109 protein-coding genes and 1 tRNA gene (2 of these 110 only partly in view) are annotated in these 115,343 nt (G+C 52.2%); 52 read left to right on the plus strand and 58 right to left on the minus strand.

What is annotated here, in order from left to right; translation table 11 throughout:
- From AC07N2_RS13930 to AC07N2_RS13960, 7 genes are all read right to left on the minus strand, one after another.
- A protein-coding gene (locus tag AC07N2_RS13930) for an efflux transporter outer membrane subunit (RefSeq protein WP_494778778.1) crosses the window boundary here: on the minus strand, window positions 1–287 show its 5' end (the start). Its footprint begins 1,270 nt before the window's first position; the window shows 287 of its 1,557 coding nt (coding positions 1–287); it begins with the start codon at window positions 285–287; its stop codon lies beyond the left edge, outside the window.
- Window positions 288–927: 640 nt separating this feature from the next.
- Window positions 928–1,251: a P-II family nitrogen regulator gene (locus AC07N2_RS13935; RefSeq protein ID WP_494778779.1), complete on the minus strand. Its 324-nt coding sequence runs from the start codon at window positions 1,249–1,251 to the stop codon at window positions 928–930.
- 72 nt (window positions 1,252–1,323) lie between these two features.
- On the minus strand, window positions 1,324–4,425 hold the full coding sequence (locus AC07N2_RS13940; RefSeq protein WP_494778780.1) for an efflux RND transporter permease subunit: 3,102 nt from the start codon (window positions 4,423–4,425) through the stop codon (window positions 1,324–1,326).
- Between the two features lie 4 nt (window positions 4,426–4,429).
- Entirely contained in the window at window positions 4,430–5,581 is a 1,152-nt protein-coding gene (locus AC07N2_RS13945) for an efflux RND transporter periplasmic adaptor subunit (RefSeq protein ID WP_494778781.1), read from the minus strand.
- Window positions 5,578–6,822 (minus strand): TolC family protein, encoded by a 1,245-nt coding sequence (locus tag AC07N2_RS13950; RefSeq protein ID WP_494778782.1) that lies wholly within the window; start codon window positions 6,820–6,822, stop codon window positions 5,578–5,580. Before AC07N2_RS13950 ends, AC07N2_RS13945 begins: the two co-directional genes overlap by 4 nt.
- A 93-nt stretch (window positions 6,823–6,915) precedes the next feature.
- Window positions 6,916–7,317, minus strand: a complete 402-nt coding sequence (locus AC07N2_RS13955; protein WP_494778783.1) for a hypothetical protein — start codon at window positions 7,315–7,317, stop codon at window positions 6,916–6,918.
- A 333-nt stretch (window positions 7,318–7,650) separates the two neighbouring features.
- A complete protein-coding gene (locus tag AC07N2_RS13960) occupies window positions 7,651–9,612 on the minus strand; it encodes a sensor histidine kinase (RefSeq protein WP_494778784.1) in 1,962 nt (653 codons plus the stop codon).
- A 500-nt stretch (window positions 9,613–10,112) separates the two neighbouring features.
- On the opposite strand from AC07N2_RS13960, the gene AC07N2_RS13965 reads away from it, so the two are divergent.
- Complete coding sequence (locus AC07N2_RS13965; protein ID WP_494778785.1) at window positions 10,113–12,923, plus strand: autotransporter domain-containing protein; 2,811 nt, start codon at window positions 10,113–10,115, stop codon at window positions 12,921–12,923.
- 11 nt (window positions 12,924–12,934) lie between these two features.
- Here the strand turns inward: AC07N2_RS13965 and AC07N2_RS13970 are convergent, their stop codons facing one another.
- The 4 genes from AC07N2_RS13970 to gcvA form a co-directional block, all read right to left on the minus strand.
- Entirely contained in the window at window positions 12,935–13,555 is a 621-nt protein-coding gene (locus AC07N2_RS13970) for a nucleotidyltransferase family protein (RefSeq protein ID WP_494778786.1), read from the minus strand.
- A gap of 87 nt (window positions 13,556–13,642) precedes the next feature.
- On the minus strand, window positions 13,643–14,539 hold the full coding sequence (locus tag AC07N2_RS13975; protein WP_494778787.1) for an oxidoreductase: 897 nt from the start codon (window positions 14,537–14,539) through the stop codon (window positions 13,643–13,645).
- A 113-nt stretch (window positions 14,540–14,652) separates the two neighbouring features.
- Window positions 14,653–15,480: an EamA family transporter gene (locus AC07N2_RS13980; protein ID WP_494778788.1), complete on the minus strand. Its 828-nt coding sequence runs from the start codon at window positions 15,478–15,480 to the stop codon at window positions 14,653–14,655.
- 74 nt (window positions 15,481–15,554) lie between these two features.
- The gene (gene gcvA, locus AC07N2_RS13985; protein WP_494778789.1) at window positions 15,555–16,460 is read right to left on the minus strand and encodes a transcriptional regulator GcvA; all 906 of its coding nucleotides are present in this window, start codon (window positions 16,458–16,460) and stop codon (window positions 15,555–15,557) included.
- Window positions 16,461–16,656: 196 nt separating this feature from the next.
- Here gcvA and AC07N2_RS13990 point away from each other — a divergent pair, with 196 nt between their 5' ends.
- On the plus strand, window positions 16,657–17,259 hold the full coding sequence (locus AC07N2_RS13990) for a hypothetical protein (RefSeq protein WP_494778790.1): 603 nt from the start codon (window positions 16,657–16,659) through the stop codon (window positions 17,257–17,259).
- 348 nt (window positions 17,260–17,607) lie between these two features.
- Here AC07N2_RS13990 and AC07N2_RS13995 read toward each other — a convergent pair whose 3' ends face one another.
- Complete coding sequence (locus AC07N2_RS13995; RefSeq protein ID WP_494778791.1) at window positions 17,608–17,973, minus strand: hypothetical protein; 366 nt, start codon at window positions 17,971–17,973, stop codon at window positions 17,608–17,610.
- Between the two features lie 131 nt (window positions 17,974–18,104).
- Here AC07N2_RS13995 and AC07N2_RS14000 point away from each other — a divergent pair, with 131 nt between their 5' ends.
- The 5 genes from AC07N2_RS14000 (at window position 18,105) to phnE (ending at window position 22,696) form a co-directional block, all read left to right on the plus strand.
- Window positions 18,105–18,926, plus strand: a complete 822-nt coding sequence (locus AC07N2_RS14000) for a hypothetical protein (protein WP_494778792.1) — start codon at window positions 18,105–18,107, stop codon at window positions 18,924–18,926.
- 336 nt (window positions 18,927–19,262) lie between these two features.
- The gene (locus AC07N2_RS14005; protein WP_494778793.1) at window positions 19,263–20,138 is read left to right on the plus strand and encodes a putative selenate ABC transporter substrate-binding protein; all 876 of its coding nucleotides are present in this window, start codon (window positions 19,263–19,265) and stop codon (window positions 20,136–20,138) included.
- A gap of 68 nt (window positions 20,139–20,206) precedes the next feature.
- Window positions 20,207–21,022: a phosphonate ABC transporter ATP-binding protein gene (locus AC07N2_RS14010; protein ID WP_494778794.1), complete on the plus strand. Its 816-nt coding sequence runs from the start codon at window positions 20,207–20,209 to the stop codon at window positions 21,020–21,022.
- A gap of 34 nt (window positions 21,023–21,056) precedes the next feature.
- Window positions 21,057–21,896, plus strand: coding sequence for a PhnE/PtxC family ABC transporter permease (locus AC07N2_RS14015; RefSeq protein WP_494778795.1), 840 nt, complete (start codon window positions 21,057–21,059; stop codon window positions 21,894–21,896).
- A complete protein-coding gene (gene phnE / locus AC07N2_RS14020; RefSeq protein WP_494778796.1) occupies window positions 21,893–22,696 on the plus strand; it encodes a phosphonate ABC transporter, permease protein PhnE in 804 nt (267 codons plus the stop codon). The genes AC07N2_RS14015 and phnE overlap by 4 nt, the downstream gene beginning before the upstream one ends.
- A 44-nt stretch (window positions 22,697–22,740) precedes the next feature.
- Here the strand turns inward: phnE and AC07N2_RS14025 are convergent.
- From AC07N2_RS14025 to AC07N2_RS14100, 16 genes are all read right to left on the minus strand, one after another.
- Window positions 22,741–22,836, minus strand: a tRNA-Sec gene (locus AC07N2_RS14025).
- 8 nt (window positions 22,837–22,844) lie between these two features.
- Complete coding sequence (gene selB / locus AC07N2_RS14030) at window positions 22,845–24,755, minus strand: selenocysteine-specific translation elongation factor (protein ID WP_494778797.1); 1,911 nt, start codon at window positions 24,753–24,755, stop codon at window positions 22,845–22,847.
- A 19-nt stretch (window positions 24,756–24,774) separates the two neighbouring features.
- Window positions 24,775–26,223: an L-seryl-tRNA(Sec) selenium transferase gene (gene selA / locus AC07N2_RS14035; protein ID WP_494778798.1), complete on the minus strand. Its 1,449-nt coding sequence runs from the start codon at window positions 26,221–26,223 to the stop codon at window positions 24,775–24,777.
- Window positions 26,223–27,245, minus strand: a complete 1,023-nt coding sequence (gene fdhE / locus AC07N2_RS14040; protein WP_494778799.1) for a formate dehydrogenase accessory protein FdhE — start codon at window positions 27,243–27,245, stop codon at window positions 26,223–26,225. The genes selA and fdhE overlap by 1 nt, the downstream gene beginning before the upstream one ends.
- 22 nt (window positions 27,246–27,267) lie before the next feature.
- Window positions 27,268–27,888: a formate dehydrogenase subunit gamma gene (locus AC07N2_RS14045; RefSeq protein WP_494778801.1), complete on the minus strand. Its 621-nt coding sequence runs from the start codon at window positions 27,886–27,888 to the stop codon at window positions 27,268–27,270.
- A gap of 11 nt (window positions 27,889–27,899) precedes the next feature.
- The gene (gene fdxH / locus AC07N2_RS14050; protein ID WP_494778802.1) at window positions 27,900–28,853 is read right to left on the minus strand and encodes a formate dehydrogenase subunit beta; all 954 of its coding nucleotides are present in this window, start codon (window positions 28,851–28,853) and stop codon (window positions 27,900–27,902) included.
- Window positions 28,854–28,863: 10 nt separating this feature from the next.
- A complete protein-coding gene (gene fdnG, locus AC07N2_RS14055; RefSeq protein WP_494778803.1) occupies window positions 28,864–31,935 on the minus strand; it encodes a formate dehydrogenase-N subunit alpha in 3,072 nt (1,023 codons plus the stop codon).
- Window positions 31,936–32,057: 122 nt separating this feature from the next.
- Window positions 32,058–32,381: a hypothetical protein gene (locus tag AC07N2_RS14060; RefSeq protein ID WP_494778804.1), complete on the minus strand. Its 324-nt coding sequence runs from the start codon at window positions 32,379–32,381 to the stop codon at window positions 32,058–32,060.
- 212 nt (window positions 32,382–32,593) lie between these two features.
- Window positions 32,594–33,211: a hypothetical protein gene (locus AC07N2_RS14065; protein WP_494778805.1), complete on the minus strand. Its 618-nt coding sequence runs from the start codon at window positions 33,209–33,211 to the stop codon at window positions 32,594–32,596.
- A gap of 134 nt (window positions 33,212–33,345) precedes the next feature.
- A complete protein-coding gene (locus tag AC07N2_RS14070; protein WP_494778806.1) occupies window positions 33,346–34,029 on the minus strand; it encodes a phosphatase PAP2 family protein in 684 nt (227 codons plus the stop codon).
- A gap of 612 nt (window positions 34,030–34,641) precedes the next feature.
- Entirely contained in the window at window positions 34,642–35,217 is a 576-nt protein-coding gene (locus AC07N2_RS14075; protein ID WP_494778807.1) for an SEC-C metal-binding domain-containing protein, read from the minus strand.
- 143 nt (window positions 35,218–35,360) lie between these two features.
- The gene (locus AC07N2_RS14080) at window positions 35,361–38,516 is read right to left on the minus strand and encodes a CusA/CzcA family heavy metal efflux RND transporter (protein ID WP_494778808.1); all 3,156 of its coding nucleotides are present in this window, start codon (window positions 38,514–38,516) and stop codon (window positions 35,361–35,363) included.
- Between the two features lie 18 nt (window positions 38,517–38,534).
- On the minus strand, window positions 38,535–39,824 hold the full coding sequence (locus AC07N2_RS14085) for an efflux RND transporter periplasmic adaptor subunit (RefSeq protein WP_494778809.1): 1,290 nt from the start codon (window positions 39,822–39,824) through the stop codon (window positions 38,535–38,537).
- 9 nt (window positions 39,825–39,833) lie between these two features.
- Window positions 39,834–41,117 carry a TolC family protein gene (locus AC07N2_RS14090; protein ID WP_494778810.1) on the minus strand — a complete coding sequence of 428 codons (1,284 nt, stop codon included), beginning with the start codon at window positions 41,115–41,117 and terminating at the stop codon, window positions 39,834–39,836.
- An 82-nt stretch (window positions 41,118–41,199) separates the two neighbouring features.
- A complete protein-coding gene (gene czcI / locus AC07N2_RS14095) occupies window positions 41,200–41,547 on the minus strand; it encodes a cation efflux protein, CzcI family (RefSeq protein WP_494778811.1) in 348 nt (115 codons plus the stop codon).
- Window positions 41,548–41,595: 48 nt separating this feature from the next.
- Window positions 41,596–43,815, minus strand: coding sequence for a heavy metal translocating P-type ATPase (locus AC07N2_RS14100; protein ID WP_494778812.1), 2,220 nt, complete (start codon window positions 43,813–43,815; stop codon window positions 41,596–41,598).
- A gap of 107 nt (window positions 43,816–43,922) precedes the next feature.
- Between AC07N2_RS14100 and cadR the strand changes: the two genes are divergently transcribed.
- On the plus strand, window positions 43,923–44,378 hold the full coding sequence (cadR, locus tag AC07N2_RS14105; protein ID WP_494778813.1) for a Cd(II)/Pb(II)-responsive transcriptional regulator: 456 nt from the start codon (window positions 43,923–43,925) through the stop codon (window positions 44,376–44,378).
- 344 nt (window positions 44,379–44,722) lie between these two features.
- A complete protein-coding gene (locus tag AC07N2_RS14110) occupies window positions 44,723–45,475 on the plus strand; it encodes a TorF family putative porin (RefSeq protein ID WP_494778814.1) in 753 nt (250 codons plus the stop codon).
- Between the two features lie 61 nt (window positions 45,476–45,536).
- Here the strand turns inward: AC07N2_RS14110 and AC07N2_RS14115 are convergent, their stop codons facing one another.
- The 4 genes from AC07N2_RS14115 to AC07N2_RS14130 all read right to left on the minus strand — a co-directional run bounded on the left by AC07N2_RS14115 (window position 45,537) and on the right by AC07N2_RS14130 (window position 50,050).
- Window positions 45,537–46,583, minus strand: coding sequence for an XdhC family protein (locus AC07N2_RS14115; protein ID WP_494778815.1), 1,047 nt, complete (start codon window positions 46,581–46,583; stop codon window positions 45,537–45,539).
- Between the two features lie 9 nt (window positions 46,584–46,592).
- Window positions 46,593–48,824: a xanthine dehydrogenase family protein molybdopterin-binding subunit gene (locus AC07N2_RS14120; protein WP_494778816.1), complete on the minus strand. Its 2,232-nt coding sequence runs from the start codon at window positions 48,822–48,824 to the stop codon at window positions 46,593–46,595.
- Window positions 48,825–48,841: 17 nt separating this feature from the next.
- Entirely contained in the window at window positions 48,842–49,315 is a 474-nt protein-coding gene (locus tag AC07N2_RS14125; RefSeq protein ID WP_494778817.1) for a (2Fe-2S)-binding protein, read from the minus strand.
- 81 nt (window positions 49,316–49,396) lie between these two features.
- Entirely contained in the window at window positions 49,397–50,050 is a 654-nt protein-coding gene (locus AC07N2_RS14130) for an NAD(P)H-dependent oxidoreductase (RefSeq protein ID WP_494778818.1), read from the minus strand.
- A 102-nt stretch (window positions 50,051–50,152) separates the two neighbouring features.
- Between AC07N2_RS14130 and AC07N2_RS14135 the strand changes: the two genes are divergently transcribed.
- The 20 genes from AC07N2_RS14135 (at window position 50,153) to AC07N2_RS14230 (ending at window position 69,581) form a co-directional block, all read left to right on the plus strand.
- Window positions 50,153–51,160, plus strand: coding sequence for an AraC family transcriptional regulator (locus AC07N2_RS14135; protein WP_494778819.1), 1,008 nt, complete (start codon window positions 50,153–50,155; stop codon window positions 51,158–51,160).
- Window positions 51,161–51,452: 292 nt separating this feature from the next.
- Window positions 51,453–51,632 carry a DUF3311 domain-containing protein gene (locus AC07N2_RS14140; protein WP_076591272.1) on the plus strand — a complete coding sequence of 60 codons (180 nt, stop codon included), beginning with the start codon at window positions 51,453–51,455 and terminating at the stop codon, window positions 51,630–51,632.
- On the plus strand, window positions 51,632–53,137 hold the full coding sequence (mctP, locus tag AC07N2_RS14145) for a monocarboxylate uptake permease MctP (protein ID WP_494778820.1): 1,506 nt from the start codon (window positions 51,632–51,634) through the stop codon (window positions 53,135–53,137). The genes AC07N2_RS14140 and mctP overlap by 1 nt, the downstream gene beginning before the upstream one ends.
- A gap of 348 nt (window positions 53,138–53,485) precedes the next feature.
- Complete coding sequence (locus tag AC07N2_RS14150) at window positions 53,486–53,833, plus strand: hypothetical protein (protein ID WP_494778821.1); 348 nt, start codon at window positions 53,486–53,488, stop codon at window positions 53,831–53,833.
- 36 nt (window positions 53,834–53,869) lie between these two features.
- A complete protein-coding gene (gene dapA, locus AC07N2_RS14155; protein WP_494778822.1) occupies window positions 53,870–54,748 on the plus strand; it encodes a 4-hydroxy-tetrahydrodipicolinate synthase in 879 nt (292 codons plus the stop codon).
- Window positions 54,749–54,998: 250 nt separating this feature from the next.
- A complete protein-coding gene (locus AC07N2_RS14160; protein WP_494778823.1) occupies window positions 54,999–56,657 on the plus strand; it encodes a DUF3300 domain-containing protein in 1,659 nt (552 codons plus the stop codon).
- Window positions 56,658–56,910: 253 nt separating this feature from the next.
- Window positions 56,911–57,564 (plus strand): HD domain-containing protein, encoded by a 654-nt coding sequence (locus AC07N2_RS14165; RefSeq protein ID WP_494778824.1) that lies wholly within the window; start codon window positions 56,911–56,913, stop codon window positions 57,562–57,564.
- 410 nt (window positions 57,565–57,974) lie between these two features.
- Entirely contained in the window at window positions 57,975–59,228 is a 1,254-nt protein-coding gene (urtA, locus tag AC07N2_RS14170; protein WP_076591266.1) for an urea ABC transporter substrate-binding protein, read from the plus strand.
- Window positions 59,229–59,387: 159 nt separating this feature from the next.
- Window positions 59,388–61,004, plus strand: coding sequence for an urea ABC transporter permease subunit UrtB (gene urtB, locus AC07N2_RS14175; protein WP_494778825.1), 1,617 nt, complete (start codon window positions 59,388–59,390; stop codon window positions 61,002–61,004).
- Window positions 61,001–62,107, plus strand: a complete 1,107-nt coding sequence (urtC, locus tag AC07N2_RS14180; protein ID WP_494778826.1) for an urea ABC transporter permease subunit UrtC — start codon at window positions 61,001–61,003, stop codon at window positions 62,105–62,107. The genes urtB and urtC overlap by 4 nt, the downstream gene beginning before the upstream one ends.
- Complete coding sequence (gene urtD, locus AC07N2_RS14185) at window positions 62,104–62,958, plus strand: urea ABC transporter ATP-binding protein UrtD (RefSeq protein WP_494778827.1); 855 nt, start codon at window positions 62,104–62,106, stop codon at window positions 62,956–62,958. The genes urtC and urtD overlap by 4 nt, the downstream gene beginning before the upstream one ends.
- 4 nt (window positions 62,959–62,962) lie before the next feature.
- A complete protein-coding gene (gene urtE / locus AC07N2_RS14190; RefSeq protein WP_494778828.1) occupies window positions 62,963–63,661 on the plus strand; it encodes an urea ABC transporter ATP-binding subunit UrtE in 699 nt (232 codons plus the stop codon).
- Window positions 63,662–63,770: 109 nt separating this feature from the next.
- Window positions 63,771–64,658: an urease accessory protein UreD gene (locus tag AC07N2_RS14195; protein ID WP_494778829.1), complete on the plus strand. Its 888-nt coding sequence runs from the start codon at window positions 63,771–63,773 to the stop codon at window positions 64,656–64,658.
- Window positions 64,659–64,676: 18 nt separating this feature from the next.
- Entirely contained in the window at window positions 64,677–64,979 is a 303-nt protein-coding gene (locus AC07N2_RS14200) for an urease subunit gamma (RefSeq protein WP_076591260.1), read from the plus strand.
- A gap of 10 nt (window positions 64,980–64,989) precedes the next feature.
- Window positions 64,990–65,313: an urease subunit beta gene (locus tag AC07N2_RS14205; protein ID WP_494778830.1), complete on the plus strand. Its 324-nt coding sequence runs from the start codon at window positions 64,990–64,992 to the stop codon at window positions 65,311–65,313.
- On the plus strand, window positions 65,313–67,013 hold the full coding sequence (ureC, locus tag AC07N2_RS14210; protein ID WP_076591258.1) for an urease subunit alpha: 1,701 nt from the start codon (window positions 65,313–65,315) through the stop codon (window positions 67,011–67,013). The genes AC07N2_RS14205 and ureC overlap by 1 nt, the downstream gene beginning before the upstream one ends.
- 8 nt (window positions 67,014–67,021) lie before the next feature.
- Window positions 67,022–67,546, plus strand: a complete 525-nt coding sequence (gene ureE / locus AC07N2_RS14215) for an urease accessory protein UreE (protein ID WP_076591257.1) — start codon at window positions 67,022–67,024, stop codon at window positions 67,544–67,546.
- 5 nt (window positions 67,547–67,551) lie between these two features.
- Complete coding sequence (locus tag AC07N2_RS14220) at window positions 67,552–68,232, plus strand: urease accessory protein UreF (protein WP_494778831.1); 681 nt, start codon at window positions 67,552–67,554, stop codon at window positions 68,230–68,232.
- Between the two features lie 36 nt (window positions 68,233–68,268).
- Window positions 68,269–68,904, plus strand: a complete 636-nt coding sequence (gene ureG / locus AC07N2_RS14225) for an urease accessory protein UreG (RefSeq protein ID WP_494778832.1) — start codon at window positions 68,269–68,271, stop codon at window positions 68,902–68,904.
- 62 nt (window positions 68,905–68,966) lie between these two features.
- Entirely contained in the window at window positions 68,967–69,581 is a 615-nt protein-coding gene (locus AC07N2_RS14230) for a HupE/UreJ family protein (RefSeq protein WP_494778833.1), read from the plus strand.
- Between the two features lie 70 nt (window positions 69,582–69,651).
- On the opposite strand, the gene kdpE is transcribed toward AC07N2_RS14230, so the two are convergent.
- The 6 genes from kdpE to kdpF all read right to left on the minus strand — a co-directional run bounded on the left by kdpE (window position 69,652) and on the right by kdpF (window position 77,896).
- Window positions 69,652–70,350, minus strand: coding sequence for a two-component system response regulator KdpE (gene kdpE, locus AC07N2_RS14235; RefSeq protein ID WP_076591253.1), 699 nt, complete (start codon window positions 70,348–70,350; stop codon window positions 69,652–69,654).
- A complete protein-coding gene (gene kdpD / locus AC07N2_RS14240; protein WP_494778834.1) occupies window positions 70,347–73,094 on the minus strand; it encodes a two-component system sensor histidine kinase KdpD in 2,748 nt (915 codons plus the stop codon). The genes kdpE and kdpD overlap by 4 nt, the downstream gene beginning before the upstream one ends.
- A gap of 104 nt (window positions 73,095–73,198) precedes the next feature.
- The gene (gene kdpC, locus AC07N2_RS14245; protein ID WP_494778835.1) at window positions 73,199–73,771 is read right to left on the minus strand and encodes a potassium-transporting ATPase subunit KdpC; all 573 of its coding nucleotides are present in this window, start codon (window positions 73,769–73,771) and stop codon (window positions 73,199–73,201) included.
- Between the two features lie 65 nt (window positions 73,772–73,836).
- On the minus strand, window positions 73,837–75,945 hold the full coding sequence (gene kdpB / locus AC07N2_RS14250) for a potassium-transporting ATPase subunit KdpB (protein ID WP_494778836.1): 2,109 nt from the start codon (window positions 75,943–75,945) through the stop codon (window positions 73,837–73,839).
- Window positions 75,946–76,003: 58 nt separating this feature from the next.
- Entirely contained in the window at window positions 76,004–77,806 is a 1,803-nt protein-coding gene (gene kdpA, locus AC07N2_RS14255) for a potassium-transporting ATPase subunit KdpA (protein WP_494778837.1), read from the minus strand.
- Window positions 77,807–77,896, minus strand: coding sequence for a K(+)-transporting ATPase subunit F (gene kdpF, locus AC07N2_RS14260; RefSeq protein WP_076591249.1), 90 nt, complete (start codon window positions 77,894–77,896; stop codon window positions 77,807–77,809).
- A 338-nt stretch (window positions 77,897–78,234) separates the two neighbouring features.
- On the opposite strand from kdpF, the gene AC07N2_RS14265 reads away from it, so the two are divergent.
- Complete coding sequence (locus AC07N2_RS14265; protein ID WP_494778838.1) at window positions 78,235–78,693, plus strand: nucleoside deaminase; 459 nt, start codon at window positions 78,235–78,237, stop codon at window positions 78,691–78,693.
- A gap of 117 nt (window positions 78,694–78,810) precedes the next feature.
- On the opposite strand, the gene AC07N2_RS14270 is transcribed toward AC07N2_RS14265, so the two are convergent.
- The 7 genes from AC07N2_RS14270 to AC07N2_RS14300 form a co-directional block, all read right to left on the minus strand.
- The gene (locus AC07N2_RS14270) at window positions 78,811–79,164 is read right to left on the minus strand and encodes a copper-binding protein (protein WP_494778839.1); all 354 of its coding nucleotides are present in this window, start codon (window positions 79,162–79,164) and stop codon (window positions 78,811–78,813) included.
- Window positions 79,165–79,199: 35 nt separating this feature from the next.
- Window positions 79,200–79,712, minus strand: coding sequence for a cupredoxin domain-containing protein (locus tag AC07N2_RS14275; protein ID WP_494778840.1), 513 nt, complete (start codon window positions 79,710–79,712; stop codon window positions 79,200–79,202).
- Window positions 79,713–79,740: 28 nt separating this feature from the next.
- A complete protein-coding gene (locus AC07N2_RS14280) occupies window positions 79,741–81,018 on the minus strand; it encodes a multicopper oxidase family protein (protein WP_494778841.1) in 1,278 nt (425 codons plus the stop codon).
- A gap of 12 nt (window positions 81,019–81,030) precedes the next feature.
- Complete coding sequence (locus AC07N2_RS14285; RefSeq protein WP_494778842.1) at window positions 81,031–82,452, minus strand: TolC family protein; 1,422 nt, start codon at window positions 82,450–82,452, stop codon at window positions 81,031–81,033.
- Complete coding sequence (locus tag AC07N2_RS14290; RefSeq protein ID WP_494778843.1) at window positions 82,449–82,781, minus strand: hypothetical protein; 333 nt, start codon at window positions 82,779–82,781, stop codon at window positions 82,449–82,451. The genes AC07N2_RS14285 and AC07N2_RS14290 overlap by 4 nt, the downstream gene beginning before the upstream one ends.
- 101 nt (window positions 82,782–82,882) lie before the next feature.
- Window positions 82,883–83,293: a hypothetical protein gene (locus AC07N2_RS14295; RefSeq protein ID WP_494778844.1), complete on the minus strand. Its 411-nt coding sequence runs from the start codon at window positions 83,291–83,293 to the stop codon at window positions 82,883–82,885.
- A 67-nt stretch (window positions 83,294–83,360) separates the two neighbouring features.
- A complete protein-coding gene (locus AC07N2_RS14300; protein WP_494778845.1) occupies window positions 83,361–83,633 on the minus strand; it encodes a metal/formaldehyde-sensitive transcriptional repressor in 273 nt (90 codons plus the stop codon).
- A 72-nt stretch (window positions 83,634–83,705) separates the two neighbouring features.
- Here AC07N2_RS14300 and dmeF point away from each other — a divergent pair, with 72 nt between their 5' ends.
- The gene (dmeF, locus tag AC07N2_RS14305; protein WP_494778846.1) at window positions 83,706–84,641 is read left to right on the plus strand and encodes a CDF family Co(II)/Ni(II) efflux transporter DmeF; all 936 of its coding nucleotides are present in this window, start codon (window positions 83,706–83,708) and stop codon (window positions 84,639–84,641) included.
- Window positions 84,642–84,706: 65 nt separating this feature from the next.
- Here the strand turns inward: dmeF and AC07N2_RS14310 are convergent, their stop codons facing one another.
- The 4 genes from AC07N2_RS14310 to AC07N2_RS14325 form a co-directional block, all read right to left on the minus strand.
- Window positions 84,707–85,180: a Dps family protein gene (locus AC07N2_RS14310; RefSeq protein WP_494779259.1), complete on the minus strand. Its 474-nt coding sequence runs from the start codon at window positions 85,178–85,180 to the stop codon at window positions 84,707–84,709.
- A 309-nt stretch (window positions 85,181–85,489) separates the two neighbouring features.
- A complete protein-coding gene (locus tag AC07N2_RS14315) occupies window positions 85,490–86,167 on the minus strand; it encodes an alpha/beta hydrolase (protein ID WP_494778847.1) in 678 nt (225 codons plus the stop codon).
- A gap of 54 nt (window positions 86,168–86,221) precedes the next feature.
- Window positions 86,222–87,403: a GGDEF domain-containing protein gene (locus AC07N2_RS14320; protein WP_494778848.1), complete on the minus strand. Its 1,182-nt coding sequence runs from the start codon at window positions 87,401–87,403 to the stop codon at window positions 86,222–86,224.
- A gap of 123 nt (window positions 87,404–87,526) precedes the next feature.
- Window positions 87,527–89,110 carry an OpgD/OpgG family glucan biosynthesis protein gene (locus AC07N2_RS14325; RefSeq protein ID WP_494778849.1) on the minus strand — a complete coding sequence of 528 codons (1,584 nt, stop codon included), beginning with the start codon at window positions 89,108–89,110 and terminating at the stop codon, window positions 87,527–87,529.
- Between the two features lie 415 nt (window positions 89,111–89,525).
- On the opposite strand from AC07N2_RS14325, the gene AC07N2_RS14330 reads away from it, so the two are divergent.
- Both AC07N2_RS14330 and AC07N2_RS14335 read left to right on the plus strand, forming a co-directional pair.
- Window positions 89,526–89,765 carry a hypothetical protein gene (locus tag AC07N2_RS14330; protein WP_076591238.1) on the plus strand — a complete coding sequence of 80 codons (240 nt, stop codon included), beginning with the start codon at window positions 89,526–89,528 and terminating at the stop codon, window positions 89,763–89,765.
- A gap of 220 nt (window positions 89,766–89,985) precedes the next feature.
- Complete coding sequence (locus AC07N2_RS14335) at window positions 89,986–90,810, plus strand: D-alanyl-D-alanine carboxypeptidase family protein (protein ID WP_494778850.1); 825 nt, start codon at window positions 89,986–89,988, stop codon at window positions 90,808–90,810.
- A 46-nt stretch (window positions 90,811–90,856) separates the two neighbouring features.
- Here the strand turns inward: AC07N2_RS14335 and AC07N2_RS14340 are convergent, their stop codons facing one another.
- The 3 genes from AC07N2_RS14340 to AC07N2_RS14350 are packed head-to-tail and all read right to left on the minus strand — an operon-like array spanning window position 90,857 to window position 93,237.
- The gene (locus AC07N2_RS14340) at window positions 90,857–91,153 is read right to left on the minus strand and encodes a DUF6587 family protein (protein WP_494778851.1); all 297 of its coding nucleotides are present in this window, start codon (window positions 91,151–91,153) and stop codon (window positions 90,857–90,859) included.
- Complete coding sequence (feoB, locus tag AC07N2_RS14345; protein WP_494778852.1) at window positions 91,150–92,985, minus strand: ferrous iron transport protein B; 1,836 nt, start codon at window positions 92,983–92,985, stop codon at window positions 91,150–91,152. Before feoB ends, AC07N2_RS14340 begins: the two co-directional genes overlap by 4 nt.
- Window positions 92,986–92,997: 12 nt before the next feature.
- Complete coding sequence (locus tag AC07N2_RS14350) at window positions 92,998–93,237, minus strand: FeoA family protein (RefSeq protein WP_494778853.1); 240 nt, start codon at window positions 93,235–93,237, stop codon at window positions 92,998–93,000.
- Window positions 93,238–93,486: 249 nt separating this feature from the next.
- Between AC07N2_RS14350 and AC07N2_RS14355 the strand changes: the two genes are divergently transcribed.
- Entirely contained in the window at window positions 93,487–93,705 is a 219-nt protein-coding gene (locus AC07N2_RS14355) for a DUF3820 family protein (RefSeq protein ID WP_076591232.1), read from the plus strand.
- Between the two features lie 35 nt (window positions 93,706–93,740).
- Here the strand turns inward: AC07N2_RS14355 and AC07N2_RS14360 are convergent, their stop codons facing one another.
- Window positions 93,741–94,403, minus strand: coding sequence for a TetR/AcrR family transcriptional regulator (locus tag AC07N2_RS14360; RefSeq protein WP_494778854.1), 663 nt, complete (start codon window positions 94,401–94,403; stop codon window positions 93,741–93,743).
- 86 nt (window positions 94,404–94,489) lie between these two features.
- On the opposite strand from AC07N2_RS14360, the gene AC07N2_RS14365 reads away from it, so the two are divergent.
- The 5 genes from AC07N2_RS14365 to AC07N2_RS14385 are packed head-to-tail and all read left to right on the plus strand — an operon-like array spanning window position 94,490 to window position 96,774.
- Window positions 94,490–94,933: a YybH family protein gene (locus AC07N2_RS14365; RefSeq protein ID WP_494778855.1), complete on the plus strand. Its 444-nt coding sequence runs from the start codon at window positions 94,490–94,492 to the stop codon at window positions 94,931–94,933.
- A 34-nt stretch (window positions 94,934–94,967) separates the two neighbouring features.
- Window positions 94,968–95,219 carry a hypothetical protein gene (locus AC07N2_RS14370; RefSeq protein WP_494778856.1) on the plus strand — a complete coding sequence of 84 codons (252 nt, stop codon included), beginning with the start codon at window positions 94,968–94,970 and terminating at the stop codon, window positions 95,217–95,219.
- A gap of 38 nt (window positions 95,220–95,257) precedes the next feature.
- Window positions 95,258–95,731 carry a VOC family protein gene (locus AC07N2_RS14375; protein WP_494778857.1) on the plus strand — a complete coding sequence of 158 codons (474 nt, stop codon included), beginning with the start codon at window positions 95,258–95,260 and terminating at the stop codon, window positions 95,729–95,731.
- Between the two features lie 44 nt (window positions 95,732–95,775).
- Entirely contained in the window at window positions 95,776–96,204 is a 429-nt protein-coding gene (locus AC07N2_RS14380; RefSeq protein ID WP_494778858.1) for a YciI family protein, read from the plus strand.
- A 42-nt stretch (window positions 96,205–96,246) separates the two neighbouring features.
- Window positions 96,247–96,774, plus strand: a complete 528-nt coding sequence (locus AC07N2_RS14385) for an SRPBCC family protein (RefSeq protein WP_494778859.1) — start codon at window positions 96,247–96,249, stop codon at window positions 96,772–96,774.
- Between the two features lie 113 nt (window positions 96,775–96,887).
- Here the strand turns inward: AC07N2_RS14385 and AC07N2_RS14390 are convergent, their stop codons facing one another.
- Together AC07N2_RS14390 and alkB are read right to left on the minus strand one after the other, a co-directional pair.
- Window positions 96,888–98,108 (minus strand): serine hydrolase domain-containing protein, encoded by a 1,221-nt coding sequence (locus tag AC07N2_RS14390; protein WP_494778860.1) that lies wholly within the window; start codon window positions 98,106–98,108, stop codon window positions 96,888–96,890.
- Window positions 98,109–98,293: 185 nt separating this feature from the next.
- On the minus strand, window positions 98,294–98,959 hold the full coding sequence (gene alkB / locus AC07N2_RS14395) for a DNA oxidative demethylase AlkB (protein ID WP_494778861.1): 666 nt from the start codon (window positions 98,957–98,959) through the stop codon (window positions 98,294–98,296).
- Window positions 98,960–99,157: 198 nt separating this feature from the next.
- On the opposite strand from alkB, the gene AC07N2_RS14400 reads away from it, so the two are divergent.
- A complete protein-coding gene (locus AC07N2_RS14400) occupies window positions 99,158–99,721 on the plus strand; it encodes a PadR family transcriptional regulator (protein WP_494778862.1) in 564 nt (187 codons plus the stop codon).
- Window positions 99,721–100,545 (plus strand): siderophore-interacting protein, encoded by an 825-nt coding sequence (locus AC07N2_RS14405; protein WP_494778863.1) that lies wholly within the window; start codon window positions 99,721–99,723, stop codon window positions 100,543–100,545. The genes AC07N2_RS14400 and AC07N2_RS14405 overlap by 1 nt, the downstream gene beginning before the upstream one ends.
- A 102-nt stretch (window positions 100,546–100,647) precedes the next feature.
- Here the strand turns inward: AC07N2_RS14405 and AC07N2_RS14410 are convergent, their stop codons facing one another.
- Window positions 100,648–101,394 carry a GntR family transcriptional regulator gene (locus AC07N2_RS14410; RefSeq protein WP_494778864.1) on the minus strand — a complete coding sequence of 249 codons (747 nt, stop codon included), beginning with the start codon at window positions 101,392–101,394 and terminating at the stop codon, window positions 100,648–100,650.
- Between the two features lie 230 nt (window positions 101,395–101,624).
- Here AC07N2_RS14410 and AC07N2_RS14415 point away from each other — a divergent pair, with 230 nt between their 5' ends.
- The 6 genes from AC07N2_RS14415 to AC07N2_RS14440 all read left to right on the plus strand — a co-directional run bounded on the left by AC07N2_RS14415 (window position 101,625) and on the right by AC07N2_RS14440 (window position 108,732).
- Window positions 101,625–102,443, plus strand: a complete 819-nt coding sequence (locus AC07N2_RS14415) for an ABC transporter ATP-binding protein (RefSeq protein WP_494778865.1) — start codon at window positions 101,625–101,627, stop codon at window positions 102,441–102,443.
- The gene (locus AC07N2_RS14420) at window positions 102,440–103,453 is read left to right on the plus strand and encodes an ABC transporter substrate-binding protein (protein ID WP_494778866.1); all 1,014 of its coding nucleotides are present in this window, start codon (window positions 102,440–102,442) and stop codon (window positions 103,451–103,453) included. The genes AC07N2_RS14415 and AC07N2_RS14420 overlap by 4 nt, the downstream gene beginning before the upstream one ends.
- Before the next feature lie 8 nt (window positions 103,454–103,461).
- Window positions 103,462–104,217, plus strand: a complete 756-nt coding sequence (locus tag AC07N2_RS14425; protein WP_494778867.1) for an ABC transporter permease — start codon at window positions 103,462–103,464, stop codon at window positions 104,215–104,217.
- Window positions 104,218–104,265: 48 nt separating this feature from the next.
- Entirely contained in the window at window positions 104,266–106,683 is a 2,418-nt protein-coding gene (locus AC07N2_RS14430) for a hypothetical protein (RefSeq protein WP_494778868.1), read from the plus strand.
- A 192-nt stretch (window positions 106,684–106,875) separates the two neighbouring features.
- Complete coding sequence (locus AC07N2_RS14435; RefSeq protein ID WP_494778869.1) at window positions 106,876–107,352, plus strand: hypothetical protein; 477 nt, start codon at window positions 106,876–106,878, stop codon at window positions 107,350–107,352.
- A 141-nt stretch (window positions 107,353–107,493) separates the two neighbouring features.
- A complete protein-coding gene (locus AC07N2_RS14440) occupies window positions 107,494–108,732 on the plus strand; it encodes a tetratricopeptide repeat protein (RefSeq protein WP_494778870.1) in 1,239 nt (412 codons plus the stop codon).
- 91 nt (window positions 108,733–108,823) lie between these two features.
- Here the strand turns inward: AC07N2_RS14440 and AC07N2_RS14445 are convergent, their stop codons facing one another.
- Both AC07N2_RS14445 and AC07N2_RS14450 read right to left on the minus strand, forming a co-directional pair.
- A complete protein-coding gene (locus AC07N2_RS14445) occupies window positions 108,824–110,191 on the minus strand; it encodes a sensor histidine kinase (RefSeq protein ID WP_494778871.1) in 1,368 nt (455 codons plus the stop codon).
- Complete coding sequence (locus AC07N2_RS14450) at window positions 110,188–110,853, minus strand: response regulator transcription factor (RefSeq protein ID WP_494778872.1); 666 nt, start codon at window positions 110,851–110,853, stop codon at window positions 110,188–110,190. The genes AC07N2_RS14445 and AC07N2_RS14450 overlap by 4 nt, the downstream gene beginning before the upstream one ends.
- Before the next feature lie 265 nt (window positions 110,854–111,118).
- On the opposite strand from AC07N2_RS14450, the gene AC07N2_RS14455 reads away from it, so the two are divergent.
- The 5 genes from AC07N2_RS14455 to AC07N2_RS14475 all read left to right on the plus strand — a co-directional run.
- Window positions 111,119–111,661, plus strand: coding sequence for a hypothetical protein (locus AC07N2_RS14455; RefSeq protein ID WP_494778873.1), 543 nt, complete (start codon window positions 111,119–111,121; stop codon window positions 111,659–111,661).
- Between the two features lie 32 nt (window positions 111,662–111,693).
- Complete coding sequence (locus tag AC07N2_RS14460; RefSeq protein WP_494778874.1) at window positions 111,694–112,665, plus strand: hypothetical protein; 972 nt, start codon at window positions 111,694–111,696, stop codon at window positions 112,663–112,665.
- 40 nt (window positions 112,666–112,705) lie between these two features.
- On the plus strand, window positions 112,706–114,220 hold the full coding sequence (locus AC07N2_RS14465; RefSeq protein WP_494778875.1) for a hypothetical protein: 1,515 nt from the start codon (window positions 112,706–112,708) through the stop codon (window positions 114,218–114,220).
- Window positions 114,221–114,339: 119 nt separating this feature from the next.
- Entirely contained in the window at window positions 114,340–115,065 is a 726-nt protein-coding gene (locus AC07N2_RS14470) for a hypothetical protein (protein WP_494778876.1), read from the plus strand.
- 133 nt (window positions 115,066–115,198) lie between these two features.
- A protein-coding gene (locus AC07N2_RS14475) for a TonB-dependent siderophore receptor (protein ID WP_494778877.1) crosses the window boundary here: on the plus strand, window positions 115,199–115,343 show its 5' end (the start). The gene runs 1,967 nt beyond the window's last position; 145 of the gene's 2,112 nt are visible here — the first part of the coding sequence; it begins with the start codon at window positions 115,199–115,201; its stop codon lies beyond the right edge, outside the window.

The following is a 115,343-nucleotide window of genomic DNA, read 5'->3' on the forward strand; positions in this document are numbered from 1 at the left end:
GCCGAGCGTATCAAGCGATCCAACGGTTCTGAGTGAAATACTTCCCACCATTGGGCAGGAATATCTTGCTCACTGACGAAGCTTTGAGCGCTGCCGCCTACGCCTGGCGCACTGACAGTTTGTGCCGGTAATGGTTTAGCGGTGTAAGGTCGATTTGCATCGGTGACTTTGGGTGCTTCTGGTTCTTTGAAATCAGGGCCAACGGCACAGCCAGCAAGTAGCGCCACGGCTATACAGGCAGCGATGCGTGTTCGGTGCGGTGCTGACAGGCGGGTAGTGGAGTTCATACCTTCTTCCGTGTGGTTTGTTGATAGACGTTAACTGTGGGGAGTGACGATAGATTGCTGTCTGGCATGCCTACGGACGTACGCAAGCTGTTTGCCATCCGATTTCGAGGCGAAGTATCTTGAGACGGGATAAATCGTGTGATTTCTGCTACCTGGGGGGCACGGATACGATGAACAGAAGCAAGAATGCTTGAAATAGGGGCTTGTCGCGCAATGACGATGTAAGACATCGCACGCAGTGTATTGAGTGTGCCGCTGTTAGTTCGTAACTGAATAAGCTCGATCTCTGGCATGCAAGGCTCATTTTTTGACGATGAACACCGACGATCCGCTGGTAAATCGCGACTGCCCAGGGAGCGCTTCCCGGAACTAATGAGACAGATTGATACTGTCTCGACAACGTTTGGATGAATATACGCCAAATCTGGCGATTTGTTTTAGGAACTGCTTATCCTTCCTATGGATACTCAATGCAGGCCGTGACGGCATCGTTACATAGAGTATCGTTACATGGAAAAAGATCCCGAGGGCAAGACAAGATGGTGGCTAGGTAATCGTCCACATAATGTAAAAAAACGCCTGCAATAAGCAGGCGTTTTGAAAAGCAATTTACTCCGGTACTAAACTGAAACTCGTGACGTCAAGACTCCGGCTGCCAGATGTAATCGAATTGATCTACCGTGGTGATCCATACGATGCCATCGCCTATGTGTTTGGTCGAGCCGACACTCTTGATGGTTTGGTACACGGCTTGGGCATACTGATCGTCAACGACGATATCGATACGTACCTTTGGTGAATAATCGAGCAATTCTTCCTTCAGGTTATGTGGCTGGTGTCGTGCAGGTGAGCTGCAGCCTTCCACTTGCGTGATGGTCATGCCGGGGAATCCGACTACTTGGCCTAAGGCTTCGCGTACATCGTCCAGACGCGCTGGACGAATAATGGCTTTGATTTCTTTCATGCTCTGACTCCTATGTTCAGTATGAAACGATAGGCGTCGCCGTAAATGGCGACGCCATGCTCAAGATTTAGATCAGGCTTCGCCTTCTTCATCATCGAACCAGCGATACAGGGTAGGCAGTACCAACAAGGTCAGCGCGGTACATGTGATCAAACCGCCAATCACAACGACCGCCAACGGACGCTGTACTTCCGAACCAGGACCCGTCGCGAACAGGAAGGGCACCAGTCCCAACATTGCGACTGTGGCCGTCATCATGACCGGACGGAAACGCATGGTCGCGCCTTGTACTACCGCATCCGCAATGCTCAAACCTTCGGTGCGCAGCTTCCTGATGTAAGACACCATCACCACGCCATTGAGTACCGCAATACCCCACAAGGCGATGAAGCCCACCGATGCCGGTACCGACAGATATTCGCCGGTAACGAAGAGGCCGATGATGCCGCCGATCGACGCGAAGGGCAGTACGGTAATGATGAGCGTTGCGTAACGTACTGATTTAAACAACAGGAACAGCAGGAAGAAAATTGCCGCTACTGTCGCCGGTACGATCACTGCAAGGTGGCCCAGTGCACGTTCCATATTTTGGAACTGACCACCCCATTCGAGATAGTAGCCAGGAGGAAGTTGGATCTTGGCTCCGACTACTTTCTGCAGTTCTGCTACGAAGCTGCCCAAATCGCGATCCTGTACGTTGATCGCCACCACCACACGACGCTTGCCACCTTCGCGGCTGATCTGAGCTGGTCCGTCGCGCACCTCGATGTGAGCAAGACTATCCAGTGGTACTCGCGCACCATTCGGCGTAGTCAGCATGATCTGCTTGATCTCTTGCACGTCACCGCGGAAGTTTTCAGGCAACCTGACGGCAGCCGAGAAGCGTTTTTCACCTTCGTAGATATCCGTCGCAGTTTTACCCGCGATGGCTACTTCGATGACGTCATTCACATCAGATACATTCAGGCCGTAGCGCGCGATTGCCTGTCTATCGATATTGATCGACAGGTATTGCTGACCACTGACCCGATCCACCCGAATGTCGCGTGCACCGGTGACAGTTTCGGCTACACGTGCAATTTCATGGGCTTTCGCCAATAAGCGATCCAGATCTTCACCGAACACTTTGACTGCGACATCGGAACGTACGCCGGTCACCATTTCGTCTACACGATCTGAAATCGGTTGCGCCATGATGATTTGTGCACTTGGTATAACTTCCAGTCGTTTCTTGATCTCGCTGGCGATCGTGTCCTGGTTCCAGCCATCTGGCCATTCATCCTGCGGTTTCAGGCTGACGATAGGCGTCGATTCATTCTGTGCTTGTGGATCTGCAGGACTCTCACCACGACCGACACCTGAAATCGCAGACTTCACGCCAGGTACTTTCATGATGATGCCCATCGCTTGCTTCTCAAGTGCGATGGATTCTTCCAGCGAGATATTCGGCACACGATTGATACCAGGTACCAGTGAGCCTTCCTTCATTTCAGGAATGAAGGCGGTGCCCAGTAACGGCAGCATACCTACCGCTGCGACGAAAGCCAGTACTGAGAACAGTACGGTTTTCTTGGCATTGGCCAAGACCCAGTCGAGCATGCGCAGGTAGTGTTTTTTCAGGAAACCGACCAAGCGCGTGTCATGTTCGGCGCCACCTTTAAGCAGATAAGAGGACAGTACCGGTGTCAAAGTCAGCGACAGCAATAATGAAATCGCTAGCGCAATCGCAATGGTGAAAGCCAGCGGCGCGAACATCTTGCCTTCCATGCCCTTGAGCGTCATCAGCGGCAAGAACACCAGGATGATGATGCCGATACCGAACACGACTGGCGTCGCGACCTCGGTAACCGCTTTCAGGATGATGTGGACTTTGCGTTTGCCGTATTTATTGGGTCGACCCAGATGTCCGAAGGCGTTTTCCACCACGACCACTGAGCCATCCACCATGAGTCCGATCGCCACCGCCAAACCACCTAACGACATCAAGTTGGCTGAGATGCCAAACTGATTCATCACGAAGAAAGTCAGCAATGGCGTCAGTATCAAGGTAGCGACGACGATCACGGATGAACGTATATCGCCGAGGAACACCAGCAAGATCACAACCACCAAGGCGACACCTTCCAGCAGAACTTTAGCGACTGTCCATAAAGCAGCATCCACTAATTCGCTGCGGTCGTAGTAAGGCACGATCTGCAAACCATCAGGCAGCATACCTGCCTTGTTGATTTCCGCTACGCGATCCTTGATGCGTGACACGACTTCCTTGGCGTTACCGCCACGCATCATCATCACGATGCCACCTACGGACTCGGTCACACCATTCTTGACCAACGCGCCGTAACGAACCTCGTGCCCCATGCTGGCTTGCGCAACGTCACGTATGTAGACCGGTGTACCGTTGGACTCGGTCAAGACGATATTGCGGATGTCATCCAGATTCTCGATCAAACCCACGCCACGGATCAAATATTGCTCCGCATAGTGAGGCAGAATGCCACCGCCCGAGTTGGCATTGTTGCGTGCCAATGCTTCGTACACCTGCTTGAGCGAAATGCCGTAATGGCTCATGCGATCAGGATTAACCAATACCTGATACTGCTTGACGTAGCCACCTTGCGAGTTGATCTCCGCTACTTGTGGAATCGAGCGCAACAATGGTCGCACCATCCAGTCCTGCACGATACGTCGCTCGGTTAGCTCCTTCTGTGTTAACTCGCGGTCACCATCATCTGGCTTGTCGAGTGTGTATTGGTAAACCTCGCCCAGACCGGTCGACACCGGACCCAATACTGGCGTTACGCCAGTGGGCATGCGTGCACCGATCTCGATGAGTCGTTCCATCACCAACTGTCGTGCGAAATACACGTCGGTGGCATCGGTAAAGACCAAAGTGATCAGCGACAAGCCCGGTTTATTGAGCGAGCGCATTTCTTCCATTCCCGGCAGACCGGTCATGGCGATTTCAATCGGCACTGTTACGAAACGCTCGACCTCTTCAGGTGAGCGGCCAGTGGCATCGGTAGCGATCTGAACCTGAACGTTGGTGACGTCAGGGAAGGCATCGACCGACAACTTGCGCATGGCATCCAACCCGATTACCAGGGCGATGGCTGCCAGGACGACAATGATCAGCCGCTGTGCCAGGGCACTGCGAACTATCTTCTCTAACATGGCATTACTCCTGTGCGATACCGGTACGCTGATTGTTGAGATGGAAAGCGCCGTCGACGGCAATACGATCACCCGCCTTCAAGCCAGAAGCCACGACGAGCTCATCGTGATTCGACTGTCCCACCTGTATCTTGGTAGCGCGGAAGTGACCCGGTTGCGTTTCAACGTAGACCAGATTTTCATTCTCGAAACGCACTACGGCGGCGGTCGGAATGACCAGTTGCTCGGTAGCTCGGCTCGCGATCAGCATGGTTGCCAGCATGGCTGGTTTCAGACGTCCATCCTTGTTATCGATTGCGGTACGCACCTTGACTGTACGCGTAGCTGGATCAACGATCTGTCCGACGAAGATGAGTTTCCCTGTGATCTTGCGATTGCCGAGTGCAGGTACTTCGATGTCCACTGCCTGACCGACGGCAACCATGTCAGCTTGTTGTTCAGGCACTTCAGCAACTGCCCATACGTGTGACAAATCGGCTACGGTGAATAGCGCGTCTGCCGGCTGTACCACCTGACCTGGTGATACCTGGAGTTCGACGACGGAGCCACCCAAGCTAGAAACCACTGGCGAGAACGAACTGATGTCACCACTCTGAGCCATACGTGCGATGGCGGCTGATGACATACCGAGCACTTTGAGTTGTTCGGCTGCAGCGCGTGATTCGGCTGCGGCTACTGCGTATTCGTTCTCACGACGTTGCAGTTCTGCTTTACCGATGACGTCAGCAGCAAACAGCTGGCGTGCACGCGCCTGGTTATTTTGCTGCAGTTCGGATTGCGCTTTGGCCTTCAGATAAGCCAATTGTGCGCTGCCCAGCTCAGTGCTGTGCAGACGAGCCAATACATCGCCTGGTTTAACAGTTTGACCGAGCGAAGCAGTGATATCGGTGACGCGACCAGTGACTGGTGCGCCGATACGTACCATGCGCTGACGATCGAAATCGATGAGACCCGGGACGCGCAACACATCGCTGAACGGCTTCAAGCCAACGGTGCCGATCTTGATGCGTTCGCGCAGTGAGTCGGGAGCCACGACGATATTGGGATCAACCTTCTTGGCCGGTGCCTCGTTTTTTGGTTCAGCTTTGTCGCCGCAAGCCGCGAGGGAAATGCACAGCGCGATCATCGCGCCAGTAGTAGAAAGACGGGGCATCATGGTTTGTTACCTGTGGAAGAGTTAGCTAACAGTCGCTGGATTTCTATAGTGGCTATTTGCAGATCGAATTGAGCCGCGATGAGGTCGTTGCGTGCAGTGCGCAGTGCGCGCTGCGCATCGAGGTAATCGATGATGCCGCGCTCGCCGTAGCGGTAAGCCGCTTCGGCTACGCGCAGGGCGCTTTCAGCCTGACGCACGATGCCGGATTCCAGTGCTTCGACTTGCGAGGAGGCGATCTGAGATTGCTGATAGGCAGAATCCAGTTGTTGAGTCAGTTCGAATTCGCGTGCTTCAAGCGCGTAACGCACGCGCATCGCACTGGCGGAGGCTTCATTGATCGGCCCCCGATTACGATCCCATAGAGGAATAGTCATCACGACGCCGAACTGCGTGTCGCGTACCTCTGGGTCACGATTGGAAACGGCTTTGAGAGCAACCGAAGGTAGACGCAGCGAACGCTGGTAATCCACCGCCACACCAGCACGTTGCAGTTCCAAGCGGAACTGGGTCAGTTCCGGATTGGTGGACAACATGATTTCGCGCAAGCTATTCAGTGGTGCCAAAGGCGGAACCTCGCCCATCGAACCAGCGATAGCAAAGCTGGCAGGCAGAATATCGCCTACCTGCTGACGCAAGAAGGACTTGGCCTGATTTGCACGCAACAGAGAGCTATGGCTGTTCTTTTGCGCGTTCAGCAGCTCGGTAGAAACGCGGATCGCTTCGTATCTTGGCGCTTCACCCACATCGACTCGCACTTGCGCCCGGTCGTACAACTGTTGGGTTACGGCTAAATCTTCCTGTGCCGCTTCGAATTCAGCTTGGCGTCGCAGTGTTTCGTAATAGCCGTGCTTGACCCGTGCGACCAATTCGGCCGTGAACTGATCCTGCCCCGCGATAGTTGCACTCACGGTTTTGCGCGCCATTTCCTGGCGCAAGTAACGCTGGCTAGGTAGGTCCAGACGCTGGGTGATCGATACAGTTTGGCCAGTACCGGTGGCAGCGCCAGGCACTCGCGGTGATACGCGACCGCTTGTGTATTCGACTTCTGGATTCGGATAAGCACCTGCCGTGGTGACACCAGCGCGTGCAGCATCGACGCCAGCGGCGACTGCTTGCACCCCTTTGTTTCCTTGCAAGGCCAGCGACAATAGCTGATCCAATGTATATGGCTGTGCTGCGGTCGCGTGCGACCACATACCTGCCAGCCACACTGACGTAATGAGTAGTGTGATAGGTTTCATTGATTTAAGTTAAGCGTGTACACGCCGCGGACAAAGTGCCGCATAGCGTGCGGACAGCCCGAAAGCCGCCCTGGAAAAATGGACGTAGTGAGACTAGACCGTCAGGGCTGGTGGACGGTAGGCGCGGAAGACTGGCGCTGGTAGAGGAGGGTGTTGCGATGCAATAAAAGGTGTGTCACACAATGCCAAACAGACTAGAGATAGTGGCAGTGGAAGATCGAATTCGTAGGGATCATGCGATTGCGAGACAACATTTGTGCTTTTCGTGGGCGGCAAGCTGCACGACAGGTTATCAACCATCATGTCGCCCCAATCCGGTGCGTAAATCTGCGCAGCGATGTCCTCTCTGCTACTCACTTCGAATTCCCAACGCGAGATTTCACTTTGGCCAGTGGAATCTTCGATAAAGATAGATCGAGAAATGACGGTTTCAGACGCGCCGGCTGTCAGTGATGACGTTTGCTCTGTGAGAGTAGGTGGCTGAGGATTGCTCATTCGGAGCATTTCACCTAGCGTTATATAGGTTACTGGCACCTTTGCCTCAGCTCCGCACGGGGCCGAGTTTGCCCATCCCCATTGAAGGGGTAAGGCGAGCAGGAGGAACAGCACATAAATATGACGCATCTGCAGCATTTTACGCGATCGCCAAGGAATATAACAATATCTATCATGCAAGTTGCATGCCTATACAGTTTTCAGCCGTAGCTGCTTGTAGGTCCCATGCTTTTTCAAAGGGAAGGAGATTGAATTTTCTGGCTTGATACCAGTGGCCGCATCAGCATTAAAACTTAAAGTCATTGCATTGAAGATGACGATAAGTTATTGAATTTATGGAGCATCAAGTGTTTCGGTCTTTTGCGTCTGACGTTCCAGCGGCAACCACAGCACGAACTGTGTTCCTGCCTTGCTCGACTTCCAACTGATCGTTCCTTCAAGCGCCATTGCGCGGCGCTGCTGATTATGCAAGCCGCGTCCGGCGGCGCTGCTCAGTGTTTTTTCCACATCGAAACCCTGGCCGTTGTCTTCTATGCTGATGGTCACGCCTTGGGCATCTTTGGACGTGCTGATACGAATTACATTGGCGCGAGTATGACGCAGGATATTGGCAATACCTTCTTGTACGATGCGCAGAATATGTAGCGCACTGGAAGGGTCAAGCCAGCCCAGTGCAGGCAGATCCTGTACTTCCCACCGCAAAGTAATGCCTGTGCCTTCCAGACGAGGTTCCAGCCGGAAGCGCAAGGTGGCCAGCAATAACACCAGATCCGCTTCAATAGGCTCCATCGAGTCGATGGTTAACTTCAGATCGTCCAGGCAATCCTTCAGAATTTGCGAAATCTTGAGTTCGCTTACGCCACCTTGTTCCAGCGAACGGATGGCACTGATCAACGATGAACCTAAACCATCATGCATATCCTGCATGAGGCGCTGCCGCTCGTCGCTGATGGTTTGACGGAGTTCCGCTTCACGCAATTGTCGATGACTTATTTCAAGCTCGGCTTCACGCGCTTGCAGACGTTGCGCCAGATTGGCATTGGCTTGTTCGACTTCATCAATCGCATTGACGTAACGTCGATACATCAACGTGCCGAACACGGCGAATGTAACCGCATTCGTATAAGCCCCGAGGAACCAGCCTTCCGGATTAATGAAGTTGGAATACAGCAGCCAATCAGACAGTCCTAACAAGGTTCCTATGGCGACGCAGATTGCCACCAATAGTCCATCGCCAGAACGCTTCCACGAATACACCGCACCAGTGATCGAAACAATCGCACCTATCAAAACGGCCAAGCCATAAATCACAGGGACGAGTATCGACGTGCTGGGGTAGTAGGGCAGTACGTTGGCTAAGGTCAGGACACTGATGATAGTGGCTATAGCGAAGATGGTGCGCGTCAACCAGACAAGTGGGCGGCCATGCAGTTGGCAGAGGAAAAGATGTACGACGGCGACCAACCAGAACAAGGCGTTACTGGTGAGCCACGCAAACCAGTCATGCGTGATGGGCCGCTCAACGTAGTAATGAAGGTGCCCAACAAAAGAGATGGCTGCGAGATTGAAAAAAAGCAGATAAGTGATTTGTCGCCCGCGTCTAAGCCATACAAACAAGGCAAAAATTCCTACCGCCAAAAATGCAGCACTGAGCGTTGCCGGCAATTCTCGCTGCAACCATTGACGTGCGTAGTAGCGCGCCTTCAGCGATTCGGCAGTCCCCAGCCATAATGAAGACATGCCTACTCGAGTATTCGATGGATGTTCGATGCGAACCAGAATTTCATGCAAGGGGCCATCAAGGTTGCTCTTGTCCAGTGTGACCCATAGCGGTGTGAACAAGCTATTCCAAAGTGGACCTTGTTGTTGCGCACGGTATACCAGTCGACCATTGGCATACAGCGCGACGCTGCCTTCGGTTTTGATGCGTACGCCATACAAGGTCAAGGAGTCGGAAGGAAGCGACGAACCATCTATTGGGAGTCTGATCCAGGTCGTGCTGAGGGATGCTTTCGCATTAGAGGAATGATTCTCCAACGTGTCAGCAAGTGGTAATGAAAGTGGTAGCGCAATGTGGTGCCATGACCCGGGCAGGGTTTTGCTGTCGAAGGTGAGCGGAGGTGCATTCCAAACCGGTGCGACGGTCACTTGCCAATCTGCCTGAGTCAGATGCACGCTTTCCTGCTCCGATTCGCTGCTGCCTGCTGAGAGATACCAGGCGCCGACGGCAACTAATAACGTCAGAGAAAAGACGAATACTGCATTGGCAAAAAGTCGTGCAGATGAATAGCGCATGCTCAGTCAGTGGGTAGTTCGAAGCGAGGAATAGATAACCGGCAATCTTCCTCCAATGCAATACAAGGCGCAATGTTAACGTCCTGCTAATCGCCTGCCACCGTTGTTTCCTGAACGTCATCACCTCGACTTTACTAAGCCACAACTTATCGCTATTCGCGCCATAAGTTGGCGGATATTGACAAGGTTTTGTCGGGAAAATACAGAGTCGTCACTCTATGATCAGCAGCATCAAAATGAAGTCAGGCTTGCAGTTCTGCTCGGCGGATTGGCTTTTTTTGCATTGATGATTCGCCTGTTATGGAATGACCGCTTCTTGACTCACGCATAAAGAGACAATGCAACAGTGCATCCGTAGTTTCTCTTTTGATTGATTTCTTTTGCCTGCGGCAAACACCTTCGCTGCGCCATCAATGCACCATTTCCCATCTGCCCAAACGTAGTTCTACACCGCTTGTTGTGATTTTTGACAGCCTTTTTCGCAACTATATCGGTCCACTATGAGCAACGCGCGCGCCTTTCGTACATCTTCTCAAACTCCTTTAACCCGTATTCCGTTTCAGCTTTCTCTGCTCACGATGTCGGTCTCTGCTGTGCTTTCCGGTTGCGGCGGTGGAGGTGGTGGCAGCGCCAGAAATCCGGGTAGTAGCTTGCCTTCTTATGTTGTTGCTGATCCCAGCAATGTTGGTGCGGCGCATGCCCGCGGTATTACCGGTGCTGGTGTAACGGTCGGGGTGGTTGATACTGATTTCAACGTCAATGATCCCGAGCTTGTGGGGCGTATTACCAAAGAAGTGTATTCGCCGGCAGGTTTTGTTGGTGCCAACGGCAACGGCGATACACATGGCACTGAAGTGGCGGAAGCATTGGGCGGTACGCACACGGGCATTGCGCCGGATGTACATATTTACGGTATCGCTGCGGGCACCAGCGGTAATGGCGTGCAACTCAATACGGATATCTATAATCGCCTGTACAACAGCGGCGTACGAATTTTCAATCAGTCGAATACAGCAGGCTCTATTGCCGCTCCGTCCAATAGCGCAACGTATAACAGTATTTATCAGCCCTTCGTCGCCAAAGGAGCATTGTTCGTCTGGGCTACCGGTAACGATTACAGCAGTCAGCCGAGTATGACAGCGGGCTTGCCGGCGCTGTATCCAAGTTTGCAAACTGGCTGGCTGGCAGTTACAGCCGTGAACTCGGGCGGCGGGCAGGGATTCTCTAGTGCGGATACAACGGCTGGCGTTATTTCTAGCTATGCCAACCGCTGTGGTGTCGCCGCCAACTGGTGCCTAGCAGCGCCTGGTGACTTCGTTTCGCCAACGGCTGGCGGCCGAGTGTATGGCACTTCATTTGCCGTGCCTGCAGTGACTGGCGCACTGGCGTTGGTGCAACAGGTTTATCCGTGGATGAATGCGGATTTATTGCGACAGACAATTTTGTCTACGGCTACCAGCATGGGCGATACAGCGACCTACGGTTGGGGCTTGCTTAACGCAGGCAAAGCGATCAATGGACCAGCCTTGTTTGCACAAAGTCTGGCGTTGGGGTCGAATGTGAATGTCAGCTTTAATGGCATGTCATCGACCTTCAGCAATGACATCGGTGGCGATGCAGGACTAATCAAAAGCGGTACCGGGACGCTGATCTTGTCTGGCTTCAATACCTACAGCGGCAACAGCCGTATTTCTGGCGGGACGCTCAATATCACCGGCTCGGTCAGCTCTGCTGTGCAAATCGATGCCGCCGGTAATCTGTCCGGCGATGGCGGTCAGGTTGGTGGCAACGTCACTAATAATGGTCGCTTGAGTAATACCGGCAAAGGCTTGACGATTGCAGGCAATTACACAGGTTCAGCTGGATCGATCTTGGTAAACGATATTAATTCGACCTTGGTAGTCGGCGGCACTGCAACGCTTGGTAATTCACATCTGGTGGCGACAGTTCCAAGTGGTAGTGGTAACGCCAGTAACTATGTCACAGCGCAAGCCAGTAACACGCCGAAGACAGTATTGACTGCTGGCTCTATCGTCAATACCTTCGGTGATGTTGGCTTTCAAACTGTAGGCGCAGCTTTCCCGCCTTTGTTGACGGCTAAAGTAACGTACACGGCCAAAGAAGTTGATCTGACCATCAGCCGCGTTTCTACAACTTCCGTTGCTACGCAGGCATTTGCCGCTGACGCAACGCGTATGAATAGCGCTGCCAATATTGAAAAGGCCATGCTGGTTGCAGATGCTTCCGCAGCCAACAGCCCCAACGGTAACGCCTTGCTCACCAGCGCAGCAGCACTGCAGCAGACTGCGAGTATCACGGCATTAGGTGCCGCACTGGATAGTCTTTCCGGACAAATCCATGCATCGTCGCAAGCACTAACGTTCCAGCAATCGCAAACAGTCAATCGCGCCTTGTCAGATCGTATGGCCTTATTGGGCAATCAAGACAAGCAAGTAACAACGGGATTGTGGGCTTCCACTTTCGGCGCATCCGGCAAGCTGGCGCAAAGTGGTTATGCAAGCGCAGATACCTCGATGTGGGGCGGGCAGTTTGGCGTCGACAAACTATTCGGCGAGCACGCTATCGCTGGCGCAGCAGTGTCGTACTCCGACAGCCGAGCCGGTTTTGATCGTCTTGGTGGAGCAGCGAAGGGCAGGGATGTTGGCGTTTCTTTATATGGGCGTTATGCGATACCGGCAGCCGACGGCAGCAATAGTAGGGCGTACGTGGCTGGTCGCATCGGTGCATCAACCGTGTCGAGTACGGTTAATCGAGTAGCGCTGGCCGGGAGCGAAGTCGAAAGCCTGCAAAGCACGCATAACGATCGCATGCTATCGGCCTACGCAGAAACTGGATATGCAATGAAAGTATCCTCCAACGTCTTGATCACACCATTTGCCGGTATCAGTTACGACCATCTGCGGCGCGGTGCTTTTGCAGAAAGCGGTGGCAGCTTCGGCTTGGTCGCTGACAGTCAGAATTATGGCCAGTCGCTTGCACAGCTTGGTGTGCGTGCCCAGTCTGACTTTAATTGGTTCGCCGGTCGCAGCACGTTGCAAACCTATGCCTCCTGGCAGCACGCAATGACTGACGGCAAACTGGATTTACAAGCCACATTTGCAGGAGCAGCAGGCAGCAGCTTTACGGTGCAAGGCATTGGTCTGGCGCGCAACACTGGTTGGAGCGGCATTGGTATATCAACAGCCATCAACCGTCGCGTGAGCTGGTACGCCAATTACGATGCTCAATTCGGTCGAGGTGGCTTGCTCAATAATGTGATGTTAGTGGGTCTTCGAATTAGGCTTGATTGAATCTAGTTACATCAACTGTTGCTTGATTTTTTCGATGTTGGTGACGAAGCCAAATCTGCAGAAGTATCAATGTCGAAATGAATGCCTGGATCGTCAACCTCGACCGGTGTGACAGGATAGGTCTTCAACAAGGCACGCGCGCCTTGATCACCACCAAGGCGCAGTAACTCATTAAGGTGTTTCGCACCAAAACCCACTGGATTGCCACGCGCACCGTTATAAAACGGCGCGACTATATCTGCACCATTCTTCAACTCATCTACCAACGCTGCAATCGTTGTCATTTGCACGCGTGGCATATCGCCTAATCCTATGATCCATCCTGCTGCATGCTGATTTTGCGTCAAGGCATAAACCAGTGATGCGCCCATGCCTTGATCTGCATCAGGGCAAACGACGACCTTGCAGCCTAAGACCGACAATTCGGCGGCGACTGCATCGTCAGCGCTACGCACAACTGCAGTGACATTCGGAAGGACGGCCAGTAGTGTAGTAGCGGCTGCTACAACAATTTTGTCGCCGGCGGTGGTCGTTTGTAGCAGCTTGTTTTGCGCTCCCGACGGATCAAAACGCATGCCTTTTCCAGCTGCGAGCAAAATACCGACGATTTGATCGTGATGTGGTGATTGCATGGATTGAGTTATTACTTAAATAGAGGAGTATCAATCGAATAATAACTGAGAGCGAAATTATGGCGCGTACAAAACACCATGTGTTTATTAGCCAGGGCCGTCGCTGGCAGCCGCCAAAAGCGGCACGATCAAATCGCTGATCGGCGTAGGAATGCCACGAGATCGACCACATCGCTGCACGACCCCGTTCCGGCTATCCCATTCGAGAGGGCGACTAGCTACTCGATCGGCGAGGATGGAGGTGCCTAAGTCGGCCGGGGAACGATGAAATTTATCGACGATTTCTTGCGGTACTTCGTCGCCCAGTGTCGCCCCCTCCGCACGCGCAACCTCAAGACATTCCCGCAGGTAGGCCAGAGACAGCTCGGTGATGTCGGTTCGGGAGAACATGCCGGCACGCCGACCTGTCAGAACCATTAAGCCCGCGACCGCGTTCTGTAGCAGCTTGCGCCATGCAACGGACGTGAAATCCGATGCGACGTCGACCGAACACCGTGTGCCGCTCAAAGCTGCGAGCACTACGCTGGTCGCCTGCGTGTCCGGTAAGGTGAGGCGTGGTTTGCCGCGTAGCCACACCGAAGCGTCCGGTTCGCGTTGAGCTGGAAACCACACCACAGAAGGTAGTACCGGGCCGCCAGACAAATAGGGCGCAAAGAGTGTTTTCTGCTCAACACCGTTTTGAAGTATGCAGACAACAGTTTTCTCACTGCACAATGCAGAAAGCCACGGCTCCATCGCCTCCACCTGCGTTGATTTGACCGCGACGAAAACCAGATCGAACGTGCTCTTAATCTCGGTCGGATCAATCCGCACAGGCCCCGGTACAACGATACGACCGTCGTCGAAGCGCAGCTCCAGCTGCGCGAGCGGCGTGCGGCCGCAAATCGTCGGCGTGCGTCCGACCTCATGCAGCGCCGCTGCTATGGTCGTGCCGATGGCTCCTGGACCAACGAGGGCGACGCTTAGATTTTCAGTCATCATCATTATCATCCTGTCTTGATTGTATTTTGCTGTCCTGATAGCCGCCGACTCTGGCCAGCCTCCATCACTAAATAGCTTCGCACAATATTTCGATACGGTTCGGATCCATGCGGACGTCAGCCTATGATCATCGTGCCTATCGCAATCACTCCGCACGCCAGCATCTTTCGGGCAGTCAGTGTCTCGCCCAGAAAAAAGTAACCGATCAGCGCCGCAAATAACACGCTGGTTTCGCGCAATGCCGATACCGCTCCCATCGGCGCGCCGGACATGGCGTAGATGACGATGCCGTAAGCCAGAAGAGAAACCAACCCGCCGACGAAGGCCGTAATGAATCCGGGACGGAAGGTAAATAAACTGCTAGCGCCGCGCAGACCGATGTACACCGCTGGCATCAAGACACCCCACAAAGCGCACATCCAGACCGTATATGCCATCGGGGCGCCAGACAGGCGCACACCGATGCCGTCTGTCACGCTATAGGCAGCAATAAAACATCCGGTTCCAAGCGCATAAGGCAGGCTTGGCACCGCAAGCTTGCGCCCCTTGAAGGCGAGGGAAATAATACCGCACGACACCAGCGCAACTCCCAGCAAGACGCCCATCTCTGGCTTTTCCCCGGCGAAAACAGATGCCGCGATGGTGATCAATATGGGAGATGAACCTCGTGAAATCGGATAGGTTTGCCCAAGGTCTCCGACCTGATAGCTCTTAACGAGAAACAGGTTATAGCCGACATGCAGGACTGCAGAAAGTACGACATACAACCAGCTAGCCTTGGCTGGCGGCGCCAGGAACAAGGCGATTGCGGTACTGGCGATCGCTACCGCCAAGCACATGACTGTCATCGACCAGAGTCGGTCGGCTCCGCCGCGCAGGAGCGCGTTCCAACTGGCATGCAAGAGTGCTGCGAAAAGTATGAGGGAAACAATGTGGAAGGGCATGCGCCATACTAAGCAACTCGGCACCTTGATTAAAGCGAAGTCTCCTCATTGCAGCATGAGCAAATCCTCATGCATCATTCGTAGTCTTGCTGGGCCTTGCCAGATTCCGCCAGGAGCCAGTTGCGAAAGTTGACGATGTGTGGCTGCGCTTCGATTCCTTTGGGACAGACAAAATAGTAGGCAACCGGAGAAGGGAACGGCACATCAAACAGTCTCACCAGGCTGCCATCGCTTATCTCAGTTTCAACATGTCCGCTACGCGCCAAGGCGATTCCCTGGCCCAGCAGCGCCGCCTCGATCGTCATGTTAGTGTCAGCGAATCTGACGCTTTCCTTGAGAGTAGAAATCCCCAGTCCGACGTGTTGAAACCAGATCTCCCACTTCGGCACCAGGTCCGCGCCATCCCGCGTAAGCAACGGATAACGTAACAATTCGGCAGGTGTTTGCGGCATTCCAAAACGCTTTAACAGATCAGGGCTTGCAACCGGAAAAATCTGTTCCCTGAACATGAACTCCGAGTAAAGAGCTGGATAATTCCCAGTGCCGAAGCGGATCGCAACATCTGCCTCCGCGCTTGAGAAATTGATGGCTTTGTCGGTGGTTTCCAGCGTGACCAAAATTTCCGGATGCTGCTGGGACAGACTCGGCAATCTTGGTAGCAGCCATTTCAGCGCGAAGGAGTAGGTTGTGCTCACTTTAAGTCGGACCCGGCCTTTTTGCTCCCTCAGATCAGAGAGCGTTGCCTCCAGATTCATGAAGAATTCACGCACTATCGGCGCAAGCGCCGCTCCTGCAGGTGTCAGGCTCAATGACTTGCCCCGTTGAAATAACTGTACGCCCCAGATCTCTTCGAGATTCTTTAACTGATGACTTACTGCGCTTTGGGTGACGTGCAATTCTTCTGAAGCAGAGGTGAATGTGGTGTGCCGTGTCGCGACCTCAAAGGCGCGCAATGTGGCGGTAGGTGGCAGATCTCTCATATTGTTATTTCTCAGTGAGGATTTTAAAAATCGCCTTTGATGAGTTCTATCTCATGATAGAGCATTCTAACCATTCACCGAAAAATGGTAATTTCTTGATACCTTTCCCGCCCATTGTTTCCCAAGGCTGTAAAAGTGTAAGGGGTTGGGCTACACTCGGCTCACAACAATGTATACATGCTAAATGAGAAAATTCTTGGCACTATTGTTTTTGCTGGCCAGCGGCGCGGCGTCTGCGGACGAAAGCATCAGTGTCTGTTACAACTACGGCTGTACTAACGAAGCGACAGCACTGTTTTCGGAACCGCAACTGCGAACGCTTGCAAAGAAGCTGCGATCGACGCGTTCTGCTGCAGAGGAACGCAAAGCCCTGGCTGATGTCATTGGTCAGTTGTATTACTGGGCCGGGCAACAAACACCCGTGTACGCGGACAAGGGTGGCAATACGGCTGACGATGCGGTGAATGGCGCGATGGATTGCATAGACCATTCCACAACGACCACGCGCTTTCTCAAGATGCTGGAACGTAGAAGGCTATTGAGATATCACGAAGTCGAGAACGTGGTGCGCCGTCGCCGGTTTTTCCTGTTTGAGCATTTCTCGGCGATGATTGAGGAACTACCTCATCCCATGCTGGGGAAGCAGGCTGACGATGGTGTTTTGGATTTTTGGGACGAAGTAAAACCGCATCGATACGTGGTCGATAGCTGGTTCGTAAATAATGGCAAGCCAGCGGTGATTTTGCCGCTGGAAGACTGGACAGATGGAGCGGGCTCTAACGTGGAGTCCAGCCGTTAAATATAGGGATTCAGTCTGCAACTAATTTTACATAATATAAATTATGCGAACTTGTTGCGCTGCAAACGATTGTTAAAACACCCCATTTATGGGATGTCCAGAACACCAAGACCAGCCTAACTTGCTGGTCTTTTTTGTGCTCAAGGAAAATTGTTGCGACTACGGCATATGGAAGCAGATTTGAAGCTACGACAAATCGGGGTCGTGCAGCGATCGGTAGATCTCACGGCATCCCCAAGCCGATCGCGATCTGGTTGTGCCGCTTTTGACGGCCGCCAGTGACGGCCCGGCTAATTCAGTGTTATGTAGCCAGTGACTCGATGGACGATGAATATGGGATTCAAATATTTATGACTGGTCCCATGCTTCAATCATCAGCACTTGATCAGGCGAACAACTCTCAATTCTGTCTTGATTTATGACAATGTTACCTTTCCACCCCGCTGGCATCAGGTAGTCGTCACCAATGATTGTCACGTCACTATGGTCGGGTATCCCTTTAGCTAAAATTGGTAGCACGTCGCGAGCCTTCGCAGTGTAGCGGTTCGGATAACCTCCACTAGATAGTTGAATAGCTTTGCCCTCACGTGTGAGTTTTGTTAACCAGTCGATACCACCAAGACTGGCTTTCCAATTTGCCAGCACTGTGGCCTTGCTGTCGCTGTTTGGCGCATCCGATGTTTGTTGCTCAATAACTATCTCCCAACCGATCATAATTTACGCCTTTCAAATGCCTGAGAACATTAAATATAAGATAACTCTTATACTCTGAACGTGTAACTAATAAAAGATGTCTAGCACGTGCCCGATAACTTACTACTTTATTCAATCATCAGGAGAATCCGATGAATATCAGTAAAGCGATAATTTTTGCAGCCTCGTCGGCATGCTGTGCGACTGCCTTCGCGGATGCACAAGACATCAAATCCTCAAATAACCAGATTGGCATTCATGCCATTTCGACCGACGTCAGCTATACGGAAACTAACGACGGACGGTTAGGCACGACTCCTGGCAAGTTCAATACCGAAAATGGCTCGGTTCCAGGTTTCGCGGTTTCTGTATCACTAATGAAGGACTGGTTTCTGGGGAATGATTACCTGCAATTTCAGTACAGCAGGAACAAGGGATACACGGACTATACCGGTTCACCTGCATCTGGCGGCGCTTTCGGATCTCTCGTTCAGCAGAACGACGCAACACTGACGGATTACAGTCTGCGTTGGGGTAAAGGCTTCTCCGTGAACCGAGAAGTCATGATTACGCCGTATGCAGAACTTGGGCGCCACGAATGGAAACGGGCTGTGAATCAGGGTGAAACCTATACCAATAATTCTTTTGGTATAGGCGCCCTCGCGCAATACTCACCGATTACGCGCCTTGTGTTGAGCGCTAATGCCTTGATTGGGAGGACCTTCGGTGCGAATATCGACGTGGCTGGTCCGAGTGGTTTCTCCGGCGCGTTGGGCAACTCCAATCTGTATAAATTAGGCTTGTCTGCAGATTATGCATTCACCCGGAACTTTCATGGGAATGTCGGCATTAATTACTCTGCCTTCAAATACGGCTCCAGCGCCAATTACCAAGTTGGTAATCGCATACACTGGGAGCCGGATAGCCGAACCAATAACACCACGATCAACGCAGGGATAGGCTACGCGTTCTAATCAGTTCTCTTTCATTTGTCTGCACTAACTTGATGCCGGCTTACCCTCGCAATGGCAGCAGATTGCCATGTTGAACGTTTCGATTTATTGATTAATTTGTCCAATAACTCGCGTCAAGCGATATAGGCATTTTTTTGCATATATTCAGATTGAAAAACACTGCAATTTAACCTTGCCTTAACCAAGGCTTATGCTGCAACATCGGACCTGTAAAAAGTACATCACGATGTCGTCGCTCTCAGTCTCTTGCCTCACTCTTCCCAAGTGCTTCAAAACGCAGTTCGCTTCATTGACGTTGATATTTTCATCCACGCCCTTCCCTATATGAGGTGTTACATGATTCGTTTATCCCTTCCTAAATGTTCTGCGCTAATCGCAGCCCTTCTCACCACGCTTACGCTGGGCACGACCAGTCTGGTACATGCTCAGCAAGTATTACGCGTATCGGCCATTCCTGATGAGGCACCAACTGAGTTGCAGCGCAAGTTCAAGCCGCTTGGTAACTATTTAGAGAAAAAATTAGGGATGAAGGTTGAATTTACGCCCGTCACTGATTACGCAGCATCGGTTGAGGGCTTGATCAATAACAAGCTGGATATGGTCTGGTTTGGTGGGTTTACGTTTGTGCAGGCTAATGTACGCAGCGGCGGCAAGATCACGCCTTTGGTACAGCGCGAAGAAGATGAAAAATTCAAATCCGTGTTCATCACCACGAATAACTCCATCCACAAGCTGGAAGACTTGAAGGGTAAAACTTTCAGCTTTGGCTCAGAATCCTCGACTTCCGGTCACTTGATGCCACGCTCGTATTTGCTGGCTGCCAAAATCAACCCGGATGTGGATATGAAACGTGTTGCCTTCTCAGGCGCACATGATGCGACTGTGGCTGCGGTTGCTGGCGGCAAAGTAGATGCTGGTACGCTCAATATCTCGGTATGGGAGAAGCTGGTTGACTCCGGCAAGGTCGATCCAAAAGTCGTACGCGTGTTCTACACCACGCCAGGCTATTACGACTATAACTGGAGCGTGCGTTCCGACATGAATCCTGTCGTGCGTAAAAAACTGACGGATGCCTTCCTCGAACTGAATAGCAATACCCCTGAAGGCAAGGAAATTCTGGAACTGCAACGCGCAACGCGTTTCATTCCAACCAAGCCTGAGAATTACAAAGCAATCGAAGCGGCTGCACGTAACGCCGGTTTGCTGAAATAATAGCGTTGCTTGATACGCCACCTTCAGTCTGAAGGTGGCGTTGACCACACCAAATCTGATTAGTCAGCATGACATTCCATCTGCAAAAAATATCTGTCCACCATAGTGGCGCAGCTAAATCTTCTTTAGCCTTGCGTGAATTGACGCTCTCTATCCAGCAAGGTGAACAGATCGCCTTGATCGGTCCATCCGGCGCTGGCAAAACCAGCTTGCTGCATACGCTCGCCTGCGCATTGACGCCAGAATCCGGCAACATCGAAATATTCGGACAGAATCCGTGGCAAATGGCGAATGGCGCACGACATGCGATGCGCTCTCGCTTGTTTCTCGCACCGCAAACACCGCCCTTGCCACCGCGTCAGCGCGTGGTGAATGCGGTATTGGCCGGTTTATTACCGCAATGGAGCGTGTGGCAGGCCATGCGTTCGCTGGTCAGACCAATCAAGCCTGAGATTGCATACCATGCATTGGCTCGCTTTAACCTGCAGGACAAGTTGTACGCACGTGTAGATCGTTTATCCGGCGGTGAGCGTCAACGCTGTGGCATGGCGCGCGCATTGGTATCCAGTGCGGAAGTATTTTTGGTGGATGAACCTTTGTCGGCGCTCGATCCGACTTTGGCGCTGCAAACACTCGCTGTATTGCAGCAGGAAGCGGCTAAGCGACAGGCAACATTGATTTGCAGCCTGCATCAGGTTGAATTGGCGCGTGCCAATTTTCCACGCATCATCGGCTTGCGCGATGGTCGTATTGTGTTTGATGCTGCGAATGAAAAGATCAGCGATGCGATGATTGAAGCCTTGTATCGCAATAGTGATAGCCATGTTGTCAGCGAGCCTGCAGATATCGGCCTTATTCCTGTTGTCATCCCGCCGCGTTGCTGATGGCTTGCAGCATACATTTATCAGACACACATCCATGACATCGCCCTCCTCTCTTGCCATGCCCGACCGCGATCCAGCATGGCGCGGCCGCATCATGGGGTTGGCTGTCGTCATTATCGTGTTATGGCCGATGCTGGTGATGGCGGAATTCAAGCCTTGGATCTTGTTCGATGCACAGAGCTTGCAAGCCACCGGGAAGTTTTTGGCCAGCTTCTTCCCACCGGCACATTCGCTCGAATTTCTGCAGATGGTCGCCATCTCGACCTGGGAAACGATCGCGATGGCGACTGCCGGTATGACTTTGGCATTGCTCGGTGCAATTCCGATGACTTTGCTGGCGACGGAGCGTCTGTCGATTTCACGTCTGGGCACAGGTCGCGTTTCGCCATTGGCTAAGATGTTTCGTCAGCTCGTGCGCTGGCTGTTGGTCTTGCTACGCAGTGTCCCAGAATTAGTGTGGGCCTTGCTGCTGGTACGCATTGTCGGGCTTGGTCCGACTGCAGGCGTGATTGCGATTGCGCTGACTTATTGCGGTATGTTGGGCAAGGTGTATGCCGACATTCTTGAGTCTTCTGATTCCTCGGCGTGCGATGCACTCTTGCAGAATGGTAGCAGCCGTTTAGGTGCGTTTCTGTTCGGTGCCTTGCCATCCTCTGCATCGGAGCTGGTGTCTTATACCGTCTATCGTTGGGAATGCGCGATTCGCGGTTCGGTTGTCATGGGCTTTGTCGGCGCTGGTGGTCTTGGTCAGCGTATGGATGAGTCGATGAAGATGCTGGCAGGCGACGAGCTATCGACGATGCTGATCGTTTTCATACTTCTGGTTGCTTGTGCCGATGGTGTGTCGGCCATGTTGCGCAGGAGGCTGGAATGAAATCCACCTTGAACTCTGCACTGCCTACGCCACCAAAAACGAGCTGGTCAACTGTTACGCTTTTAGTTGGCATCTTGTTGCTGGTACTTGTCAGCTTCATCTCATTGCCATTGAAATGGCGCGACTTCTTCAGTCAAGATGCTGTCCGAACCAGTTTGGAATTCCTGCGCGGTTTTTCGCCGCCTGAACTCGCACCAACTTTCCTTGAAAGAATCGGCATCGCCACCTTGGAAACCTTGGGAATGTCTGTCATCGGCACTTTGCTGGCGGCATTTTTCGGCATGTTATTGAGCTTGCCGGCCAGCGGACGCTTCGGCATGACTGCACGTCTGGTAACGCGTGGAATCTTGAATGTGCTGCGCTCGATTCCAGAATTAGTTTGGGCTTCCATCTTGCTGATCGCAGCCGGGCTGGGCCCGTTTGCCGGCACTTTGGCACTCACGATACATACGATAGGCGTACTCGGTCGTCTCTTCGCCGATACGCTGGAGAACTGCCCGCCTTTGCCTGAAGCTACTTTACGCATCAATGGCACACATCCGGTCGCAGCATTCTTTTACGCGACGCTGCCACAAAGCAGTCCGCAAATGATGTCCTACGTTTTATACCGTTGGGAAAACAATATCCGCGCCGCTGCGATTCTTGGTGTGGTTGGTGCAGGTGGTCTGGGCCAGATGCTGAAGTATCATCTGTCGCTGTTTCAAATGCAGCAAGCCGCTAGTGTGATTATTGCGATGCTGTTGATGGTGTGTGCAGTCGATGCGATCAGCTTTGGACTCAGGCGCATCATGACGCGCTGAGCACTGTTGATGTGCACGCATTCATTTGCATGCATTAAGAATAATGGCGGAAGGAAGCGGGAGTCGAACCCACCCAGCGACGCATGGCGCCACCAACTGGGTTTGAAGCCCAGCCGCCCCACCAGGGACGATTTCCTTCCGTACTACATCACTCCCCTTCGGGAAATAATACCGTTCCTGGTCGCAGCAGATGCTTGTCATCCACGCGTCGCAAAAAACCGATTCTGTCGAAAAACTCCAATATCTGAATCGCGCGTTTGCGACCCAATCCGGTCGCATCTCGAAAATTCGCAGCAGTCACTTCGCCATCGCGCTGATTAATGTTGCGTGCCAGCGTTGCCAATTTTCGCACTATCACTGGATGGTAATACAGATCCTTGACGATCTGGAACACATCACCCGCTTTAGCCAAGCGTATGAAGACATGGCGGACTTGCGTCTCCGGCTGCTTGATCGCGTCTGCAATATCACGTATCCACGGCGGATCGAAACTACCTTCCAACAGCAGAGGTAAAGCGCGTTCTGCGACGATTTTTTCTGCTGCCTGTAATTGCACACCATGTTCAGCCAGATGCAGGAAGCCATTACGCTTCGCCAGCACATCGTTTGCTGCCATGCGAGCAATCAACTGCTGCCATAAGGTTTCCGGCATACGCGGTGTAGCCAGTCGTCGTGTACGTTGTAAATCCGGACCGATATCTTCTGGATACTTGGCGTGGAAAGTCTGCAAGGCATGGATGACTACTGCTTCGTTTTCTTGCAAGCGTTCCTGCGAAATTGCCCATTCCCTGCCCTGCCCAAACACAATCCTGTTCAAAGCATCGGGAGCGAATGGCCAATCGCGCAGACCAGCGCTACGCAACCATTCAGCACTATTCAAACCAAAAGGCGCATGTGCCAGCGCGCCTTGCAAACGTGTTTCTGGATCATCGCTGCGCTGCGTTTGCAGATAAGCGAGGCGTTGTGCCGTTTGGCGATAACGCGCTGGCGCATTCGTATCCAACACACTGCCACCAGCCACGGTGCGATTGGCTGAGGCATCGCGCAAGATGAATCTGTCCGCATGCCAGGCATTAATGGGCTGCTGCACGACCAACTGCGCCAAACCAGATTCGCCAGGCGCGATTGATGACGCCCCTAGTATCGCGACAGATGCCATGCATTCTTGCGTTGCCAAATGTAGATGCACCAAGGTGCCCGAGCGTAAAGGCGATGTTTCCGTAACGGCTACCTGCAAAAACACATCCATACGCAAGGAACTCTGCGCAATCGCAGGATCACATAGCATGTGTCCACGTTCGACTACGTTACGCTCAAGTCCAACCAGACCGATGGCACAGCGCTGGCCAGCGTGTGCTGTTTCCACGTTTTTATTGTGTACATGCAGGCTGCGTACTCGATACGATTTATCTGGCTCGTGTGCCAAACATAAAGAATCGCCGATATGCACTACCCCGGTAGCTATGCTGCCCGCCACCACCGTACCAACACCATCCAGCGTAAAGGCTCTATCCAGTCCCATGCGGAAAGCTGTTTCGGCAACTACGTCTGTTTTCGCTTGTTCCGCTTCGTGTTGCAACAAACTGCGCAAATCATCTACGCCATCCCCGCGCAAAGCCGATACGCACAGAATCGGGTAATTGTGGAGTCCCGCCTCTGCCAACAAGGCTTGTACTTGCGCTATTCGTTCATTTTTGACGCCATCGTCTACACGGTCTATCTTGGTGATCACGGCAGCGCCGCGATGCACATTCAATAGCGACAGAATACTCAGATGTTCTATGGTTTGCGGCATGATGCCGTCGTCGGCAGCAATTAACAGCAAGGCGAAATCGATACCGCTGGCACCTGCGACCATGGTGCGCACCAGTTTTTCGTGGCCAGGCATATCGACGAAGCCGATCATGCTGCCATTCGCAGCAGGCATGAAGGCATAGCCCAATTCAATCGTGATGCCGCGGCGCTTTTCTTCCGGCAGACGATCGGCCTCTATGCCGGTCAATGCGCGTACCAGCGCAGTCTTGCCGTGATCTATATGCCCAGCCGTGCCGACTATCATGCTTGTTTGATTGAAGACATCATGCGAGTCTTTCGCGCAAGGTAGTTAACTGCGCTAAAACATCCGTCACATCATCAAGGCAACGACAATCCAGCAAGAGACTGTCGTCGGCGACACGACCTATGATGGGTAATGGCAAACTTCGTAGTGCAGTCGCTAGATTGTCCAGTGCAGTACCCGTGCCGCGCTTGCCTGACAACACTGGCGAAATTACCAAGCCAGCCGACGGCAATCTATCTACCGGCAACGAACCGGAGCCGATCTGGCTGAGCATGGTTTGCACCGCAACCGTATAACGCGGTGCCAATGCCGCAGTCATCGGTGCCAGCAAAACATTTGCAGTTTCAGCCGCCTGTTCCGGCGTGCGCGTTAGCCAACGTAATGTAGGCAAATCACGCGTCAATAATTCAGGTTGCAGGTATAGCGTCAGCGTAGCTTCCAGCGCAGCCAACGGTAATTTGGAAAGACGCAAGGCGCGCTTCATAGGGAACTTGCGTATCTTGGTAATCAGATCGCGTTCACCGACGATCAATCCTGCTTGCGGGCCGCCGAGTAATTTATCACCAGAAAAAGTAACGACACCGCAACCGTCTGCCAGCATCTGTTGTGGCGTAGGTTCTTGAGGCAAGCCGAGTTGCCCCATATCGATCAGCGAGCCGCTTCCCAGATCGGTAACTAATGCCACGCCACGTTCGCGTGCCAGCACGGCAAGTTGTGATTCGGATACCGAAGATGTAAAACCTTCGACGACATAATTGCTAGTATGCACCTTCATCAACATCGCAGTACGTGCGGTAATTGCACGTTCGTAATCGGCGAGATGCGTACGATTGGTCGTGCCGACTTCAACCATGATCGCGCCAGCGCTGGCCATCACATCCGGCATGCGGAAGGCGCCACCGATTTCTACCAACTCGCCGCGAGAAACCACAACCTCGCGTCCGCCAGCCAGTGCGGCTATCGACAGCAATACCGCTGCAGCATTATTGTTGACGACGGTCGCCGCTTCCGCGCCGGTGATGTCACACAACAATCCTTCGACTATGCTGTCGCGGTCACCACGACCACCGTCGATCAAATCGTATTCAAGATTATTCGGCCCTTCCATCATCGCGGTGAGATGGCGGATCGCAGCCTGAGGCAACACGGAACGACCTAGATTGGTATGGATCACAGTGCCGGTGAGATTGAGCACGCGACGTAGACGAGGTGTTAAACGCTCTTCGATGCTCAAGGCCAATGCAGCACTCAAGGCATCGTTCTGTATATCGGATTGTTGCAGGTTGTCGGCCAAGGCTTGCACACGCAAGCTATCGAGTAAAACACGCGCTTGTGTTGCAACGAGTGTATGTCCGTGTGCTTCCAACAAGGGCTGGACTGCTGTCAGTCGCAGCAGTTTATCTATCGAAGGCAGATCCTGAGGCCTGGCCTTCGAGCCGTGAACCACGGACTCTCCGGTCTCTGCCATTAACCGCCTCCGCCATCATTGACATCTGGACCATCCGGATCGCCGAACAACAACATCAAATTCACGCCATGACGTTGATAACCAGCTTCTGACACCAGGAGATCGAGTGTTACTGATGCAAGATCATCTGCGATAGGCTCGACTGCGATATCACGCTCCATGCGGACTATCTTGAGGTAGTGATTGCATTCATCGCAGGTTTCTACCTCGATAGCTTCCTTCCTTGCTGAGCTAGAACCAGTCGGCGCTACATCTTCAACTGCCTGCAAGGAATGATAATGAATGCCTTTTGTGCTTTCGCAATGACTGCATTTAATGCGCACCATATGCCATTGCAATGAGCATAGCGAGCAATGCAAATAACGATAATGGCCGTCTGCATCAACGCGCGATATGGATGCCGTTGGGCGACTGCCGCAACAAGGACATCGTGTGGAATCTGCTATGCGTCCGAACGGCGCTAATTGATCATTGCCACGTGCTTTCAAGGTTGCGAGCAACATGTGTGTCCAGTACGCCTGCAAGCCGGCAGCAATCAACGATGCTGTTGCCAGATTCAAACCGAACATGATGTTGTTGAGCAGACGATCCGCTTGTAGTTCCAGCTCTTGATCGCTCATCTGCTTTACTTCATGCACGGCAGCTTGCGCGGGGTTGCCAGCAAGTCGCAGCATCAAACCATCAAGCATGCTGTGGAACGCCGTACGCCATTTTGGATCACGCGGCCACAACGTAGCTGGTATAGGTGCTTGACCTAGATTGGCTGCAGCATCCAAGGCCGCAGCATCGGGTAAAACAACATCAGGATAGGATTGCAGAATGCTGTGCTGAGCGTGCACCAGCTCGGCAGCAAAGAGAAGAAAATCCTGCATAGAGTGAGATGCAGCACGTTGCCTCAATCGCGCTTCGCGTGAAGAAAACACGTCAAAGCGTTCAGGAAAGCGCAGATGCTGCACCTGCTGTCCGGCGCGGACAGCGATCTCTTCAGGGCTAAGTAGTGGGCTTACTTGGCTGATCGTCATGAATTGATTGTGCCCTCAAACATTACTTTTCGCCACTGATTTTCCGATACCAAAGAAGATGGTGCCGGCGTGCCCATTTTTCGCTGACGGTGCCGCGTGTCATTGCCTGAACAGATCCTTTTACCCAGATCGCAGCATAGACGTGAATGATGACGCTCAAGATCAACACTGTCGCTGCTATTGCATGCACCAACACCGCAACACGCCGCAAGCCGATAGGGAAAATATCTGCAAACCATGGACGCCAGAATATGAATCCAGTTACCAGCAGCAACACCAGACTGATGCCGAAAAGCCAGAATACGACTTTTTGCCCGGCATTGTATTTGCCGACTGGCGGCATGCCTTCTTCGTTGCCTTTGAGCAGTTCCGGTGCTTTCTTTACCCACTCGCTATCTTCGCGTGTCCAGAAGTTGTCGCGCCATACCTGCAGGAACAGGAAGACGAAGCCCAGCACCATCAATACACCGAAAAATGGATGCAGAATACGCGTCCACGAACCACCGCCGAACAGTGCGCTGAAAAAGAACATTGATGGATGGAATATCGCGAGACCGGATAAACCTGCGCAGATAAACAGCAAGGCGACCGCCCAGTGATTGAGTCGCATGCGGTCGGCATAACGTTCGATAATTTTTGCCATGTCGGTTCTCCTCAGACAATATCCGCGTTGTGTTTATCGCGCTCATCCTGGCTTGGTGGCTTAGGTGAGGCAGGATTAACGACGTCATCTTCTTCAGCATCGGCATCAAGTGGGCCGACCTTGATGTAATGGAAGAAGCCGGCGACTGCGGCACCTATCATCGCGGCGACTGCGAGTGGTTTTGCTGCTCCCTTCCATAGCGATACCAATGGGCTGATGCTCGGATTGTCTGGCAAACCGTGATACAAGCCAGGCTTGTCGGCATGCTGAAGAACGTACATGACGTGCGTGCCTCCTACGCCTTGAGGATCGTAAACACCAGCCTTGTCGTAACCGCGTTCTTTCAGATCGACCACACGTTCAGCAGCGAAGTGATGCATGTCTTCCTTGCTGCCGAAGCGTATCGCACCGGTCGGACAAGCTTTGACGCAAGCTGGCTCCAAACCGACACCTACGCGATCAGAACAGAGCGAGCACTTGTAGGCCTTGTCATCTTTCTTGCTGATGCGGGGCACGTCGAATGGGCAACCGATCACGCAATTACCGCAGCCTATGCAGTTTTCGCTAATGAAATCGACTATGCCATTCTCGTACTTGACGATGGCACCCGGTGCCGGACAAGCTTTCAGGCAGCCCGGCTCATCACAATGCATGCAGCCATCCTTGCGTATCAGCCATTCAAGACGCATGCCTTCGTCTTTGGTTGGCATCTCGACTTCGGAAAAGCGCATGACAGTCCATGACTCCGGTGTCAGATCACGTGGATTGTCGTAAGTGCCGATCGTGTCGCCAACCGTGTCGCGCAAGTCATTCCACTGCATACATGCGACCTGGCAAGCCTTGCAACCGATACAGCTTGTAACATCGATCAGCTTGGCAACTTCGACCACATGATTGCGTACTTGCGGACTTGGCGTTGTGGTGGCCGAGCGTAAGGCGATATCAAGAGATTGTAGTGAGGACATAATTATTCCTTCAAGCCTTCTCGATGTTGACGAGGAACGCCTTGTATTCTGGCGTTTGTGTGTTGGCATCACCGACGAATGGGGTCAGTGTATTGACCAGATAACCGGGCTTGGCAACGCCTACAAATCCCCAGTGATTCGGCAATCCCACTGTGTCCACTTTCTTGCCATCGCAATCCAGCTGCGGAATGCGCTTGCTGACCAAAGCCACACACTTGATAAATCCTCGTTTCGACGAGACCTTCACCCAATCCCCATTTGCAATCCCTTTGGCCTTCGCCAGTTCCTCGCCAATTTCCACGAACTGTTGCGGCTGGATAATGGCCGAAGTCAGTACGTTCTTGGTCCAGTAGTGGAAATGCTCGGTCAAGCGATAGCTGGTTGCTGCGTAAGGGAAATCCTTGGCAGTACCAAAGGTATCTATATCGCTTTTGAAAACACGCGCTGCAGGATTGGCCCGTGCCTTCGGATTGTTCGGGTGCATAGGATTGTTATCCAATGGCGACTCGAACGGTTCGTAATGCTCAGGTAATGGGCCTTCAGCCATCCCGGTCGGTGCAAACAAGCGAGCGACACCTTCCGCGGTCATGATGAACGGTTCCACACGATCCGGATCATCAGGGTTGGCATCAGGTCGGATGTCAGGCACGTCTGCCCCACCCCAGCTTGTACCGCTCCATTGAACCAACTTGCGCTTAGGATCCCAAGGTTTGCCGTTAGGTGCACTCGATGCTGCGTTGTACAGAATGCGTCTGTTAGCTGGCCATGCCCATGCCCAGTTCAGCGTTTGCCCTATGCCCCACGGATCGGCATTGTCGCGTCGCGCCATTTGATTGCCGGCTTGCGTCCACGCACCGGCATAGATCCAGCAACCGCATGCGGTACTACCATCGTCGCGTAACAAGCCGAAGCCGGACACTTGTTCACCAGCCTTGGCCAGCGTCTTGGTTGCATCTTTCGGATCGACCAGATCAGTCAATGCTTTACCGTTGTATTCCATCGCCAGTTCTTGCGCTGATGGGCTGTGCGGTATTTTGTACGGCCAGGTCAGGTTGACGATTGGGTCAGGGAAAGCACCGCCATCTTTTTGATAAGCAGTCTTCATCCGATGGAACAAGTCAGCGATGATCTCTGCATCGCCACGTGCTTCAGCGATAGGTTCCGCGCCCTTCCAGTGCCATTGCAGCCAGCGACCGGAATTGGTGAGAGAGCCATCTTCCTCAGCGAAACAGGTCGATGGAAAGCGGAATACCGTGGTCTGAATATCCTTGCTGCTTACCTCGTTATGGTCAGGATAGTTTTTCCAGAACTCGGCTGTTTCCGTATTCAGCGGATCGATGATGGCGAGGAACTTGAGCTTGGACAAACCAGCAATAATTTTCTTCTTGTTAGGGAAGGAACCGACCGGATTGAAGCCCTGGCAAATATAACCATTCATCTTGCCCTGATTCATCAGTTCGAAAGCCTGCAATACGTCGTAGACCTTGTCGAGCTTGGGCAGATAGTGGAAGGCCCAGGAATTTTCTGCCGTAGCCGCATTGCCCCACCATGCTTTTTGCAGACTGACAAAGAACTTCGGATAGTTCTGCCAGTAGCTCATCTGATTCGGCCGCAAAGGCTTGAGCGCACGTGGTTTGTAATAGGTGTCGAGATCCTGTTCTGCTTCGTTGGCCAGCGACAGATAGCCTGGCAATGAATTCGATAGCAGTCCGAGATCAGTCAAGCCCTGAATATTACTGTGACCACGCAAGGCATTCATGCCGCCGCCTGCAATACCGATATTGCCGAGCAGGAGTTGCATGATCGCGGCCGTACGTATGATCTGCGAGCCTTGGCTATGTTGCGTCCAGCCAAGCGCGTACATCACTGTCATGGCCTTGTTAGGCACGGCAGTCGTCGCAACCATTTCACACACTTTCAGGAATTTATCCTTAGGCGTGCCCGTGATTTTGCTGACCAATTCCGGCGTGTAGCGTGCGTAGTGACGCTTCATCACTTGCAATACGCAGCGTTGGTGCTCCATCGTCGGATCGACTTTGGCAAAGCCTTTGTCGTCTAATTCGTAACCCCAGCTCTTGTTGTTGTAGCGGCGTTTAGCTTCGTCGTAACCAGTAAACAAGCCTTCCTCAAAGCCGTAATCTTCGCCGACGATGAAGGATGCGTTGGTATAGTTTTTGACGTATTCCTGCTGGATTTTATTGTTGCTCAGCAGATAGTTGAGCACACCACCGAGGAAGGCGATGTCACTACCGGCACGAATAGGCGCGTAGTAGTCGCTCATGGCAGCCGAACGCGTAAAGCGCGGATCGACAACGATCAGCTTGGCCTTATTGTGATGCTTGGCTTCGATTACCCACTTGAAGCCGCACGGATGTGCTTCGGCAGCATTGCCACCCATGATTAAAACAAGATCAGCGTTTTTGATGTCCACCCAGTGGTTGGTCATCGCACCTCGTCCAAACGTCGGAGCCAGACTGGCTACCGTAGGACCGTGTCAAACCCTCGCCTGATTGTCGAAGACGAGCATCCCCATCGATCTCATCACCTTGTGGGTGATGTAGCCGGTTTCATTGGAGGATGCGGACGCTGCCAACATACCAGTGCTGGTCCAGCGATTGACGACCTTGCCGTCAGCATTGTTGGCGAGGAAGTTCGCGTCGCGATCTTCCTTCATCATCTTGGCCAGACGCCCCATTGCGGTATCCCAGGAAACGCGCTTCCATTCGGTACTGCCTGGCTCGCGTATTTCTGGATATTTCAGACGATTGGAACTGTGTACAAAGTCGAGCAGACCTGCGCCTTTCGGACACAAGGTGCCACGATTGACTGGATGGTCAGGATCGCCTTCGATATGAATGATCTCGGCCGTCACATTCTTGGCTTTGTCGCCCAGGCTGTACATGATGATGCCGCAGCCGACTGAGCAATACGGACAGGTATTACGCGTCTCGGTTGTACGTGCCAGCTTGAAAGCGCGCGTCTCTGCCAACGCTAGCGTCGGCGAGAAGCCAAGTGCAACCAGGCTGGATGCCATCAGCCCTGCACCGCTCACGCGGAAAAATTGCCTTCGATTCATATCCATTGTGTGACCTCCTGCCGCGTTTTAACTGCACGCTTTAATGGGATTAAAAACAAATGGGAAACATGCTTCGTTTGCTTTTCGGTACAGCCTAGTAATAAGAAGGATGGAGCCATGTCTGACTCCTAGTAAGCTGAAGATGCAGGTTTAGGCACAGTGCCATCGCCGCCGGTTGGTGCAGGGGTATCGGGCGTGTTGCTCGGTTTTGCACCGTCTTTTCCTTGATGACCGACCATGCCTCCGATGGCTGTGCCGCCTTCGGCTGGCCCTGTTCCGGGAACGGAGCTGGGCATATCGCTTGGTGGCGCAGGCGTGACAGCAGGAGCGGAATTACTGGTAACTGGTGGATTTGCGACTGGTGCAGATGTCGATGAAGAAGACTTTCCATCGCAACCTGACAAGGCTATGAGTGCAACAACGAGACTGGCAGATGTTTGCAGCAGTTTCATGGCTATCCCGAACGATGATGACATCAAATTCGACCCAGTATGGGTTGGCTTTTTTTAATATAACAGCCACAACAGCAAGCTTCAAACACCTTATTGCTTTTTCAAATAGGCTTTAAATAGCACTATTTTAATAGTTGAAATTAATCGTTTTCAAAAATCGATAGTCAAATAAAAAACACCTCTATAAAGAGGTGTTTTTTATGAGGTTTGCCTCAACCGGCATCGCCACCACTTACGAAATGTCGTTCTCCGTGCAGGTAATGAACCAGCCATTGAAGTAGCGCGACCGCATCGCCAAACTCCATGAATCCTTCTGTTACGCCATCCCCAAACAAAGGAGTACCGTTCAACTTGCTATCGATGACCAAGCCATCAAACGTCGCCAGGGGTATGTAGCCAGGCTCGATATGGAAAGTGTTTGCATTGAGAATCGCATCAAGAACATGATCCAGAAATTGAATCTCCGGCGTGCGCATAGAAGCCAGCTCATGTTCTTTCAGGAACATCCCAATTGCCAATAAGGCGTTGCTGATAACAACGCGCAGATACGTTGCTTGTTGCTGTGGATTATCGGACAGCACGTGATTCGATGCCTCGAAGTCCAATACCGTCGCTGCATGCGCATTGCCTACGACGATATTCCCGGCTGATCCGGTTTTGGCTGTCTTGTTCTTTCTTGGCAAGACCAGAATAGGTCCGTTACTTGATGCTGCATCGCTAGTTTTCACTGGCCGCAAGATCATTGCTATCGATATCGGCAATACCCGCAACTGCTCTTCGATCAGGTCTATGGCTAACAGGGAGGTTTTATTTCTAACTGCGTTACTCATATAAGCTCCTTTATGAATCCTAGGCAGGAAATTCATTGTAGACAATGTAGCGCAATCGAAATGTACGTTAGTACACATCGCGCTTTCATTGTGAGCTTAATTTGTTGTGAATGTAAAGATGATGTGGAAGATGCTTATCTTGATTGAATCGTCAGATAGCGTGTATTGAACAACATGGCAACTGCAGTAACCCAGGCAAACGACAACATCCAACCAGCCAGAATATCTGTTGGGTAATGGTAGCCAAGGTACATACGCGATGCGCCAACCAGCAAAACGAATCCAACTCCAGCAGCGACAGCCATAGGAGCCCAATTCTTGCCGCGCAATAAAATCACCGAGGCCAATGCGATGGCCATGGACTGTGTCGCATGCCCACTAGGAAAACCAAAAGAAGTATGTGGAAAAACCGCCAACCATAAATCCGGCCGAGTGCGTTGAATGACTGTTTTGATGAGAGAACCAAGAATGGCTGCGCCGCCTATTGCTACCAGCCAAAAGAACGCTACGCGCCACAAGCGTAGATACATCAAATAAGCCAGTATGCAAAGACTGATGACCGTTACCAATGTCGAGACTTCGTCCGCAATCTCTCCGATCATCGGCTCGGCATACGCACGCAGAGACCACAAGAAAGCACGTTCAGCTGTGAGGAATGAAATATTGTTGATGTTATCCACTAATACAAAAAACAGAATTAATGGCAGAACAATACCTAATAAAAATAAAGCGCCTTTGAAGCGCTGAATATGTTTCTCGACGCCAAAAAGCGTCTTGTCATCCTGCTTGCCTAAATACTCTTGTACGGAATGTTTCATGTACTGCCTAATTGTGATCAGGTAAAGAGAGCCATCGCACCGATCTACGCTGAAAATTTTCGCGACCGACCGTGCGTACAACATACCGGCATATACCGGCTATCAAAAATAGCGCTGAAAAAAGGAAGGACAATGTTAGACAGCAAGCATTACTTGTTCATGACAGCATCGACTCAAACAAAAAATTGTTCAACGAACTGTCATCTCAATCAGCCCACATTGATTTGAACATCTCCCTCGATGGCTCTGTGGCCACTATTTAGAAGCTCTCTTTTCAAAAATTCTCGATTCATTTTACATTCAGGGAATTCCTGCAGCTTTCAAGAAAATTTCATTCCGGCGATCATATATCAAGCAAACGCATACGGGTGCCGCTCTGTGCTGTAGACGATAAATATTTTCCGCGGCCGCAGTTAAATCATTGCATTACTGACATCAAACTATGCTCGCCTATCACCTTAGGTCGCGAAAATTGAAGCCAGAGTGTCTTACTACGCAGGATTTTCTCTATCTCTTTACGCATAAAAAACGGCTTATCCCGTTAAAACGAGACAAGCCGAAATTTGAATAATTGAAAACTGCTGCCCGGCTTTACCGTATCACCCGCACTAATCAGCGTGCAGATGCATGCGACTCAAACAGTGGAATACCGCGTTTAATTCTGTTTTGCATATCTTCCAGGAAAGCGGCCGGTCCATAACCCAAGGTCTGACCATTTTGCTCGTAGAAAAACGGGCGATTGGTTTGTTGGCTGAAGTTCATCATCCATTCCAGTTCCGCCTTATCCAGATCGCGACCGCCGTATGCAAGACGATACGCCGGCTTGCCTTGCCAGGTTGTCTTCACGATGATCACGCCCAGTTTTGTCGGCTTGAAGGCATCCGGGAAAGGACTTTCTGGATCGACCCAGCCGCATTCGAATTGACGACAAGGAGAATCCGGCCGCGTTTCATAAATACTGCAGCCGCTGTCGCGCACAAAGTGACAGCGCACGCCCGGACGCATTTCATGCCCGTAAATGGTCGACTTCAACCAGCCGTCACAACATGCTGTGCAATCGCCGCACTCGCGCGCGACATCACTGGCACGTGCCGGACGCACTGGCTCAATCTGTATGACCTTGCCGCAGCACTTCTTGTATTTATTACCGCTGCCACAAGGGCAAGGATCGTTTCTGCTCGGTTTCACTGCTGGAACTGCCTTTCATGCGATGGACCGGATGCTGCGGGGTACTCAACTTGCCTGCATGCATCCACGGCGTGATCTGTCGTACTAAACGACTTTGATCAAGCCCTAGATTATGCACCACCCGGCCATTTTCATGTGCGCGCTCAGACATTCGCGGCAGTTTGCTCCTCATCTTCCTTGCGGTACGTCATTCGGTACAACAGAGGCAACACCATCAGCGTCAGGAAGGTCGAAGACAGAATGCCGCCTATGACTACCGTTGCCAACGGGCGCTGCACTTCTGCACCAGTTCCGGTCGCAATTGCCATAGGAACAAAACCAAGCGAGGCAACCAAAGCCGTCATCAATACCGGACGTAAACGCGTCAAAGCCCCTTCATGCACCGCATCTGCCAGCGACCGCCCTTCTTCCCGCAAGCTGCGTATGAATGAAATCATTACCAATCCATTCAATACCGCCACACCCGACAATGCGATAAAGCCGATGGCAGCCGAAATCGATATCGGTATATCACGCAGCCACAAGGCAATAATCCCGCCGGTTAGTGCAAACGGAATACCGCTAAAGACCAGCAAGCCATCCTTCATATTGCCGAACATGACGAACAGCAAGGTGAAAACCATCAGCAAGGCGACCGGGATCACAATCTGCAGACGCTTCGTTGCGGATTGCAGTTGCTCGAATTGTCCGCCCCAAGTCATCCAGTAGCCGGATGGAATTTTTACCTGTTGCTCGATTTGCTGTTCTGCATCGGCGACAAATGAACCTATGTCACGTCCACGCACATTTGAACTGATCACAATGCGACGCTTGCCATTTTCACGGCTGACCTGATTCGGTCCTGGCGCCAGATCCAGTGTCGCCACTTCTCCGAGTGGAATATAGCTGGCTCTGTTTTCTCCGCTTTGACCTCGTGGCAATGGCAAAGGCAGGCGCTTGAGCGCTTCCAGATCGTTGCGCACGTTTTCCGGCAAACGCACCAGGATGTCGAAGCGTCTGTCACCTTTAAACAAGGTACCGGCTTCCTTCCCTCCTATCGCGATCGCTACCGTGTCCTGCACATCGGCCACATTCAAGCCGTAGCGCGCTGTCTTGTCTCGATCGATATTGACGGTCAGCATAGGCAAGCCTGTGGTTTGCTCTACCTTCACTTCGGCTGCGCCGGGGATTTTCCCCATTACAGTCGCAATCCTGGCTGCCGTATCGTTGAGCACTTCCATATCGTCGCCGAACAATTTAACGGCGACATCACTGCGTACGCCGGAAATCAATTCATTGAAACGCAATTGAATGGGCTGCGAAAACTCGTAATTATTACCAGGCAATTGCGCTACGGTTTTCTGTATCGCAGCCAGTAATTCCTCACGCGATTTCTTAGGCTCAGGCCAATCCTTCTCCGGCTTCAACATGACCAAGCCATCTGAAATATTCGGCGGCATGGGATCAGAAGCAATCTCAGCCGTACCAGTTCTGGAAACCACACGTTCAATTTCTGGATACGCCTTGGTCAAGGCGATTTCCAATTGCTGTTGCATCGCGACGGATTGCGTCAGGCTGGTACCGGGAATGCGCAAGGATTGAATAGCGATATCGCCCTCATTCAAGCTGGGAACGAATTCACTCCCCATGCGCGTCGCGAGCAAGCCGGACAACACAACCAGTACAGCGGCAAAGGTCAGCACTACCGGCTTGTTGCGCAGGACGCTATCCAGCGCGGGACCATACCAACGCTTGGCGGCCAGCATCAAGGCGTTTTCTTTCTCAGAGACTTTGTCGCCGATGAACAAGGCAACCGCCGCGGGGATGAAAGTGATCGACAAAATCATCGCACCGACCAAGGCAATCACAACAGTGAAGGCCATAGGATGGAACATACGCCCTTCCACGCCAGTTAGCGCGAAGATAGGCAGGTACACCACCATGATGATCAATTGACCGAAGATCAATGGACGACGAGCTTCTTTCGCCGCTGCAAAGACTTCATGAAAACGTTCTTTTCTGGTCAATGGCCTGCCGTGATGTGCTTGCGCATGCGCTAACCTGCGTACGCAGTTCTCGACAATCACGACCGCACCATCGACGATGATGCCGAAATCAAGCGCGCCCAGACTCATCAGATTGGCGCTGACCTGATACGTAACCATGCCGGTGAAGGTAAACAACATCGACAAGGGAATCACCATCGCAGTAATCAAGGCTGCGCGGAAGTTACCGAGGAATAGGAAGAGCACGACGATGACCAGTACTGCGCCTTCGAGCAGATTCTTCTTCACTGTATTGATGGCTTTATCGACCAAGACCGTGCGGTCGTAAACCGTGACTGCATGTACACCTGCAGGCAAGGTCTTGTTGATTTCCACCATCTTCTTGTCGACAGCTTGCGATACGGTGCGGCTGTTCTGACCTATCAGCATGAAGACTGTGCCGAGTACCACTTCACGGCCATTTTCGGTTGCAGCGCCGGTACGCAATTCACGTCCGATTTCAACTTCACCAACATCGCGTATGCGTATGGGCACGCCCTGCACATTGCCGAGGATGATATTGCCTATATCTTCCATCGATTGCACCTGGCCCGGTGCGCGTATCAATAACTGCTCGCCACGCTTTTCGATATAACCTGCGCCTACATTGCCGTTATTCCGCTCCAGCGCAGTGACGATGTCTTGCAAGGTCAGGCCGTAGGAAGCTAGCCGTTCGGCTACCGGTGCAATCTGATATTCCTTGGCGAAGCCACCGATAGAATTGATCTCGGTCACGCCCGGCACATTGCGCAATTGCGGCTTGATGATCCAATCCTGTATCTCGCGCAAGTCGGTCGGTGTGTAGAGCGAGCCATCTGGCTTCTTGGCGCCCTCCTTTGCTTCGACCGTCCATAGATAAATCTCTCCAAGACCGGTCGAAATCGGCCCCATGGAAGGCGTAATGCCAGCCGGCAGATTCTGGCGTGCCTCCTGTATCCGCTCGCTGATCATCTGACGTGCAAAGTAAATATCGGTGCCGTCTTTGAAAATCACTGTGATCTGCGACAGGCCATAGCGCGAAAGGGAACGCGTTTGCTCCAGATGCGGCAGGCCAGCCATCACCGTTTCTATCGGGTAGGTAATGCGTTGTTCAGTTTCCAACGGTGAATAACCAGGTGCCGAAGTATTGATCTGTACCTGGACATTAGTAATGTCTGGCACTGCATCAATCGGCAACTGTTGATAGTTGTAGATGCCAAGCGCAGCCATGCCGGCCACAGCTAGCATCACCAGCCAACGCTGCTCGATGGCAAAACGTATGAGACGTTCAAACATGATCGTTATCCCTTCGCATCAATGTGTATGCTCGGCGCTGGCTTTACCCAGCTCCGATTTGATGACGAAGCTGCCGGCAGCGGCATATTCAGCCCCTGCCTTCAATCCCTTGACGATCTCAATCAACTTGCCGTCACTGCGGCCTGTCGTGACTTCCTGTGCGATAAAACCATCCGCCACTTTGACGAAAACGACAGGTTTGTCATTGATGCTCTGAATCGCATCGGCGACAACGGCAACCGGTACCTCGACCTCGTTGGCAACAATCTCGACATTGACGAACAAACCTGGACGCCAGGTTCCCTGTGGATTAGCCAAAGTGACGCGCGCCTTGGCGGTGCGTGTTTGTATGCCCAACAAAGAGCCGACGTAAGCAATCGTGCCGCTAGCGCTGGAATCAAATGCGCTGGCCGTCACTCTTACTTTTTCGCCTACGCGCACGGCATTCAAATCCTTGGCTGGCACTGCAATCTCTGCCCAGACTGTCGACAGATCTGACAGCGTGAAGATATTGGCATCTTCCTTGACCGCTTCGCCTAATGCGATGTGTTTCTCGACGACGATGCCATCGAATGGCGCACGAATTTCATAGCGATTGAATGCGCCGGAGGAACCGGCATCGGCACCGAGTGCTGCCAGTTTCTGACGTGCGTTTTGTACGGCGATTTCGGTTTCATGCAAGGTTTGTTGCGCTTGCAGGTAATCCTGTTCGGCGGAAATCTTCTCCTGCCATAATTTCTTTTCACGATCGAAGGTCAGCTTGGCTAGTGTCAAACGCTTTTGCGCGGCGAACAATTCACTGCGTTGTTCAGACAAACCTGTGCTGGCAATTACGGCCAGAACCTGTCCCTTCTTCACTTGCTGCCCCAGATTGGCTGGCACGCTTTGCACCACGCCAGCCAGACGCGGCACGACGTGTGCGGTGCGGTCTTCGTTGAATTGGATTTCACCCGGCAGAATCAGCGCTGTCTTGATGTGTGCGGCATTGGCAGCCAATAGCGTTACGCCGGCAGTCGTGATCTGCGCATCGGTTAAAACAATCTTGTTTTCAGCGTCGTGCGAGTCACCTTCTGCCTTTTTCTCATGATGTTCTCCATCCGCATGCTTATCGGAATCGTCATGCGCATGTTTATCCTGTTTTGCATCTCCATGATGTTCGGTATCGGCATGCTCTGCAGCATGACCGTGGGTATCTTCGCTAGATGAAGTGCTTTTTCCTGATAACAGGATCAGCCCACCCAACAGGAAGCCGACGATGACGATCGCCGCAATGGCTATGGTTTGCTTTTTATTCAAGTTGATTTTCATGATGAATTCTTATGGCTTGTTAGCAAGAGTGGCTTCACCGAGGATGCGGTCGATCTCGGCGGCGGCGTTGTGGGCTTCGGACAAGGTGCGCAGATATTGCGATCTGGCTTGCAGCAAGGTGCGTTGCGCATCCAGTACATCGAGGAAGTTGAACTTGCCGAACTCGAAGCCGGTCGTGGCGGCATCGTAGGCGCTTTGCGCTCCCGGCAAAATATCGCGCTGCAAAGCTTCTGCTTCTTGCCGCGCCGTACTCAAGCGTTCGTAAGCTTGCGCCAACTCGCCATCGAGTCGGATCTCGGTTGCGGCCAATTCATCGCGCGCCTTGTCAGTACGACGCAAGGCTTCCAAGATATTGCCCTGATTGCGATCGAACATCGGGAATGGAATCGATAAACCTACGACCGCCTGATTGGCGCCAGTCTCGCCATTCTTTTTGACGCCCATGCTGACGGTCACATCAGGAACACGTCGGCTCTTTTCCACCTCGGTCATAGCTTGTCGCCGTTCCAGCTCATGACGTGCGCGTGTCAATGCAGGTGACTGTGCCAGGCGCGTATTCAACTCCGGCCATTGCGGCAATGCAGGCAAGCTCTCCACATTGCCTTGCGCTTGCTGGAAGCGCGGCAGCGGATTGCCCCAGGTTGCAGCTAGGCGTTTGCGTGCAATCACGAGTTCACTCTTGGCTTGACTAAGCTCCAGTCGCACATTGGCTTCCGCTACACGCGCCTTGGTTTCTTCTACCGGTGACACTTTGCCAGCAGCGACGCGGCGTGATGCAACCAGGCTGCCGCGTTGTGCCAGCAATAGTGAAGCATCGGCCAGACGCAGGCGTTCCTGCGCATTCAAGACATTGAAGAAAGCTGTAATGACGGCTGCGCGAATCTCGGCACGTTTGGTGTTGAGCTCGGCATAAGCGGTGTCGTAAGCACGGTTGGCAGCGCCTATACGCGCCGCACGCTTGCCACCCAGTTCTATCGGCTGATTCAGCAGCCAGGTGGTGGTACGCGTATCACGGCGTGCGTCTTCGACCTGCACCGACACTTCAGGATTAGGTATCAGTCCGGCTTGTTGTATCGTCGCGTCTACGGCAGCAGCTTCATTACGCGCAGCAGACAAATCTGCATTGCCGTCCAGTGCCAGCTTCAGCGCGGACTCCAGAGTAATGCCCTCGGCGGGTTCCACGACACGGTTCGCCGTTATGCCGCTCGCAACGGGTCCGTAACTAGTGTTTTGTGCAGACGCTGGCATCAGCGCAAGCGCCGCCAAGCCTAGCGGCAAGAAATACCTGTACATCGAATTCTCCTATTGTTTGGGAAAGAATTCGACGAGACGTCAGGATGCAGTTAAGTGCGGATGAAAAGATCGTCCCGTCGAGTCAAGCGACGGGGTGCCGATCAGGCCGTCTGGGGCCGTCCGGTATATGGGAAGAAAAAGATGGTGGCTGTAGTTCGGCATGAACCGAACCGGTTGGAATCACAAGAAGTGCTGTTTGCATCAGAAACGATGCCTGGCTGACTGCATGGCAGTAGCCGCAATCCTTGTGCAGCTTCGACAAGGAACTCTTCTCGATTTGCTGATCAGCTTCAGCGTCGTGTTTGTGCTCGTGATGACCAAAATGCTGAGTCGTCGATGCTTCTTCGTGCTGACAATAGACAGCCGCTGCCGCCCAGGAAAACTGGAGCGGCAAAGCCAGCAGCATCAGAATTATCAGCAGTCTTTTCACGGGCTGAATCATAGCATCGTTTTATTTCAGTGGATGAGACGCGGCTTTTTAAACCGCACGCAGCAGACGCAAACCGTTAAAGACCACGATAAGGCTCGCGCCCATATCGGCAAACACAGCCATCCACAATGTTGCCTCACCTGTCAGCGCCAACACCAGAAAGACCGCTTTGATGCCAAGAGCGAGCGCAATGTTTTGCATCAGGACGGCATGCGTCTTCTTGCTCAAACCGATGAAGTCAGCCAGCTTGCCCAGGTTGTCGTCCATCAAGGCAACGTCGGCAGTTTCCAACGCGGTATCAGTGCCAGCAGCGCCCATCGCAAAACCGATGTTTGCCTTGGCCAACGCAGGTGCATCATTGGTGCCGTCACCGACCATACCTACGTGACCGTATTGATTGATCAGCTCATTAATCGCCGTCAATTTATCCTCAGGCAACTGGTTGCCACGCACATCGGCTATGCCGACTTTGCTGCCTATCGCTTCTGCCGTATGCGGATTATCGCCGGTGAGCATGACGACCTTCACACCTAAATTTTGCAACTTGGCGACGGCAGCGGTACTGGTGTCGCGTATGGTGTCGGCCGCTGCGAGTATCAACAAAGGCGATTCATCGGAGCCGAGAATGACTGCCGTTTTACCCGTTTGCTCGAAGGCATCCAGCTTCGCTTCCAACTCAGGACCGCAAATACCCAGCTCATGTATCAAACGATGATTGCCCAGGTAATAGGCTTTGCCGTCTATCGTGCCGCGTACGCCGCGACCGGTCAGTGCTTCAAAGTCGCTGACTTCAAACAGTGCATTCGACGATTGCTGAGTCTCCCAATAAGCAACGACCGCGGATGAAACCGGATGATCCGAGCGCTGCGCAAGGCTTGCTGCCAGACGCAACATCGCGCTGATATCGCCATCGTGTATCTGCAAGGTGTCGGTGACGACTGGTTTACCTACTGTGATCGTACCGGTTTTGTCCAGCGCCAGTGCTTTCAACTTGCGACCCAGTTCCAGATACACGCCGCCCTTGATCAAGATGCCGTGTCGCGCTGCTGCAGCCAATCCGCTTACCACCGTTACAGGCGTGGAAATAACCAGCGCACATGGGCAGGCAATCACCAGCAAGACCAGCGCTTTATACAACCACGGTTGAAACGGTTGTGCCATCAACAGTGGCGGCAAGATCGCTACCAGCACCGCCATCAAGACCACGATAGGAATGTAATAGCGCGCAAATTGATCAACAAAACGTTGCGTAGGTGCACGCTCGCCCTGCACTTGCTGCACGCTCTTGATGATGCGCGCCAGAGTGGAGTTCGATTGCAAGGCGGTCACGCGATAATCGAAAGTGCCACGTTCATTGATCGTACCGGCAAAAACGGTATCGCCGCTTTGCTTGGCAACCGGCATGCTTTCACCGGTAATCGGTGCCTGATTGATCGTGCTTTGTCCATCAACGATGATGCCGTCCAGCGGCACGCGCTCGCCCGGCTTTACGCGCACGATGGCATCCAGTTGCACTGCTGTTGCTGCGACAGGCAACCATTCATTACTGTCGTTACGAACAGTTGCCATTTCCGGCGTCATTGCCATCAAGCCTTTGATCGCATTACGTGCGCGATCCAGTGACAAGGCTTCTATCATTTCTGCCGCAGCGAAGAGGAAGATCACGACCGCAGCTTCCGGCCACTGCCCAATCAGAATCGCGCCGATGACGGCAAGCGACATCAGGAAGTTCATGTTCAGGGAAAAATGGCGCAAGGCGATCCAACCCTTTTTAAGGGTATCCAGACCACCAGTCAGAATCGCGATCAATGCCAGTGAAATGACTATCCACGACGTTTCCACACCGGTAGTCCAGGCCACGACTTCAGAAGCAATCGCCGTTACGCCGGAAATTGCCATCAAGGTCCATTTCAATGGTGAGATGCGATAGTCACCAGATAATTCACCGTGATCGGCCAGACCTTCGCGTTCCAGATTCTGAGTATCGGATTTCACGACAGGATCGAGATCGAGTTTCTTCAGCGCGCTCACTATCGATGCGACTGACGGCAAATTGTGATGCACGGTTAACTCACGTTGCATCAGATTGAACTGCATGCCGACGATGCCATCCATCTTGTTGAAACGATCACGGATCAGCTTCTCTTCTGTCGGGCAATCCATTTTCTGGATCAGCAAAACTGCTTGCGCAGCACCGCTCGCCACCATCTCCGGCGCTGCGGATGGCTGGTTTTCTGTGTGGCTATGATCATGGTCACAACAGTGCATAAATATTCTCCTTGCAAATCGATGATTGCGTCACTATTGTCATTAGAGACCCTGTAGTCACTACAGGGTCAAGCGCTTTTTAGATTATCTTGCCTAGAGGCTATCAAATGACGCAACAAGCACTGAAAATCGGCGAATTGGCGACCCAAACCGGCTCCTCGGTAGAAACTATCCGCTATTACGAGCAGCAGAATCTGCTGCCGCAGGCATCCCGCTCGGCCAGCAATTACCGCTTGTATGGCGAAGAGCATGTCAAAAGATTGCAATTCATCCGTCATTGCCGCTCGCTGGATATGACGCTGGATGAGATACGCACCCTGCTTGCGTTTCAGGATACGCCTGAAGGTAACTGCGCCGGCGTGAATACCTTGCTCGATAGACACATAGAACACGTCGCCAATCGCATCAAGGAATTGAAGACATTGCAGATAGAGTTAAAGGAATTGCGCAATAGTTGCCTGACCATACAGTCGGTCGAGGCTTGCGGCATTCTGCAAAATCTGGCGAGTGCGGAAGATGCTGATCCCAAGAATCTTGGCTCACATAGTGGCGGGTGTCATTAGACGTAATGTTCATTGCGCCTAAGATACAAGGCGCAATTTTAATTAAAGTGATTTATACAAATGTAATTTAACCATTTGATAAATAAAGAGTTAAATTAATAACCCTGTGCCTTCAATCTCAGCCGCACAGCATCAATTTATACGCCCTCTTTACGCATAGAGCATTTCTTTTTAGAAAATCTTTATACCCCTCCTGTTAACCTGCATCTCGCCATAAGAACTGATGCAGGCTCCTCATTCTTGAGTTTACTTTCCCGTAATTGCGCTCTCTAGCATGGTGATTGCGCGGAGCTTGTATCGCTAGGCATTTTCTGTAGACCACATCCAAAGAGGACAAACGCAGCATGAAAAAATTGATACTTGCCGTCGCCGTGACGGCTGCATTTACCGGCAGCATGGCGCACGCAGAAGACAGCAAACCGGATAACGAAGTCAGCTTCAATGCAGCCATCACATCCGATTATCGTTACCGCGGCATTTCACAAACACGTCTGCAACCAGCGCTGCAAGGTGGTGCTGATTATGTTCACAATCCGAGTGGTTTCTATGCGGGCACCTGGCTTTCCACGGTCAAGTTCATCAATGACGCAGGTGGTAGCGGCGATGTGGAAGTGGATCTTTATGGCGGTAAGCGCGGCGCAATTACCGAGGATGTTTCATACGACGTTGGCGTGCTGACTTATGTCTACCCATCCAACAATTTGAATCCTAGCGTCAATACAACTGAAGTCTACGGACAACTTGGCTATGGCCCTGCGTATATCAAGTACTCGCATGCGGTAACGAATTTATTTGGCTTCGTTGATAGCAAAAACAGCGGCTATCTGGATATCGGTGCGAATCTGGATATGGTCGATGGCTACATCCTTAACCTGCACGCTGGCCATCAAAAAGTATCAGGAACAAATGCAGGCATCAGCAATAGCCGCTTTAGTTACACCGACTGGAAGGTAGGCGTCACCAAAGACTTCGGCATCGTTACCGGCGCATTGGCTGTCATTGGCACGGATGCAGACAAGTCTGCCTACGCTTCGCCAGCCAACGGCAAGTTCATGGGGAAAAGTACCGTCGTCGTTTCCATCAGCAAAACGTTCTAAGCCTGCATACACGGCAATACCAAGCGCCTGCTCACGCAGGCGCTTTCTTTTGGTCCAAGGACTAAACCATACAACTGGACGGCTCTAAAGCCTCATGCTCGAAGCTTTCGTACGATGACTTGCCAGCCACCACCGGCGTAGGTGCCGGCCGGTGTATGCCATTCTTCACCGCCACGATCTCAGCCATGATGGACAAGGCGATCTCGGCTGGCGTCTTGCTGCCGATGTACAAGCCTGCCGGCCCATGCAGATCCTGCAACACGTGTTCAGCGATATCAAAGTAGGTATGCAAGCGTTCGCGACGTTGCGCGCTATTGCGACGCGAACCGATGGCACCAACATAGAAAGCCTTGGTCTGCAGTGCATCGATCAAAGCCAGGTCATCCAGTTTGGGATCGTGCGTCAGCGCAACGACTGCGGTTCTTGCATCAGGTTTCAGTCGCAAGATCAGATCGTCTGGCATTTCATGGCTGAGCACTACGCCATCCACCTGCCAGCTGGCGCGATGTTCTTCTCGCGGGTCACAAACGATGACTTCGAAGCCCAGACTCAGCGCCATCTGGCACAGGAAACGCGACATGTCCCCTGCTCCAATCACGATGAGACGAGCTTGCGGCCCCAGATAGGTAATCAATTGCTTGTCATCTAACCTGGGTACGCCATCGCGCCGACCTTCGTGCAATTCAACCTGACCAGTATCGAGGCTCAATACGCGTTGGGTGCTGCGTCTTTGCTGGCAAGCCAGCAGCAGTTCATCCAAGCGACTGTGCTCAGATACTGGTTCCAGCACCAGTTCCACGGTACCGCCGCAAGGCAAGCCGAAACGATGCGCTTCGTCAGCCGAGATACCATAGCGCAGCACAACAGGCAGTTCGTTTGAACAAAGAGCTTGCGCGCCTTCTTCCTGAATGCGCCGTATCAAATCATCTTCTATGCAACCGCCCGACACCGAACCTACAGTTTCGCCACGGCCATTGATGGCCATGAGCGATCCAGGTGGTCGCGGTGAAGAGCCCCAAGTGCGTGCAACGGTGACAAGTACTACCGGCAGACTCGCCATCTGCCACTTCAACGCTGTACGCAAGACGATGGTATCGAGATCTTCCATGATGTTCGCCTATGTCAGATTGAACGGTAACTGGCGCAGCGGCTTGCCGGTCAGGCTTGCAATCGCATTGGCGAAGGCCGGCGCCAACGGTGGCAGACCCGGTTCGCCCATGCCGGTTGGCGGTTCTGCGCTAGGCACAATATGGATAGCGAAGGTCGGCACGTCGGTAATACGCGCAACCGTGAAGTCGCCGAAATTACTCTGTTCAACCACACCATCCTTGAGTGTGATGGCCGAGCCCGGCAAGCACATCGACATACCCATGATCGCTGCGCCTTGCGCTTGTGCTTCTATGGTGCGTGGATTGACCGCGAGGTTGCAATGTATGCCTGCGGTGACATGATGCAGTACCGGCCTGCCATCTTGTACTGAAGCTTCCACCACATAAGCCACTACGGTGCTAAAGGACTCGTGCACCGCCACACCCCAGGCGCGTCCGGCAGCCAGCTTTTGCTTGCCATAACCGCTCTTGTCTACTGCCAATTGCAGCGCAGCACGATGGCGTGCGTTCTTGTCACCGAAGAGTTGCATGCGGTAAGCCACTGGATCCTGTTTCGTGCTGCGGGCGATCTCATCGATCAGGGTTTCCATCACGAAGGCCGTGTGTGTGGAACCTACGCTGCGCCACCACAGTACCGGCACATTGAGTTTTGGATGATGCACGGTCAAACGCATAGGCACGTCATAAGGATCGCGCATACCTTCCGTGGCTGTGCCATCGATACCATTCTTGACCTGAAACTGCTCAAACACCGAGCCAGCTGTGATGGACTGACCAACGAGGACGTGATCCCAAGCCAGTACTTTGCCGCGTTCATCGAAACCTATGCGGGCGTGGTGCAAGTGCATAGGACGGTAGTAGCCACCGTGCATATCGTCTTCGCGACTCCAGAGCGTACGCACCGGCACATTCAAACCGGCAGCGCGTGCAGCCTTGGCGATCTCGCACGCTTCGACTACGAAGTCGCTGCTGCTGGCAAAGCGTCGACCGAAACCGCCACCCGCCATTTGTACATGCACTTCTACTTGCTCAGGCTTGAGGGCCAACACGCGTGCGACTGCCGCGCCATCCAGACCTGGGCATTGCGAGCCTGTCCATATTTCGGCACGTCCATCCGCAAGCTTGACGGTGCAATTAAGCGGTTCCATCGCTGCATGTGCCAGATAGGGAAATATGTATTCGGCTTCTATCTGTTTAGGCGCGCTTGCCAGCGGTGCCATGTCGGCGTCGAACTTGCGCGGGCCAGGCTGAGTGACTAATGCGCGATATTGAGCAAGTTGTTTTTCGCTATCCACCTTTTCGACGGCAGCAGTGTTCCACTCCAGTTTCAGTGCATCGCGTGCCTGCTTGGCCGGCCAGTAACCCTCGGCGATCACAGCTACGCCTTCACCGCCGCGGTCCACTGGTATGCGGAATACCGCCTTCACGCCTTTCATGGCGCGCGCAGCGCTATCATCTACCGATGCCAGACGCGCGCCGAACACTGGTGGGCGTGCCACCACAGCTGTCAACTGGCCAGGCAAATGAACATCGATGCCGAATGATTGCTTGCCACTGCTCTTGGCTTTCGCATCCAGCCGTGTCGTTGGGCGGCCGATAATGCGGAAATCCTTGGGGTCCTTCAGCGTGACTTTTTCAGGCACGGGAACGCTCATCGCTGCTTCCGCCAGTTGGCCGTAACTCAGCTTGCGTCCACCCGGCCCTATTACTGAACCAGATTGCGTACGCAAGGTAGACACGTCGACATTCCAACGCGCTGCTGCGGCACTCAGCAACATGGCACGGGCACGTGCGCCCAGTTCGCGGTACTGCGTGAAACTGTTCTTGACCGAATTGGAGCCACCGGTGATGTGTATGCCGAACTGCGGATCAATGTAAGCGGGATCGTTCGAGCCGTGCTTGCTGCGTACCAGACTCCAGTCCGCATCCAGTTCTTCAGCCAGTATCATCGGCAATGCTGTTTGCACGCCTTGGCCAAATTCCAGTCGATTGATCGCTACCGTGACTTCACCATTGGGAGCGATGTGTACGAAAGCTGAAGGTTGTTGCGTTGGTTTCAGAGCGTTGCTGGCGGCTTGTCCCATTGCAAGGTGAGGAAAAGCACCAAGAGTCAAGCCGGCGGCACCGGTCAGTTTGAGAAATTGGCGACGCGAAAATCCGCCACTTTCTTTAGATTGTTCGCGGCTCAGCAGATGTTGCAGAGCACGAGGCATTTCGCTGTAATCGATATTGGGCAACATGGCAGCTCCTTATTGGATTAGGCGAGAGCTTTGGCGGCATCAGCCACCGCAGCGCGGATACGGACATAGGTACCGCAGCGGCAGATGTTGCCGGCCATGGCTGAGTCGATTTCTGCAACTGTTGGTTGCTTACCGCGTGGCAATGACTTGAGGAAGCCGGTAGCGCTCATGATCTGACCGCTCTGACAATAGCCGCATTGCGCTACGTCGTGCTTGACCCATGCAGCGTGCACCGCAGCGCCGACCTTGTCGCTACCGTCGGTCGCGGCTTCGATGGTGGTGATTTTCTTGCCTGCTATAGAAGAAACTGGCGTGATGCACGAGCGGATGGCTGCGCCGTCCATGTGCACGGTGCAAGCACCGCATAAGGCAGCACCGCAACCGAATTTGGTTCCTGTCATTTGCAGGTTATCGCGCAGTACCCATAACAATGGTGTGTCATCTGCAACGTCCACCTGGACGTTCTTGCCGTTAAGATTGAGTGTGACCATGAGAGCCTCCGATGGTAGAGAGAAAGGTGTTTAATGTTGATACGCTTTGCGGAATGTCTCCGCGCACTTCCAACGTCAAGTTCAAGCAACTAACTCACAAGCAAGCTCCCTGGCACTCAGGGACTTGTCTGTCGATTCGTATCCGGCAACAGTTGCCAGATGCTCACGCAGCCTCCGAATATCGTTCTCAATATTAGGCGCTTTCATGACGTCGTGGCTGGAAAATGATGGCAGGATATCTACGCCGCAGAATTTGTAGTTGGCGGTATTGCTGATGAACACATCATCAACAGTTTTGCCTGCAAACAATACTTGTTCCTTGTTGCCAAATGCTTCCTGTGGCGCATTCCATGTTAGAGACAGCATGTATTTTTTGCCCTGCATCTTGCCGCCGGTACCGTATTGCTTGCTCGGATCGTCGCGTGTCCGCCCGTCACCCGTCAGAAAGCTCTGCAGGAACATGCCGGCCGTGAAGACCTCATCGACGTATTTTTTGTATATCCATGGCATACCAAACCAGTAAACCGGTGATTGCAGAATGATGAGGTCGGCCCAGACATGCTTTTGCACCTCGATATCGAGGTCGTAGCCTTGTTCGATCTCTGTGTGTTTTACTTCGTAACCCTGCTGTTCCATCTCATCCTGAATGACTCCGATCATGGTTTCGTTCAAACTACCGGTGGACATGCCTTCATAGAATTGGTGTGCGTTGATAATCAGTACATTTTTCATCATAGGCCCTCTGTGATTTACCGGAATACATACGGTTTTTCAACTGCTGCTTGCTTGAGATGCATTGTGCCCTCAGAGTTGAGATAGTCGATTGCCTGATTCGATGTGCTTATTGCCCAATTTGATGAATTGGCGGCGGAACTGAATAACAAGAGCGTTGCTAGTGCTAGGCTACGGCTTGAGGATTATTTCTTTCACAGTGCTATGAAAACGGACGAGAAAATGCAAACAGCGAGTAGCCATGTGCTTGCCAAACTGGTCGGTGATATTGCCCGAACCGATGGTGAACACACCTTACAAATTCCCTCGTTGATGCTGTATCGACGCAGCGCCGCTACCGATCCGATACCTTGTATCTATGGACTCGGGCTGGGGATCACTGTGCAAGGTGATAAGCGTGTCACTTTGGGCGATGAAATTTTTGGATATGGGCCTGGGCAATCACTTGTCACATCGGTTGACCTGCCTGTCGTGTCGTACGTTACACGTGCCACTCAGGCCGAGCCTTATTTGGGTTTGCGTCTGGAGCTGGATGCACGTCTTATTGCCCAGTTGGCTGCGGAAATGGATTTTACGGCGCCGCTTAAGGTCGCGACTTCGCGCGCGCTGTCCATCGTAACTTTAGATGACAGCCTGCTGGATGCGTTGATACGGCTGATTCAACTTGTGAACGAGCCGCAACTCATTCCGCTCGTCGCTCCACTCATACAACAGGAGATTGTTGTGCGGCTGCTGAAAGGTGAACATGGCCCGTCATTACGACATATGGTGGCAGTCGGCTCCCCTAGTCATCAAGTTGCCAAGGTGCTCTCATGGCTGAAGCAGAACTATAAGGAAGAGGTCACCATGGATGATCTGGCGACCAAAGCACACATGAGCCCATCGACCTTCCGCCAGCATTTTCGTGTGGTAACAGGCATGAGTCCATTGCAGTATTTGAAAAACCTGCGTTTGCAGGATGCTCGGCAATTGATGCTCAACGAAGACATTGATGCGAACAGCGCGGCGGTGCGTGTGGGATATGAAAGTGCATCTCAGTTCAGTCGCGAATACACGCGCTTGTTTGGTGCACCGCCATTACGAGACATTAAACGGATGCGATTGGCTTCCTGATTAATATAGTTGTCGTCCATATCTAATCTCGCAAAACAAATTGTTCACCACAATAATTTGCAAAGATTTTGATCGCAAACCGTTAAGAAAATAGTAGGAAATCTCTTCACTAAAAATTCATATCTCCGCAGAGGAAACATTACCAAAATTTAATTGGTATTCAAGCAAAGCGGAATGGAATTCGGCCTATTATTTACTGTCGAATCCATACACGTTACTTCTCTGCAAGTCTTCATCGCACCGGCGTAACCATATAAAAGATGCTCGGGTTTAACCACCAAAGGAGATCAACATGTGGGCCCTGCTTTTACTGCCGTTCATCGGCTTGTTGTGGCTGCCGTTCTATAACCACGAATTCCCTACTCTCTTCGGCTTTCCATTTTTCTACTGGTACCAACTGGCATGGGTACCGATCACTTCACTGCTGATCTGGATCGTGTATCGCCACGGCAAAAGCAGAGGAGATGAATAATGGACAGCAAAATTAACTGGACGGCATTGGCCGTCTTTGTCTTTTTCTTCATATTGGTCACCGCGATGGGCTTTGCCGCTTCACGCTGGCAAAGCGGTAAAGCCAATAAGGGCGCGCATCTGGATGAGTGGGGTCTAGGTGGTCGTAACTTCGGCACCTGGATCACATGGTTTCTCGTAGGCGGCGACTTCTATACCGCGTACACCGTCATCGCCGTACCTGCGCTGGTTTATGCAGTCGGTGCTTATGGTTTCTTCGCTCTACCCTATACGATCATCGTCTACCCTATCGTGTTCGCCATCATGCCGAAGCTATGGAATGCAGCGCATCGTGCCGGACATGTCACAGCTGCCGATGTCGTGTACGGACGCTATAGCTCGCGCACGTTGGAATTTGCAGTTGCAATCACCGGCGTCATCGCGACCATGCCGTACATCGCCTTGCAACTGGTCGGTATGGAAGTGGTCATCAAGGCGCTCGGCCTGACGGGTGAATTACCTTTGGCAGCCGCGTTCATCATCCTCGCGCTCTACACTTATTCAGCAGGCTTGCGTGCACCAGCCTTGATTGCATTCGTGAAGGATTTGATGATTTACATCGTGGTGCTGGTTGCCATCGTGTTGGTACCGATGAGACTCGGCGGCTACGCTGCAGTGTTCTCGTCAGCCGGCGCAGCCTTCGCTGCAAAAGGTGGCGCCACAGGACTTTTCCTGCAACCACAACAGATCCTGCCGTTTGCCACTCTGGCTCTCGGTTCTGCGATGGCGGCGTTCATGTATCCGCATACGTTGACTGGTATTTTTGCAGCGAAGAGTGCTGACACGATTAGAAAAAATGCCGTCTTCCTGCCAGCCTATACCGTGCTACTTGGACTGATCGCACTGCTCGGCTTCATGGGACATGCTGCCGGCATCAAGATCACAAGCAACAATGATGTGGTGCCAGCGCTGTTCAACGCATTGTTCCCAAGCTGGTTCACTGGCTTCGCCTTCGCAGCAATTGCGATCGGTGCCTTAGTACCGGCAGCGGTGATGTCGATCGGCGCATCTAATTTGTTCACGCGTAACTTCTGGAAGCCTTATGTGAATCCAGCCATCACGCCAGCCGGTGAACAACAAGTGGCAAAAATCGTATCGCTGGTGGTCAAAGTCGGTGCCCTGGTGTTCATCCTGTTCCTGCCTACCCAGTTCGCTCTCGATCTGCAATTGCTGGGCGGTGTATGGATATTGCAAACCTTCCCTGCCGTCGTATTCGGCCTGTTCTTCTGCTGGTTCCGTGCTCCTGCGCTACTAGCTGGCTGGGCAGTCGGTATGGCAGGTGGTAGTTGGCTGGCATTCTCCGATGGCATCAAACCTGTACATACATTGATGCTCGGCGGTTCCGGCTATACGATCTATACAGGCTTGCTGGCATTGGCACTGAACATTGCCGTGGCTGTAGTGGTGCAACTAGTGTTGGGTGAACGCGGTGCAAATAAACCGCCACTGGATACGCTGACACGCTGAGTCACTATCATTGCGCATCATTAGCTAAACGGGCTTGAGTCATCTCGACTCAAGCCCGTTTAGTTATGAGCATGCGTTTATACATTTCGTTTACACATTCGCCCTGATCTTTTAGAAAATTTTTATATTCAGGCTGCTAATCTGCTGTTCATCATAACGACGAAGCAGGTTCTCATGAATCGCTTGACCTTGATGCACACGCAATCAGCAATACGACATTTCAGCTCGCTAGCAAACCAGTCGACAGTCCACTCTTTAAGCGCAGCCCACTCTGAAGCAAGCAAGTCCATCGCTTCGGCCTCTTTTACGTCCTCCGCTGCATCGCATACATCATCCAAACTTGATCGCATGAGTGAGCTTGCATTGAAGTCATCGACGAATTCTGTTTCATCTATCTACAATTCTGCAGCAACGCAAAATACCCGGTCGACAGAAACTGCCGAACATCCAATACAAGCAAAGAACAATGAATGCCTGATGCTGCTGACTATCAGCGCTGATTGCGTTGCAGAACTACGGCATCTCGTCATGCGTACCTGCGGCGAATGGATAGTCTTTATACGAACACAACCCATCGCACACGCGACAAAGATCAAGGTATGGCTATGCCTGAGCAATCCAGCAAGCGATATGGTCATGGATGCCGTGATGCGCGCTTTGCCGAGCGCAGAGTTTGGTCAAATCACGCACGGCTAATTCGTAAATCTATTTTCCGTATCAGAAAGAAATGTAATGATAGCTTTTGAAGGTATTTGGGTTCCTATCGTGACGCCATTCCATAACGGTGAGGTCGCACTCGATGCAGCACAGCGCCTCGCGGTTGATCTTGTAAATAAGGGCATTCATGGCATTGTGGTCTGCGGTACGACAGGCGAAGCAGCAGCATTAAGTGAGCGTGAACAAGCAGCACTGCTGTGTGCAATTATCGAAGCAGTCGGCGCTCGTTGTCCTGTCGCGATGGGACTCAGCGGCAGCAATACACGTGTAGTCGCTGAAAAAGCAAAGAGCTACAACCAGTATGCACCTGCAGCTTATTTACTCTCTGCGCCATCGTACGTACGCCCATCGCAAGAAGGCATACTGCGGCACTTTCAGGCAGTCGCATCGCAGACTGATCTGCCCATCATCATCTACAACATCCCTGCGCGTACCGGCGTCAATATCGATGCATCGACTGTCGCCACATTGGCGATGGACCCGCATTTTGTCGCGATCAAGGAAAGTGGCGGCGATGTTTTACAGCTGATGAAGATTATCAACAGCACTTCATTGAAAGTACTGTCAGGTGATGATGCATTGCTTCTGACTACACTAGCTCTAGGTGGGCATGGAGCAATCTCGGCAGGTGCGCATATACGTCCCGATCTTTTTGTGCGCATCGTTGATTTGATGCGTGCAGGACAAACCGAACAGGCATCCATCATCTTCCACGCCTTGCTACCACTCATACGTCAATTGTTTTCAGAACCAAATCCAGGTCCGATCAAAGCTGCATTGGCGATACAAGGGAAAATGAACGATAACTTGCGCCTTCCTATGACGCCTATGTCATCCGCCGGCAAAGACAAACTTGTGGAAATACTTCAGGAAGTTGCAGATTTGCGGGTATAGCGCTTAATACAAGGTGATCAACCTTCATTACCTATTCGTAATCTGCTTTTAGGAACTGTCTTGTCACCGATGGAGTCTTAATGATGACTCATCAACATTTGTACTTGATTGCAAGGTAGAAACCTCTTCATCGCTGTTACAGTCCGTAACAAGATCAGGGTCAACTCTGCAGTAATTCCAGGCGTTGAACATACATCGGGACAGGACCGCATGTGCGGCCCGCCATCATACAAGCTGACAGGTGCGCAACATGAAAGCGAATAACAACAACTTCTCCACTTTGGTGGCCTCATCACTGGTCATTAGCCTGCTCGCTCTTGCAGGCTGCAATAAAACAGAAACTCCGGCAACACCTCCTGTTGCTACCACGCCGACACCAGCGCCTTACACGCCACCAACTGCAGATCAGTTATCGCAGATGGTCGCACCGATTGCACTGTTTCCTGACAAACTGGTTGCACAAGTTCTAGCTGGCGCGACCTATCCTGATCAAATTACCGCAGCCAATCAATGGCTGGGACAAAACCCGACTTTGAAAGGTGATGCATTGCAAAATGCAGCCAACCAGCAACCTTGGGACGTCAGCGTCAAATCATTGACCGCCTTCCCTGCCGTACTCGCTCAGATGGCCAATAACATTCAATGGACGACAGCGCTCGGCGAAGCCTATGCCAACGATCCTAACGATGTGATGAACGCCATACAGGCCATGCGCTTGCGTGCGCAACAAGCCGGTAATCTCAAAAATTCTCAGCAAATGCGTGTGACGTCCAGCCCACGTCCAGCACCACCGCCTGACTACGCGAATGAATCAGGCTATTCGGTCATAGCACCACCATCGCAAACCATCGTGATTGAATCCGCACAACCGGATATGGTTTATGTGCCTCATTACAATCCTGCGGTTGTCTATGGCGCGCCAATTCCTGTTTATCCAAGCTACGCTTACAACCCGGGCTACAGCTCCGGCAACTTGATCACGACTGGCATCATCTCCTTCGGCATAGGCATCCTGGTGGGCAACGCAATCAGCCATCATGATGGCTGGGGCTGGCATTCGTGGGGTATGAATTGGGGTGGTCGCGGTCCTGGCTCCGGTCCGGATTATGGCGGTGGCAATGGCTGGCATCGCCCAGCTGTGACCTATAACAATTCGACCTATATAACGAAATCGACCACCATCATTAACCGCAACAATAATTCTTCGCATATCACCAACAACTTTGGTGGGCCGAACAACAATGCTCCTGCAGTCAACAATAATGCAAGCCGTCCTAACTTCAGCGGCGGTGCACAGAATGTTCATCCGCAAAACTTTGGTACGCATACGCAACCGCAAAACGGCCCCATGACTATGCCGCACTTCAATGCTGCTGATACACATCAAGGTGCGCGTCCAGCACCGACCGGACCTGGTCCGCAACACAATACAAACACGCTGAATTCAGCACAAACACGAGAAGTGCCACCGCATGCAAATAATCGCGGCGCTGAACGTCCTCAGTCTGAAACCGGACAGCGCTTGAATTCCACTGGATTCCAGCATTCAAACGGACAGCAACATAGCTTGAGCACAGAGAACAGACAGCAAAATCCTGTGCATGCGGCGCCTACACCAAATACGCTGCGCTCAACTGGCGGACAGCAAAACGAGATGCATCAACAGCAACGCATGGAACGAGAAAACAGATCCGTACGCTCCAACCCTGAACCGCAAGTCCGACCACAAATGCAACAGCAGCAACACCCTGCCCAACAACAGCAACAACCACGTCCAGAGCAAGCACGCCCACAGTCGCAGCCACAACATATGCAGGCACCGCATCCACAGGCTCAACAGCCTCATCCACAGCAGCATGCGCAAGAACGTCCGCACCCAGCTAAACAGGAAGAGCGGAAAGAACGATAAAGTACATGCACAAAATCAGACGGCATTAGCCGTCTGATTTTTTAGTTCGTTTCCAATTCAGTTTCACACTGAAAAAATCAATTTCCCCGCAAGTAAATACTGCCAACTCTTGCGTATCGCAAGCTGGCAAACGCTCTGCTATACATCGTGATGTGGCTGGTATCATGCACAGTCATCATCTACATCGCTTTCAGAGTCGGATACAAAAGCAGCTCCTCGTATCCGCACTCATCCATCACGACAACTTCACAATATGAATCTCGCATCAAATACATGGCAACAGCGTTTCATTACGCTGGCCACAGAAGCCGCCGGCGACGACGGCGCGCATGACATCAATCATTTGCACAGAGTCTGGCAAACCGCACAAACGCTGCTGGCCGATCATCCGGAAGCAGATGCGCTCGTCGTACAAGCGGCGTGCTATCTGCATGATTTGGTCAATCTGGCCAAGAATGATCCTGATCGCCATCTGGCATCACGACAAGCCGCGCAACTCGCCTGCCGTCAATTGGAGGCGATGGATTTCCCATCGGATAAATTAGCACCTCTTGCGCACGCCATTGAAGCGCACAGTTTTTCTGCCAACATCACACCACTCACGATAGAAGCCCGCATCGTGCAGGACGCCGACAGGCTCGATGCCTTGGGTGCAGTTGGATTGGCGCGACTGTTTTACATCGCGGGTCGCATGGGTAGCGAGCTTGCACATCCTGATGATCCAACTGGAGCGCAACGCGAATTGGATGACAAGCGTTATGCGCTGGATCACATCGAAGTCAAACTCGCCAAACTTCCTGCCAGCATGCAAACCGATGCCGGTCACAAATTGGGTGAACAACGATTGGAATGGATATATGACTTCCGCGATACCTTCATTGCCGAATGGGGCACGCAGAATACGTGATCCAGCATCGATATTGCAGATAGGCAAAGGTACATTACACGCACCACTTTGACGCCTGAGACGTTGCTGGGGTTGATTATGCGCTTGCTACAGCTATCTGCAACGGTGCAAATTCTTGGTCAAAATTTTCACAAAAAGTTAACACACATCAATTTCCAGCTCTGAAAAACCCTCCTACACACGCACGCCCAAATATGCGCCCCATTTAAGGGCGCATTTATTTTGTCCGCACCATTGCCACATTGCCCATCACCTAAACGGTGCGTGCAATGCATGTCGCTTGCTCCAAATCTCGTAAATCAGGGCTAACCGGCATCTTTGCTGCTCCCGGCAATTGGCATGCATTCTGCTAAAGCAACAAGGCGGTTCGTTACTCTCATTGATTCTTCCTTTCACTGTAGGAGCACTTCATGTCACGTCGCACTATCCTAAAAGCAACAGCACTTGGCGCGTTCACACTAGCAGCTTCTTCCTGGCTTCCCACCGCTTTTGCCGCTGACACTATCAAGGTCGGCATCCTGCATTCGCTCTCCGGCACCATGGCCATCTCCGAAACCTCGTTGAAAGACGTGGCGCTGATGACGATCGATGAAATCAATGCCAATGGCGGCGTCATGGGCAAGAAGTTGGAAGCGGTCATCGTTGATCCGGCATCCAACTGGCCTTTGTTCGCGGAAAAAGCACGACAGTTGATCTCGCAAGACAAGGTATCCGTCGTCTTCGGTTGCTGGACTTCGGTCTCACGCAAATCGGTACTGCCAGTTTTCAAGGAACTCAACAGCCTGCTGTTCTACCCAGTTCAATACGAAGGTGAAGAACTCGAGAAAAACGTCTTCTACACCGGTGCTGCACCTAATCAACAAGCAATTCCGGCTACTGAATACTTGATGTCGAAAGAAGGCGGCGGTGCCAAGCGCTTCGTCCTGCTCGGCACTGACTACGTCTACCCACGCACCACCAACAAGATTCTGCGCTCCTTCCTGCATAGCAAAGGTGTGAAGGATGCCGATATCGATGAGGTCTACACTCCGTTCGGCCATTCCGATTACCAAACCATCGTCGCCAACATCAAGAAGTTCGCAGCAGGCGGCAAGACAGCGGTCATCTCCACCATCAATGGCGACTCCAACGTGCCTTTCTACAAGGAATTGGGTAATGCAGGCTTGAAAGCGACCGACGTTCCTGTCGTTGCATTCTCGGTCGGTGAAGAAGAATTGCGCGGCGTCGACACCAAACCACTGGTCGGCCATCTGGCAGCATGGAACTACTTTGAATCGGTAAAGAACCCAGTCAATGCAGCTTTCATCAAAAAATGGAAAGCCTACGCAGTAGCGAAAAAACTCCCTAACGCCAACACGGTCGTGACCAACGATCCGATGGAAGCAACCTACGTCGGTCTCTACATGTGGAAACAAGCGGTAGAAAAAGCCAAGTCCACCGATACCGACAAAGTAATCGCGGCTATGGCTGGTCAAACCTTCAAGGCACCATCCGGCTACACACTGGAAATGGACAAAACCAATCACCACTTGCACAAACCAGTGATGATCGGCGAAATCAAAGCTGACGGTCAGTTCAACGTGGTCAACAAAACCAAAACCACCATCCGTGCGCAACCTTGGAGCCCATACATTCCGGGTAACGAGTCCAAGCAAAAGTTGTAATCGACGCCAACGGTTGCAAAGCAACCGTGTCTAGCAAGTAGGTATTGCGCCGGGTTATTGGTATCTATCCGGCGCAATACATCTCATACCTGACGCATTCTGCACTGATCTCACGATCCGCGGCCAGGACATTCCGTCTTGCTACACCATGAAAAAACCATGAGACTGTTCTCCAGAATTCTCGCTACCGGCTTGCTCAGTGTCTGGTTATGCACGCAGGCGATCAGTACGTATGCCGCCATCGATCCAGCCTTGCTCAAGCCACTTGCCGGTGATGATCCCGACGCGCGCATCGCCGCCGTCACACAGATCGCTGCACTCGCGAATGAAGATGCGCGAAAGATACTGAACGCGATCAACAATGACGCGCTGTACGCGACGCCTGCCGGTGACGTGCTCATCATCGAAGATACCGAAGCATTCAATCCTGCCACCGATAAAACCGGCCCTGCGCCTGATGACGCAGAAGGCATCACCGTCAACAATCGTCTGCGTGGCGTGGTCGAGATCGCACTCTCCGGCCTGCAATTGTTTTCTCAAGATAGAAAGGCGCGTCTGACGGCCGCCACCGATTTGCTGAAAACAGCAGACCCGGAACAAATTCCATTGATCAATAAAGCACTGGAAAAAGAAAGCGATCCAGCCATCAAAGAGCTGCTGCAACAGGTCGTCGCAACTGCCAATCTGCACGCACCTGATGCCGCCACACGCCAGGCTGCAGTCAAGACACTCGCCAGTACAACTAACGCCAGCCTGAAGCCATTGCTGGAACAAATGCTGGTGAAGAATCCCGACGGCAGTTACGTCGAACCTGATGAAGGTGTACGCAGTGAGGCGACACGCACACTCTCTGCATTGAATCGTCATCTGACCATTACCGAATTCGTCGGCAAACTGTTTTACGGTGTCTCGCTAGGCAGCGTCTTGTTGCTGGCAGCGCTCGGACTCGCGATCACCTTCGGCTTGATGGGCATCATCAACATGGCGCATGGCGAACTGCTGATGATAGGTGCGTACACCACCTACGTTTGCCAACTGGTATTCCGCAAATACTTTCCTGAAGCCATCGACGCCTACCTGCTGGTCGCCCTGCCCGCCGCCTTCATCGTGGCCGGCGCAGTCGGTATCGCATTGGAGCGTCTGGTCATACGCTGGCTCTATGGTCGTCCGTTGGAAACGCTGCTCTGTACCTGGGGCATCAGTCTGATACTGATGCAAACGGTGCGCTCCATCTTCGGCGCACAAAACGTCGAAGTGGCGAATCCAAGCTGGATGTCTGGCGGGATCACAGTGTTGGGTTCTCTGGTGCTGTCGTATAACCGCATCGTCATCATTTTCTTCGCACTATTCGTGGTACTCGCAGTGTGGCTGATCCTGAACAAGACCCGCCTCGGCCTGTTCGTACGTGCCGTCATGCAGAACCGTCGCATGGCAGCTTGCGTCGGCGTCTCTACCGGCAAGATAGACATGATGACCTTCGGCCTCGGTTGCGGCATCGCCGGACTCGGTGGCGTCGCGCTGTCGCAGCTCGGCAATGTCGGCCCCGATCTCGGTCAAGGTTATATCGTCGATTCCTTCATGGTGGTAGTGCTGGGCGGCGTCGGTCAGTTGGCCGGTACCGTGATAGCCGCTTTCGGTCTGGGCGAGGTCAACAAATTCCTCGAACCGGTCGCTGGTGCCGTGCTGGCGAAGATCGCGATTCTGGTCTTCATTATCGTCTTTATCCAAAAACGCCCGCAAGGCCTGTTTGCACTCAAAGGCAGGAGCGTGGAATGAGTCCTATCTTGAAACCTTCTCTCTTTACACGTCCGGCCTGGATAGGCATCGTATTTTGCTTCGTCGTGCTGGCCTTGCTGCCTATTTTGAATCTGTGCTTTCCGGCCGGTCATGCGCTGCATATTTCCAGCTACACCATCGCACTGGTCGGCAAGTTCATGTGCTACGCGATGGCGGCTTTGGCGCTGGATCTGGTGTGGGGTTACACCGGCATCCTGTCGCTCGGTCATGGCGTCTTCTTTGCGCTCGGCGGTTATGCACACGGCATGTATCTGATGCGCTCGATTGGTCGTGACGGCGTGTATCAAAGCAATCTGCCTGACTTCATGGTCTTCCTGAACTGGAAGGAATATCCGTGGTATTGGTGGATGACGGAACACTTCTGGTTCGCGATGTTGCTGGTGGTATTGGTGCCGGGCTTGTTGGCTTTTATTTTCGGCTACTTCGCCTTCCGTTCGCGCATCAAGGGAGTGTACTTCTCCATCATCACGCAAGCGATGACTTTTGCCTTCATGCTGCTGTTCTTCCGCAACGATACCGGCTTCGGTGGCAATAACGGCTTTACCGACTTCAAACGCATACTCGGCTTTACGATCACGGCACCATCAACCAAGGCTGTGCTGTATCTGATCACGCTGGCTTTCCTGCTCGGCGCTCTGCTTTTGTGCCGCGCCATCGTTACGTCGAAACTGGGACGCGTGTTGCAAGGCGTGCGCGATTCCGAATCGCGCTTGATGTTCATCGGCTACAACCCGCTGTGGTTCAAGCTCTTCGTCTGGACCTTGTCTGCCGTGTTGTGTGGCATTGCGGGTGCGTTATACGTGCCGCAAGTCGGCATCATCAATCCATCGGAAATGTCTCCGGCCAATTCGATAGAAATGGTAATCTGGGCGGCAGTCGGCGGACGCGGTTCCTTGCTCGGCCCCATCATTGGCGCATTCACCGTTAACGGTTTGAAGAGCTGGTTCACCGCCGCCTTCCCCGACCTGTGGCTGTACGCGCTGGGCTTGATCTTCATCCTGGTCACGCTGTTCATGCCACAAGGCATATTGGGACTGGTCAAAAAACTCAAGAAACAAAAGAATGAAGAGGCCGCAGTATGAGCGAACTCTATAACCCGGCCGAGCCATCTGACCGCGTCGACAACAATCAACATGCCGATCACGGCGTCACCTATTCGCGTCTGAAACCGGAAGGTCTGGATACCGCACACGGCGTCATCCTGTATCTGGAAAACATCACCGTCTCCTTCGATGGCTTCAAGGCGATCAACAATCTGAATCTCGATATCTCGGTCGGTGAACTGCGCTGCATCATTGGTCCCAATGGCGCTGGCAAGACCACGATGATGGATGTGATTACTGGTAAAACACGACCGACTGCTGGCACTGCATTCTTCGGCCAAAGCATCGATCTAACCAAGATGACTGAATACGAAATTGCGCACGCCGGCATAGGACGTAAATTCCAGCGACCAACAGTGTTCGAGCAACATACCGTCTTCGAGAATCTAGAACTCGCGATGAAGATGGACAAGCGCGTGAAGACGACCTTGTTCGCACGGCTGAATTCGGAACAGATAGGCAAGATAGAAGAAATCCTCACACTGATACGTCTGAGCGGCCAGGAGCATCGCATCGCCGGCCTGCTCTCACACGGTCAAAAGCAATGGCTGGAAATCGGCATGCTACTCATGCAGGAACCGCAGTTGCTGCTACTGGATGAACCAGTAGCCGGCATGTCCGATGCAGAAACCGCACGCACAGCCGAATTGCTAAATGAGTTGCGCGGCAAGCATTCCATCATGGTGGTCGAACACGATATGGGCTTCGTCGAAGAAATTGCGCAAGGCGGCAAAGTCACCGTACTGCATGAAGGTTCGGTACTGGCTGAAGGCACCATGCAGCAAGTGCAATCCGATGAGCGTGTAATCGAAGTGTATTTGGGAAGATAAGAACATGCTGCAAGTGAATCAACTCAATCAATACTACGGCGCCGCCCACACCTTGCGCGGTGTCTCGCTCAATGTAGAAAAAGGCAAATGCCTGTCCCTGCTTGGCCGCAATGGCGTTGGCAAAACCACACTACTGAAATGCCTGATGGGCGTGCTGCCGGTGGCTGCCGGCAATGTCAGCCTTGAAGGTCGTGACATCACCAAAATGAAGCCGCATCAACGTGCCGCACTCGGCATCGCTTATGTACCGCAAGGTCGTGAAATCTTTGCCCGCCTGACCGTGGAAGAAAACCTGCAGATGGGCATGGCGACCAAATCAGGCAAGAAAGCCTCCGTAATCAAGGGTGAAGTCTATGAACTGTTTCCCGTATTGAAGGAAATGTTGCATAGACGCGGCGGCGATCTATCCGGTGGGCAACAGCAGCAACTGGCAATCGCACGCGCCTTGCTGGCCGAACCCAAGCTCATCATTCTGGATGAGCCGACCGAAGGCATACAGCCATCCATCATCAAGGACATAGGCCGCGTCATCAAGCTGCTGCGGGAACGCGGCGACATCGGCATCTTGCTGTGTGAGCAATATTTCGATTTTGCACGTGAGCTGGCCGATACTTTTATCGTCATGTCACGCGGTGAAGTAGTTGCTTCCGGCACCCAGGATCAAATGGATGATGAAAGCGTCAAAAAACACCTGGCCGTATAAAAATTACATCAGCCTGTTCCCGTGATGGTGCATACCTTTTTATAATAAGTTTGCTATAAAAGTACTTCATTCGGCCGACTTTGCACTTCACTAGGTATCAATATTTTTCATGAAACGCATCAATGATCCAGTCACCCCTGCCGATACGAACAACGCAAATCCTGCGTCTGCTCGTCACGATCAAGCACGGCTGTCACTTGGATTTACCGACGATGCGGGCACCACACGCATGACCGAACGCAGTCACTTCGGTCCTTTACGTGTACAAAAACCGTTGTACCCGGAACATCCTGTCGTTTGTCACGCCATCATCGTGCATCCACCCGGCGGCATCGTTGGTGGCGATCAATTAACGATCAACGCACGCGTCGGCGACTGCGCGCATGCGCTGCTGACGACACCCGGTGCAGGCAAGTGGTATCGCGCCAACGGTCATCTGTCACAACAGCAAGTCACACTGGAAGTCGGAGCACAGGCAAAGCTGGAGTGGCTGCCGCAAGAAACCATTTTCTTCAACGATGCCAACGTCAGGCTGGAACACAATGTATCGCTAACTGCCGACGCACTGTACATAGGCGGTGAGATTCTCTGCTTTGGCCGCACGGCTTCGGGCGAATCTTTCGACAACGGCCGCATCGCGCAACGCACCAGCATACGGCGCGATGGAAAATTACTGTGGTTTGAACAAGGCGCTCTGCATGCCAAGAGCACATCGATGACTAGCCCTTTATCACTGGCTGGTTATACCGTCTGTGCCACCTTGATTGCAGTCGGCAAAACCATGAGTGGCGCTTTCATCAATGCACTGCGAGAAGAATCAGCCGAGATTGCACAAGACGGCCGCAGTGGCGCGACACAAATCAAGCAGGTACTGGTAGCTCGCTACCTTGGTCATTCCAGTGAAACAGCCCGACTGTGGATGACGCGTGCATGGCAGCGCATACGTCCTGAATTAATGCAACGTGATGCGGTAGTACCGCGCATCTGGAACACCTAAGCAAGCTTTGGAGAATTTATGCAACTGACACCAAGAGAAAAAGACAAATTACTGATCTTTACCGCCGCACTACTGGCGGAACGACGTATGGCACGCGGCCTGAAATTGAATTATCCAGAAGCGATTGCGCTGATTACAGCCGCCATCATGGAAGGCGCACGCGATGGCAAGACCGTGGCGGAACTAATGTCTGACGGTGCCAAGATCTTGACGCGCGCCGATGTGATGGAAGGCGTGGCGGAGATGATCCCCGATATTCAAGTGGAAGCCACCTTCCCTGACGGCAGCAAGCTGGTGACTGTTCATCACCCTATTCCTTAAGGAGCCAGACATGATCCCAGGAGAAATGCTGGTAGAACCCGGCGATATCGAACTCAATGTCGGGCGTGCTACTGCCACCGTCCGAGTGGCCAACAGTGGCGATCGTCCAATTCAGGTCGGTTCGCATTTTCATTTTTACGAAACCAATCCGGCACTGCAGTTCGAGCGTCAAATCGCTTATGGCATGCGCTTGAATATCACCGCTGGCACTGCGGTGCGTTTTGAACCTGGACAGGAACGCACGGTGGAACTGGTTGCACTTGCCGGTGACCGCAAAGTCTACGGCTTCAATGCCAAAGTCATGGGCGCGCTGGACAAGAAGGAAAGCAAATAATGAGCAAGATATCGCGTCAGGCTTACGCTGAAATATTCGGACCGACCACAGGCGATCGTCTGCGTCTGGCAGATACCGAACTATTCATCGAAGTCGAGAAAGATTTCACTACCTACGGCGAAGAAGTGAAGTTCGGCGGCGGCAAGGTGATCCGTGACGGCATGGGCCAGTCGCAGCGCAACTATAAAGATGTGATGGATACCGTGATCACCAACGCCTTGATCGTCGACCATTGGGGCATCGTCAAAGCCGACATCGGCCTCAAGGGTGGCAAGATCGCTGGCATAGGCAAAGCCGGCAATCCCGATATTCAGCCAGACGTCACGATGGCCATCGGTGGCGCAACCGAGATCATCGCCGGTGAAGGCATGATCGTCACTGCCGGCGGCATTGATTCGCACATCCACTTCATCTGTCCGCAACAAATCGAAGAAGCGCTGATGAGCGGCGTTACCACCATGTTGGGCGGCGGCACCGGCCCGGCAGTAGGCACCGCAGCAACGACTTGTACGCCGGGACCATGGCATATCCATTCGATGCTCTCGGCGGCAGATGCCTTCCCCATGAATCTGGGCTTTCTCGGCAAGGGCAATGTCAGTCTGCCGACGCCGCTGGAAGAACAGGTGCATGCTGGCGCCATCGGTCTCAAGTTGCATGAAGACTGGGGTTCGACGCCAGCCGCCATCGACAATTGTCTGTCAGTGGCCGATCGCCTCGACGTACAGGTTGCCATCCATAGCGACACGCTGAACGAAGGCGGCTTCCTCGAACACACACTGGCCGCATTCAAGGACCGCACCATCCACACTTTCCATACCGAAGGCGCAGGCGGTGGTCATGCGCCAGACATCATCGCGGCCGTCGGTCAGGACAATGTCTTGCCGTCTTCGACCAATCCGACTCGGCCGTTCACCATCAACACGCTGGATGAACATCTGGACATGCTGATGGTCTGCCACCATCTCGATTCGGCGATTGCGGAAGACGTAGCCTTTGCCGAATCACGCATACGGCGCGAAACGATCGCCGCCGAAGATATTCTGCATGACATAGGCGCGATCTCGATGATGTCGTCTGACTCGCAGGCGATGGGACGTGTAGGCGAAGTCATCATGCGCACCTGGCAAACCGCGCACAAGATGAAGGTGCAGCGTGGCTCATTATCGGAAGATCCATCGCGCAACGACAATTTCCGCGTCAAGCGCTATATCGCCAAGTACACGATCAATCCGGCGATCACCCACGGTATCTCGCATGTAGTCGGCTCGCTGGAAGTGGGCAAAGTCGCCGACATCGTGTTGTGGAAGCCCGCCTTCTTCGGCGTCAAACCATCGATGATTTTAAAAAGCGGCATGATCGCAGCAGCGCAGATGGGAGATCCAAATGCCTCTATCCCGACACCGCAACCTGTGCATTACCGCATGATGTTCGGCGCTTACGGCGGAGGTTTGAAAACGTCGATGACCTTTGTCTCGCAATCAGCCTTTGATGCTGGCATCGGCGACATGTTGAAGCTGAACAAACCTGTGGTCGCAGTCAAGAATATGCGCAATCTGCGCAAGCGCGACATGATCCACAACGGTGCTACACCGAAGATGGAAGTCGATCCAGAAACCTATGAAGTGCGTGCCGATGGCGAGTTACTGATATGTGAGCCGGCCAAGATTTTGCCACTGGCACAACGTTACTTTTTATTTTAAGAACAACCATGCTGACCCTGAACACAAAAATAGACCAAGCCGAACGCATAGATGGCGAGCTGATTCTGCCCTACGACCAGCGCGAAAAAAGCCGCTTGCGTGCCACCATGAGTTCCGGCGAAGAAGTTGCTGTTTTCACCGTGCGCGGCACCATCCTGCGCGACGGCGATATCTTGCGTGGCGACGATGGCCGTGTCGTGAAAATCACTGCCGCCAAGGAACCTACTTATCGCGTCGAAGGCCAGACGCCACACCATCTATTGCGCTGCGCCTTCCATCTGGGCAATCGCCATACACAAGCACAAATCGGCAATGAAAACGGCAATGGCTTTTTGCGCATACGCAAAGACGCCGTCCTGAAGGAAATGCTGGAAGGTCTAGGCGCGAAAGTGCAAGAAGAACTGGCAGCTTTCGAACCGGAATCTGGTGCCTACGGCGGTGGCCATCACCATCATGGCGACGACGGTCATCATCCACTGGCACCAATTCCTTTGCGCCAAAAGATACATCGTCCCAGCGACAAATCGGAATAAGACAAATGCAAGCGCAAGCCCTGCTCCATCTCTTGCAACTGAGTAGTCCATCGCTGCCGATAGGTGCGTACAGCTATTCGCAAGGATTGGAAGCAGCAATTGAAAACGGTACGGTCAAGGATGAAGCCAGCGCCAAACGCTGGATTATCGATGTGTTGCATGACGTCGTTGCGCGTTTTGAAGCACCTGTGCTGTGGCGTTTGCTGCAGGCGTTTACAACGCGCGATGCCGTTGCTGTAAATCTATGGACAGAGCGGTTTATTGCCGCACGCGACACTGCAGAATTTCGCGCCGAAACCATACAGATGGGCTACTCGCTAGGAAAGCTGTGCAGCGATCTGCAACTGGGCGATGCCGAATTACTGGCGCTGTTGCAATCACAAACCGAAGTGCCATTGCCAACGGCATTGGCTTATGCAGCAGTCACCTTGCATGTGCCGCCTGAAGCTGCCTTGCTCGGAATGCTGTTTTCATGGGCAGAGAATCAAGTACTGGTGTGCGTTAAATCTGTACCGCTAGGGCAAGTTGCCGGACAACGCTTGCTGTTGTCGCTACAGGCAGAACTGGAAGTGGCAGCGCAACTGGCGCAGCAATTGCCAGATGAAGAATTATCGAATTGGTCCCCCGGATTATCGCTGCTGTCTATGCAACATGAAGTTCAATACAGTCGTTTGTACCGTTCCTGATTTCGTTCCTGAATTAAATTTTTGATTGATAAAACTATGAGCAACTCCTCCACATCCAATCCATTACGCGTCGGCATCGGCGGCCCAGTTGGCTCCGGCAAAACCGCACTGTGCGAAATGCTGTGCAAGCGCATGCGCGACCGTTACGACATGGCCGTCATCACCAACGACATCTACACCAAGGAAGACATGGAAATCCTGCTGCGCGCCGATGCGCTGCCGGCAGAACGTCTGATGGGCGTGGAAACCGGTGGCTGCCCGCACACCGCGATCCGTGAAGATGCCTCGATCAACCTGGAAGCGATTGCACGTATGAGTGCCGATTTCCCCAATCTCGATTTGATCCTGGTGGAATCCGGTGGCGACAATCTGGCGGCAACCTTCAGCCCTGAATTATCCGATTTGACGATCTACGTGATTGACGTTGCCGGCGGAGAAAAAATCCCGCGCAAAGGCGGCCCCGGCATCACACGTTCCGATTTACTGATCATAAACAAAACCGATCTCGCACCCTACGTCGGTGCCAATCTGGACATCATGGCGCAGGATGCAAAACGAATGCGCGGCGACCGTCCTTTCGTCTTCACCAATTTACGCAGCGGCGACGGTGTCGAAACAGTCATCGAATACATCCGCAAGCAAGGCTTGCTGGATGAGAAGCAAAAAGTTTGATTTTTATATTCCGTGCTTGCATCTCTATAGCGAGCAGACCGATTTATCTGAAGGAGAAACACATGTTCCGCATCTCTAGCAAAAGCGCTGCACGCGCAGCCACATTTGCAATTACCTTGCTCGCCGTTGGCAGTGCATTTGCACACCCAGACCATCCAGAATCCATGATGAGCAGCACCATGAGCTTCAGTTCGGGCTTCTCGCATCCGTTTTCCGGCATTGATCATTTGCTGGCGATGCTGGCAGTCGGTTTGTGGGCTGCACAAAACAAGCGCTCCGCCTTGTGGGTATTACCGCTGGCATTTCCCTTGATGATGGTGGTTGGTGCCTTGCTGGCCATCGGCGGCGTGCAGATTCCTGCGATTGAAACAGGCATAGCCGCTTCCGTTGCCGTACTTGGTTTGTTGATTGCATTCGCGATCAAGATGCCGCTGTGGGCCAGTACTGCGATCGTTTCCGTGTTCGCGCTTTTTCACGGCTATGCACACGGCACGGAGTTGCCGCATGGTTCGTCGGCAGCACTGTACGGCGCGGGCTTTATACTCGCCACCGCAATACTGCACGCAACTGGTTTGCTGATCGGTTTGTTTGCAGGTAAGCAAATGGCGGACAAGGTTGTGCGTATCGGTGGTGCCGGTATTGCTGCAGTCGGGACTTATCTACTGACAGCAGCTTGAGCACAAGGTCATTGTCTAGCCATGTAGTGTTTCAATGCAGATCGGAACGACTGCATTGAAACGATGCCGCTTAGATAGGTAGCAGCAAGCGATAGCCAACCGCAGTTTCAGTTAGCAAATAACGTGGTTGGGCAGGATCATCTTCCAGCTTCTGCCGTAAATGTCCCATATAGATGCGCAGGTAATGGCCGCTTTCTGAGTGAGATGGCCCCCACACTTCGCGCAGCAATTGCGGATTCGTCACGACGCGCCCTGCGTTCGCTACCAGCACGGTCAGCAGACGATATTCAGTTGGTGTCAGGTGCACCATCTGATTGGCTTTGGTTACCAGCCGTGCATTGAGGTCTACCTTGACGTCGCCAAACTGTATCGCCCCTTGCACATCTGTATCCAGACGACGATGCCGACGAACTGTAGAACGTACGCGCGCCAGTAATTCCCCTACGCCAAAAGGTTTAACCAGGTAATCGTCAGCGCCTGCATCGAGTGCCTTGATCTTGTCGGTTTCACTGGTGCGCGCCGAGAGCACGATAATCGGTACCGGCGACCATTTGCGGATATCGAGTATGAAGTCGATGCCATCGCCATCCGGCAAACCTAGATCCAGAATGATCAAATTCGGCTTGCGCGTACCGGCATCGATCAAGCCACGCTTGATCGTCTCGGTCTCAAACACTTGCCAGCCCTCTTCCTCCATCGCGGCGCGTACGAAGCGTCGGATCTGTGGCTCATCTTCAACCAGCAATGCTATTGGTGCGGATTCGCTCATGGTGTTGGATGTTGAATATTCATTTCGCTCTCATCCATGTCCGGCATGGCAGGAGGCGTGCCTAAAGGCAAAGTAAAGATGATGGATGCGCCGCCTTCCGGCGAGCGCCCTGCCCGGATAGCTCCATGATGCGCCTCAATAATGGCACGGCAAATTGCCAATCCCAAGCCTACCCCCGGCGTCGCCGATTCGCGCTCACCACGGGTGAATTTTTCAAAGATGCTTTCTTCCTGACCAGCCGGCAATCCCGGCCCATTATCATAGACCGCAACATCAAGATACTGACCGCCGACTTCTGCGGCAATCACGATGCGCGAGCCGGGCGGCGTGTACTTGCTTGCATTTTCCACCAGATTGCACAGCACGCGCTCTATCAATACGGCATCGAACAGAACCAACGGCAAGTCACGCGCCAGTTTGGTTTGTACTTCATGTTTGGTCAGGACTGACTGGCTGGCGCGCAATGCACTGCCAACCACTTCTTCAAACTGCAGCCATTGCAGATTGAGTTTGACTTCACCACTCTGGATGCGCGCCATATCCAGCAAGTTGGAAACCAGATTGCCCATACGCAAAGCTTCTTCATGCAAGGCATCTGCCAGCTCTTTCTGCGTTGCTGCCAATGGCGGCTTGGACATCGCAAGCGACTCTGACAAACCAACCAGTGCCGTCAATGGCGTGCGCAAATCATGCGAGATCGCCGCCAGCAAAGAATTACGCAAACGTTCCGACTCCATTTTCAACAAAGCGTCTTGCGCCACTTCGATGTAGTGCACACGCTCCAGCGCAATGGCGGCCAGCGCTGCGAAGGTATCGAGTTGCTGTCTTTGTTCCGGTATCAGTATCCAGCGACGATTTTCCGGCTTGATCGCCAATACGCCGCGTGTACGCATAGGCGCAACCAAAGGCAGATAAAAATAGCTGCTACCCGGCAGCGTATCCGTCCCCATTCCGGCTGGTGTCGCACGATCAAATGCCCATTGCGCAATGCCTATATCCAGCTCATCAGTATTGTCGGCGTCGCCATGTCTAGGTGATTGCAAGCGTGCGACATCGTCCGGCAGCAATAATATTGCCTGGGCTCGGAATGTGCGCTGGATAAACGATTGTGTCGTCTCGAACACTTGTTCGGCTTGCAAGGCACCAGATAATTCGCGCGCGAATTCATACAAGGCACGAGCACGTCCTTCACGATGCGAAGCAATTTTTGCCTGGAAGCGCAAACCGGAAGTCAGTTGTCCGACGATCAGGCCAACCACCAGCAACACGGAAAAAGTCACCAGATACTGCACATCGCTGATCGCAAAGGAAAAGCGCGGCGTGACAAAGAAGAAGTCGAATACAGCAACGCTGAGAAAGGCAGCCAGAACAGCAGGACCACGACCAAAACGCACGGCGATCAATACTTCCATCAATAGAAACAGCATCACGATATTCGCCAGGTCGAAATGCGGCACCATCGGCGTAGTCGCCAATGCAGTAAAAATACAGGCTGCTACGGTCCAGACGTAAGGTAAATACTTCGAATTTCCTGGCCGCACAACTTCGTCTTCTTGTATGGCTCTATCGCCATCGCGCGATGCTTGCGCTACGGATGCTTCTTTGCCATTACGCTCGCCGGTTTCGATCAGGTCGATATCAGGCGCATAAGCGGCTATCCGTTTGGAATGCGGCGCACGCCACGGCAAGTTGGAATGATTGCGTCCGAGGATGATGCGGGAGAAATTATGGCTGCGCGCATAGTTGACGATTTCGTGCGCGATATCGTTGCCGGGCAAGACAGCGGTAGTCGCACCCAAATCCTGCGCCAACTTCAAGGTTTTTAGGATGCCTTCGCGTCGTGCTGGTGACAGGCGTTGCAGCTGCGGCGTTTCCACATAGACGGCATGCCATTTCGCATTCAACTGACTAGCCAATTGTGCCGTGCTGCGGATCACATGTTCGGCACCACGTGGCCCGATGCAGGCTAGTAGATCGGAATCGGTCTTCCAGATCGCGTTGATGGATTTTTCTATTCTGTACGCCTGCACATCGTCTTCAACGCGGTCAGCCGTACGGCGCAATGCAAGCTCGCGTAGCGCGATCAAATTGCCTTTGCGGAAGAAATTACGCGAGGCGCGTTCAGCTTGCTGCGCTTGATAGACTTTGCCTTCTTTTAGGCGCGTCAGTAAGTCATCCGCAGGAATATCAACCAGCACGATCTCGTCGGCTTGATCGAATACGGTATCCGGCAAGGTTTCTGCGACACGGATGCCGGTAATCCCACCGATCACATCGTTCAGGCTCTCCAGATGCTGCACATTGACTGCGGTGAATACATCGATGCCGGCGCTCAGCAACTCATCGACGTCCTGCCAGCGCTTGGGATGACGTGAACCAGGTGCATTCGAGTGCGCCAGTTCATCAACCAGTATCAATGCAGGTTTGCGTGCCAAGGCTGCATCGATGTCAAATTCTGTAATGGTTTTATCGCGATAATCGACAGACTTGCGCGGCAGGATTTCCAACCCATCCAGCAAGGCTGCGGTTTCCTTGCGGCCATGTGTTTCTATCAGGCCGACGACGACATCGTGATGCTCCGCCTGCATTTTGCGTGCGGCATTCAACATCGCGTAGGTTTTGCCGACGCCAGCCGAGGCGCCGAAGTAGATGCGAAGCTTGCCCCGGGACGCGCGCCGCTCCTGCGCTTGCATGTGTGCCAGCAAGGCATCGGGATCGGGACGTTGGTATTCGCTTGATGGCATGTAAAAGAGTCCGATTAACGGAGATCGATTGTGACACATTCAGGCACGCCCATCGACGTACCTGGACATACATATTGCCTTAGTTTGACACTAAGGAGCCAGGCTTAGTGCCGCTGATCCAGCGCCAGATTCAAAGCGAGTACATTCACACGCGGTTCGCCAAAGAAACCGAAGTATGGCGTTTGGCTATTCTTGTCGATCAAGGCTTTTACTTCTTCCGTTGCCATCTTGCGCTCACGTGCAATACGGCCGATCTGATAATAAGCGGCGGCGATACTGATGTCTGGGTCCAATCCGCTGGACGATGCTGTGACCAGATCAACCGGAATCGCTGCCGTATTGGTCGGATCAGCCGCTTTCAAGGCATCGACACGGCTTTTAACTGCATCAGCCAAAGCTGGATTGGTTGGGCCTAGGTTAGAACCACCCGATGCACTTGCATTATTTGGCATAGGGCCGGTTGCTGAAGGACGGCTCCAGAAATATTGTGGAGAGGTAAATGCCTGACCAATCAGCGAAGAACCTACAGCCTGACCATCACGCGTTACCAGACTACCTTCAGCCTGATTGGAAAAAGCGACCTTGCCTATGCCGGTAACTGCATACGGATACAGCACGCCGCAGATAAGTGTCAGCATTGCGAATAAAACCAATGCGGGACGAAAAGTGGATTTCATATCAATTGCTTTCTAAGTAATGTGAAGCAGAACATGAGAAATCCGCGCTCTGCTTCATACTGTTTTTAAACCAGATTGAGGATGCTTAAAATCATATCGATCAGCTTGATCCCGACAAACGGGACCAGAATCCCACCCAGGCCATAAATCAGCATATTGCGACGTAACAGCGTGGCGGCACCCACTGCGCGGTACTTCACACCTTTCAATGCCAATGGAATCAGCACCACAATAATCAAGGCATTGAAGATGACCGCAGACATGATGGCTGACGATGGGCTGCTCAACTGCATCACGTCCAGCGCCTTCAATTGCGGATATGTCGTTACGAATGCCGCCGGGATGATGGCGAAATACTTGGCCACGTCATTGGCAATCGAGAACGTGGTCAAAGAACCGCGTGTCATTAACATCTGCTTGCCGATCTCGACGATCTCCAGCAATTTGGTTGGATTGGAATCCAAATCGACCATATTGCCGGCCTCTTTCGCCGCTTGCGTACCAGAATTCATCGCTACCGCAACGTCAGCCTGTGCCAATGCTGGTGCATCGTTGGTGCCGTCGCCGGTCATCGCAACCAACCTGCCCTGCGCCTGATAATCGCGTATCAGTTTGAGCTTGTCTTCCGGTGTTGCTTCCGCCAGGAAGTCGTCAACGCCAGCCTCTGCCGCGATAGCAGCTGCAGTCAGTTTGTTATCGCCAGTAATCATCACGGTTTTAATACCCATGCGACGCAGTTCGGCAAAACGTTCCTTGATGCCACCCTTGACGATATCCTTCAGCTCGATTGCGCCCATGACGCGACCATCATCGATCACCACCAAAGGCGTGCTACCACGACGCGAGATGTCATCCACCAGATGCGATACTTCTTCAGGGAAGCTGCGACCCAAGGCTTCTACGTGTTTTTTCACTGCATCGACCGAACCTTTACGAATTTTACGAACACCGGCACGATCATCCAGATCAACACCACTCATGCGTGTCTGCGCACTGAAGTGAACAAAGCTGGCATGCAAGGCAGCGATATCACGTTCGCGGATATTGAATTTCTGTTTGGCCAGAATCACGATGCTGCGACCCTCCGGCGTTTCATCTGCCAGCGATGCCAGTTGTGCGACATCAGCCAGTTGTATCTGCGTCACACCTGGCGCGGGATAAAACTCGGATGCCTGACGATTACCCAAGGTAATAGTGCCGGTTTTATCCAGCAACAACACATCAACGTCGCCAGCCGCTTCGACTGCACGGCCGGAAGTGGCAATCACATTCGCCTGCATCATGCGGCTCATGCCGGCCACACCGATGGCGGATAACAGGCCACCGATAGTGGTAGGAATCAGGCAGACCAGCAATGCGATCAGAACAGTAATAGTGATAGGCGTGCCAGCCTTGGCCGCTTCTACCGAGAACAAGGACATAGGTAACAAGGTGACCGTCACGATCAGGAACACGATGCTCAAGGCCACCAATAAAATCGTCAGCGCGATTTCATTCGGTGTTTTTTGACGTTTGGCTCCTTCGACCATGGCAATCATGCGATCGATAAAAGCTTCGCCCGGATTAACGGAGATACGCACCACCAGCCAATCGGACAGCACACGTGTACCACCAGTCACGGCAGAAAAGTCACCGCCGGATTCACGGATCACAGGAGCCGATTCGCCGGTAATGGCGCTCTCGTCTACTGACGCCACGCCTTCGATCACTTCACCATCCACCGGAATCACATCGCCGGCTTCCACCAAGACGGTATCGCCTTTGCGTAAATCGGATGGTGAAGCTGGCAACCAGGACGTACCGTGCTTAGGTATCGCCAGTTTTTTCGCCAGGACGGTTTGCTTCAAGGCGCGCAGCGATGCCGCTTGCGCCTTGCTGCGTCCTTCAGCCAGTGATTCAGCAAAGTTTGCAAACAAAACGGTGAACCACAGCCACACCGACGTCGCCAGAATAAAGCCCGGGCTGGCTTCACCCTGGCCGGTGATGGATTGGATAAACAGCAGCGTCGTAATGATGCTGCCTACATAAACAACAAACATGACAGGGCTACGCCACTGTGCGCGAGGATTCAGTTTCTTGAACGAATCGATGATGGCTGGGCCTATCAGTTTCGAATCGAACAGCGACAGGTTCTTGCGCGTCATGTTGGCTGTCTTTGGTTCTGACATACGCATAATGGATTCTCTTTAATTTGTCGGGGACAACGCCGTGTTCAGCGCTGTCCCGTAATAGTTATTTGAAAAGTTGCAGATGTTCGACGACCGGGCCAAGAGCAAGCGCAGGAACATAGTTCAGCACACCGACCAGCACCACCGTGCCGACCAGCAATGCAATGAACAAGGGGCCATGCGTAGGCATCGTGCCGGCATTGACTTCGAGACGTTTCTTCGCCGCCAGTGAACCGGCAATCGCCAGCACAGGCACGATGACCGCAAAGCGTCCAAACCACATCGCAATGGCGAGCATCACGTTATAGAAAGGCGTATTGGCAGAAAGTCCTGCAAACGCGCTTCCGTTGTTATTGGCGGCTGAAGTGAAGGCGTACAGGATTTCCGTGAAGCCATGCGCGCCAGGATTCAAGATGCCTGCCTTGCCCGGATCAACCATCACTGCAATCGCTGTACCGACCAATACCAGAATAGGTGTGACCAGTATCACCAGCGATGCCATCTTCATTTCATACGCCTGGATTTTCTTGCCTAGATATTCCGGTGTGCGGCCTATCATCAAGCCAGCAATAAACACCGCCAGAATCGCGAAAATCAGCATGCCGTACAAACCGGTACCGACGCCGCCGAATACGACTTCACCCAGTTGCATCAATACGGTAGGCACCATGCCGCCCAATGGCGTGAACGAGTCATGCATGGAGTTGACCGCACCGCATGAAGCGGCCGTCGTCACTGCTGCAAACAAGGTTGAAGCACTAATACCGAAGCGAGCTTCCTTGCCTTCCATATTGCCGCCCGACTGCAGTGGGCTTGCCGTCTGATCGATATTCATCGCGGCAAAACTTGGATACGCCTGTTGCTCGGCACTCATCACGACCGATGTCAGCACGACGAACATCAAGGTCATTGCGCCCAAGATTGCCCAGCCTTGCCGCATATCACCGACCATGCGACCAAAGGCAAAACACAGAGCAGCCGGAATCAGGAAGATCGCCAGCATTTCTATCAAGTTGCTGAACGCAGTCGGATTCTCATAAGGATGTGCCGAGTTGGCATTGAAGAAGCCACCACCATTGGTGCCCAGCATCTTGATCGCTTCTTGCGAAGCAACCGGACCCATCGCCAAGGTTTGTGTTTTGGCAGTCAAGGTTTCCAGTATCGGCGCACCTTTTTCATCTTGCAGTGTTTGGCCATCAGCGCCTACCTTGGGCTGCTGATACGTGATCGGATCTATCAGCGAGACATCTTTGTATGCAGAAAAATTCTGAATCACGCCTTGCCCCATCAACACCACAGCGACGATGACGGACAAAGGCAAAAGCACGTACAAGGTTGATCGCGTCAGATCAACCCAGAAGTTGCCTATCGATTTAACCGAGCGATTGGTAAAACCGCGGATCAATGCATAAATGACAGCGATACCGGTTGCGGCCGAGAAAAAATTCTGCCCGGTCAATGCCAGCATCTGTGTCAGGTAGCTCATCGTCGATTCGCCACCGTAGCCTTGCCAATTGGTATTGGCGACAAAACTGACTGCCGTATTAAATGAAGAGTCCGGGCTGACGTTGCCGAAAGCCTGCGGATTGAGCGGTAACCACAGTTGCAAACGCTGTATGGCGTAGACAAAGAGCGTGCCCACAGCATTAAATACCAGCAAAGCGATCGCATAACCCTTCCAGCCCATTTCGGCTTGCTTGCTGGTACCAGCCAGGCGATACAGGAAGCTTTCTATTTTTGCCAGCCAACCCAGGCCGCGTATATCTTCATTGCCGCCGACCTTGGCCAGATAAATACCGAGCGGATAAGACAGCGCCAACAAGACAACCAGAAAAACGGCAAGCAACATGATTGATTGCGTAGTCATTTACAAATCCTCCGCATTCAATAATGCTGCGACCAAATAGATCAGCAGGCCGATAGCAACGACCGCGCCGACGACATAAAACATGTTCATTGACGTTCTCCCAACTTGCTGCAGCCAATCGCGAAGGCGAAAGTCACCAGAAAAAACACCACGATTGCAGCTAAATACACTATGTCCATCCATCTTCCCCATACAGGTTTGTGATGAGTAGAAGCGTAGTCAAAACCGTCTAAAAATTTAGTAAAGACTTGAATGCGGGGTGTAAACAAAGTGTAAAAATCGAGGCGTATAGCCAGTAAAGAAGGGGTAAAGCGCGCTTGGGCGCATGAAAAACGATGCAGAAAACGTTTTCCTAACAGAGGCTGTACACACTGTCCGTGTGCAAGATAAGATCGACTATCTGGCTGAACTTTAAAACAGGATGCAATATGCAAAAACACAAACAATTCTTGCGCGAAGCAGTACACCTTGCCTCACAGAATCGCATACGCGGCGCTCGTCCATTTGGCGCAGTGCTGGTGATGGATGGAGAAATCATATCCACTGGCGTGAATGACATTGTACATAGCCACGATCCAACCACACATGCCGAAATGGAAGCGATACGTGTCGCCAGTCGTGTTCTGGCACGCCCTAGCATGAAGGGAGCTGTCGTGTATGCCAGCGGCCACCCTTGCCCGATGTGTCTCGCTGCCATGGTATTGACCGGCGTCGATGAGGTTTACTACGCATTTGATAACAACGATGCTGCGCCTTATGGTTTGTCTAGTGCAGCGGTTTATCAAAAGCTCCAATTACCCTTAACTCCACCACCCTTGCCTTTGACCCGACTTGATCTTGGACTGACTGCAGCGCAGTTGTACGACAGTGCGTCAGACGCTTTGTAAGTGACCAAAAGAAACGGGCTTAGTCACTGCACAGTGACTAAGCCCGTAAAGATGTACAGCTATCTCATCAAGACATCACAAGCATCTGAATAGAGTGTGATGACATGACCTTACAGATCATTGTGCCTCTTTAAGCTCGATCTTGGTCACGGTAAATACACCATCTATCTTGTTAGCAACAAAACGAATTTTGTCGCCTTCCTTGACCTGATCGAGCATCGCTGGATCTTGTGCACGGAACAGCATGGTCATACCCGGCATATCCAGATTGGCTAGCGGGCCGTGCTTGATCGTGATTTTCCCTGTTTCCTTGTTGATTTTCCTTACTTCGCCTTCGCTCATCGCACTATCGGATGTGCTGCTTGCCTCTGCCATCGCGGCATGATGTGCGTGTTCATTTTCAGCATACACCGACGATAAACCAGTCCATGCGAAGGCTATGGCAACTGCCATTCCAGTCAAATTTTTCATGATTTCATTCCTGAAAATTAAATAAATAGTCGCTGTTAGTTGAAGAAATTACGTCTGTTTTTTTCACCAACATGGATCTTCCCAACCATGCCCGCTTCAAAATGACCAGCGATCAGACAGGCGAAATCGAATTCGCCCGGCCGGTTAAAGGTCCACACAATTTCCGCATAAGCGCCCGGTTTGACGTGCGCCATATAAGGCGCTTCATGTTCCATAGTCGGAAATTTACGCATCATGGCAGCGTGTTCTTTTAGCTGATCCATCGTGCCGATAACCACTTCATGCATGAGCTTGCCTTTGTTCTTCACAACAAACTTGATGGTCTCGCCTTCCTTTACCTTGATCTTGTTTGGCGTGAAGCGCATATCGTCACTCATCACAAGTTTGATGGTTCTATGCGCTTTCTCTGGGTCACCGGCAATACCGAACTCTTTTTGCTCGGCCTTCGATATATCAAAAGCCTTTTTCTCATGCATATCATCGCCATGCGCCAGCGCCAATGACGAGGCAAATAGCAAAGGCAATATCGTCAGAATTAACTTTTTCATTTTTTCTCCAAACCTTTATCTCAGTTATTCATTTCAATTCGTAAGCAACGCTGCCCTTGGGATGCTTGTACCAACCGGGATCTTTATAATCGCCGGGCTTTTGATCCTTGCGTATTTTGACCATAGAGAACATGCCGCCCATCTCGATCGGACCAAACGGTCCGGTGCCGGTCATCATCGGTAGCGTGTTATCCGGGATAGGCATTTCCATCTCCGCCATATCAGCCATGCCACGCTCACCCATCACCATGTAATCGGGGATGATGCGTATGATCTTGCTGGCGATATTGCGTTGATCCACGCCTATCATCGTTGGCACGCTGTGCCCCATCGCATTCATCGTGTGATGCCCTTTGTGGCAATGGAAAGCCCAGTCGCCAAGATCGGTAGCATCGAACTCGATCGCACGCATCTGGCCAACTGCCACATCGGTAGTCACTTCCGGCCAGCGCGCTGATTGCGGCACCCAACCGCCATCCGTTCCTGTCACTTCAAATTCATGGCCGTGGATGTGGATGGGATGATTCGTCATCGTCAAATTACCAAAGCGAATACGAACGCGATCGCCCTGTCGACACACCAGCGGATCGATACCCGGAAATACACGGCTATTCCAGGTCCACAGATTCTGATCAAGCATGGTGTTGATTCGAGGTGTGCTGCTGCCTGGCTCTATGTCATACGCGTTCAGCAAAAAGACAAAGTCGCGATCCACTTTGTACAGTTCCGGGTTCTTGGGATGCGTGACCCAGAAGCCCATCATGCCCATCGCCATTTGCGTCACTTCGTCGGCGTGAGGATGATACATGAAGGTGCCGGGGCGCTTGGCCTCGAACTCGTACACATACGTTTTCCCTACTGGAATGTGCGGTTGCGTCATGCCGCCCACACCATCCATACCGTTCGGCAAACGTTGGCCATGCCAATGTATCGTCGTGTGCTCTGGTAATTTATTCGTCACGAAAATGCGGACCTTGTCGCCCTCCACTACTTCTATCGTTGGCCCAGGACTGGAGCCGTTGTAACCCCACAAAGTTGCTTTCATGCCTGGTGCCAGTTCACGTATCACAGGCTCGGCTATCAAATGGAATTCCTTCCAGCCGTTTTTCATGCGCCACGGTGCACTCCATCCATTCAAAGTCACGACAGGATTGTAAGGACGTCCACTAGTCGGTGCTGGCGGCGGCATAGTCTTGGCATGTTGAATAATTTGCGCTTCGGGTATCGATGCCGCTCCTGCCTTGCTGACAAAACCAGCGCCGAGCATCGTCGTTGCGCTCGCCAGAAAATTTCTACGAGTAACCATATTCATTCCTTATCAGTGTTCTGCTTGTGCAGATGGAGCTGCTGCGGCATTGCCTGCCTGCGCGTTGCGATTGCCACCGCTGCCGTTGATCGCCATTTGCAAATCGGTATCAGCCAGCCAATAGTTGCGTTGTGCTTCGATGGCGGCATTGACCGCGCCGATTTGCAAACGCGCATCGACTAACAATTCGAATACGCTGGCCAACATGCCGTTGTAGCGCAGCAGCATTTCATCTGAAATCTTTTTGCGTAATGGCACGATCTCGTCGCGGTAATGCCTGGAGAGATCGTAGGCAGTGCGATAAGACGTATAAGCCTCACGCACTTCCGAACGGGCACGGATGGCTGTATCTGCGGTGCGATTGACTGCCTGCATGTAGAAGGCTTCCGCTTTGGTCGATCTGGCAGTGCCCCAATCGAACAGAGGCAATTCCAAGCTGATTTCATAGCCGTTGCTGCGCGACTTGCCGGTCTCGCTCTTGTTCATGTAACCGACATCCAGCACATTGACGAAACGTGTCGCCTTGGTCAGGCCGAATGCAGCTGCAGTGGCCTCAGTATTGCGTTTGGCTATTTGTACATCCAGACGCTGCTCCATAGCCTGCGCTTCTAGATTGCCTACTTCTTGCGGCGATTTCGGCAAAGCAGGCAATTGTTCCGGCAGAACAAAGATAGCTCCGGCCTGCCACAAACCAAGCATGCGTGTGAGTTGCTCGCGTGTACTGTTCACATCTTGTCGGCTACGAGCAAGCTGTGCTGTGGTATCGGCATAGAACATTTGCTCACGTGCGGCATCCAGCTTGTTCCAGTTGCCTACCTTCTGCATCCGTTGTCCGAGTTCGGCTCCGGCTTCTGCCGCATCTTTCGCCTGTTCCATGAAACGTGCCGTTTGCTGCGCAGCGACTGCATTGAAATAGGCACGGCGTGTGTCGGCAGCCAGTTTGACCGCATCGTTTGCTACTTGCAGTTTTACCTGCTCAAAGCGTTGCCCTTCTATCTTGCTACGCATAGGCATGGTCAACAAACCGACCAGATCGAACATGATGCTGCGCTCGACTTCAAGCTCATTGGCCCCGTCGTTGTTCAAGCGGCCAAATGAAAAGCCGGGATTGCGCATACGACCAGCCTGCACCAGGTCCGATTCAGCCACACCTAGTTCTGCCAGTGAAGCCTGTAAACCTTTGTTGTTGAGCAGTGCGATTCTCACCGCACTCTCAGCTGTCAAAGGTTGGGCCAGCAGATCACGCACTGCTTTTTCTGATTCTGCACGTTCACTATCAGTTTGTATGCGTTGTGGAACCTGGCCAGTACGCTCCTTGGTCATGGCTGCAACACTGTCCATGCCTCCATCTTTGGAGAAGCTGGCACAACCAGTCAGCACAACAGCGGAAACGACGATCGCCATGGTGCGCATAGGTAAAAATAGTGTACTCATGGCTTATCTCCTGCGGAGTGATGCATGCCATGTCCACCATGCGACATAGCTGCGGATGGTTTTGCTGGTGCGTTGCTCGGCGCGTCTTTGATGTGATCGACATGCCCTTTCAGGCCGCCAAGTTCATCGTTGACTGCACGCCATACCTTGTCCGGAGACTGTTTTTGTTCCGGTGCGAAACGGTATTGCTCAAAAGCGGATTGATATGCCGGCTGCACTCCGCTCAAGGATGGCGCAGTCGGATTCATCTCTGGCGGCAATGTCTGAGCATGGCTGACAGCGGTAAAGGATGCGAGCACGATCAAGGGCACGCAATATGGAAGGTTCATAACATTCTCGTTTTAATGAAATGGATGCGAACAGAGCGCGCGTAATGATTACGCGTGCGCATCGGCAGGCAAAACCTGTCAAACAGGTTCAACGCAGCAAATTAAACGAGAGTGGATTTGGGCGGCCGCTTGATCCCGTCAGGGATATGGCCAAGGAAGAATGTAGCTGGAGATGAAAAGATAACTGCAGAACCGCTGGCTGCGATAGGCAAATCCAGCGTAGCCGGAAGTGCCGCAATACCCATGCAACATGCTGCACAAGCACTGCACTTCATATTCGACTGTTTATCGAATGGCGTTTTGGAATCACTTTGCGCTGTATGGGAAGACGTCATATCCATATTGGCATGCACATCCATGTTGCCATGATGAGCGTGCTCATCAGGTGCTGGAGTCACAACACTATGATGCATCTCCGGCGCACAAGACATTTGCATGGTCGCAGCAAAGCCCTGCACTGGCAGTGCCAGTACGAGCAACCACAACACAAATGTTTTGAAAATGCGATTCATCGCGGAAGTTTAGCACGACATTTTCACGCCGCGTTATGTGTTTCTTGCACAATTTCTCGGCAAGTCTTTATTTCAAATAAGAACGCAAAACACTGACAACTTGTTCCAGATCGTCTTGCCGTTCCTGTGCCGATGCGGCATTTTCTCCCAGGTGTTCCCGGATGTGACTTTCCAGCACTTCGCCCATCAATCCATTTGCAGCACCACGAATCGCGGCGATTTGCTGCAACACAGCGCCGCAATCACTATCGCCTTCCAGCGCTTTTTCCAAAGCCTCGACCTGCCCCTTCATGCGGCGGATGCGAGCTAGCAGTTTTTTGTTTTCTTTAACGTGCGACATCGATAATTCCTCGAATAAGTCAGTCTCATATATACTGGGGTATAGTATATTAAATTTTCAGGATATCCGCTCATGAGTGCATTAAATACATCCGACGATCTGGCACACGACCACATCTTCGACCGCGGCAATCCAATCGCGGAAAAGAAAACAGCGTGGGCTTTGGTACTCACGACCATCATGATGGTTGCAGAAATCATCAGCGGCTACGCCTTCAATTCCATGGCTCTATTGGCGGATGGCTGGCACATGAGCTCGCATTCGCTGGCGCTGGGCTTGTCTGTTCTCGCTTACGTTCTGGCGCGGCGTTACGCACACGACTCGCGATTTGCATTCGGCACCTGGAAGATTGAAATCCTCGGCGGCTATACCAGTGCGATATTGCTGCTTCTGGTTGCCGCTTTGATGCTTTATCAATCGATAGAACGTTTGATGTATCCGTCCGTCGTCCATTACGATCAAGCCATCGCGATTGCCATGATCGGTTTGCTGGTGAACCTTGCCTGCGCCTATCTGCTGAAAGATGATCATCACCATCATGATCATGGACACGAACACTCGCATACGCATGATGGACATCACCATCACGATTTGAATCTGCGTTCGGCTTATATGCACGTGATTGCGGATGCTGCGACTTCTGTCTTGGCAATCATCGCCTTGTTCGGTGGAAAGCTGTGGGGTGCGAGCTGGCTGGATCCAGCAATGGGTATCTTTGGTGCTGCCCTTGTTTCAATCTGGGCTTACGGTTTGATTAAAGATAGCAGCCGCGTTCTTCTCGATGCAGAAATGAATGCACCTGTCGTTGCTGAAATCAGGGAAGTCATCGCCGCCAGTCCGATTCCTGCTCGCATCAGCGACTTGCACGTATGGCGTGTGGGCAAGCAAAAATATGCCTGCATACTCGCCCTTTCTGTTAGTGAAGATGTCAGTCCTGATTACTTCCGCAAACAACTCGCCATCCACGAAGAACTGGCGCACATCACGGTCGAAATCACGCGAGTCTGATTTTTTAGACAAAAAAATACCTCCGCGCACGGAGGTATTTTGAGAACGTTGCAACCAACTAAAAATTAGTGACCGGTCGAATCAGCACTACGACCTGCTTCGAACAAGAACCATGTACGTTGTTCGGTTTCATCGATCCAGACTTCGATCAGACTGGTGGTACCGATATCGTGATGCTCATCACACACGCCATGTGCTTCACGCAAAAGTGAAGTCAGTAGCTTGTTATCTTCACGCAATTCAGCCAGCATGTCGTTAGGCTCTACGTAACCTGCATCGTTATCCTTGATGCGTTGGGTACGAGCAATATGACCGATAGAACGCAAAGTCATGCCGCCCACTTTACGGATACGCTCTGCAATCAGATCCGTCATCGCATAAATCTGCACAGCTTGTTCGTCCAACAGCAAATGATAGTCACGGAAATGCGGGCCACTCATATGCCAATGGAAGTTTTTCGTTTTCAAATAGAGCGCGAAGACATCGGCCAGCACGCCATTCATTGCAGCAGAAATATCTTTGGTCGCTTGGGTACCCATATCGCTAGGTGTGATCAGTGGTGCACGCTGTCTGCGCTTGATCTCGGCTACTGTACTTGCCTTAGTAGCTTTCGTCGCTTTAGTAGCCTTAACAGCTTTAACAGGTTTCTTCATAAATCACTCCTCGGTTATTGCTCAGTTATTGACGGACCACATCCGAATTATTTCGGCATGCTTGAAAGTACGCTCTTGCATTTTGAACCAAGCCCCGGTAAGCGGCAAGTTCAATAAATTGATGAATCAGATAGCGAAAGATGATTGGATGACGCATCGCATCATCAGTTCCATTTTTAATGTCATTAGTCTGCTTTACTTCAAAAAGAAATCGACAGCCAATGCAACGATAGGTGGCTGAATGGAGTGATTACCGTTGAATTCAACGAACTCGACTTCATAACCGGCTGCTTTCAGTTTAGCCACATGCGGCCGCGCACTGGTTTCTATCGGCAATTGTTCATCAACCAGCCCATGCGAGATAAAGACCTTGGGCGCGCCCTCTTGCATGAAGACAGACATGAAACCACCAGAGAACACGATGACATGGCTCACGATATCGCCATTGGTAATGCCAGTCGACAGCGAATAACTGCCACCGTCCGAAAAGCCGGCAAAGCCAAAATGCTCCGGGTCGATCAGATAACGCGATGCGACTTCAGCCAATGCCAGCCCTAGGCGCTGAATGTCCGGCCCATTACCGCCAATCACAATATCCCATGTCGGATACAAGGATTGCGGCGTCAGCAAAAGGAATTTATTGCGTTCCGCATGTTCTTCAAGAAAAGGTAAAACCTTTTCCGCGCTACCACCTGCGCCATGAAACATGACCAGCAAGGGAACAGCGACATTTGGCTCTAGACCAGTTGGGACATACAACACAGCATCACGTTCCTCGGCGATACCGAGAAAATTGCGACCAGGTTGCAACGGAGATTTAGTAGGCGTCGTATGCGTAAATGCAAGACGCCCCATCAGAGAGAGATCGATCATGGCGTAATCTTACCTTGTACATAGCCAATTGAAAACCTGCCGCATCAATGCTTGCTAAGCTGCGACAGCGACACCTTCATCCATAGACTGTTCATCGACCAGTACGCGATTGCGTCCGGAATTTTTAGCGCTGTACAAGGCTCTGTCTGCACGCGCACTTAAACGATCGAAATTCTCGCCATCTTGCCAAGTCGCGATGCCAATACTCACGCTGTAATGGCACTCGCCAAACGTACCGCTAACAAGATGCACTTCCGATTGTTCGCGCAAGCGCTTGGCAATGGCAAGTGCACCTGCTGTATCAGTATTGGGTAGTAACACGCCGAACTCTTCTCCACCCAGGCGACCCAAGGCATCGCCATCGCGCAAAGATGCACGCGTAATACGCGTGAATTCACGCAATACTTCATCGCCGCCAGCATGGCCGTAAGTATCGTTAATACGTTTGAAATGGTCGAGATCGATAATCAATAGCGACAATGGTCGACCCAAATTAGTCGCTCGCATGATGTGCTCACGCGCCACCTCCTCCAGCCGCTTGCGCGACAAAGCTTCGGTCAGATGGTCATGATTGGCGGCATCTTCCAGATTGGCCAGCATCGCATCATGCGTCAGCATCACGGCCGCCATCGTCATGGTCGGCAAGGTCACCGCACCGATTACCATCAACACGATATTCCAGAAGTTATCGAACATCATCGTGGTCGATGGTTCGGTCAACGTGATGAAATAGATACCACGTATCAGTTGGCACACTGCGAAGACCAAGGCGAGAATGGCGGCGAACCAGTAATTATATGGATTGCGATGTGGAGGCCTGTAACGCAGCAGTAACACGCTGGCAGAAATACAGACCACAGCGAAGAAGATGGTCATGATCAGCACCCTTACCGGAATACTGTTAATGGCGTAGCACCAGATGATCAAACTCACTGCAATCATGGCTATGCTGCTTAACAGCAGACTCCAGCGCGGCGGCTGCCCGACAAACCGTGCACAGCCCACGTAGTAATAGGCTGCAGCCAGGGCCAGCACGGAATTGGCAATGACAATGGAGATGAAATCCGGGATCAGATCGCGTAAAGCCAGCAAAGGCAGCGAAATGACCACCATCAAATTCGACTTAAACCACTCTTGTACGCCTGGTACGTTGGAGCGCAGCAGCGATCCCAACACTATTGCCATTACGAGACTGAGCAACGCAGTGGTAATCAGGATCGAAGTAAGAGTCAGCATAGGCTGGTGACCAGATTAGGAGGTGGAATGCCTATTGTAATCTGCGCCACCAGCTAAAACTTGATTCATTGCAACATTTGCCTGATCGGATAGGCAAATGTTGTGTCCAGTCAGGAGCCTGGATCAGAAGCTGCGATGCTCCGGTGGCGTCCACTGATACAGCCATGTTTCGGATAAAGGCTGACCATCCGCAGCAAGATAAAGCCGCAGATCGATAGGACCTTTGACATCGTCAGGCACTTTCAAATCAAACATGGCGCGATAGCCTTTGATCTCATGCAGCGGACGTGCCGATGTGACTTCAATCGTGCCCTTCGTGGTGGAAATGACAGGCACAACCTTGACGTCTTTGCCGAGCAGAGCAAGATCGCCACCGGCAAAATCAATCGCAAAACGCCACGAGAAATAAGTACGTTTTTTGCCGACCACGCCGCCTATGCCTGTGCGAGTTGCCACGACGGTAGCCGCTTTCGGCGTGACCGGAATTTTTGCGCCCCAATGTAATTTGTAGCCGAACAGCAGTTCCTGCCCTGGCTGCGGCTTGGCTTCCGGATTCCAGAAGGCGACGATGTTATCGAAGGTTTCATCGACGGTTGGAATCTCGACCAGTTGAATAGAGCCCTTGCCCCAACCAGATTTCGGCTCCACCCACAGACTCGGACGTCTTTCATAAAACACGCCGTCATCCTGATAGTGATCGAAGTTGCGATCACGCTGCACCAGGCCAAAGCCGCGTGGATTCTCGTCAGCGTACGCATTGAAACGCAAATGTTCAGGATTAAGCAAAGGCCGCCAAATCCATTCTCCACTGCCAGTCCACATTTCCAAACCGTCGGAATCATGTATCTCGGGACGCCAGTCATTGCTGATGCGCCTGTCGTTCTCCCCCATCAGGAACATGCTGGTCAGCGGTGCGATGCCCATGCGTTCTATCGTTTTGCGCGGATACAAGGCGACATCGACATCCATCAATGTCGTTGCGCCCGGTGCGATCTCGAAACGATAAGCACCGGAAATACTTGGCGAATCGAGCAAGGCGTAGACGACCAAAGAATTCGATTGCTTGGCCGGACGCTCCAACCAGAACTCGCTAAAGCGCGGAAATTCTTCTGGTCGCTCCATGCCGCAATCAATCGCCAAACCGCGCGCCGATAAACCGTATTGCCAGTCACTACCAACGGCTCTGAAATAACTCGCACCTAAGAAGGCCGTGATATCACGTACCAAATCGGTATGGAAATTAACTCGGAAGCCGGCAAAGCCGAGATCTTTAGGCATGTCTTTGCCCTTCAGACCGCTCTTGCCGTAATTGAACATCTCAGGATCGTAAGCCAGCTCAACTGCCCTGCCGTCATTTACTTCATGAATTTTGACAGACTGATTGGCATACATGCCGAGGTGAAAAAACTTGGCCTGAAAGCGTAATTTATCTCCAGCCCACAATGCATGATCGTCGCGATAACTGATGGCCTGATACTGATCCCAATCGAGCGACGTCACCGCAGCAGGTACAGGATTCGGCGGCAAGTGATAAGGCTTGCTAGCCAGATCGCGGGCCTGGCCTTTCAACCATGCGTAATCGAATGCGACTGGCTTGCCTAAGGTTTTCAGTTTGGAAGATGTATTTGCTGCCGCATACAGCGATGGCGCATAAAATCCGGCCAGTGTGAGTGCGGCGGAAGCTTTGAGTAAATCACGACGTTGCATTAGGCCCCTTTTTCTATATATAAATACTTGTCCAGCACGGTTGGGCAGAGCTGAGACAAGAACGTTCACTTTCTTGTCATTACAAACAGATTTTTCGTGTCATTTCTTCCATGGCGCAGCGCTCTTTTTTGCTGATCGTAGTAATTTTGTTAGCCATGACCGGCATATACAAAGCAATTCATGCACCAACATAGTTTTTCACTCAGGCAATATTCAAAGTCTGGAATGCCTGATATTTAAATACATAAATTAACAATAAATCATATAGTTAGAGAATATATTGAATGTTAATTATTAAATTAAAACAAAGCTAAAAATCAAAGCACAAAATGAATATTTGCCTCATATAGAGACAAACCCCGCCTTGATTCGATACTATTTGCCTCTTACCTATATTCAATCAACAGGAGTATCCATGAGCGATCAGCAGACAGAAACTGCACCGACCGAAGAAACCTATAGCAGAAGTGAAATTCTGTCTTTTTGCCGTCACCTGGGACGCACTTTGAAGGGATCATCGGATGAAAGTAATACGGCACTCGCCATGCATCTGATGCGCGAAGCCGAGTACCTTGGAAAAAACAAGTTCGAAACCGTTGCCGATATGTTTGCAGCAGTGGCTCACACAGTTGATCCAAATCTGCCTAAGAAATAAGTTCTACTACGTTATAAATGATCGCCTGCGCTGCATCATGTTCACTAAAAATGTGCAGCTATGGCGATCACAATTTGAAGAAGCTTATTCATGCTCTGAATAAAGTCTGAGCAAATTGATATCCGTTACAAAAAATAGTCTTGCCAGTGCAAGATAACCACAACCTTCCGCACACAAACGACGCTATTATTCTCGCTCAAAGAAATTCACTCGAGCGTATATGATCAAGTCTCTGCTTCTCGCTGTCACCATTACCGCAGCAGCATCTGCATCCGCAATGTCAGTTGGTTCCAAACATGCCATCGTGATAGACGAAAGTTCCGGCAAGGTCCTGTTCGAGAAGAATGCAACAGACATCGTACCGATTGCCTCCCTGACCAAATTGATGACCGCAATGGTCATCCTCGATGCTCGCCTCGATATGCATGAGCGCATCGTGGTCAGCGAGGAAGATGTCGATACACTCAAGTTCAGCTCATCACGCGTTCCGGTTGGCGCAATCCTGTCGCGTCATGCTTTGCTGGAATTGGCGCTGATGTCCTCCGATAACCGTGCCGCCCATGCTTTGGCGCGCACTTATCCGGGTGGTCTGGAGCATTTCAAGCTGGCGGTGCGCAACAAAGCGCATTTGCTGAATTTGCGTCGTACGAATATAGAAGAACCAACTGGCCTGTCGCCATACAACACATCGACGGCAAGCGATCTGGCCAAATTGGCTCTGGCCGCATCCAAGTATCCAGACATCGAAAGAATCACGACCGTCAGTAACGACTTGATCGATGTTAACGGCTCCATGCGCCACTATCACAACACCAACAAACTGGTAGGCGACAAGAACTGGACCATCTACTTGTCCAAAACCGGTTATACACAGGAAGCTGGTCGCTGCATCATCATGCGCGTACGCACTGCAGGACGCGATGCGATCATGGTCTTGTTAAATGCTAGTGGAAGCGCAAACCGGACGGCTGATGCAAATAACCTGCATCGTTTTCTGACGAAAGAACATCGTCAGGAAGTAATGGCAAAACTGACCATCAAGTAAGTCTTGCCTAAGATCAAACAGAAACGTCTTTGCTAGATCAACATTCTTAAATATGCCGCTGGAATTCCAGCGGTTTTACTTCCGGCTCTGCTTCAGGGTTGGAAGCGCAAGTTGAGCAAGTGCTGCATCCACTGCCGCAACCACCGCCCGCGCTTTCGCCCGGCATTAAAAAACCACCCAGACTACGCAAGATAAACGAACGCGACGGCTTGCTCAGCATCGTCGCCAACGCCAATTGACGCGCGCGCATCCACTTCGGCATCAACTTGCGCAGAACGTAGAGCGCGCTGAACAATACGATCGCGCCAATAATCACTTCTTGCACAAAGCCATAAATGTTCATGTCAGTGCCTTTGCAATTTGGTAAGTCAGGAATGAAGCCAGATAAGCCAGACCAAACATATAGCCAGCGGAAACCGCCACTGTACGCCAGGAATTCGTTTCGCGTCGGATCACAGCCAGTGTAGACATGCACTGTGGTGCGAACACATACCAGGCCAGCAAGGCCAGCGCCGTTGCCAGCGACCATTGTGCTGCAATCACTGGACCCAATTGCGCTGCAACAGCGTCCTCGCTACCCGACATCGCGTATACCGTGCCCAAAGCAGCCACAGCAACTTCACGCGCTGCCAAGCCAGGAATCAAGGCAATACAAATCTGCCAATTGAAACCGATAGGTGCGAACACCGGCTCCATCAAACGACCAATCTGACCTGCCAAGCTGTAATCAATAGCCGGCAGCGTTGCGCCTTCCGGCGGCCCAGGGAAAGTCGACAGGAACCACAGCAATACCGTCAGCGACAGGATGATGGTCGTTACGCGACGCAGGAAGATAAGCGCGCGTTCCCACAAACCAATCGCAACGTTGCGTACGCCAGGCATGCGATAAGACGGCAATTCCATCAACAAGGCATGTTCGCTCTTGTCCTTGCGCATACGCTTGATGAACCATGCCACCGCCATCGCGCTGACTATGCCCGCGATATACAGAACGAATAAAACTATGCCTTGCAAATTAAAGACGTTCCAAACCGTTGTGCTCGGTATGAATGCAGCGATCAACAAGGTATACACCGGCAAGCGCGCCGAGCAAGTCATCAGAGGCGCGACCAGTATCGTCGTCAGGCGATCACGCGGATCTTGAATACTGCGCGTCGCCATGATGCCGGGGATCGCACAGGCAAAACTGGACAACAGAGGAATGAAAGAGCGTCCAGTCAAACCAGCCTTGAACATCAAACGATCGAGCAAGAAAGCTGCGCGTGGCAGATAACCCGATTCTTCCAGCACCAGAATGAAGAGGAAGAGAATCAGAATTTGCGGCAGGAACACCAGCACAGCACCTAATCCCGCGAACAGGCCATCGACAACCAAGCTGCGCAACAAACCATCCGGCAGAGTCGTGGCAAACCACTGCCCGACAAAAGTCACGCCTTCGGTAATGCCGTCCATCAAAGGCTCAGCCCAGGAAAACACAGCCTGGAAAATAAAGAACATCACAACAGCCAAAATCGCCAGACCGAAGACTGGATGCAAGACCCAGCGATCGATCACATCATCGATTTTTGACGTTGCAGTCGGCATCGTCACTGCCGCGGCAAGGATGGTGCGCACTTGTGCGTGCAACTCGGCAGCAGTCCCTTCTGTTGGTGGAACGGCTTCCGACACGACTATCGTGTCCAGATGCGCTACCAGGTCTTTCGCGCCGCCATTATGAATCGCAACGGTTTCAATCACATCCATACCGAGCTGACGTTGCAGCTCTTCGCGATCAATGCTGACACCGCGCTTGCGTGCCGCATCCATCATGTTCAACGCCAACACCATCGGGCGTCCGAGGCGCTTCACCTCAAGTACGAAGCGCAAATGCAAACGCAGATTGGTGGCATCCACCACACAGACGATCAGTTCCGGTACGGATTCCCCTGCTCTACGTCCCAGGCAGATATCGCGTGTGATGACTTCATCCGGACTGGTTGCGTCCAGGCTGTAAGCGCCGGGCAAATCAAGCAGAGTGAAGACACGTCCGGATGGCGCAGTAAAACGCCCTTCTTTGCGTTCTACCGTTACGCCGGCATAGTTCGCAACCTTCTGACGGCTACCCGTCAGTTGATTGAATAAGGCAGTCTTGCCACAGTTCGGATTACCGACAAGCGCGATACGGGAAATAGGCATGAGATTTAAAAATTAACTGGCGAGATGAATGTGCACGCGTTGTGCTTCGGAGCGACGCAGGGCAAAACGTGTAAAACCGATTTGCACTAATAAAGGATCAGCGCCGATCGGACCACGCGCCACGATGCGTACAGGCTCGCCTGAGACAAAACCGAGTTCGCGCAAACGCTTGGCAATCGGGTCATCGCCCACGATATTCACGACGTCATCGACCACTGCGGGAGTAAAGGGAAGGAGTTCTGAGAGATTCACACAAAGCCAATACAAATAACAATGATTCTCATTATATTCCAATTTCTCTGAGAGGATGGGCTATGCCGCAATTTTCAAATGCGTGTTTGCTATTCTGCTTGCCTCTTCGACAACGAGAAATCTCATATACATTTCAAGAAGGCATCGAACGATCTTTTATTGGCACTGGAAATAAATTCGCTGCAGCAAAAACTGCGCATGCCGTCTATCATGCGCGATCAACATCTCAACAAATTTTGAACACAGTCGATGCAAGCAGAACACTTACAACTCTTGGTCACGCGCACCATGCCTTACGGTAAATACAAGGATCGCTTGCTGGCTGATTTGCCGGGACATTATCTCGGCTGGTTTGCACGCGAAGGATTCCCATCCGGCGAGTTGGGTAGTTTGATCGCGTTGATGTATGAGCTTGATCACAACGCACTCAGACATTTACTCGATCCTTTACGCACACCTAAATTTTAGGATTCACTCTTCTATCTGCACGCGCCCATCTTTACTTAGCCCCATCCACGCGCCAGCGGCATCCCGTGTTCCACCATATCGATCAGGCGCTGCCCTACTGCTTCCGCCTGCTCGTTGTTCAGGCTGCGTAAAGGTCCGTCTATCGATAACATCGCCAGACCATGCACGGCGGACCACGCAAGAAACTCCGCACCCGCACGTCGCTCAGGCGCCATCGCACCGGCCGTCACCAATTCATCCAGCGCCGAACCTAATAATTGAAACGGCGTGAGACCACTTTCTCCTGCCATCGCCGGCGTCTTTGCCTGCTGCAAATCTTCATGTACCGAGAACGCCGTACGGAACAGGCCAGGCTCTGCCCGCGCAAAACGCAGGTAGCCGGTACCAACTGCACGTACATGTGCCTTTGCCATGTCAACAGCGTTGCCCGTATCTACGCAAGCCTTCATCTCTGTCTCTATTGCCTGCGCGAGTTGCGACTGTGCGACAAAGCACACCGCCTGCAACAGGGCATTGCGATCGGCGAAATGCCGGTAGGCTGCATTCGGCGCTACTCCAACCTGCCGCGTGGCTTCTCGCAACACTACTGCGGTCGGCCCTCCGTCCCGTGCCAGCTGCGTTCCCGCCTCCAGCAAAGCCCGGTACAAATCCCCGTGGCGGTAAGTCTTGCGTTGCGGAACTGCTATTTTTTTCGTCATTTTGAATAAATGTGTACGCCGTACACTAGTTGTACTATTATTTATGGACACTGTACACAAGAACTCACTTTCATAGGAGAAACAGTATGAGCCAGGAGACTAAAAATACCTCAGCAGAAGCAGAAATCCGCGCAGTCCTCGATAGCTGGTTGAAAGCTGTTACTACCGGCGATCTGGACGCAACCATGGCGCACTACGCCCCCGATGTCGTTGCCTACGATGCCGTCCTTGCCTTGCAATTCAAGGGTTCGGATGTATACAGAAAGCATTGGCAGATGTGTATGACCATGTGTTCCGAGATGTGCTTCAAATTTCACGATGTGCATATCGCAGCGGGTGACGATGTGGCATTCAGCCACTGCCTCAATCTCTGCGGTGGCAAAGACAAGGACGGCAAGGAACACACTTCATGGATGCGCATGTCGACCGGCTATCGCAAGATCAACGGCAAATGGAAAATCGCACATGAACATTTTTCTGCACCGTTCGATATGGAAAGCGGCAAGGCGCTCTTCGATCTGCAACCGTAAAACAACTTCTGCTAACGCGACTACAAGCATAGTCATGACACTTTCATCTGACGCCAAGACACTGATCGAAACAAATGCGCGTAGCGCGCAAGCAGAGCAGATGCTCGAAATCGAATATTTACAGATGATCGAACGCTTCGATCAGTTGTGGGCAACCGCCACATCCGAACACGACCAGCAAGAAATGCAAAGATTGATCATATTGATTGAGCAACACGAAAAGAAACGAGAGATTCCGGCAGAACCAGCCAACAAGCTTACTGAACCGAGAATCCAGATTGTATGAACAAGGGATCATTCGCTTGATATACGAGGAGAACAACCATGAACAAACCATTAGTCAAACCCATTCCAGAAGGAATGCATAGCATCACTCCGCATCTGGTTTGCGCCAATGCGGCTGATGCCATCGAGTTTTATAAAAAAGCCTTTCATGCGACAGACGCAGCCATACTTCCCGGCCCTGGCGGCAAGATCATGCATGCGCATCTGCGTATAGGTGATTCATCAATCATGTTGATGGATGAGTACCCTGAGTTCGGCTCGTTTGGACCAAAGTCGCTTAAAGGCAGTCCGGTCACCATACATCTGTATGTAGAAAATGCCGATGCCGTCTTCACGCGCGCCGTTGCAGCAGGAGCAAAGGCGAAACATGCGATGGAAGATACTTTTTGGGGCGACCGTTATGGTGTGCTGGAAGATCCATTCGGCCACTCATGGTCCATCGCTACGCACATACGCGATGTGAGTCCGGAAGAACTGCAGCAAGCGGCCAAGAAAATGTGCCCGCAGGAATAAGACAAAAACACAGATAACAATAACCACTAAGCAGGAGCACAAGCATGCGATTCATGATCATTATTAAAGCAAATAAAAATTCAGAAACTGGTGCCATGCCGGATGAAAAACTCTTGAGCGAAATGGGCAAGTTCAATGAAGAACTGGCGAACGCCGGCATCATGTTGTCCGGCGATGGCTTGCACCCGAGTTCAAAAGGAGCCCGCATCAAGTTTTCCGGCGACAAGCGCACTGTTGTTAACGGCCCCTTTCCTGAAACCAAAGAACTCGTTGCCGGCTTCTGGATTTGGAAAGTGAAATCGAAAGAAGAAGCGATCGAGTGGGTCAAACGCTGCCCTAACCCAACCGGCGAAGAGTCGGAAATTGAAATCCGCCAGATATACGAAATGGAAGATTTTGGTACCGTACTCACTCCTGAACTGCGCGAACAGGAAGAACGCTTGCGTGCACAACTAACGTCCGACAAGACCTAAACCCCGACCCCCAACTACACAATAATTATTAACGGAGCACCCATGATCAAAACCATCGTCATAGTCATCGTTATATTGCTAGCCGCTGTACTCATCTTTGCTGCCACTAAACCGGATACTTTCCGCGTAGAACGCACGGCCACTGTTAAAGCAGCGCCGGAAAAAGCATTCGCGCTCATCAACGACTTCCATAGCTGGACCACATGGTCGCCGTATGAGAAAAAAGATCCGGACATGAAGCGTACGTATAGCGGTACAGCCAATGGCAAAGGTGCAATCTACGAATGGGATGGCAATAAGGATGTCGGCAAAGGACGGATGGAAATCACTGAATCAACGCCATCGTCACGCATCGTGATCAAACTTGATTTCCTGTCACCATTCGAAGCACACAACACGGCGGAATTCACTTTGCAGCCGCAAGGCGATTCCACTCAGGTGACGTGGGCGATGTATGGACCGGCCAACTATGTATCCAAGCTGATGAGTGTGTTTTTCAGCATGGATAAAATGATAGGCGATGATTTTGCCATCGGTCTTGCCAATCTGAAGGCGGCTGCCGAGAAATAAAATCTATTCGCTTCATCGCCAGCCTATCGGTAAAGCGAGCTGAGTATCCGCAAAAAAAGCCCTCCATTATTTCTAATGGAGGGCTTTTTTACTAATCGGCCATCATTTTTATCTTAATTTCTCAGCTTTTCAACTACCGCCGCCAAAAAATCAAGATCCTCGATCGTGTTTCTACCCGTAGGTTTGGAACGAGCGCTTAACGCAACAACCACAATCTTCTCTTCTGGATTGATATAGAGATATTGCCCGTGAATTCCTCTACCCATGAATGCCTGCTCATGCACCTTTCCGGCTTCAGGTTTCATCGTCCACCATTGATAGCCATAGCCATTCTTGCCGGTGACACCGCTAATTGGCTTTGCTGTCGTTGCTTCGGCTAACCAATTATCCGGAACAATTTTTTTACCATTCACTTCTGCGCCGTTGAGAATGAATTGTCCGAAGCGTGCAAAGTCACGCATCACGGCGAGAATGCCACTCCCACCAACCTCATGACCATTTGGAGAATCCAGCCACCAATAAGCATCAGCCTGCATTCCCACTGGAACCCATACCTTTTTGGAAAGATAGTCCGCCAGGTGCATCTTTGTTGCGGCTTGAACAATCTCACCAATCAATACTGTTTCACCAGTACTATAGTTAAAGTTCTTCCCAGGCTCAGAGGCTTTTGGCAAGGTTTTCAAAATATCAAAAATACCGCCCTTCTGATTGCTGGCAATTTGCAGCTCCAACAATTTCCTGCGGTCCGAGCTTGGGTCGGTATAGGTTTCATTCCACTTCACGCCGGAAGCCATCATGAGTACATCTTTGATGGACACATCTTGATAAGCGCTGCCAGCAAGTTGCGGCAAGTACTTCACCACGGGATCGTCCACACTAGTGATATAGCCATCTTTAATCGCAGCACCAACCAAAGTAGACACGAAGGATTTTGCTACTGACATGGACATCCATCTTGTATCTGGTTTTAGTCCGTAATCGTAATGTTCATAGGCAATCTTGCCGTCCTTCAGTACGAGCAAGCCAACCACTCGGTTTAAAGCTACATAATCTGGCAAGTCATATTTCTTCCCTTCGGAGGTGAAGGTCAAAGAGGTTATTTGCTTGTCACTCAAGGGCAACGGAGATGACTTTCTTCCCGCTTTAATCACGCGCGTCGGGAAAATTTTGTTGGTGTTTTGATAGGTTCGAACAGCTTTGTCTGGATAAAGAGAGCCATCGTAAATTTCGCGAGCCGTACCAATATCAAGCTTGGTGGGCGGGTTGGCAAAGCTGCTTGAAGTAAAGGCCGTCGAAGCGACAAGTAGCGGGATTAAACCAATTAACTTCTTCATGAAACGTCTCCTGTCATTGTTTTTTAAACTTTTAGGTGCAGCAAAAATTCAAACAATTGCTATAGAGCAGTTCTTGCAGTCGACATATAAAACTAATCACCGCAATCGACTGTACTCTAAAAACACCTCATAAAATAATTCCAGGCGACTACCCTCATACGTTTTTCAGCGTATGTTCAAATTTATCAACGCGCCTTGCGCAAAGTCAGATTGATGCGATGCTCACCAAGCAAGGGATGGCTTGCCATCTTCAATGGTAGAACGCCGTGATACCGAAGTCTGCCTGCTCCTCCCCACACCACCACGTCGCCATGCGTTAAAGGAATTCGCATGGTTTTGTCTTCACGTTTCATTCCGCCAAACAAAAATATGGCTGGGATGCCAAGTGAAACGGAAACAATGGGCTGACTGAAATCACGCTCATCTTTATCCTGATGCAGCGACATGCGCGCGCCAGGATCATAGCGATTGATCAGACATGCATCTGGTTCGAAATTTTCAAACCCGGCTTGCAGCGCAGCACTTTGTGCCAGTGCGAGAAAGACATTCGGAATGGGCGGCCACTCCTTGCCACTTTCCGGATCGATTCCATCATAGCGATAACCACTTCTATCCGTGACCCAACCATAGTGACCGCAGTTCGTCATCGCCACCGACATGCGGAAACCACCGGGCGTCGTCATATGGCGTAAAGGTGCTTGCGCGATGATGCTTTCGACCGCACTCAGCAAATCTGTCTCGACCGCCAATGCATGGCCTCGCAACACGACTGCACCCTCGCACACATCTTCGCGCCAGCTTCGCCGATGCTCTATCTCATCAAATAAGTCCAAATCTACACACCTATACATTCATCCTGCATCTTAGATACACAGCTAACCACAATTATGACTATGCAACAGGATTCCTGTCTCATGGCTCGACAGTCAGACTGATATTGCCTTCTGACATCAAACCAGTAATCCAGGATTTTTCAATTATCTAATTTGACTTAGACTGCATTTAGATATATCTTATTTATTCTAGATACGAACTAGATAGGAAAAATCATGAAACATCATCAACATTCCCATTGCCATCATATGGCCAGCCGCAACGACGGCGACGATCTCGGCGGTGGCCGCGGCCGACGCATGGGCGGCGAAGGACGCATATTCGGCCATGGCGGCCTGCGCTTCGTACTGCTGCATTTGATCGCGGAAAAACCGAGCCACGGTTACGAATTAATCAAATCGATAGAAGAGCGCCTCGATGGTGCATACAGCCCAAGTCCAGGCACCGTCTACCCTACTCTTACCTTGCTGGAGGAGCTCGCGCTGTTGAACGTAGACGAAGCCGACCAAGGTGGACGCAAGCGTTATCAAATCACCGATGCAGGTTTGCGTTATCTGGAAGAAAACCGCGCGATGGTCGACGCGATGCTGTTACGTCTGAACGGTGGCGTCGACGGCGCAGGTCCACGTGGTGGTCGTCCGCCGCAAGTCAAACGCGCGATAGAAAACCTCAAGCTCGCGATGCGCATGCGCCTGTCCGGCGAAACGCTGACGCAGGAACAGGCGAATGCTTTCGCCGCCATCCTCGATCGCGCAGCACAACAACTGGAGCAAATTTAATGACAACAAATAATTCTTCTGCAGTGCCGGATCGCACACCGCAGCGTGTACGTCACACCTTGCGCTTTCGCAGCGTGGAAGTCGTGAAGACTGAGCGCGTTACGCCGCATCTGTTGCGCGTTACTCTGGGTGGCGATGAGCTGGCCGACTTTGTCAGCCCGGCATTCGACGATCACGTCAAACTTTTCTTCCCTGATGAAAATGGCGTTCTGGCCTTGCCGGCGATAGGCCCGGACGGCCCTATCTGGCCGAATGGCATCAAGCCGACTATGCGTGATTACACGCCACGTCATTTCGACCCGATCGCAAAAACCTTGGAAATTGATTTCGCCCTGCATCTGGCTGGCCCTGCTACTCGCTGGGCAGAACAAGCTGCTCCCGGCCAACGCCTGGGAGTTGGCGGACCACGCGGATCTTTCATCGTGACGACAGATTTCGATTGGCATTTGCTGATCGGCGACGACACGGCCTTGCCTGCGATCTCGCGTCGTTTGGCCGAGCTGCCAGCCGGTGCTCGCGCCATCGTTATCGCTGAAGTTGATTCTGCTGCTGATCAAGTGAACTTGCCGAGTGCAGCAAATGTGCAAATCGTCTGGGCTTATCGCAGCGCTGCAAGTGCCGGAGAATTCCCTCTACTAACCGTGCTTAAACAAACCGAGCTACCCAAAGGCGACTTCCACACTTGGGTAGGTTGCGAATCTGCAGCAGCCAAAGCAGTCCGCGCACATCTGATCGAAGCACATCAAGCGAATCCGAAATGGATACGTGCCTCCGGTTACTGGCGCAAAGGTACAGCGGATACACATGACTCGCACGACGAATAAAACAAGTACGGTCTTATTGCACAGCACTAAAAGAAAATCCCGCTTCTTGGCGGGATTTTTACATGGCGCAACGATGTGCATAACACCTCAACCAAGTTGGCATCAGCCACCAGAAGAAAAGCTGCAACTCGCCACAAACTCGTAACGTTCAGGTCGTATATAGAAAACAGAATAATCACAGCATGCGCCACTGACGCATGTAGATGTACGTGTCATCACCAACACGGCGCTGCCGGTCTTCACCTTCAGCAACTTGCCCAGTTCACGATCAGCCAGTTGTGCGCCGATTGCAACGTCGGCACGTGCCACACCGCGTCCGTCCAGGCTTTTCAAGATTGCGTAATTCGGTTGCCGTTCCGCTTCACTCCACTCCATCGCCGCGACCGGTGCCGGCAAGTAACTGGCACCGACTGCAATCGGCTCGTCATCGACCAGATGCAGACGCTGCAGGAAAGTGCATTCCTTCACCTTTTTGCCGAAGCGCGCCGTTAACTGCTCCGGTACCGGCACCAGGTCCAGTGCCAACAATTTCATCTTCGGCTTCAAGCCCTGCATCAATAAGGAATCGTGAAAGCTGCGCAAGGCATCCAGTGCATGTCGCACCTGCTTGCCGGCTGCATAAGTACCTTTGCCCTGCTTGCGCTCGACAACATTCTCTTCTTCCAGGCGTCCCAAGGCCAGGCGCACCGTGACGCGACTGACGCCGAAACGCTCGACCAGCGCAGCTTCCGACGGCAGTTTGCCGGATGGCTCAAACGCGCCTCCGAGCACCTCTTCACGCAATTGCGCGGCGATTTGCTCGTACATCGAAGTCACGTTTTTACGTATCAAGGTATCACTGGCATGCATGCGGCTGACTCAATATTCATTGTTGATAACAAAGGAACAGCGATTATTCACGATAGTTCGCTGCCTGACAAAAAGGAAAACGAATAAGGATATGCAAAAGTCTTCGTTCGCCCAACTTGTATTAATACGTATTATGACAAAAATCATGACAAGCACAATGCTTGTCATGCATTTTTTGCAGCGGATTCCTCCACTTTGTTCAACGGATACCAGTCATGTACGAAAAACAAATGGCTCATCTTCGGGTCGACCATATCGACTTTGCCTATGAAAACGGGCAGACGGTATTCAGCGACTTTTCGATAGAAGCAAAGCCCGGCGAATTCCTTGCCCTGCTCGGCCCTTCCGGTTGCGGCAAAAGTACCCTGCTTAATCTATTGTCCGGATTCCTGCAGCCGCAGAAAGGCAGCATTCTGGTCAATGCAAACCAGGCCCGGCCGGAGATGCAAGAGCTCGGTTATGTATTCCAGTCGCCGCAACTCTTCCCATGGTTGAGCGCACTCGACAATGTGGCCTTCGGATTGCGCATGCGTGCCGATGTCACCCGCATTGAACGTGAAGAAAAAGCACGTGAGGCACTGGCGTTGGTTGGCCTTGCCGATGCCGCACAACGTCTGCCGCATCAGCTGTCCGGTGGCATGCAGCAACGCATCTCGCTGGCGCGCACGCTAGCAATGGAACCAACATTGTTATTGATGGATGAACCTTTCGCCGCATTGGATGCCATCTCGCGCCAAAGCATGAATGAAGAATTGTTGCGGCTCTGGTCCTCGCTCAAACAAACCGTGGTCTTCATTACGCATGACATCGACGAAGCAGTCTTCCTCGCTGATCGCGTAGTCGTGCTTGGCAAGGCGCCGCAAGGCGTGAAGCACACCGTCGCTATCGACTTACCGCGTCCACGCATCCATCGCGAAACGCGACGCCTGTCGCAATTCCATGAATACAGCAGCAGCCTGATGGACACCATTTCCACTGCAGATTTCCCGACCGCCGTTGCAGTTGAAGACGCGCACTCCTTCCCACTTCTTTCTGAAAGTACGCTATGAAGCCTGTAAAGCTGCTCATCACACTCTCACTAGCGCTGGCATCAGTCAGCGCCGCCACCGTGCAAGCGCAGGAAAAACCTATCCGCATCGGCTGGGTCTACGCGATGGCCAATGCACCCGCAGTGATCGCGGATCGCAAGGGCTACTTCAAGGAAGAAGGCGTCAACGTTGAAATCAAATCCTTCGGCGACGGCCCCATCCTGCAACAAGCTTTGTCAGCCGGCGATCTGGATATGGCATACATAGGCGCGCCACCGGTATTCCAATGGTATGCACGCGGCCTCAATAGCCGCATCCTGGCCAAGGTTAACTACGGGCAGGCCGCAGTGATTACACAAGCAAACAGCTCCATCCGCACAGTCGCCGACCTCAAGGGCAAGAAGATTGCCGGCGTCGCGAAAGGCAGCGGCATGGATGTACTGCTGCGTGGTTATGTCTTGAAGGAAGCAGCCGGACTGGAACCGGATCGCGACACCACCATCGTCAATATGCCCGCCGGGAATATGCCTGCCGCACTCGATCGCAATCTGGTCGATGCAGCATTCACCTGGGAACCGTTTATCGCGACCGCACTGCTGCGTGGCAATACCCGCCTGGTACTCGACGTCAATCAGGCTATCCCGCAATACCCGTGGTACATCGTGATGGCAATGCCGCGTACGCTGGCACAACGTCCTGACGACATCATCAAAGTCCTGCGCGCGCATCGTCGTGCCATCGACTTCCTGAACAAGCATCCGGACGAAGCGAACCAGATCATCGCCGAAGCCTTCGAAATTCCGACCGTCAAAACTGTCGACGGCCGTGAAATCAAGCCAGTGGATGTCGTCAAGGAAGCACGCAAACGCATAGGCTGGTCGGATCGCATCCAGCAAAACGATGTGCAATTCATTCAGCAATTGATGAACTACTCGCGTGCGCTCGGCTTCCTGAACAAGGACTTGCGCGCCACGGAAATCATCGACACCACATGGCAACAGCGCGCTGAAAAAGCGCCGGCCAAACGCTAAGGACGCGCATGCGCATATTGGGTTTAAAACCGTCATGGGGCTGGGCCGCCCTGCCTGCACTGTTGCTGATGTGGAGTCTGGCAGCCAGTCGCTTCCCATCCTATATCCTGCCGCAACCATGGGAAGTGGCACAGGAAGGATGGCGCTGGCTGGAAAGCGGCAAGCTGTGGGTGCACCTGGGCGCAAGCTTGCTGGAGGAACTGGGTGGCTTCGGTGCTGCCATCGTGGTGGCGATCATCGTCGGTACTGCCGCCGGCATCTCACGCAATGTGCGCGAATTCATCACGCCCTTGAATGGCTTGTTCATGGCAATTCCGCCGATTGCGTGGGCGCCGCTGACCATGATCATCTTCGGCATTGGCTACCTATCGATCATCGTGGTGATTTTCATTGCCGCCGTCTGCCCGATGACACTCGCAATACAGGATGGCGTGCAGGCGATCCGTGGTGGCGAAGTCCGCGCTGCACGCATCCTCGGCGCGAATCGCTTGCAGTTACTGATCCACGTCTACTTCCCCGCCACCCTACCCGCTTTCACCACTGCACTGCGCGTCGGCTTCAGCCAGGCATGGCGCGCGCTGGTAGCCGCAGAAATGATAGGTGCGTCACACGGCATAGGCTGGATGGTTTCTACCGGCGGTCAGATAGGCAATGCAAGCCAGGTATTGCTGGGCATCGTACTCATCGGCCTCATTGCATGGCTGGCCGAAAGCCTGGTTTTCCGCCGCATCGAGCGCCGTTATCAGCGCTGGCGTAGTCACTAAGCGAGCACCGAACCTCTAAATAGCAATTAATAGACATCAGGAAACATCATGAGCAAGAACAATCCATTAGACCTCTCGCAACAGTATCAAGCCCTGCGTACCAAACTGGGCCCGCACTATGCGCCCGAAGGCTTGTATGTACAGAACAAAAAGCTGCCTTTTGTCGGCCGCGTCAGCTGCAACGTCAATCGTCTGGAAACCGGCAGCTGGAACGAAATCGTCATCGACTATGAAGTCGGTGCGGCAGGCCTGGCCGATGGCGGCTGGTTCAAGGCGACCTTCAAGTTTTACTCGGACTGGGCCTTGTTCCAGACCAGCGATCCGACCGCTGCCAATTACATCAGTGCCGAATACCAGTCCGGCAAACTGGTACCGGGACAAAGCCCGGCGACCGTGCAATCGTTATCGGTACGTTTCGATCAAAAAGGCCACGAACGTCCATTCCAGAAAGCCATCATCGTCGATGTCGTCGACGGCTACCTTAATGCCGGTGATCACATTATCCTGCGCATAGGCGACCGGCGCGGCGGCGGTCCCGGCACACGCGTGCAAACCTTTACTGAAGACCGTTTCCGTTTCCGCTGCTACGTCGATCCGCTCGGCACTTCTCGCTTCGCTGCCGTCCCGGGCGACATCGTGATCGATATGGCACCCGGCGCAGCCGCACGCTTGCTGATCGCCGGTCCGCGCTTCGTACGCAATGGACAGACTGCACCTTTCCGCTTCTCACTGCAGGATCGCTGGGGCAATGCCTGCCATGCACAAGGTGGCAGCCTCTTGCTGCGCGCCTATTCTGGCGATGCCATCGTCTATGAAAAAACACACGCTTTACCCGATGCCTTATCGAATACCGGCTGGGCCAGCATAGGTATCGACGACTTGCCGAGTGATCGCGGCGACCTGCAATTGGTTGCAGAATTACCTGAGCACTCATATGTGCGTCCAGCAATCGCACACTTGAGCATAGACGACAGCTTCCCGGCACCACGCTCCTTCTACGCCGACCTGCACGTACACGCCAGCGACACCGTCGGCACTAACAGCCCGGCCTACAACGCTGCGTATGCACGCGACATCGGCGGCATCGATGTGCTCGGCTATACCGCCAACGATTTCCAGATCACGGATGAGAACTGGCAGCTCGGCGTCGATACCGTAGAAGAATTCAACAAGCCCGGACATTTCGTTTGCTACCCAGTGCAGGAATGGTGTGGCAGTTCGACCGCAGGTGGCGATCACAACGTGGTCTTCCTCGGCGATGCTGCTCCTGACTTCCCCTACAACGCACGCGGCGAACACAATCGGACCTTCCTGTGGAATGAAGACATGAAAGGTTCCGCCGTTGAAACCGGACGTTGGCCAGTTGAAGAACTGTGGGCCGCCTACATCGACGATCCTGAACAGCACCTGATCATGCCGCACGTCGGTGGCCGTCGCTATATTCCAGACTGGCATCATCCGGAACTGGAACGTCTGGTCGAGATCGCATCGAGCTGGGGCCACTTCGGCTGGCTCTATCAAGACGTCATCACACGCGGTTATCGCATCGGTGTGGCCGCCAGCGGCGACGAACATCGCGGCCGTCCCGGCGGCGGGCCACCAGGCACGCAGGTATTCGGCGTCCACGGCGGATTGACAGGCGTCATCGCGGAATCACTGGACAGACGCAGCATAGGACGCGCACTGCGAGCACGCCACACATGGGCAACCACCGGTGAACATACTGCTTTGCTGGTGAACTCCGATGAACATATCCAGGGCGATGAATTCACCCACTCCGGTCCGTTGAAGCTCAACTACAACTTCCTCGGCAGCGCAGGCTGGGATGAAATCGCCGCCTACGATCACACCGGCCTGATCTGGAAACGCAACCTGCATGAAGAGCTCGGTTACTCGGACCGCCTGATCCGCCTGCGCTGGGGCGGCGCACGCGTGCCGGATCGTTATCGCTGGGCATCGTGGCGTGGTCGCATCACGATATTGAATGGCACCATCAATCGTTTCCAGTCACATGGTTTTGAACATGGTGAAGAAAACTGCTGGCGCGAAGGCACGACCGACATCGTATTCCGTAGTGACACTTATGGCGATGCCGACAGTATTGATATCGACATCACCAATCTGCAGAACTGCACGATACGCATAGAAGGAACGATAGACAGCTATATCAAGGTCGGTGATCCTCTGCAGCCGAATCCGTTCAAGCATGTACCAACCTTCCAATGGGAAATCAGCGGCACATCCTTGTTACAGGAAGGTGGCCTTAGGCAGGAACTGGGTGGAACAGAGCTATTCCTGGCATTGGAACGCTTGACCGAAAAAGCCCTGCCCGTCACGGTACAGGGTGAACTTGAAGTTGAATTGAAACAGACGTCCTTCGGACATCACCCGATCTACTTCACCGGCCGCCAACAAGACGACAGCAAGGTCTGGTCATCTGCGATGTTTGTTACGCCAATTGATTGACGGAAACAGCCTTAAGTCCAGTCTCCAAAGCTAATTAAAAAGCCCGCATACGCGGGCTTTTTTTTCATACAACAAGCAAATGATGAGAGCCAACAAAGCAAGCCAAAAACCGTAGCAAACACCTGCCGCTCTCAACTTAATGTTGATCCTGCCGTTAATGATTTACCAGCTCTTAGCTTAAAAGGTTCACCGATGAACGTCACATCCGTTAATAACACTGCAATGACATTGCCTACAGCTGCGCAAGCTCAAGAACTCGCCCCGACACAAGCTGAAACAAAGGCAGACGATGACACGGATGAAAAACCAGCCAGTACCAGAGTCACCATATCCGACTTGGGACAGATACTCTCTGCAAAGGGAAAAGCAGCCACAAAAAATCAAGACATCGATAGCAGCAACCTTCCTGACACGATTAAAGATTTGCTCAAGCGAATTCGACAACTCAAAGAACAAATACAAGAACAACAGCAAAAGCTGAATGCCATCATGGCGAATCAAAAACTAAGCCCGGAAGAAAAGCAGAAACAACTGCTTCAGGTGCAAGCCACGATCAGCTCGCTGAGCGGCTCACTTACCTCCGCCTATGGTCAACTGGAAAAAACAATGCGCGACCAGGATTTGACTCAGGATCAGCAGGTTGCGGCGGCGTCCTTACTGGCGTCTTAGTTATAGAAAAAACGACACTAACTGATAGTTGCTTCCTCGCAGATGCACGACGAGTACTATAGACAACAAACCGCTTACGTATTTTTTATTGTCGCTATCCTCACGGCCATTCAGATGCCGACAACAGCTAATGCATGATAGATGTGGCATCATAGAAATACCTTTTCGGATTCTATTCGTATCTATTCTGGGTCTGTTCATCATCATGCATGTATTGCTGCAAGAAATGACACACCGCACATGCGAACCAAGCAAAGAAATATGCCCATAAAACATTCTCCTCTGCTGGTTAATGTACTTCTATTGCTAGCAATCGCGAGCCAAGCGCCAGTGTTTGCCAATAACGAACATAACGATGACAAAGCATTGCTACCAGCAATTCAGGAACTGGGACGCGGCCGTGATTTTAGACAGTCATTGACAACGCCAGTGCCAGCGATAAATACGAATCAACTTTCGAGCAAAGAGCTGGCTGAAAATTATCGACTCGCATCGACTCGTTTTCAGGCGCGTGATTATGTAGCTGCCATCTCCTCGGCAAGGCGCTATCAAGCACTCGGCGGAACTGCACCGGATATACAACGATTATTGGGACGTGCTTACTTCTTGAGTGACGATATTCCGAACGCAACCCGTGAGCTGCAAAAGGAAGTCCAGAACGCTGAAAAAGCTGGTCATATTCCGGCTGAGGATAGCTTGCGTTTGCTCGGGACTTGCTATCAACGACTCAACGACAGTAACGCGTATGCATGGAGTCTGGAGCGAATGGTTATCTACCACCCGCGCAAAGAATACTGGGCGGAATTGCTGGAACAAACACAAAAGCGCCCTGACTTTGGTGCGCGTTTGGCACTAGATGTACAGCGTTTACGTTTTTTGACTGGAGGACTGAATACTCCTGCCGATTATGTTCGCATCATCAGTATGTCATTGCAGCATGGCTTTCCACTGGAGGCTAAAGTGCTGCTGGACAAGGGTATTGCCAGCGGTATGCTGAGCAGCACAGGTCAAGGTGAAGCACAGATCCATTTGTGGAGCAAGGTGCGCACCATGGCAGAAGAAGAAAAGAAACGACTGGCCAAGCTTGAGGCTGATACTAAAACTGAAACCACCAAAAATCCATTGACCGTAATCGACCTCGGATTTTCATTTGTTACCAATGGCGAATTTCAAAAAGGCTTATCGCTAATGGAAGTCGGTATCGGTAAAAATCAACAGAGTCGTACGCCGCAAGATGCCAAATTACGCCTTGGCATTGCGTACCTGATGGCCGGTCAGAAAACCAAAGCGCTGGATACCTTTAAAGGTGTTGGCGGCATTCATGGTGCAGCAGATCTGGCACGGCTGTGGTCGATTTATGCCCAGAGCAGACCAGACTGAACTCAATTTTTTGGCAGCACCAATGCCACACTGATGAAGTTTCGTTACCCGAAAAGATTTGATACTGCATTGCACATAAGCACTCAGCTGCTTATGAAACCATCGCCCGGACGGGAATTTCGATTTGCACATGGAGGCCGCTGCTGTTCACCGAACGGCGAGCGAACATACTGCCATGATGTAGCGTAATGATGCTGCGACAAATGGCCAGGCCAAGTCCATTACCACTAACTTCTGCGCCAGGTTTGGTGAAGCGTACAAAACGCTCGAACATTCGTTCGCACTGACTGTCATCGAGTCCCGGGCCTTGATCGCTTACGCTGATGCTCCAGCTGTTGTCGTTGAGCGTCGAGACCAACGTGATGCGGCCGCCAGCGGGTGAAACATGAATCGCATTGACCAGTAAATTAAGCAAGACCTGACGTATCCAGTGCGGCTCGAACAGCGCATTGCCAGCACCGATAATCTGCATGTCAAAATGCAATTCATGATGCTCTGCCAGCACGATTGCATCCTGCATAAAGCTATCCAAAAACACACCAACATCGCGTGGTTGTAGATCAAGCGCGATGGCATGTGCGTCAGCGCGTGACAGGAACATAAGGTCTTCGATGATACGGGTTAGTCGCGCCACCTCTTCCAACTGAAATTTGGCTGCCTGACTGCAAGCTGCTGGCACGCCTTCGATACGCATCATGTGTTCGGCATTGAGGCGAATCAGTGTCAGTGGCGTTTTCAGTTCATGTGAAGCTTCCGAGGTAAAACGTCGGACCTGATTGAAGGAAGCTTCGATGCGATCAAACATTTGATTGAGCAAGCGCGCTAGGTCAGATATCTCATCATGCACCTGACTGACTGGAATACGTTTGCTCAGATTGTCTTGTCGAATACTGTCGGCGGTGTCGCGAATCAGCCGGATCGGTGTCAGCACCAACCCACTCAACCAACGTCCGATGCCGAGGCTAAGGACCAGCATTGATAGCAATAAGCCTGCGCAAATTTTGACGTAATTGTGCATGACGTCGAGCACAGGTTGCAGTGGAGTGGCAATGGTGGCGGTAAATGGTGCCATCGGAAAGTCTCCGGCGCGTGCTTCACCCACATCATTGATATGGATGCTGTAGCGTTCTTTACCGGCGATGGCCGGAATAGCGTGTTGTTTCAGATTGCTGGAACGGAAGACTACGCCGTGTTGCGGCGAATCGATATCGATATAAAACAGCGCCGGCGCCTGATCGGTCGTTTCTCGAATGCGCATTTCGATGTAGGGCTGACTCAAGGTTGAATAATCTGGCCCCAGTCGTGCGGCAATTTGCTGAAACTCTGCTTCATTGAGAAGGTCCAGACCATGCAGCAAATGATTTTCAAGCAGAATGTAACCAGCAGCAAACAATCCGGCCAGCGCAGTAGTAGTCGCAGCCGCGTACCAGATAGCAATACGAACGCCAATCGAACTCATGCGAACTGATAACCAACTCCACGCACCGTCTGGAAAAATACCCGACCGGTGGCTTCCTCCAGCTTGCTACGCAAGCGGCTCATATGGACATCGAGCAAATTAGCGTCAACATCAAAATGTGAAGACCAAATTTTTTCGGAAATCAACGTACGAGTCAGGACCCTACCCTGGTTGTGCATGAATATTTCCAGCAGTGCGTATTCGCGACTGGTTAGTTTCAGCGCTTTGCCATCGACCGAAAAAGTATGGTTCCAGATATCGAGTCGTAGGCCATCGTGTTCAAGGATCGTTTTCTTGGCGCTGGCCTGACGTCGTACCAGTGAGCGTACACGAGCTTGCAATTCTTCCATGCTGAAAGGTTTTGGTAGATAGTCATCGGCACCGAGATTGAGTCCCTTGATGCGATCGTCAACGGAGTCGCGTGCGCTCAGTACCAGCACAGGTTCATTGAACCCGTTATCGCGCCATTGCTTGAGCAGATCCAGACCATCGCCATCAGGCAGGCTCAAATCGAGAATGATGGCATCAAATGTACTCTCGGCCAGAGCATCGTGTGCGGCACTACAACTTTGCACCCAGACCGTGGTGTAACTACATTCGCTCAAGCCGAGCTGAAGGAAATTACCCAGACGAGGCTGGTCTTCTACTATGAGCGCCTTCATGATCTATCCCCATATTCCTTGATTCGATACAGATATTGCGCAGATTTCCATCTGCAAGAAACTGATGCCTGCTTGTCGTTTCCGATGCCATAAGTTTGCTTTTTGAAAAACATTTTATATGACATCCAATAGATATTGCGGCATTTGTTTGATGCTGTTGTTTGGTCTTTACAACCTGAAATAATCGTCAGGTTTGCTTAAGCATTTGGCAAGGTGCGACGCTGACAATGCAAGCTCTTACAAGATCAAAACTAGGAGACAAAGAGTGAAAGCATTAGCAAAAATCGCATTAACTGCCATGTGTTGTTTGCCGGCTGCCATGGCAGCTGCACAAACAGCTACAGTCGGTACCGCACCCGTTATCAAGAATTGGACTGCACCGTCCTACAAGATGTTTAGCCAGACCTTGGTTGATGAAACCATGGCGCAACATCCTGAATTGCTGAGTCTGACCTTGCAAGGAGAGCCGCCAGGTCACAAAGGTATCAACACCATGTTTGCCGGTTCCTTTCCAGAGCGCATCGGAAAAATGTCCGCCGATGTCGATGTGCAAGTCATCGCAAAAGGCTACACCATTCTCGACCCGCGCTGGAATCGAGATGAGAGTCCACGCAAATCAGTTTATCTCTTGCCGTTGCGTGACAAGGCCGGTCAAAACATTGGACTGAGCGTGATCGTATTCAAGAATCCGGTCGGCACCAACAAATCAGAAAAAGATTTCTTCCTGCAAGCATCAGCTATTCGTGATGGTCTGGCTACACGTATAGCCAACCATGCTGCGCTGTTCGCTCCGGCCCAGTCACGCTGAGTTCTTCGCCCTTCTATTCCAAGGAAATTTCAATGAACTTCACCAGATCCATTCTTGCGCTGGCGGCTGCTGCCGTCACGCTTACAGTGCCGGTCAGCGCGGCTGAACCGGTTGCTTACAAGGTAGTGAGCAATATCAAGACTGATGGCCAGGGCAATGTCAATGGCTTGCGCGTTGATCAAACTGCACGTCGTTTATATGTTGCACGCGATAGTGGCATCGACGTGATTGATATAGATAGCGATAAAAAGGTCGGACAAGTTGCAGTGCGCGGCGGTGCAACGGTCGTTGCTGTCGCACCAGATTTGCGTCGCGGATTTGCTGGTAGTACTAGCGATAACAGCATCACCATTTTCGATCTGAATACCTTTCAGGTAATCAAGACCGTCAAATCGACCGGTGCAGAACTGGCTGCAATTGAATACGAGCCACGTTCCAAACGCGTGTTTGTCAGTAGCCGTAACGGCAAACTGACTGTGCTTTCGGCAGAAAGTGGTGATATCGCAGGCACTGTAGCGCTGGGCGGCAAATTGCGAGGCATTGGTTCCGATACACGGGGCAGCGTATTTGTTGCGGATGCCGAGCGCAATGCTCTGCATGTAGTCAACACCAAAGATCTAACAGTACGTGGCAGCATCCTCACCTGGCCGGCAACCCAGCCAACCGCACTAACAGTCGATGACAAGGAGCGTCGTGTTTACGTTTCCACCGCGAGCGGCCGCATGATCGTGATTGATCCTGATATCGGCCAGATGGTGGGCTATGTACCTACTGGCAACGGTGATACAGGCATTGCTGCGCAATATGCGCCGAATCGCTTCGTTCGTCTGTTTGTACCAAGTGCCGATGGCGTATTGACCGTGGTGCAGAACGCAAAACTGACGGCGTCGGTCGAGAGCAAAGTACCAGCTCTAGGCACACGCTCGACGGCAGTTGCAGTTGACGGAAAAAGCGGCCGTGCCTATCTGGCCAGCGCTGCCGAAGTACTTGTCTTGAACAAATAAAAAATAACAAAACCTACATCCATTATTCGGAGACAGTTTCATGAAGAGATCGATCATCAGTTTTGCGGCTGCTGCGCTTGCAGTCATGGCCAGTATGGCCGCCAGCGCCGAACCAGTATCGCCAACCGCGCTGAACGGAAAGAAAGCCTTGTTTGTAATTGGAGAAACAAAGAAAGGGACACCGAACGACGACGGCCTGATCAAGGAGTATCTGGAGTCGCGCGGCATGTCAGTAACATTTGCCAATGTCGGTGAAAGTGCCAATGCTGTGCAAGGCAAGGACATTGTGTTGATTTCCTCTACCGTCAATGCACGCGAACTTGGAAACCGTTATCGCAACGTCACTGTGCCTGTGGTTAGCTGGAATGCGTATAACTTCGGCGACATGGACATGACTGGCAAGGCACTGCACAAGGATTTTTCCGTAGTGCGCGAAAAAGTATTCCATAACGCCAACCATGCCGCCTACTACGCTTATTCGGTGAGCGGCACCAAGCCAATCAACAATGCTGCCGGACTGCCGTCTGGTATTTTTGCACCATTCACATTCAGTGCGGGTGAAACTGACCCAAGCTGGGGCAAGCCGACACTAGCTGCCGACATCTCTGTGTACTTTGAAGGCGATCCTGACAAAGCCGGTGTGTTCTCTTACGAAAAAGGCGCATTGATGTCACACGACATGCCAGCGCCAGCACGACGCGTTGGACTATTTCTTGGCGACAACAGCTTTTCAGTCTTGACCGATGCCACCGGACCAGCAGCACAAGATCCAAAGAATCGCGCCTGGTTTGCCGGTCGCAAATTGTTCGACGCTGCATTGCGTTGGGCGGTCAGTCCGCCTGAGGCACCGATTCAAAAGTTTGATCCGGCACAATTTGAAGCAGCGATGAGCAAAAGCGTCAAAGGCAAAAAGCTCTTGTACGTGCGTCGTTTCGATATGCCATGGCCAGCCAACGAAGCATCGGATCAGGCGCACCTGGCTTGGTTGAAAGCGGTAGGCTTTGATGTGACGGCTGTCGATCAGATGGAACCGGATAGTCATGCCAAAGGCAAGGATCTGATCATCATTTCAGCCTCGACCAACAAATACAAACTGGGTAACAAATACTCCGACGCTACTGCGCCTATGGTCGTGCTGGAAGCCAAGGCCGTTGATTCCTTCAATATGGTCGGTCGCCGTCGCAATACCGATTATGGCGTCAACGACCATAAGGAAAGTCTGTATCCACCGGAAGCTTATGTACACATGATACGCCCGGCACATCAGCTGTCGGCTGGTTTCCCATCCGGCAATTTCAAACTGTACAAGACACCTGGTGTTCTAGCTTGGTCGCGTGTACCACCCGGCGCAGAAATCATTGCATCGATTCCAAATCAACCTGAGCACGGCACGTTCTTTGGGTACGAAAAAGGTGCATCGATGGCAAACGACCATATCGCCTCGGCTCGTCGCTTGTTGTTCCCGATGGACGCTACCCGCTTCCCGGACCTGACCGATGAAGGTCGCGTCTTGTACGGCAATGCCTTGATGTGGTTGCTGAGCTCGGCCAAATAAAACACAGCACATCGTTGCGCGAACCATCACGATGATTCGCTACCCCAGGTCTGGAACATGCTTACGCTTACTGCGGCGTGTTCCAGTCCTTGCCCCCCCTATTTCCGGAGATTCCCAACATGTTTTCTTTGTTAAAACGTCGTCACCTGCTGACCTTGGCACTGCTTCCTTGTATCTTCCCCGCATTTGCAGTAACAAGCGCGCAGGCAGAATCGGTGCACGCCATTGTGACCTTTCCGCAAACGACGACGATCACGCCTGATTCACAAGCACGTGTGGAGGGCTGGAAGACTGCCGGCCTTACTTCCCGCAGTCAATTGCTGACGGCACAGCCAGGACAGGAAAAAGCTGGTTTCTCTAGTATTTTGTTGCTGGATTTCCGTAATGAAAAATCCTATGCACAGTGGCATGAGCAAGCGAAAAAGGAGCTGGATGCCAATGCTCGCATTCGCCGTGCCGATGTCATCCGAGCTGATGGCAAGGCACCACCGGCCGTTTCAGCCGCAGTATATGTGGTGAGTTTTTACGATACCTTGGTAGAACCTGCCGCATACAAAACCTACACGGATCAATACATTTTGCCGAACATGCACAGCCAGCAAAGATTGGGTGTGATGGCGCGATATGCGATGTACCTGGAACGTGAGCCGAATGGCACCAAGGGACGTTCGATACTGGTGATGGAATACAAGGATAAGGATGCTTTTGCACGACGCGAAGAGGTCAAGGACAAAGGTGCCAAGAAGCTGCTCGAAAATCCGCAATGGAAGAATTACAACGGTATCAAAAATACGATCCGTACCCATACCTCGGAAACCGTTGCAGTCACCGTCGGGAAAAAATAGGCGCGATACCAATCTTCCTGAGTCAAAACCGGACAGTGCGTCTATGTAACGCACTCCTATTCCAGGCGCGCAAGTGCAGACAATGTCACTGCTCACAGATGACGTCACCGCGCCAACAGCAGGAGACAAAAAGATGAAAACCAGAAGCAAGCAGCATACTCGCAGCAACCGGCTCAAACCGGTGCTGTATTCGATGATCGGTTTTTCCAGTCTGTACTTCCCGGCCTACGAAGTCATGGCCCAGGAGCGAGAAAAAAATAAAGCAAACCTGCAAAACA

Source organism: Herminiimonas sp. GW821-FHT09C12 (assembly GCF_059416385.1).

Bases quoted from the DNA above. Each gene is read 5' to 3' on its own strand.
- AC07N2_RS14125 (WP_494778817.1), bottom strand. From the start codon at position 49,315: ATGGTCACACTCAATCTTAACGGCAAGAACGTCCAGGTGGACGTTGCA.
- AC07N2_RS14110 (WP_494778814.1), top strand. From the start codon at position 44,723: ATGAAAAAATTGATACTTGCCGTCGCCGTGACGGCTGCATTTACCGGC.
- AC07N2_RS13940 (WP_494778780.1), bottom strand. From the start codon at position 4,425: ATGTTAGAGAAGATAGTTCGCAGTGCCCTGGCACAGCGGCTGATCATT.
- AC07N2_RS14340 (WP_494778851.1), bottom strand. From the start codon at position 91,153: ATGAACATTTATGGCTTTGTGCAAGAAGTGATTATTGGCGCGATCGTA.
- AC07N2_RS14165 (WP_494778824.1), top strand. From the start codon at position 56,911: ATGAATCTCGCATCAAATACATGGCAACAGCGTTTCATTACGCTGGCC.
- AC07N2_RS14220 (WP_494778831.1), top strand. From the start codon at position 67,552: ATGCAAGCGCAAGCCCTGCTCCATCTCTTGCAACTGAGTAGTCCATCG.
- kdpB (WP_494778836.1), bottom strand. From the start codon at position 75,945: ATGCGTATGTCAGAACCAAAGACAGCCAACATGACGCGCAAGAACCTG.
- kdpF (WP_076591249.1), bottom strand. From the start codon at position 77,896: ATGAACATGTTTTATGTCGTCGGCGCGGTCGTTGCTATCGGCCTGCTG.
- AC07N2_RS14005 (WP_494778793.1), top strand. From the start codon at position 19,263: ATGATTCGTTTATCCCTTCCTAAATGTTCTGCGCTAATCGCAGCCCTT.
- AC07N2_RS14015 (WP_494778795.1), top strand. From the start codon at position 21,057: ATGACATCGCCCTCCTCTCTTGCCATGCCCGACCGCGATCCAGCATGG.
- AC07N2_RS14060 (WP_494778804.1), bottom strand. From the start codon at position 32,381: ATGAAACTGCTGCAAACATCTGCCAGTCTCGTTGTTGCACTCATAGCC.
- AC07N2_RS14400 (WP_494778862.1), top strand. From the start codon at position 99,158: ATGAAACATCATCAACATTCCCATTGCCATCATATGGCCAGCCGCAAC.
- AC07N2_RS14065 (WP_494778805.1), bottom strand. From the start codon at position 33,211: ATGAGTAACGCAGTTAGAAATAAAACCTCCCTGTTAGCCATAGACCTG.
- AC07N2_RS14130 (WP_494778818.1), bottom strand. From the start codon at position 50,050: ATGATGAAAAATGTACTGATTATCAACGCACACCAATTCTATGAAGGC.
- dapA (WP_494778822.1), top strand. From the start codon at position 53,870: ATGATAGCTTTTGAAGGTATTTGGGTTCCTATCGTGACGCCATTCCAT.
- AC07N2_RS13950 (WP_494778782.1), bottom strand. From the start codon at position 6,822: ATGAAACCTATCACACTACTCATTACGTCAGTGTGGCTGGCAGGTATG.
- AC07N2_RS14265 (WP_494778838.1), top strand. From the start codon at position 78,235: ATGCAAAAACACAAACAATTCTTGCGCGAAGCAGTACACCTTGCCTCA.
- selB (WP_494778797.1), bottom strand. From the start codon at position 24,755: ATGATAGTCGGCACGGCTGGGCATATAGATCACGGCAAGACTGCGCTG.
- AC07N2_RS14315 (WP_494778847.1), bottom strand. From the start codon at position 86,167: ATGATCGATCTCTCTCTGATGGGGCGTCTTGCATTTACGCATACGACG.
- fdhE (WP_494778799.1), bottom strand. From the start codon at position 27,245: ATGACGATCAGCCAAGTAAGCCCACTACTTAGCCCTGAAGAGATCGCT.
- AC07N2_RS14325 (WP_494778849.1), bottom strand. From the start codon at position 89,110: ATGCAACGTCGTGATTTACTCAAAGCTTCCGCCGCACTCACACTGGCC.
- AC07N2_RS14440 (WP_494778870.1), top strand. From the start codon at position 107,494: ATGTGGCATCATAGAAATACCTTTTCGGATTCTATTCGTATCTATTCT.
- AC07N2_RS14295 (WP_494778844.1), bottom strand. From the start codon at position 83,293: ATGAATCGCATTTTCAAAACATTTGTGTTGTGGTTGCTCGTACTGGCA.
- mctP (WP_494778820.1), top strand. From the start codon at position 51,632: ATGGACAGCAAAATTAACTGGACGGCATTGGCCGTCTTTGTCTTTTTC.
- AC07N2_RS14270 (WP_494778839.1), bottom strand. From the start codon at position 79,164: ATGAAAAATTTGACTGGAATGGCAGTTGCCATAGCCTTCGCATGGACT.
- AC07N2_RS14335 (WP_494778850.1), top strand. From the start codon at position 89,986: ATGATCAAGTCTCTGCTTCTCGCTGTCACCATTACCGCAGCAGCATCT.
- AC07N2_RS14425 (WP_494778867.1), top strand. From the start codon at position 103,462: ATGCGCATATTGGGTTTAAAACCGTCATGGGGCTGGGCCGCCCTGCCT.
- AC07N2_RS13975 (WP_494778787.1), bottom strand. From the start codon at position 14,539: ATGATGATGACTGAAAATCTAAGCGTCGCCCTCGTTGGTCCAGGAGCC.
- kdpE (WP_076591253.1), bottom strand. From the start codon at position 70,350: ATGAGCGAATCCGCACCAATAGCATTGCTGGTTGAAGATGAGCCACAG.
- AC07N2_RS14365 (WP_494778855.1), top strand. From the start codon at position 94,490: ATGAGCCAGGAGACTAAAAATACCTCAGCAGAAGCAGAAATCCGCGCA.
- AC07N2_RS14300 (WP_494778845.1), bottom strand. From the start codon at position 83,633: ATGTCGCACGTTAAAGAAAACAAAAAACTGCTAGCTCGCATCCGCCGC.
- AC07N2_RS14380 (WP_494778858.1), top strand. From the start codon at position 95,776: ATGCGATTCATGATCATTATTAAAGCAAATAAAAATTCAGAAACTGGT.
- AC07N2_RS14205 (WP_494778830.1), top strand. From the start codon at position 64,990: ATGATCCCAGGAGAAATGCTGGTAGAACCCGGCGATATCGAACTCAAT.
- AC07N2_RS14435 (WP_494778869.1), top strand. From the start codon at position 106,876: ATGAACGTCACATCCGTTAATAACACTGCAATGACATTGCCTACAGCT.
- AC07N2_RS14150 (WP_494778821.1), top strand. From the start codon at position 53,486: ATGAGTGAGCTTGCATTGAAGTCATCGACGAATTCTGTTTCATCTATC.
- alkB (WP_494778861.1), bottom strand. From the start codon at position 98,959: ATGTATAGGTGTGTAGATTTGGACTTATTTGATGAGATAGAGCATCGG.
- gcvA (WP_494778789.1), bottom strand. From the start codon at position 16,460: ATGAGAGATCTGCCACCTACCGCCACATTGCGCGCCTTTGAGGTCGCG.
- AC07N2_RS14445 (WP_494778871.1), bottom strand. From the start codon at position 110,191: ATGAGTTCGATTGGCGTTCGTATTGCTATCTGGTACGCGGCTGCGACT.
- AC07N2_RS13995 (WP_494778791.1), bottom strand. From the start codon at position 17,973: ATGATCGGTTGGGAGATAGTTATTGAGCAACAAACATCGGATGCGCCA.
- AC07N2_RS14450 (WP_494778872.1), bottom strand. From the start codon at position 110,853: ATGAAGGCGCTCATAGTAGAAGACCAGCCTCGTCTGGGTAATTTCCTT.
- AC07N2_RS14390 (WP_494778860.1), bottom strand. From the start codon at position 98,108: ATGAAGAAGTTAATTGGTTTAATCCCGCTACTTGTCGCTTCGACGGCC.
- AC07N2_RS14460 (WP_494778874.1), top strand. From the start codon at position 111,694: ATGAACTTCACCAGATCCATTCTTGCGCTGGCGGCTGCTGCCGTCACG.
- urtB (WP_494778825.1), top strand. From the start codon at position 59,388: ATGAGACTGTTCTCCAGAATTCTCGCTACCGGCTTGCTCAGTGTCTGG.
- urtD (WP_494778827.1), top strand. From the start codon at position 62,104: ATGAGCGAACTCTATAACCCGGCCGAGCCATCTGACCGCGTCGACAAC.
- AC07N2_RS13970 (WP_494778786.1), bottom strand. From the start codon at position 13,555: ATGCAATCACCACATCACGATCAAATCGTCGGTATTTTGCTCGCAGCT.
- dmeF (WP_494778846.1), top strand. From the start codon at position 83,706: ATGAGTGCATTAAATACATCCGACGATCTGGCACACGACCACATCTTC.
- kdpC (WP_494778835.1), bottom strand. From the start codon at position 73,771: ATGAAATCCACTTTTCGTCCCGCATTGGTTTTATTCGCAATGCTGACA.
- AC07N2_RS13935 (WP_494778779.1), bottom strand. From the start codon at position 1,251: ATGAAAGAAATCAAAGCCATTATTCGTCCAGCGCGTCTGGACGATGTA.
- AC07N2_RS14090 (WP_494778810.1), bottom strand. From the start codon at position 41,117: ATGTACAGGTATTTCTTGCCGCTAGGCTTGGCGGCGCTTGCGCTGATG.
- kdpD (WP_494778834.1), bottom strand. From the start codon at position 73,094: ATGCCATCAAGCGAATACCAACGTCCCGATCCCGATGCCTTGCTGGCA.
- AC07N2_RS14410 (WP_494778864.1), bottom strand. From the start codon at position 101,394: ATGCATGCCAGTGATACCTTGATACGTAAAAACGTGACTTCGATGTAC.
- AC07N2_RS14115 (WP_494778815.1), bottom strand. From the start codon at position 46,583: ATGGAAGATCTCGATACCATCGTCTTGCGTACAGCGTTGAAGTGGCAG.
- feoB (WP_494778852.1), bottom strand. From the start codon at position 92,985: ATGCCTATTTCCCGTATCGCGCTTGTCGGTAATCCGAACTGTGGCAAG.
- cadR (WP_494778813.1), top strand. From the start codon at position 43,923: ATGACGCAACAAGCACTGAAAATCGGCGAATTGGCGACCCAAACCGGC.
- AC07N2_RS14420 (WP_494778866.1), top strand. From the start codon at position 102,440: ATGAAGCCTGTAAAGCTGCTCATCACACTCTCACTAGCGCTGGCATCA.
- AC07N2_RS14280 (WP_494778841.1), bottom strand. From the start codon at position 81,018: ATGGTTACTCGTAGAAATTTTCTGGCGAGCGCAACGACGATGCTCGGC.
- ureE (WP_076591257.1), top strand. From the start codon at position 67,022: ATGCTGACCCTGAACACAAAAATAGACCAAGCCGAACGCATAGATGGC.
- AC07N2_RS14120 (WP_494778816.1), bottom strand. From the start codon at position 48,824: ATGTTGCCCAATATCGATTACAGCGAAATGCCTCGTGCTCTGCAACAT.
- urtC (WP_494778826.1), top strand. From the start codon at position 61,001: ATGAGTCCTATCTTGAAACCTTCTCTCTTTACACGTCCGGCCTGGATA.
- AC07N2_RS14285 (WP_494778842.1), bottom strand. From the start codon at position 82,452: ATGAGTACACTATTTTTACCTATGCGCACCATGGCGATCGTCGTTTCC.
- AC07N2_RS13960 (WP_494778784.1), bottom strand. From the start codon at position 9,612: ATGCGCTATTCATCTGCACGACTTTTTGCCAATGCAGTATTCGTCTTT.
- AC07N2_RS14415 (WP_494778865.1), top strand. From the start codon at position 101,625: ATGGCTCATCTTCGGGTCGACCATATCGACTTTGCCTATGAAAACGGG.
- AC07N2_RS14140 (WP_076591272.1), top strand. From the start codon at position 51,453: ATGTGGGCCCTGCTTTTACTGCCGTTCATCGGCTTGTTGTGGCTGCCG.
- ureG (WP_494778832.1), top strand. From the start codon at position 68,269: ATGAGCAACTCCTCCACATCCAATCCATTACGCGTCGGCATCGGCGGC.
- AC07N2_RS14360 (WP_494778854.1), bottom strand. From the start codon at position 94,403: ATGACGAAAAAAATAGCAGTTCCGCAACGCAAGACTTACCGCCACGGG.
- AC07N2_RS13955 (WP_494778783.1), bottom strand. From the start codon at position 7,317: ATGAGCAATCCTCAGCCACCTACTCTCACAGAGCAAACGTCATCACTG.
- AC07N2_RS14330 (WP_076591238.1), top strand. From the start codon at position 89,526: ATGAGCGATCAGCAGACAGAAACTGCACCGACCGAAGAAACCTATAGC.
- AC07N2_RS14470 (WP_494778876.1), top strand. From the start codon at position 114,340: ATGTTTTCTTTGTTAAAACGTCGTCACCTGCTGACCTTGGCACTGCTT.
- AC07N2_RS14000 (WP_494778792.1), top strand. From the start codon at position 18,105: ATGAATATCAGTAAAGCGATAATTTTTGCAGCCTCGTCGGCATGCTGT.
- AC07N2_RS14290 (WP_494778843.1), bottom strand. From the start codon at position 82,781: ATGAACCTTCCATATTGCGTGCCCTTGATCGTGCTCGCATCCTTTACC.
- urtA (WP_076591266.1), top strand. From the start codon at position 57,975: ATGTCACGTCGCACTATCCTAAAAGCAACAGCACTTGGCGCGTTCACA.
- AC07N2_RS14405 (WP_494778863.1), top strand. From the start codon at position 99,721: ATGACAACAAATAATTCTTCTGCAGTGCCGGATCGCACACCGCAGCGT.
- AC07N2_RS13965 (WP_494778785.1), top strand. From the start codon at position 10,113: ATGAGCAACGCGCGCGCCTTTCGTACATCTTCTCAAACTCCTTTAACC.
- ureC (WP_076591258.1), top strand. From the start codon at position 65,313: ATGAGCAAGATATCGCGTCAGGCTTACGCTGAAATATTCGGACCGACC.
- AC07N2_RS14230 (WP_494778833.1), top strand. From the start codon at position 68,967: ATGTTCCGCATCTCTAGCAAAAGCGCTGCACGCGCAGCCACATTTGCA.
- AC07N2_RS14010 (WP_494778794.1), top strand. From the start codon at position 20,207: ATGACATTCCATCTGCAAAAAATATCTGTCCACCATAGTGGCGCAGCT.
- AC07N2_RS14370 (WP_494778856.1), top strand. From the start codon at position 94,968: ATGACACTTTCATCTGACGCCAAGACACTGATCGAAACAAATGCGCGT.
- AC07N2_RS14310 (WP_494779259.1), bottom strand. From the start codon at position 85,180: ATGGGTACCCAAGCGACCAAAGATATTTCTGCTGCAATGAATGGCGTG.
- AC07N2_RS14085 (WP_494778809.1), bottom strand. From the start codon at position 39,824: ATGAAAATCAACTTGAATAAAAAGCAAACCATAGCCATTGCGGCGATC.
- AC07N2_RS14465 (WP_494778875.1), top strand. From the start codon at position 112,706: ATGAAGAGATCGATCATCAGTTTTGCGGCTGCTGCGCTTGCAGTCATG.
- AC07N2_RS14320 (WP_494778848.1), bottom strand. From the start codon at position 87,403: ATGCTGACTCTTACTTCGATCCTGATTACCACTGCGTTGCTCAGTCTC.
- AC07N2_RS14375 (WP_494778857.1), top strand. From the start codon at position 95,258: ATGAACAAACCATTAGTCAAACCCATTCCAGAAGGAATGCATAGCATC.
- kdpA (WP_494778837.1), bottom strand. From the start codon at position 77,806: ATGACTACGCAATCAATCATGTTGCTTGCCGTTTTTCTGGTTGTCTTG.
- AC07N2_RS14070 (WP_494778806.1), bottom strand. From the start codon at position 34,029: ATGAAACATTCCGTACAAGAGTATTTAGGCAAGCAGGATGACAAGACG.
- phnE (WP_494778796.1), top strand. From the start codon at position 21,893: ATGAAATCCACCTTGAACTCTGCACTGCCTACGCCACCAAAAACGAGC.
- AC07N2_RS14385 (WP_494778859.1), top strand. From the start codon at position 96,247: ATGATCAAAACCATCGTCATAGTCATCGTTATATTGCTAGCCGCTGTA.
- AC07N2_RS14100 (WP_494778812.1), bottom strand. From the start codon at position 43,815: ATGCACTGTTGTGACCATGATCATAGCCACACAGAAAACCAGCCATCC.
- AC07N2_RS14160 (WP_494778823.1), top strand. From the start codon at position 54,999: ATGAAAGCGAATAACAACAACTTCTCCACTTTGGTGGCCTCATCACTG.
- AC07N2_RS14355 (WP_076591232.1), top strand. From the start codon at position 93,487: ATGCAAGCAGAACACTTACAACTCTTGGTCACGCGCACCATGCCTTAC.
- AC07N2_RS14195 (WP_494778829.1), top strand. From the start codon at position 63,771: ATGAAACGCATCAATGATCCAGTCACCCCTGCCGATACGAACAACGCA.
- AC07N2_RS14200 (WP_076591260.1), top strand. From the start codon at position 64,677: ATGCAACTGACACCAAGAGAAAAAGACAAATTACTGATCTTTACCGCC.
- AC07N2_RS14275 (WP_494778840.1), bottom strand. From the start codon at position 79,712: ATGAAAAAGTTAATTCTGACGATATTGCCTTTGCTATTTGCCTCGTCA.
- AC07N2_RS14045 (WP_494778801.1), bottom strand. From the start codon at position 27,888: ATGGCAAAAATTATCGAACGTTATGCCGACCGCATGCGACTCAATCAC.
- AC07N2_RS14080 (WP_494778808.1), bottom strand. From the start codon at position 38,516: ATGTTTGAACGTCTCATACGTTTTGCCATCGAGCAGCGTTGGCTGGTG.
- urtE (WP_494778828.1), top strand. From the start codon at position 62,963: ATGCTGCAAGTGAATCAACTCAATCAATACTACGGCGCCGCCCACACC.
- fdxH (WP_494778802.1), bottom strand. From the start codon at position 28,853: ATGTCCTCACTACAATCTCTTGATATCGCCTTACGCTCGGCCACCACA.
- AC07N2_RS13980 (WP_494778788.1), bottom strand. From the start codon at position 15,480: ATGCCCTTCCACATTGTTTCCCTCATACTTTTCGCAGCACTCTTGCAT.
- AC07N2_RS14430 (WP_494778868.1), top strand. From the start codon at position 104,266: ATGAGCAAGAACAATCCATTAGACCTCTCGCAACAGTATCAAGCCCTG.
- selA (WP_494778798.1), bottom strand. From the start codon at position 26,223: ATGGCAGAGACCGGAGAGTCCGTGGTTCACGGCTCGAAGGCCAGGCCT.
- AC07N2_RS13945 (WP_494778781.1), bottom strand. From the start codon at position 5,581: ATGATGCCCCGTCTTTCTACTACTGGCGCGATGATCGCGCTGTGCATT.